Origin of the sequence: Brachybacterium rhamnosum, assembly GCF_039526185.1 — a bacterium.
GTDB lineage: Bacteria > Actinomycetota > Actinomycetes > Actinomycetales > Dermabacteraceae > Brachybacterium > Brachybacterium rhamnosum.
Genome location: NZ_BAAAIS010000003.1, coordinates 949,727 through 1,039,372 on the forward strand (window position 1 = coordinate 949,727; position 89,646 = coordinate 1,039,372).

76 protein-coding genes, 3 tRNA genes and 1 pseudogene (1 of these 80 running past the window's edge) are annotated in these 89,646 nt (G+C 74.1%); 31 read left to right on the forward strand and 49 right to left on the reverse strand.

The genetic code is table 11. The features are described from left to right. Positions 1–374, forward strand: partial view of an AAA family ATPase gene (locus ABD080_RS14740; protein ID WP_240811065.1) — the final stretch only. The gene continues 628 nt to the left of window position 1, outside the view; 374 of the gene's 1,002 nt are visible here — the last part of the coding sequence; the start codon falls outside the window, past its left edge; it ends in the stop codon at positions 372–374. Then, complete coding sequence (locus tag ABD080_RS14745) at positions 371–1,669, forward strand: DUF58 domain-containing protein (protein WP_137770374.1); 1,299 nt, start codon at positions 371–373, stop codon at positions 1,667–1,669. The genes ABD080_RS14740 and ABD080_RS14745 overlap by 4 nt, the downstream gene beginning before the upstream one ends. A gap of 90 nt (positions 1,670–1,759) precedes the next feature. Here the strand turns inward: ABD080_RS14745 and ABD080_RS14750 are convergent, their stop codons facing one another. Beyond that, positions 1,760–2,755 (reverse strand): stage II sporulation protein M, encoded by a 996-nt coding sequence (locus ABD080_RS14750; protein ID WP_343905988.1) that lies wholly within the window; start codon positions 2,753–2,755, stop codon positions 1,760–1,762. A 117-nt stretch (positions 2,756–2,872) separates the two neighbouring features. Here ABD080_RS14750 and ABD080_RS14755 point away from each other — a divergent pair, with 117 nt between their 5' ends. Further along, positions 2,873–3,718, forward strand: coding sequence for an RDD family protein (locus ABD080_RS14755; protein WP_343905990.1), 846 nt, complete (start codon positions 2,873–2,875; stop codon positions 3,716–3,718). Between the two features lie 14 nt (positions 3,719–3,732). On the opposite strand, the gene ABD080_RS14760 is transcribed toward ABD080_RS14755, so the two are convergent. After that, on the reverse strand, positions 3,733–5,400 hold the full coding sequence (locus tag ABD080_RS14760) for a phosphomannomutase/phosphoglucomutase (protein ID WP_343905992.1): 1,668 nt from the start codon (positions 5,398–5,400) through the stop codon (positions 3,733–3,735). Further along, positions 5,393–5,779 carry a DUF3499 domain-containing protein gene (locus tag ABD080_RS14765; protein ID WP_168198068.1) on the reverse strand — a complete coding sequence of 129 codons (387 nt, stop codon included), beginning with the start codon at positions 5,777–5,779 and terminating at the stop codon, positions 5,393–5,395. The genes ABD080_RS14760 and ABD080_RS14765 overlap by 8 nt, the downstream gene beginning before the upstream one ends. 119 nt (positions 5,780–5,898) lie before the next feature. On the opposite strand from ABD080_RS14765, the gene ABD080_RS14770 reads away from it, so the two are divergent. Continuing rightward, entirely contained in the window at positions 5,899–6,354 is a 456-nt protein-coding gene (locus ABD080_RS14770) for a metallopeptidase family protein (RefSeq protein WP_137770370.1), read from the forward strand. Between the two features lie 48 nt (positions 6,355–6,402). Here the strand turns inward: ABD080_RS14770 and ABD080_RS14775 are convergent, their stop codons facing one another. The 3 genes from ABD080_RS14775 to ABD080_RS14785 are packed head-to-tail and all read right to left on the reverse strand — an operon-like array spanning position 6,403 to position 11,773. Further along, entirely contained in the window at positions 6,403–8,124 is a 1,722-nt protein-coding gene (locus ABD080_RS14775) for a DUF5719 family protein (RefSeq protein ID WP_343905994.1), read from the reverse strand. After that, positions 8,117–11,467 (reverse strand): glycosyltransferase, encoded by a 3,351-nt coding sequence (locus tag ABD080_RS14780; protein ID WP_343905995.1) that lies wholly within the window; start codon positions 11,465–11,467, stop codon positions 8,117–8,119. The genes ABD080_RS14775 and ABD080_RS14780 overlap by 8 nt, the downstream gene beginning before the upstream one ends. 12 nt (positions 11,468–11,479) lie before the next feature. Beyond that, positions 11,480–11,773 (reverse strand): WhiB family transcriptional regulator, encoded by a 294-nt coding sequence (locus ABD080_RS14785; RefSeq protein WP_137770368.1) that lies wholly within the window; start codon positions 11,771–11,773, stop codon positions 11,480–11,482. A gap of 203 nt (positions 11,774–11,976) precedes the next feature. On the opposite strand from ABD080_RS14785, the gene ABD080_RS14790 reads away from it, so the two are divergent. Both ABD080_RS14790 and ABD080_RS14795 read left to right on the forward strand, forming a co-directional pair. Beyond that, positions 11,977–13,047: a coenzyme F420-0:L-glutamate ligase gene (locus tag ABD080_RS14790; protein ID WP_343905996.1), complete on the forward strand. Its 1,071-nt coding sequence runs from the start codon at positions 11,977–11,979 to the stop codon at positions 13,045–13,047. Then, positions 13,044–13,715, forward strand: a complete 672-nt coding sequence (locus ABD080_RS14795) for a TIGR03089 family protein (protein WP_343905997.1) — start codon at positions 13,044–13,046, stop codon at positions 13,713–13,715. The genes ABD080_RS14790 and ABD080_RS14795 overlap by 4 nt, the downstream gene beginning before the upstream one ends. 81 nt (positions 13,716–13,796) lie before the next feature. Here the strand turns inward: ABD080_RS14795 and ABD080_RS14800 are convergent, their stop codons facing one another. From ABD080_RS14800 to ABD080_RS14825, 6 genes are all read right to left on the reverse strand, one after another. Continuing rightward, the gene (locus ABD080_RS14800; protein WP_343905999.1) at positions 13,797–14,567 is read right to left on the reverse strand and encodes an ABC transporter ATP-binding protein; all 771 of its coding nucleotides are present in this window, start codon (positions 14,565–14,567) and stop codon (positions 13,797–13,799) included. 13 nt (positions 14,568–14,580) lie between these two features. Beyond that, positions 14,581–15,513: an ABC transporter permease gene (locus tag ABD080_RS14805; RefSeq protein WP_343906001.1), complete on the reverse strand. Its 933-nt coding sequence runs from the start codon at positions 15,511–15,513 to the stop codon at positions 14,581–14,583. Further along, the gene (locus ABD080_RS14810; protein WP_377827333.1) at positions 15,510–17,519 is read right to left on the reverse strand and encodes a glycosyltransferase; all 2,010 of its coding nucleotides are present in this window, start codon (positions 17,517–17,519) and stop codon (positions 15,510–15,512) included. The genes ABD080_RS14805 and ABD080_RS14810 overlap by 4 nt, the downstream gene beginning before the upstream one ends. 118 nt (positions 17,520–17,637) lie before the next feature. Then, positions 17,638–18,798 (reverse strand): UDP-galactopyranose mutase, encoded by a 1,161-nt coding sequence (gene glf, locus ABD080_RS14815; protein ID WP_343906005.1) that lies wholly within the window; start codon positions 18,796–18,798, stop codon positions 17,638–17,640. Between the two features lie 135 nt (positions 18,799–18,933). Then, a complete protein-coding gene (locus ABD080_RS14820) occupies positions 18,934–19,782 on the reverse strand; it encodes a glycosyltransferase (protein WP_343906007.1) in 849 nt (282 codons plus the stop codon). Beyond that, positions 19,779–20,753 (reverse strand): glycosyltransferase, encoded by a 975-nt coding sequence (locus ABD080_RS14825; RefSeq protein WP_137770361.1) that lies wholly within the window; start codon positions 20,751–20,753, stop codon positions 19,779–19,781. The genes ABD080_RS14820 and ABD080_RS14825 overlap by 4 nt, the downstream gene beginning before the upstream one ends. A gap of 279 nt (positions 20,754–21,032) precedes the next feature. Here ABD080_RS14825 and ABD080_RS14830 point away from each other — a divergent pair, with 279 nt between their 5' ends. Next, positions 21,033–22,268 carry an LCP family protein gene (locus ABD080_RS14830; protein WP_343906010.1) on the forward strand — a complete coding sequence of 412 codons (1,236 nt, stop codon included), beginning with the start codon at positions 21,033–21,035 and terminating at the stop codon, positions 22,266–22,268. Between the two features lie 58 nt (positions 22,269–22,326). Here ABD080_RS14830 and ABD080_RS14835 read toward each other — a convergent pair whose 3' ends face one another. Continuing rightward, positions 22,327–23,043 carry a glycosyltransferase family 2 protein gene (locus ABD080_RS14835; RefSeq protein WP_137770360.1) on the reverse strand — a complete coding sequence of 239 codons (717 nt, stop codon included), beginning with the start codon at positions 23,041–23,043 and terminating at the stop codon, positions 22,327–22,329. Between the two features lie 156 nt (positions 23,044–23,199). Here ABD080_RS14835 and ABD080_RS14840 point away from each other — a divergent pair, with 156 nt between their 5' ends. The 4 genes from ABD080_RS14840 (at position 23,200) to ABD080_RS14855 (ending at position 28,061) form a co-directional block, all read left to right on the forward strand. Beyond that, entirely contained in the window at positions 23,200–24,525 is a 1,326-nt protein-coding gene (locus ABD080_RS14840; protein WP_137770359.1) for a nucleotide sugar dehydrogenase, read from the forward strand. 4 nt (positions 24,526–24,529) lie between these two features. Next, on the forward strand, positions 24,530–24,955 hold the full coding sequence (locus ABD080_RS14845) for a DUF2304 domain-containing protein (protein WP_137770358.1): 426 nt from the start codon (positions 24,530–24,532) through the stop codon (positions 24,953–24,955). Then, on the forward strand, positions 24,952–26,940 hold the full coding sequence (locus ABD080_RS14850; RefSeq protein WP_343906011.1) for a DUF6541 family protein: 1,989 nt from the start codon (positions 24,952–24,954) through the stop codon (positions 26,938–26,940). Before ABD080_RS14845 ends, ABD080_RS14850 begins: the two co-directional genes overlap by 4 nt. Positions 26,941–27,014: 74 nt before the next feature. Continuing rightward, positions 27,015–28,061, forward strand: a complete 1,047-nt coding sequence (locus tag ABD080_RS14855; RefSeq protein WP_343906013.1) for an acyltransferase — start codon at positions 27,015–27,017, stop codon at positions 28,059–28,061. Between the two features lie 48 nt (positions 28,062–28,109). On the opposite strand, the gene ABD080_RS14860 is transcribed toward ABD080_RS14855, so the two are convergent. Both ABD080_RS14860 and wecB read right to left on the reverse strand, forming a co-directional pair. Then, positions 28,110–29,282: a glycosyltransferase family 4 protein gene (locus ABD080_RS14860; protein ID WP_137770355.1), complete on the reverse strand. Its 1,173-nt coding sequence runs from the start codon at positions 29,280–29,282 to the stop codon at positions 28,110–28,112. Then, the gene (gene wecB, locus ABD080_RS14865; RefSeq protein ID WP_137770354.1) at positions 29,279–30,346 is read right to left on the reverse strand and encodes a non-hydrolyzing UDP-N-acetylglucosamine 2-epimerase; all 1,068 of its coding nucleotides are present in this window, start codon (positions 30,344–30,346) and stop codon (positions 29,279–29,281) included. Before wecB ends, ABD080_RS14860 begins: the two co-directional genes overlap by 4 nt. Positions 30,347–30,427: 81 nt before the next feature. Between wecB and ABD080_RS14870 the strand changes: the two genes are divergently transcribed. Genes ABD080_RS14870 through ABD080_RS14880 form a run of 3 tightly spaced genes read left to right on the forward strand, consistent with a single transcriptional unit; the run spans position 30,428 to position 34,001 of the window. Next, on the forward strand, positions 30,428–31,816 hold the full coding sequence (locus ABD080_RS14870) for a glycosyltransferase (protein ID WP_137770353.1): 1,389 nt from the start codon (positions 30,428–30,430) through the stop codon (positions 31,814–31,816). Continuing rightward, positions 31,813–32,913, forward strand: coding sequence for a glycosyltransferase (locus ABD080_RS14875; RefSeq protein ID WP_343906017.1), 1,101 nt, complete (start codon positions 31,813–31,815; stop codon positions 32,911–32,913). Before ABD080_RS14870 ends, ABD080_RS14875 begins: the two co-directional genes overlap by 4 nt. Next, positions 32,910–34,001 (forward strand): glycosyltransferase, encoded by a 1,092-nt coding sequence (locus ABD080_RS14880; protein ID WP_343906019.1) that lies wholly within the window; start codon positions 32,910–32,912, stop codon positions 33,999–34,001. Before ABD080_RS14875 ends, ABD080_RS14880 begins: the two co-directional genes overlap by 4 nt. 27 nt (positions 34,002–34,028) lie before the next feature. Here the strand turns inward: ABD080_RS14880 and ABD080_RS14885 are convergent, their stop codons facing one another. From ABD080_RS14885 to ABD080_RS14950, 14 genes and pseudogenes are all read right to left on the reverse strand, one after another. Next, positions 34,029–34,661, reverse strand: coding sequence for a Type 1 glutamine amidotransferase-like domain-containing protein (locus ABD080_RS14885; RefSeq protein WP_343906021.1), 633 nt, complete (start codon positions 34,659–34,661; stop codon positions 34,029–34,031). Next, positions 34,658–35,785 carry a glycosyltransferase family protein gene (locus tag ABD080_RS14890; protein ID WP_137770349.1) on the reverse strand — a complete coding sequence of 376 codons (1,128 nt, stop codon included), beginning with the start codon at positions 35,783–35,785 and terminating at the stop codon, positions 34,658–34,660. Before ABD080_RS14890 ends, ABD080_RS14885 begins: the two co-directional genes overlap by 4 nt. Next, on the reverse strand, positions 35,782–37,620 hold the full coding sequence (locus tag ABD080_RS14895) for an ABC transporter ATP-binding protein (protein ID WP_137770348.1): 1,839 nt from the start codon (positions 37,618–37,620) through the stop codon (positions 35,782–35,784). The genes ABD080_RS14890 and ABD080_RS14895 overlap by 4 nt, the downstream gene beginning before the upstream one ends. Before the next feature lie 79 nt (positions 37,621–37,699). Beyond that, positions 37,700–39,703 carry a DUF6541 family protein gene (locus tag ABD080_RS14900; RefSeq protein ID WP_343906024.1) on the reverse strand — a complete coding sequence of 668 codons (2,004 nt, stop codon included), beginning with the start codon at positions 39,701–39,703 and terminating at the stop codon, positions 37,700–37,702. Further along, positions 39,700–41,193 carry a glycosyltransferase gene (locus tag ABD080_RS14905; RefSeq protein WP_137770346.1) on the reverse strand — a complete coding sequence of 498 codons (1,494 nt, stop codon included), beginning with the start codon at positions 41,191–41,193 and terminating at the stop codon, positions 39,700–39,702. Before ABD080_RS14905 ends, ABD080_RS14900 begins: the two co-directional genes overlap by 4 nt. Then, positions 41,190–42,212 (reverse strand): Gfo/Idh/MocA family protein, encoded by a 1,023-nt coding sequence (locus ABD080_RS14910; RefSeq protein ID WP_137771707.1) that lies wholly within the window; start codon positions 42,210–42,212, stop codon positions 41,190–41,192. The genes ABD080_RS14905 and ABD080_RS14910 overlap by 4 nt, the downstream gene beginning before the upstream one ends. Before the next feature lie 2 nt (positions 42,213–42,214). Next, positions 42,215–43,324: a DegT/DnrJ/EryC1/StrS family aminotransferase gene (locus ABD080_RS14915; RefSeq protein WP_137770345.1), complete on the reverse strand. Its 1,110-nt coding sequence runs from the start codon at positions 43,322–43,324 to the stop codon at positions 42,215–42,217. Positions 43,325–43,482: 158 nt separating this feature from the next. Continuing rightward, positions 43,483–44,076: pseudogene (locus tag ABD080_RS14920) on the reverse strand (acyltransferase); the annotation flags it as partial. A gap of 124 nt (positions 44,077–44,200) precedes the next feature. Further along, positions 44,201–44,713, reverse strand: a complete 513-nt coding sequence (gene purE, locus ABD080_RS14925) for a 5-(carboxyamino)imidazole ribonucleotide mutase (protein WP_137770343.1) — start codon at positions 44,711–44,713, stop codon at positions 44,201–44,203. Positions 44,714–44,771: 58 nt separating this feature from the next. Then, positions 44,772–45,884: a 5-(carboxyamino)imidazole ribonucleotide synthase gene (locus tag ABD080_RS14930; RefSeq protein ID WP_377827334.1), complete on the reverse strand. Its 1,113-nt coding sequence runs from the start codon at positions 45,882–45,884 to the stop codon at positions 44,772–44,774. A gap of 152 nt (positions 45,885–46,036) precedes the next feature. Then, positions 46,037–47,365 carry an ATP-binding protein gene (locus ABD080_RS14935; RefSeq protein ID WP_240811062.1) on the reverse strand — a complete coding sequence of 443 codons (1,329 nt, stop codon included), beginning with the start codon at positions 47,363–47,365 and terminating at the stop codon, positions 46,037–46,039. A gap of 15 nt (positions 47,366–47,380) precedes the next feature. Then, positions 47,381–48,076 carry a response regulator transcription factor gene (locus tag ABD080_RS14940; protein WP_137770340.1) on the reverse strand — a complete coding sequence of 232 codons (696 nt, stop codon included), beginning with the start codon at positions 48,074–48,076 and terminating at the stop codon, positions 47,381–47,383. A 23-nt stretch (positions 48,077–48,099) separates the two neighbouring features. Continuing rightward, on the reverse strand, positions 48,100–49,299 hold the full coding sequence (locus tag ABD080_RS14945; protein WP_137770339.1) for an adenylate/guanylate cyclase domain-containing protein: 1,200 nt from the start codon (positions 49,297–49,299) through the stop codon (positions 48,100–48,102). Continuing rightward, positions 49,296–50,252 (reverse strand): biotin--[acetyl-CoA-carboxylase] ligase, encoded by a 957-nt coding sequence (locus tag ABD080_RS14950; RefSeq protein ID WP_343906027.1) that lies wholly within the window; start codon positions 50,250–50,252, stop codon positions 49,296–49,298. The genes ABD080_RS14945 and ABD080_RS14950 overlap by 4 nt, the downstream gene beginning before the upstream one ends. A gap of 166 nt (positions 50,253–50,418) precedes the next feature. Here ABD080_RS14950 and ABD080_RS14955 point away from each other — a divergent pair, with 166 nt between their 5' ends. The 6 genes from ABD080_RS14955 (at position 50,419) to ABD080_RS14980 (ending at position 57,947) form a co-directional block, all read left to right on the forward strand. Beyond that, positions 50,419–52,008 carry an acyl-CoA carboxylase subunit beta gene (locus ABD080_RS14955; RefSeq protein ID WP_343906028.1) on the forward strand — a complete coding sequence of 530 codons (1,590 nt, stop codon included), beginning with the start codon at positions 50,419–50,421 and terminating at the stop codon, positions 52,006–52,008. Next, positions 52,005–52,277 (forward strand): acyl-CoA carboxylase epsilon subunit, encoded by a 273-nt coding sequence (locus tag ABD080_RS14960; protein ID WP_137770336.1) that lies wholly within the window; start codon positions 52,005–52,007, stop codon positions 52,275–52,277. The genes ABD080_RS14955 and ABD080_RS14960 overlap by 4 nt, the downstream gene beginning before the upstream one ends. A 121-nt stretch (positions 52,278–52,398) precedes the next feature. Next, positions 52,399–53,637, forward strand: a complete 1,239-nt coding sequence (locus ABD080_RS14965) for an esterase-like activity of phytase family protein (protein WP_343906029.1) — start codon at positions 52,399–52,401, stop codon at positions 53,635–53,637. A 50-nt stretch (positions 53,638–53,687) separates the two neighbouring features. After that, entirely contained in the window at positions 53,688–55,379 is a 1,692-nt protein-coding gene (locus tag ABD080_RS14970) for a DUF885 domain-containing protein (RefSeq protein ID WP_343906032.1), read from the forward strand. Further along, the gene (locus tag ABD080_RS14975; RefSeq protein WP_343906035.1) at positions 55,379–56,095 is read left to right on the forward strand and encodes a Maf family protein; all 717 of its coding nucleotides are present in this window, start codon (positions 55,379–55,381) and stop codon (positions 56,093–56,095) included. Before ABD080_RS14970 ends, ABD080_RS14975 begins: the two co-directional genes overlap by 1 nt. A 73-nt stretch (positions 56,096–56,168) precedes the next feature. Next, a complete protein-coding gene (locus ABD080_RS14980) occupies positions 56,169–57,947 on the forward strand; it encodes an acetyl/propionyl/methylcrotonyl-CoA carboxylase subunit alpha (protein WP_343906038.1) in 1,779 nt (592 codons plus the stop codon). 390 nt (positions 57,948–58,337) lie between these two features. Here the strand turns inward: ABD080_RS14980 and ABD080_RS14985 are convergent, their stop codons facing one another. Then, a complete protein-coding gene (locus ABD080_RS14985; protein WP_377827326.1) occupies positions 58,338–59,810 on the reverse strand; it encodes an NAD(P)H-quinone dehydrogenase in 1,473 nt (490 codons plus the stop codon). A 94-nt stretch (positions 59,811–59,904) separates the two neighbouring features. On the opposite strand from ABD080_RS14985, the gene ABD080_RS14990 reads away from it, so the two are divergent. Both ABD080_RS14990 and ABD080_RS14995 read left to right on the forward strand, forming a co-directional pair. After that, positions 59,905–60,747 (forward strand): purine-nucleoside phosphorylase, encoded by an 843-nt coding sequence (locus ABD080_RS14990; protein WP_137770331.1) that lies wholly within the window; start codon positions 59,905–59,907, stop codon positions 60,745–60,747. Next, entirely contained in the window at positions 60,744–62,483 is a 1,740-nt protein-coding gene (locus ABD080_RS14995; RefSeq protein ID WP_343906040.1) for a phospho-sugar mutase, read from the forward strand. Before ABD080_RS14990 ends, ABD080_RS14995 begins: the two co-directional genes overlap by 4 nt. A 91-nt stretch (positions 62,484–62,574) precedes the next feature. On the opposite strand, the gene deoC is transcribed toward ABD080_RS14995, so the two are convergent. Further along, on the reverse strand, positions 62,575–63,243 hold the full coding sequence (gene deoC / locus ABD080_RS15000) for a deoxyribose-phosphate aldolase (RefSeq protein ID WP_137770329.1): 669 nt from the start codon (positions 63,241–63,243) through the stop codon (positions 62,575–62,577). A gap of 130 nt (positions 63,244–63,373) precedes the next feature. Here deoC and ABD080_RS15005 point away from each other — a divergent pair, with 130 nt between their 5' ends. The 4 genes from ABD080_RS15005 (at position 63,374) to ABD080_RS15020 (ending at position 67,956) form a co-directional block, all read left to right on the forward strand. Then, complete coding sequence (locus tag ABD080_RS15005; protein ID WP_240811061.1) at positions 63,374–64,798, forward strand: Nramp family divalent metal transporter; 1,425 nt, start codon at positions 63,374–63,376, stop codon at positions 64,796–64,798. Continuing rightward, complete coding sequence (locus ABD080_RS15010; protein ID WP_343906043.1) at positions 64,788–65,579, forward strand: FadR/GntR family transcriptional regulator; 792 nt, start codon at positions 64,788–64,790, stop codon at positions 65,577–65,579. Before ABD080_RS15005 ends, ABD080_RS15010 begins: the two co-directional genes overlap by 11 nt. Before the next feature lie 49 nt (positions 65,580–65,628). After that, the gene (locus ABD080_RS15015) at positions 65,629–66,636 is read left to right on the forward strand and encodes an L-idonate 5-dehydrogenase (RefSeq protein ID WP_343906045.1); all 1,008 of its coding nucleotides are present in this window, start codon (positions 65,629–65,631) and stop codon (positions 66,634–66,636) included. Positions 66,637–66,894: 258 nt separating this feature from the next. After that, positions 66,895–67,956 carry an NUDIX domain-containing protein gene (locus tag ABD080_RS15020; RefSeq protein WP_343906047.1) on the forward strand — a complete coding sequence of 354 codons (1,062 nt, stop codon included), beginning with the start codon at positions 66,895–66,897 and terminating at the stop codon, positions 67,954–67,956. Positions 67,957–68,051: 95 nt separating this feature from the next. On the opposite strand, the gene ABD080_RS15025 is transcribed toward ABD080_RS15020, so the two are convergent. The 8 genes from ABD080_RS15025 to ABD080_RS15060 form a co-directional block, all read right to left on the reverse strand. Continuing rightward, the gene (locus ABD080_RS15025; RefSeq protein ID WP_137770325.1) at positions 68,052–69,359 is read right to left on the reverse strand and encodes a thymidine phosphorylase; all 1,308 of its coding nucleotides are present in this window, start codon (positions 69,357–69,359) and stop codon (positions 68,052–68,054) included. Between the two features lie 32 nt (positions 69,360–69,391). Then, positions 69,392–69,853: a cytidine deaminase gene (locus ABD080_RS15030; protein ID WP_137771705.1), complete on the reverse strand. Its 462-nt coding sequence runs from the start codon at positions 69,851–69,853 to the stop codon at positions 69,392–69,394. 17 nt (positions 69,854–69,870) lie between these two features. Beyond that, a complete protein-coding gene (locus tag ABD080_RS15035) occupies positions 69,871–71,211 on the reverse strand; it encodes an ABC transporter permease (RefSeq protein ID WP_343906050.1) in 1,341 nt (446 codons plus the stop codon). Continuing rightward, positions 71,208–72,800: an ABC transporter permease gene (locus tag ABD080_RS15040; protein WP_343906052.1), complete on the reverse strand. Its 1,593-nt coding sequence runs from the start codon at positions 72,798–72,800 to the stop codon at positions 71,208–71,210. Before ABD080_RS15040 ends, ABD080_RS15035 begins: the two co-directional genes overlap by 4 nt. Continuing rightward, the gene (locus tag ABD080_RS15045) at positions 72,797–74,368 is read right to left on the reverse strand and encodes an ABC transporter ATP-binding protein (RefSeq protein WP_137770322.1); all 1,572 of its coding nucleotides are present in this window, start codon (positions 74,366–74,368) and stop codon (positions 72,797–72,799) included. The genes ABD080_RS15040 and ABD080_RS15045 overlap by 4 nt, the downstream gene beginning before the upstream one ends. 109 nt (positions 74,369–74,477) lie before the next feature. Further along, complete coding sequence (locus ABD080_RS15050) at positions 74,478–75,596, reverse strand: BMP family lipoprotein (protein WP_137770321.1); 1,119 nt, start codon at positions 75,594–75,596, stop codon at positions 74,478–74,480. 199 nt (positions 75,597–75,795) lie between these two features. After that, positions 75,796–77,049, reverse strand: a complete 1,254-nt coding sequence (locus ABD080_RS15055; RefSeq protein ID WP_343906055.1) for an amidohydrolase — start codon at positions 77,047–77,049, stop codon at positions 75,796–75,798. Between the two features lie 126 nt (positions 77,050–77,175). After that, entirely contained in the window at positions 77,176–78,363 is a 1,188-nt protein-coding gene (locus ABD080_RS15060; protein ID WP_343906057.1) for a mannose-1-phosphate guanylyltransferase, read from the reverse strand. Positions 78,364–78,639: 276 nt separating this feature from the next. On the opposite strand from ABD080_RS15060, the gene sdhC reads away from it, so the two are divergent. Genes sdhC through ABD080_RS15080 form a run of 4 tightly spaced genes read left to right on the forward strand, consistent with a single transcriptional unit; the run spans position 78,640 to position 82,070 of the window. Next, a complete protein-coding gene (sdhC, locus tag ABD080_RS15065; RefSeq protein ID WP_103385101.1) occupies positions 78,640–79,017 on the forward strand; it encodes a succinate dehydrogenase, cytochrome b556 subunit in 378 nt (125 codons plus the stop codon). 2 nt (positions 79,018–79,019) lie between these two features. Further along, positions 79,020–79,481, forward strand: a complete 462-nt coding sequence (locus ABD080_RS15070; protein ID WP_137770319.1) for a succinate dehydrogenase hydrophobic membrane anchor subunit — start codon at positions 79,020–79,022, stop codon at positions 79,479–79,481. A 49-nt stretch (positions 79,482–79,530) separates the two neighbouring features. After that, on the forward strand, positions 79,531–81,306 hold the full coding sequence (sdhA, locus tag ABD080_RS15075; protein ID WP_343906059.1) for a succinate dehydrogenase flavoprotein subunit: 1,776 nt from the start codon (positions 79,531–79,533) through the stop codon (positions 81,304–81,306). Next, complete coding sequence (locus ABD080_RS15080; RefSeq protein WP_343906061.1) at positions 81,306–82,070, forward strand: succinate dehydrogenase iron-sulfur subunit; 765 nt, start codon at positions 81,306–81,308, stop codon at positions 82,068–82,070. The genes sdhA and ABD080_RS15080 overlap by 1 nt, the downstream gene beginning before the upstream one ends. Before the next feature lie 102 nt (positions 82,071–82,172). On the opposite strand, the gene ABD080_RS15085 is transcribed toward ABD080_RS15080, so the two are convergent. The 10 genes from ABD080_RS15085 to ABD080_RS15130 all read right to left on the reverse strand — a co-directional run bounded on the left by ABD080_RS15085 (position 82,173) and on the right by ABD080_RS15130 (position 88,545). After that, positions 82,173–82,997, reverse strand: a complete 825-nt coding sequence (locus tag ABD080_RS15085) for an exodeoxyribonuclease III (RefSeq protein ID WP_343906063.1) — start codon at positions 82,995–82,997, stop codon at positions 82,173–82,175. A 139-nt stretch (positions 82,998–83,136) separates the two neighbouring features. Beyond that, positions 83,137–84,036 (reverse strand): bifunctional methylenetetrahydrofolate dehydrogenase/methenyltetrahydrofolate cyclohydrolase, encoded by a 900-nt coding sequence (locus tag ABD080_RS15090; RefSeq protein ID WP_137770315.1) that lies wholly within the window; start codon positions 84,034–84,036, stop codon positions 83,137–83,139. 79 nt (positions 84,037–84,115) lie between these two features. Then, entirely contained in the window at positions 84,116–85,387 is a 1,272-nt protein-coding gene (locus ABD080_RS15095; protein ID WP_137770314.1) for a serine hydroxymethyltransferase, read from the reverse strand. Between the two features lie 169 nt (positions 85,388–85,556). Further along, positions 85,557–86,684 carry a UDP-N-acetylmuramate dehydrogenase gene (locus ABD080_RS15100; protein ID WP_137770313.1) on the reverse strand — a complete coding sequence of 376 codons (1,128 nt, stop codon included), beginning with the start codon at positions 86,682–86,684 and terminating at the stop codon, positions 85,557–85,559. Continuing rightward, positions 86,681–87,118 carry a MaoC/PaaZ C-terminal domain-containing protein gene (locus ABD080_RS15105; protein ID WP_343906068.1) on the reverse strand — a complete coding sequence of 146 codons (438 nt, stop codon included), beginning with the start codon at positions 87,116–87,118 and terminating at the stop codon, positions 86,681–86,683. Before ABD080_RS15105 ends, ABD080_RS15100 begins: the two co-directional genes overlap by 4 nt. Positions 87,119–87,254: 136 nt before the next feature. Next, entirely contained in the window at positions 87,255–87,704 is a 450-nt protein-coding gene (locus ABD080_RS15110) for a MaoC family dehydratase (RefSeq protein ID WP_137770311.1), read from the reverse strand. Between the two features lie 206 nt (positions 87,705–87,910). Then, positions 87,911–88,081: a 50S ribosomal protein L33 gene (rpmG, locus tag ABD080_RS15115; RefSeq protein ID WP_017823818.1), complete on the reverse strand. Its 171-nt coding sequence runs from the start codon at positions 88,079–88,081 to the stop codon at positions 87,911–87,913. Between the two features lie 97 nt (positions 88,082–88,178). Beyond that, positions 88,179–88,252, reverse strand: a tRNA-Met gene (locus ABD080_RS15120). 53 nt (positions 88,253–88,305) lie between these two features. Continuing rightward, positions 88,306–88,378, reverse strand: a tRNA-Thr gene (locus tag ABD080_RS15125). An 85-nt stretch (positions 88,379–88,463) separates the two neighbouring features. Further along, a tRNA-Tyr gene (locus ABD080_RS15130) sits at positions 88,464–88,545 on the reverse strand. A 408-nt stretch (positions 88,546–88,953) separates the two neighbouring features. Here ABD080_RS15130 and ABD080_RS15135 point away from each other — a divergent pair. After that, the gene (locus tag ABD080_RS15135; protein WP_137770310.1) at positions 88,954–89,442 is read left to right on the forward strand and encodes a YajQ family cyclic di-GMP-binding protein; all 489 of its coding nucleotides are present in this window, start codon (positions 88,954–88,956) and stop codon (positions 89,440–89,442) included. Positions 89,443–89,646 lie beyond the last annotated feature (204 nt).

The following is an 89,646-nucleotide window of genomic DNA, read 5'->3' on the forward strand; positions in this document are numbered from 1 at the left end:
CGACCGACCTCGCCGCCACCGGTCTGCGGGCCGTGGTCGACGCGGAGGCCCTCCACCGGGCGCAGGCCGACGTCGCGACCGTCGCCGCGGAGGAGCCGGTCGTGCAGTACATCGTCGACGTCTGCCGGGCGACCCGCCGCTCCCCGAGCCTCGCCCTCGGGGTGTCGCCGCGCGGGGCGATCGCGCTGCTGCGCACCTCGCGCGCCTGGGCCTACCTCGCCGGTCGCGACTTCATCACCCCGGACGACGTCAAGACGCTCGCGCCCGCGACCCTAGGGCACCGGGTGCGCCTGACCACCGAGGCCGAGCTCGAGGGGACCCAGGTGGACTCGGTGCTCGCGGCGACCCTCGCCTCGGTCCCGGTGCCGCGGTGAGGATCTCGCCCACCCTGCGCGCCGCACCGGCCGGGCTGCTCGCCCTGCCCGTGCTCGTGCTGTGGCCGTCCTGGGGCACCGTGCTCGCCTGCGCCGCGGTGTGGCTGCTCGTGGTCCTCGGCGACGCGCTCGCGGCCCCCTCCCCCCGCCGGCTGCAGGTGGTGCGCCGCTCCCCCGCCCAGGTGGTGCTGGGCGGGACCGGCACGGGCCGCCTGCTGCTGACGAACCCCGGCCCGCGACGCGCGCGCCTGCAGGTGCGCGACGCCTGGAACCCGACCGCCGGCCTCGACTCCCCGCGCGCGGCGGTCGACGTCCCGGCGCACGAGCGCCGGGAGATCGCCCAGCGCTTCACGCCCACCCGCCGCGGCGAGCACTCCTCGCGCGCGCTCGTGATCGACTCCCGTGGACCGCTCGGCCTCGCGCGGCGCAGCGCACGGATCGACGCCCCGGGCAGGATGCTCGCCCTGCACCCCTTCGGCGCCCGCCGCCACCTGCCCTCGCGCGTGCGGCGCCTGCGGGAGATCGAGGGGCTCGCCGCGGTCCACCAGCGCGGGCAGGGCACCGAGTTCGACTCCCTGCGGGACTTCGTGGACGGCGACGACGTGCGCTCGATCGACTGGCGCGCCACCGCCCGGCGGCGCAGCGTCGTGGTGCGCACCTGGCGCCCCGAGCGCGATCGGCACGTGCTGGTCGTCGTCGACACCTCGCGCACCGGAGCCGTGCGCCTCGGCGAGGGGACGCGCCTGGACGCGGCCTTCGACGCCGCCCTCCTGCTCACCGCGCTCGCGGGCCAGGCCGGCGACCGCGTGGACCTGCTGTGCGTGGACCGCGTGGAGCACCTCTCGGTGATCGGCTCGCGGCGCGGCACCGCCCTGCACGACATGGTCTCCGCGACCGCGCCCGTGCACCCCGCGCTCGTGGAGACCGACTGGGAGCTCGCCGCGGCGCGGATCCGCGAGCGCACCCGCCGCGGCTCCCTCGTCGTCCTGCTCACCCCGGTGGACGCGACGACCGTGCACGGGGCCCTGCTCCCGGTCACGGCGCGCCTCGCCGCCGATCATCCGGTGGTGATCGGCTCCGTCTCCGATCCCGCCCTCGACGAGCTCGCCGCGGGACGCGAGGACGTCCCTGCGCTGTACGCCGCGGCCTCCGCGGAGACCGCCCGCGCCCGGGCGGCGGGCACCGCGCGGGCCCTCGAGCGCACGGGCGTGCACGTCGTGCACGCCCCGCCGGAGCGCGCGCCGCAGGCCCTCGCGGACGCCTATCTCGCTCTCAAGGCCGCCGGCCGGCTCTGAGCCGCCGGCCGGCCCCGAGCCGAGGGTCGGCGCTGCGCCGTCGGCCGTCACCGATCCGCCGGCCGGTCTCGACCCGCCGCAGGTCGCTGCTCAGCCGGCGACCGCGACGCGGGCGCCCACGAGCTCCTCGGAGAGGTCGCCGCGGGCACCGGCGCGGTGGGCGCGACGGCCCAGCACCAGCATGTACGCGAGGAAGGCGATCCACACGATCGCCCCGATCCCGAGGCGCACCGGCGCGGGCAGCGCGCTCGGCGTCACGAAGCCCTCGACGAGGCCCGAGACCAGCAGCACCGGCACGAGCCCGATCGCGACCGTCACGAGCGCCCGCGAGGTGCGTGCGAGCGCCCAGCCCCGCGGCAGCACCCCCGGGCGCACCCACGCCCAGAAGGTGCGCAGGCCGGCGCCCGCGCCGACCATGAGCGCCGTGATCTCGAGCAGCCCGTGCGGGAGCAGGTAGACGAAGAAGGTGGGCAGCCCGCCGTAGGCCCCCATCACCCCGGCGGAGAGGCCGACGTTCAGCCCGTTCTGGAGCAGCATGAGCACCGGCCACACCCCGGTCACCCCGAGGACGACGGCCTGCACGGTGATCCACGCGTTGTTGGTCCACACCTGGGCGGCGAAGCCCGAGGCCTGGCCCTGGAAGTAGTACGCGACGAAGTCGTGCTCGACGAGCTCCTCCTGCGCCTCCTGCGGGAGCACGAGGTCCCGGGCCGAGGCGTCGAGGCCGAACCACAGCCCGGTGACCACGGTCGCGAGGAGGAAGATCCCCGCCGCGAGCGCCGCAGCGCGTCGGGAGGAGTACAGGGCGGCCGGGAGGTCCACGAGCATGAAGCCGCGCAGCTGCGCCCAGGTGCCGATCCGCACACCGGTGATCCGCAGCCGGGCCCGGTGCAGCAGCAGCGAGAGCTCCGCGGTGAGGGACGGGTCAGGCGTCGTCGAGCGCACCACCGAGAGGTGGGTCGCGGTCTCCTGGTAGAGGGCGACGAGCTCGTCGATCTCCTCCGCGTCGAGGCGGCGGAGGGAGGTCAGCTCGCGCAGCCGCTCCCATTGCGGGCGGTGCACGGCGATGACGGGGTCGATGTCCACCGGCCCAGACTAGGACCGCGCCGCCGTCGCCGAGGCCGACGAAAGTCGCATGCGCCCCGGCCGGAGGCCGACGCTCGATGCGTGCCCGGCGCCGCCCCGCCTGCCAGGATGGGGCGCATGGTCACCTCGGGGGCCGCCCCGGCGGCGGCGAGCACGCGCGATGCGCTCATCACGGGTGAGGCGGTGCTGCTGGACCTGCGGCCCGCCTCCTTCGCGGTGCGGATGCTCTCGGGAGCGATCGACGGCGCCGTCCAGCTGCTGCTGCTCATCGGCGGGTCGGTCGCCGTGGCCTGGGCGGCCACGGCGCTGTCCCTGGACACGGGACTCGCGACCGCCGCCCTGCTGGTCACCGCGGTGAGCGCCTACGTGGGCTATCCGCTGCTGTGCGAGACGCTGGGTCGCGGCCGCTCCCTGGGGCGGCTCGTGGTGGGCACCCGGGTGGTGCGGGACGACGGCGGCCCGCTGCACGTGCGCCAGAGCCTCCTGCGCGCGGTGTGCGCGATGCTCGAGATCTGGGCGACGGCGGGGGCCCTGGCCCTGACCTGCTCGGTCATCGATCGTCGTTCCCGCCGGCTCGGGGACATGATGGCGGGCACCCTCGTCCTCCAGGAGCGCATGCGCCACCGGAGCGCGGAGCCGCTGACCCTGCCGGCGGCGCTCGAGCCGTGGGCGCGCGCCGCGGACCTGGGGCGTCTGCCCGCGCCGCTCGTCCAGGAGATCCGGTCCTTCCTCCCGCGGGCGGAGAGGATCCATCCGGAGTCCCGGCGCGCCCTGGCGCGCGACCTCGTCCAGCGGACGCTGCCGCACGTCGCGCCGGCGCCTCCCCCGGGGACGGACCAGGAGGCGTTCCTCGCCGCGGTCGTCGCCGAGCGCGCCTTCCGGGACGAGACCCGGCTGCGCCGCTCGGACGCGCGCCGGCGCGAGCTCGGCGCGGAGATGCGGGCGCTGCCCTTCAGCCGCTGACGGCGGCGCGGGGGTCAGGCACCGTCGGGGGCCTCGGCGCGACCGGCGATGAGGACGGGGATCCCGCCCTCGACCGCGTGCACACGGCCGCAGTCCTCGCAGCGCAGCCCCACGGTCGCGTCCTGCAGCGAGCCGCCGCAGTCCGGGCAGCGGAGCACGGCACGCACCCAGGAGGGCACGTCGACACCGCTCGCCCCGGCGGGCAGCGAGCCGCCCGCCCCGGCACCTGCAGCACCACCAGCACCCGCATCGGCATCGGCATCGGCATCGGCATCGGTGACGATCGCGAGGACCTCGTCGCGGACGGACTCCATCAGGGCGGCCTCCTCGGCCTCGACGTTCAGACGCAGCAGCGGCTCGGTGTTCGAGGAGCGCAGGGACAGCCACCAGCGCTCCGCGGCGGGCACGTCATCGCCCCAGTGGGTGAGGGTGAGCCCGTCGAGGTCGTCGGCCTCCACCCCGGGACGCGCGCCGAGCGCCGCACGCACGCACTCGCGCGCCGCCGAGGGGTCGGCGACGGTCGTGTTGAGCTCCCCGCTCGCGGCGTAGGGCTGATGCTCCGCGACGAGCGCGGAGAGGGGGCCGTCGGACTCCTCGAGCGCGGCGAGCACGTGCATCGCGGCGAGCAGGCCCGAGTCGGCGAAGAAGAAGTCCCGGAAGTAGTAGTGCGCCGAGTGCTCCCCGCCGAAGACGGCGCTCCGCTCCGCCATGATCGCCTTGATCAGCGAGTGGCCGACGGGCGAGCGCACGGCCTCGCCGCCCGCGGCGGCGATCACCTCGGGCACGTGGCGCGAGGAGACGAGGTTCGCGACGACCACGGGCCGCTCCTCCCCCGCGGCGCGGGCGCGGGCGATCTCGCGGCCGGCGATGAGCGCGGTCACGGCGGAGGGGTCCACCGGGCGCCCCTGCTCGTCGAGGACGACGCAGCGGTCCGCGTCGCCGTCGAAGGCGAGGCCCAGATCCGCCCCCTCGGCGAGGACGGCGTCGTGGAGGTCCACGAGGTTCGCGGGGTCCAGCGGGTTCGCGGGATGGTGTGGGAAGGTGCCGTCGAGCCCGAAGTGCAGCGGCACGAGGTCCAGGTGCTCGAGGCTCCCGAGCACGGCCGGGACGGTGAGGGAGGCCATGGCGTCCGCCGCGTCGACGACCACGCGCAGGCGCCGGCGGCCGCCGAGCGGGACCAGGCGGTGCAGCAGCGCCGTGTAGTCCTCGAGCGTGTCGAGCTGTGCGCGACGGCCGCCCTCACGCTCGGGGATCACGCCGGCGGCGAGGTAGGCCTCGGCGCCGCGGCGCACGTCCTCGAGCCCCGTCTCGCGACTGATCGCGCGCGCCCCGGCCCGGGTGAGCTTGAGCCCGTTGTCCGGGGCGGGGTTGTGGCTCGCGGTGATCATCACGCCCGCGGCGTCGTGCTGGCCGGAGGCGCAGTACAGCTGGTCCGTCGAGGACAGTCCGGCCTCCGCGACCGTCGACCCGCGGTGCGCGGCGCCCTCGGCGACGGCGGCGGCCAGGGCCGGCGAGGAGAGGCGCATGTCATGGGCGACGATGATCGGCGCCCCGTCGAGGAGGTCCGCGAAGGCCGCCCCGAGGGCGCGCGCGATCTCCTCGGTGAGCTCGGTCCCGGCCACCCCGCGGACGTCGTACTTCTTGACGATGCCGCGGAGGTCCGCGGCCTGCTGCTCAGTCATCGGCGCTCCTGACGACGCGGAGGTGGCGCCCGCCGTCGGCGGCGGGGGCGGACGGTGCGGTGCCGGCGCGTCCCGCACGCTCGGCGCGGTCCGTGCGCGGCGCGGGGCCGGGCACGTCGTCGACCGGACGGGGCGGGCGCAGGGCGTCGGCGAGGGCGACGAGCTCGTCGGGCACCTCGTGCCCGCCCTCGACCCGCAGCAGCTCCCAGCCGCGCGGGGCGGTCGTGCGGGAGGCGTGCTCGGCGCAGAGGTCGTAGGTGTGCGGCTCGCTGTGCCGCGAGAGCGGTCCGAGCACGGCCGTGGAGTCCGCGTAGACGAAGGTGAGCGTGCTCACCGCTGGTCGCGAGCAGGCGGTCCGGGAGCATTCACGTGCAGGCACGCCCCGGATTCTACGCAGGCCCGCGGGGTCGCAGGCCGCATCGCCCGCCCGGTCCGGGGTGTCGTGCGGCACCCCGTCCGGATCCGGGGCGCGCAGGAGGGCGGGCTAGAGTGCCGCCCATGGACAGGGACCTCGCTGCACGCGCCGTGCCCGATCCGCGCTCCGCGCCCCGGCGGCGGGACCGCCACGGGCGGGGGTTCCGCCGGGACCTGATCCCCGCGCACCTGCCCGGTCACCGCAGCCGCCGCGAGCGCTTCGACGACCTCGTCGCGGACTCCGTCGCCACGATCGCCGAGCGGTTCCCGCGCCGCCTCGCGCACCTCCAGGTCATGGTCGAGGAGGTCCCGCCCGAGGACCCGGCGCCGTGGGAGGACGCCCCTGTCGTGCTGGGTCGTGCACTGCCCGCGACCCGGGAGAACCCGCCGCGGGTCGTGCTCTACCGTCGGCCCGTCGCGACCCGCTGCACGGGTGACGAGGAGCTCGAGGCGCTCGTGCGCCAGGTGGTCTCCGAGCAGATCGGCTCGCTGCTGGGCATGGCCGCGGAGGACGTCGACCCGGAGGCCTGGGAGGACTGAGGGTCCGGCGACCTCCGGGGACCCGCCCCCCCCCCCGCGAGGTGGGGGTCAGTCCTCGACCCGGATGCTCGTGCCCTCGCCGGTCGCGGTGCTCGGCACGACGGTCACCGCGGAGTGCAGCACGCCGCCCGCGCCGTCCTGCTCCCGCTGCATCCAGGCGGCGCGGACCGCCCCGGGCTGGTCCGGCACGACCACCACGGCCACCGGCTGGGCCCCGCCCGCGCGCAGGGACGGGTCGGCGACCACGGTCGAGGTGTCGGCGGCGAGCTCCCGCACGATCGGCTCGGAGGTGGTGGCGTCCGCCGCGACCGTGATGAGCGTGCAGGTGGTGTCCGCCTCCGCCGCGAGGGTGAGCCAGCCGTGGCCCCCGCCGGGCGGGAGCGCGACGATCCCGCTGCTCGTGAGCGAAGGTGCCGGCACGAGCACGGCGAGGTCGACAGGGGCGCCGAGGGTGCTGCCGGCGAGATCCGCCCCCGCGATCGGGGAGCGGACGGCGGCGCAGATCGCGGCGTCCGCGCGCACCCGCACCGTGACGGCGCCGTCGGGGAGGGACTCGAGGGCGAGCGTGGTCACGGACTCCCCCGTCACCGGGACCTCGCCCGGCGAGCCCTCGTCGATCACGCCGTCGGGTCCGAGCACCTCGACCTGCGCGGTCGTGTCCTGGGCGCGGAGGTTCGCGAACACGAGCGTGGGGGCCGTGCCCGCCACCTCGACGCCGGGGATGACGAGATCGCGGTCCGGCGCGGCGATCGGCGTCAGGATCTCGACGCCGCCCGGGGTGAGGCCGCTGCGCTCGGAGAGCTGGAGGTGCATGGCCAGGGGCGAGCCCTGCACGGCGACCTCGAGGGCGAGGGCCTCCTGGTCCGGGACGATCGACTCGAGGAGCACGGACTGCTCCTCGCCGGGGGCGACGACCACCTGGCTGCGCCCGGACATGGCGGCGGGGCCGTCGGGCGTCCAGACCTGGAGCGCGGCGGTCGCGGGGCGCGAGGAGGGGTTGCGGAGCACGAGCTGGGCGCTCGAGCCGGCGGTCGTCGTGAGACCGAGAAAGATCCCCTCGGCGCTCGGCGGGAGCGCGCGGGTGAGCGCGAGCGAGCGGTAGTCGCCGCTCGGGGTGAGGGTCGACTGGACGGCGTCGGCCACGGGCCTGTCGTCCTCGGCGGTCGCCGCGCCGAGCCGTGCGGCCCCCTCGACCGCGGAGGCGCCGAGCACGGTGTTCCCGACCTCCCCGGCGGTCACCGTGGCGTCCAGGGCGCTCCCCCCAGTGTTCACAGCGTCCTCGAGCGTGAGCGCGGGGGCGCTCGCCTCCCCCTGCTCGTCGCGCCGGGTCTCGGAGCCGCTCACCCGGCCGAACAGCAGGGACGAGTCCGTCTCGAGGGCGATCGCGCCCACGGCGACGGCCGTCGAGGGCGGTGTGACGGCGAGGTCGGCGTCGGTCGCGGTGTCGAGCACCTCCTGGGGCACCTGCACCGGTCCGGGGACCAGGAGGGTCAGCGGCCCGGGGCGGGCGGTCGTCGCGGCGCGCTCCGCCTCCGGGGCGCCGCGCGGGGGCAGCTCGACGACGGCGGCCGCGGCGGCCGCGAGCGGGAGCAGCGCGCCGAGCGCGAGCAGGGGGCGGCGGCGGGTCCCGCCGGAGGCGTCCTGCCCTGCGCCGGTGCGCGGGCTCCCGGCCCCGCCGTCGTCGGCGGCGTCGGCGGCCTCCCCGGGGCGGGGCGCCCCGTCCTCGGAGAGGGCGTCGGCGAGCTCGTAGCGGTCACGGCTGTCAGGCATGGAGCTCCTCCGCACTGCGGGTCCGGGCGCGCCAGGGGATCGCGATGAGGGCGGTCAGGCCCGTGCCGGCGTACAGCAGCACCTGCCAGAGCGGCCGCCAGGGCGTCGAGCGTCCCACCTCGAGGTCGCCCTCGGCGCCCGCGGGGAGGACGAAGCCCTGGGACCAGCCGTCGACGAGGGTCGGCTCGAGACGCTCCCCGTCGAGGGTCGCCGTCCAGCCGGTGTCGTAGCGCTCGGCGAGGACGACCGTGCGCTCGGCGGGCGCGGCGGCGACCGTGCCCCGCGCGTCGACGACCGTGCTCGCGAGAGGTGTCGCGTCGTCCGCGGAGCGCACGACGGCGCGGGCCGGGGCCTCGACCACGCGCCAGAGCCCGCCGGTCGCGGAGACGGTCACCTTCTCGAGAGCGGGAGAGGAGTCGAGGGCGGCGACGAGATCCGCCTGCGCGGCGGGGTCGCCGGGGACCAGCACGTAGGAGACGGCCGGGGAGGTGGCGGCCTCGTCGGCCGCGCCGGCCTCCCCCGAGACCAGGCCGGCGACCCAGGTCCGCAGGGCGGTCGAGCCGGGGTCCGCCCCGAGCTGCTCCCCCGCCTCCACGGTCGCGACATCGCGCGCATCGGCGACCCCCGCCCGCTGCAGCGCGCTCTCGCCGCCGTGGACGACGAGACCGGCGCTCACCGCGCCGTCCTCGTCCTGTGTGAGGGTCAGCACCCGGGTGCGGGCGTCGGTGAGGCCCTGGTCCGCGGCGGCGGCGGGGACCTCGACGGCCTCCGTGCGCTCGACCTCGAGCAGGCCCGGCAGCAGCACCGTCCAGCCGACGACGGTGACGAGGCATGCGGCGGCGACGCCCGCGGCGAGCACGGTGGTGAGCGTGCGGCGCGGCCCGGAGACCGTCGCGTCGCGGCGCGCGAGGGCGTCGAAGGAGGCGGCCGCACCCACGGACAGCGCGAGCAGGAGCACCGAGAGCAGCGGCAGGAGCTCCGCCGTCACGACCCGGTCGCCGTCCACGGCGACCGCGACGGAGCGGGCGATCTGGCCCGCCGCGAGCACCGCGGCGGCCAGCAGCAGGGAGAACCGGCCGGCGCGGCCCGCGGGCCCCGCGAGGAACGGGGCGACGAGCGCGCCGAGCACCACGGGCACGAGCGGCAGCAGGGGCAGCAGCGGGAGGAAGGCCGCCGCCGTGGGCCCCGTGAGGCCGGCGAGCGGCGCGAGGGCGCTGCGCACGGCGTCGACGTCCGGCAGCCCGGGGCCGGTCGCGGGCATGCCGCCCACGGCGAGCAGCGTGCGCGGCGCATCGGCGTACACGCCCAGGTAGGGCAGGTGCAGGGCGAGGGACGGCACGAGCACCCACAGCAGCCGCCAGCGACGACCGCGCACCGCGGGGGCCAGCAGGGCGAGCCCGAGCGCCGCGACGAGGACCAGCACCGGCTGCACCGCACCGATGACGAGCAGCAGCAGGCCCGCGGCCGCCGCCGCGGAGACGCTCGCCTGCGAGATCTTGTGGGGCAGCCCGATCGCCCGTCCCACGGCGAGGGCGAGCAGCGGGAGCAGAGCGTGCACGAGCAGCAGCGGCCAGGCGCCCGCGACGAGCCCCGTGAGCAGGACCGGGGCGAGCGCCCAGGCGACGGTCAGGGCGAGCCGGGCGCCGATCGCCCTGGTGATCGCCCCGGCGGCCCACCAGGCGGCGAGCGCGGCGACGGGCACGGAGGCGAAGACGATCGCCTCGACGAGCAGGTCGCCGTCCACGGGGAGGTGGCCGAGCAGCCGGATCAGCGGGTCGGCCGGGCCGCGGGTGCCGAGACCGCCGGGGATCCAGCTGGACCAGGCCGCCTCCCAGGTCGCGCGCCAGTCCGCGGGGAGGGCGAGCAGCCCGGGGCCGCGCAGCTCGCCGCGACCGAACAGCGCCCGCAGCGAGACGAGCCCGAGCACCACGGAGGCGAGCGCCACGACGGCGGTCCAGACGACGTGCCGTCCGTAGTCGGCGTCGTCGATGCCGTGGCGTGTGCCGGCGATCCCCCAGGTGGTGCGGCGGATGCGGCGGGTGCGGTCGTCGTCCGCGAAGAGCCGGTTCCAGACGTCGGCGGCCGTGCGGCGCAGGCTCTCGCCGAGCGGCAGGTAGAGCGGGGCGAGGCGGCCGCGGGGCACTCGGGCCCGGTGCCGGGCGCGCATCCCGCGACGCATGACGCCGGGAGCGCGGTGCATCGCCGAGGCCCAGGCCCGCAGCTCCACCGGGAGCCGGCGCGGCTGGACCGCGGCGACGTCCCCCGCCATCCGCAGCAGCGTGATCAGCGGGAGGAGGACGAGGAGCAGCACGGCCGCCGGGAGCGGGCGGTGCTTGAGCTGGACGAGGATCCGGCCCGTCCGCTGCTCCTGGAGGCGCTCGAGGAAGGGTGTGCTCGGCGCGGGGACCTCGGTCCGGGCGGCGGGCTGGACGACGACCCGCTCCCCCGCGCGCCAGACCCGCTGGCACAGGTCGATCTCCGCCCAGGGGGCGGGCAGCACGGGGTCGAGGCCGCCGAGCTCGCGCAGGGTCCGCTCCCGCACGAGCATGCCGGAGAGGGCGACCGCGAGGACGTCGTGGCGCCAGTCGGACTGCCCCTGGTCGATCTCGCCCGGGTCGACGCCCGTGACGATGCGGCCGGTGCGGGAGAGGCTGAGGCCGACGTCCACGAGGGTCGCCGCACGGGCGAAACGGCCCTCCCCGGGGGCGTCCTCGTGGCGCACGCGCTTGGTGCCCACGACCGCGGTGGACGGGGAGCGGGTGAGCAGCGCGAGCTGCTGCTCGAGCGCGTCGGCGGAGGGCAGGGAGCCGTCCTCGACGATCCACAGCCAGTCGTCGCGGTCGGCGGCGGCGGCACGGCGGCCGCCGCGTCGTCGGCGTCGGCGGAGCCGCTCGGGGACGCGGGCGAGGTCCTCCGCCTCCTGGGTGCGACGTCGCTCGAGCTCGTCGACGTCGACGTCGGCCGCCCGGCGGCCGGCCGACGAGGCGCCTCGGCCGTCGGCGTCCTGGTCCTCGGACGGGAGGGTGGCGTCGGCGGTCGCGGGGTCCTGCGCGGCGTCCCCGTCGTCATCGGGGCTCGCGGGGGTGAGCGTGTCGAGGAGGTCGAGCGCCTCGCGCAGAGCCCCCGCGCGTCCCACCCCGGCGGAGGTGGTGAGCAGGTGGTCGGCGCCGGCGGCACCCTCGAGGGCGGTGAGCACCTCGGGGTCCAGCGCGGCGGGCGCGACCGCGACGAGGAGATCGGCGGGGTTCGTCTGATCGCGCACGGCCTGCACGGCGGCGCGGGAGGAGTCGACGGACGACGTCCCGGACAGCAGGACGACGGCAGTGATGCGGCGCGAGGTCACCTGGACAGGATGTCAGACCGCCCGGCGCTTGAGCTTGCGCCGCTCACGCTCGGACAGTCCGCCCCAGATGCCGAAGCGCTCGTCGTTCTCCAGCGCGTACTCGAGGCACTCGGAGCGCACCTCGCACGAGACGCACACCTTCTTCGCCTCGCGGGTGGATCCGCCCTTCTCCGGGAAGAAGGCCTCGGGATCCGTCTGCGCGCACAGGGCGCGCTCGTGCCACGTGAGCTCCTCCTCGGCCTCGGTCGGCGCATGATCCAGCAGGGTCAGCTCGACACGCCCGTCGGGTTCGACCTGATCGTCCATCACCAGCCGCTCCTTCCTCTCGAGGGTGACCCCAGTGGCCTGGTCCGCCCCTAAAATACACCCGTGTAACTCTCCCCCGTCAAGCGGGCGGCGCCCGCCGAGGTCCCCGTCACCCCGGCGGGGAGCACCTCGTGCCCACCTCCCGCCGACCACCCGCCGACCGCCCGTCGGCCACCCGCCGGCCCCGATCGGAGACCCCGCCGATGACACAGCCCCGTCCCACGACCCGCCCCGTCGAGCCCGGCCACGTCGAGATCGTCCCCGTCCCCCACCTGCCCGAGGTCACGGCCGGGGACGACCTCGTCGCCCTGCTCGCCCCCGCCCTGCGCACGGCCGGTCTCCGCGACGGCGACGTCGTCTGCGTGTCCACGAAGATCGTCTCCAAGTCCCTCGGCCTCACCGTCGATCCCGCCGACCGCGACGTTGCGATCGAGCGGGTCGCCGTGCGCACCGTCGCCCGGCGCCTGCACACCCTGCGCGTCACCTCGATCGTCGAGATCCCCTCCGGTCCGGTCATGGCCGCCGCCGGGGTGGACGGCTCCAACGCTCCCGGGGGGCCGCTGCTGCTGCCCGAGGATCCCGACGCCTGCGCCCGCGCGCTGCGGGAGGGCCTCGTCGCCGCCCTCGGCGTCGAGCTCGGCGTGCTGCTGACCGACACCTCCTCTCGGGTCTGGCGGGTGGGCGTGGGGGACGTCGCCCTCGGCGCCGCGGGCATCGCCTCCCTCCAGGACCTCCGCGGGGAGGCCGACGACACCGGCCGCACGCTCCACGTCACCGTCCGCGACCTGGCCGACGAGCTCGCCGCCGCCGCGGACCTCGTCAAGGGCAAGGCGAGCCGCGTGCCCGTCGCGATCGTGCGCGGGGTCGCCGGCGCCGTCGTCGCGGACCCCCACGACGAGGTGCCCGCCGCACGCCTCGCCCGCACCGGCGGCGACGACTGGTTCCGCCGGCCGAGCCTCGAGTCCGTCTGGCAGGCCCTCGGCCTCGCCCTCGAGGACGAGCCCGTGGCCCGCATGTCCCCCGAGCCCGACGACGAGCGCATCGACCGCGCCGTCGCCGTCGCCGCCCTCCCCCGCCGCGGAGCCGCCCCGCTCGCCGCCCGCGCCGAGCGCACGGCCCCCGACCGCATCGACGTGCACCCCACCGCACCCGGGACCGCGGGTCTCCTCGACGCCGCGACCCTCGGCGAGCGGGTGCGCACGGCCCTGGCCGCCGAGGAGATCGCCGTCCCGCTCCCCCCGCTGCACGTGAGAATCCACGAGGAGACCGCATGACCACCGCCCCCTCTCTGCGCCGCGGCACCGAGCTGCTCGCCGCCCTCGAGTCCCTCGGCCCCCGCCCCGCGCTCGCCTGGCACGAGGAGGGCGGCCGCATCGAGCTGTCCGGCCGCGTCCTCGCGAACTGGGTGGCCAAGGCGATCGGCCACCTCGACGCGGAGGTCGCCCTGCAGAGCGGTGACCTGCTCGTGCTCGACCTCCCGCCGCACTGGAAGCGGCTCGTGCTCGCCCTCGCCGGCTGGTCGCTCGGCGCCCGGGTCGAGATCCTCGCGACGGGGATCGCCGGCGTGCTCGATGACGGGATCCGCGTGCTCGCCACCGACCGTCCCGGCTCGGATCTCGCCGACGACGCCGAGGACGTGCTCGCCCTCGCCGCCGTCTCCCTCGCCCCGCGCTTCGCCGGCGTGCTGCCGCCGCTAGCGCACGACTGGGTGCAGGAGGTGCGCGCGCACCCCGACCGCCTCGCCGCCGCCCTGCCCGCCTGGTCCGGCCCGCAGCCCGGGGGCGACCACGAGGGAGTCCCGCGGCTGCTCGTCCCCGGCGACGGCCTCGGCCACGCCGAGGCCGCCCTCGGGGCATGGCTCGCCGGGGGCGGGATCGTCGGCCCCGCCGAGGAGCTCGACGAGCGGGCCGTGGCCGACGAGGCGGTCACCGGCCGCGCATGACGGGGCCGGGCCCGCCCGGGGAGATCCCCGGACGGGCCCGGCCCGATCCGCTCCTGCGCTCCCGCACGGGGAGCGGAGCGCTCAGCTCGCGCGGAGCACCGCGACGGCCTCGGTGGGGTCGCCGTCGAAGATGATCTTCCCCTTGCGCAGCACGACGATCCGCGTGCAGAGCTTCTGCAGCATCTCGAGCTCGTGGGAGACGACGACCATCGTGCGGCCCGCGGCCTGCAGCTCACGGATCCGCTCGAGGCACTTCTTCTGGAACGGCTCGTCGCCCACGGAGAGGATCTCGTCCACGAGGAAGATGTCCGGGTCCGTGTGCACCGCGACGGAGAACGCGAGCCGCAGGAACATGCCCGAGCTGTAGTACTTCACCTCCGTGTCGATGAACTCCTCGATCTCGCTGAACGCGACGATGTCGTCGAAGCGCTCCTCGAGCTGCTCGCGGCTCATGCCGAGGATCGCGCCGTTGAGGAAGACGTTCTCGCGACCCGAGAGATCCGGGTGGAAGCCTGCACCGACCTCGATCAGGCCCGCCACGCGCCCGCGCAGCATCACCCGGCCGGCGTCCGGGAAGAGCACCCCGGAGATCGTCTTCAGGAGGGTGGACTTGCCCGAGCCGTTGAACCCGATCAGGCCCACCGTCTCCCCGGCGTGCACCGTGAGGTCCACGTCGTCCAGGGCCATGAAGGTGTCCGCGAGCGTCTTGCGCTGCAGGGCCGAGAAGACGAGCTCCTTGAGGGAGCGGTCGTGGCGGAGGGAGAAGCGCTTGGAGACGTGCTCCACGCGCACCATCTCGCGGTCCGTGGGGACCGCGGCGGAGGTGGGGACGTCCGCGATGTTCGGGGTCATCGGTGCCCTCCTCTCACAGTTCCTGCGCGAAGCGGCGCTTCGAGCGCTCGAAGACGATCGTGCCGACCACGAAGACCGCGACGGCGATGAGCAGCCCGGCCCACCACAGCCCGTAGGGCTCCCCCGGCTGGGCGAGGGTGTAGGCGAACGGGTGGTCCGTGGCGAGCTCGTCGACGACCGGCTTCGAGTACCGCCAGAAGGCGACGTGGAACAGCTGCACCACGATCGTCAGCGGGTTCAGCTGGTACAGCCACCACCAGATCGTGCCGTCGAGCGACTTCTGCACCATGTCGATCCGGTACAGCACCGGGGACAGCCACGTCGCGACCATGACGATGAGGTCCACGAAGTTCTCCACGTCGCGGAACGCCGCGTTCAGCGCCGCGGTGAGCATGCCCAGTCCCATCGTGAACACGAGCAGGATCAGCATCCCCAGCAGGAAGGCCACCGCCGCCGTGGGCGAGGGCAGCCAGCCGTTGAGCACGGCGCCCACCACGAGCACGAGCAGCTGCGGCAGGAAGTGCACGAGGGCGACCATCATGCTCGCCCACGGGAACAGCTGGCTGGGGATGTAGATCTTCGACACGAGCGCCCCGTTGCCCGTGATCGAGCGGGTCGCGTTGCCGAAGACCTCGCCGAACAGGTTCACCACGACGATCCCGCTGAAGAGGTACACGGCATACGCCGGGGTGCCCTTGTTCAGCTCGAGGAACACACCCATCGCGATGTAGAACACGAGGAACTGCACGGCGGGCTTGACGTAGCTCCACACCATGCCGAGCACGCTGCCGCGGTAGCGGACCCGCAGCTCCTTCTTCACCAGCAGGCGCAGCAGGAACCGCTCCTTGAGCGGGTTCAGCCACCCGGCGTCCTGGCCGGGGGCCTTCCACCCCTCGGCGCGCTCCGCGGCCGAGGGGGTGCGACGCGTCGGGGCGGTCGCCGTCACGCGGAGGCCCCCTCCGGGGTGGACGGCGCGGCGGTGTCGACGTCGTCGATGCCCGGGCGCACCGGGGCCGGGTTCTCGCTGAAGGTGCGCTCCCAGGCGGCGAAGGAGGTCAGGCCCTCCGCGGCGGCGCGGTACTCGTCCCGCAGCCGGTTCCACTGGCGGTACAGGTCCAGGTGGGTGCGCGCCGTGCGGACGAGCATCGAGCGGACCTGCTCCGGGCGGCGGCGGTACCAGGCGAGCTTCGTGCCCTCCGCGTTGGAGACCACGGCGCTGTCGTAGTGGCTCAGCGTCCACCACTTCGCGTCCTGGTGGGCGATCGCGGCCTGTGGGTGCGCGGCCGAGCTCTCCGGCGGCGCGGCGATCAGCTGACGCGCCATCGTCTTCGCGGTCCACAGCGGGAGCATCGAGCGGCGCGGGGCGGAGAACGCCCGGCCCTTGCGCGGCGGCTTGTGCATCCGCACCTCGGGGAACTGGTCGGCGTCCGCCTTGGTGAGGGAGTCGTCGTAGGTCTGCGCCATCGCCCGCAGCTCGGGCAGCTTGGTGCCGATCTCGTCGTGCAGCACGCCCGGACCGCGCAGGACGTCCTCCTGGGCGATCAGACGTGCCGCCTCGGTGTAGTACTGCATGGACATGAGGTGCTTGACATCGATGCCCTGGGACTCGGTGAGCACCTTGCCGCCGCGCTCGTAGACCGAGTGCAGCAGCGCCGTGATGATGCGGTTGCGCTCGTGGAAGTAGATCTGCCAGTCCAGCGCGTCGTTCTTGTCCGTCCACGTGATGTGCCAGACGGCCGCGCCGGGCATCGAGACGGTCGGGTATCCGGCCTTCTTCGCGCGGAGGCCGTACTCGGCGTCGTCCCACTTGATGAAGACGGGCAGGCTCAGGCCGATCGCCCGGACGGTCTCGGTGGGGATGAGGCAGGTCCACCAGCCGTTGTAGTCGACGTCGGCGCGGCGGTGCAGCCACGGGGTGGAGCGCAGCGGCTCGACGGCGAAGTCGTGGCCCAGGCGCCCCTCGGGGATCGTCACCTTGGGCTGGATCGCCCACGGGTCCACGCTCTCGCCGAAGGCGTGCAGCACCGAGCGGTTGTTGAGGTCGAACATGTGCGCGCCCACGAGCATCGGCGTGCGCGCGAAGTCCGCGAAGGTGATCATGCGCAGGAGCGACTCGGGCTCGATGTCGATGTCGTCGTCGCAGTTGATGACGTAGGTCGAGGAGCCGTTGGTCGACGCCTCGTACATGCCGCGCGAGAAGCCGCCGGAGCCGCCGATGTTGCCCTGCTCGATGATCTGCAGCTGCTCGCCCATCGCGGCCTGCAGGGGCTCGATCTCGTCGTGGTCGTTCAGGCGGTCGGTGCCCTGGTCCACGACGTACATGACGTCGAGCTTCTCGCGGAGGTCCGTGTCCTTGCTGATCAGCTCGATGTTGTCGAGGCAGTAGGAGACCTTGTTCATCGTCGTCATGGCGATCGAGAAGGTGCCCTCGGTGCGGGCCGCGGAGGCGTCGGCCGTCCACTGGGCACCGTGGATCGTCAGCGGGTCCGGGCCGGAGATGACGTCGAACCAGTACCAGCCGCCGTCGCCGAAGGCCGTCAGCGGCAGGTCGAAGCGGGTCTCGCCGGGGCGGGAGACGATGGCCATGTCGTGGCGCTGGATCGCACCGCGCGCGTTCGAGCGGTAGACGATGATCTGCCCGCGGCCGCTCGTCGCGATCGTGAGCGTCACCTCGCGCACCGGGGTCCAGCGGCGCCAGTAGCTCGCCGGGAAGGCGTTGAAGTAGGTGCCGAAGGAGCGCAGCGACTGCGGCGGCACCTCGACGCCGTGGCGGGCGCTGAGCTCCTCGAGGTCGAGCTGCGACGCCCCGGTCGTGCCGGTGGCCCCGGCGGCGGGCTCCGCGCTCTCCGCGGTGGCGGTGCCCAGCCCGAAGGAGCCGGTCTGGGCGCCCGAGCGGGCGGCCTGCGACTCGATGTACAGCGGGATCACGTCGGGCGTCGGCGCGAGCGGCATGATGAGCCGCTGCAGGATCCGCTGCGGGGCGCTCTCAGCCGACTCCGCGGACTCGGCGGACTCGGTGCTCTGGGGACGGGTCGTGCTCACGATCGGTGTCTCCTCCTCGGGGACGCGCTCAGCGGCGCAGCAGGTCGGCGAGCTTGTTGTCGGCCATCGACAGCGCGGCGCCGATCGCCATGTGCATGTCGAGGTACTGGTAGGTGCCCAGGCGGCCGCCGAACAGGGTGCGGGGCTCGGCGTCGGCCATCTCGCGGTACCGCAGCAGCGAGTCGCGGTCCGTCGACGAGTTCACGGGGTAGTACGGCTCGTCCTCGCGCTCCGCGAAGCGCGAGTACTCGCGCTGGATGACGGTGCGGTCCTTGGGGTACTCCCGCTCGGGGTGGAAGTGGCGGGGCTCGATGATGCGCGTGAAGGGCACCGACTCGTCCGCGTAGTTCATGACCGAGGTGCCCTGGAAGTCGCCGGTGGTGTCGAGGTGCTCGGTCTCGAGATCGATCGTGCGCCACTTGAGGTCGCCGAGCTCGTAGTCGAAGTAGCGGTCCACGGGGCCCGTGTAGACGACCGGGAGCTGGCCGCGCACGGCCTTCTTGTTGAAGGGCTGGGACTCGTCGAAGTAGTCCACCCCCAGCTGCACCTCGATGTTGGGGTGGTCCGCCATGCGCTCGAGCCACGCGGTGTAGCCCTGCTGGGGCAGCCCCTCGTGGGTGTCGTTGAAGTAGCGGTTGTCGTACGTGTAGCGCACGGGGAGGCGGGAGATGATCCCGGCGGGCAGGTCCTTGGGATCCGTCTGCCACTGCTTGCCCGTGTAGTGCTTGATGAACGCCTCGTAGAGCGGGCGGCCGATCAGGGAGATGCCCTTGTCGTTGAGGTTCTCGGGATCGGTCCCGGCGAGCTCCCCGGCCTGCTCCTGCACGAGCGCGCGCGCCTCGTCCGGCGTGTACGCGGAGGAGAAGAACTGGTTGATGGTGCCGAGGTTGATCGGCATGGGGTACACGATGCCCTGGTGGTTCGTGTACACCTTGTGCACGTAGCCCGTGAACGCGGTGAAGCGGTTCACGTACTCCCACACCCGCTCGTTCGAGGTGTGGAACAGGTGGGCCCCGTACTTGTGGACCTCGATCCCGGTGGCCTCGTCGGCCTCGGAGTACGCGTTGCCGCCCAGGTGCGGCCGCTTGTCGATGATGGTGACCTTGGCGGCGTGCTCGGTCGCGGCGCGTTCGGCGATGGTCAGGCCGAACAGGCCGGAGCCGACGATCAGCAGATCAGGAGTGGCCACGGGGGTTCCTTTCGAAGCGGTCGGACGGTCCTCGGTGGACCAGCTCACAGTAGCGGAGGCAGGTGGCGGGGGCGGTGCCCCCGGGGACGGCGCGTCGGGCGATGTGCGCCCTGTCATGCGCCCGCCCGTGCGGGCTCAGCGCATGGGCTCCACGAAGCGGCGGTAGCCGAAGCGACGCAGCCGCCACGGGGCGAGACGGTACCCGCCGCGCAGCACGATGTTGGTCAGGAACGCGCGGGGACCGATCACACGGTCCAGCAGGAGCGTGCGCTGGAGGCGCAGGTCGCTCGTGAAGAGCGTCCAGCCGCCGCGGCGCTCGAAGAGGTGCTCGTCGACGCGGTAGTCGACGACGACCTCCTCGACGTTGCCCATGCGCGCCCCGCCGAGCATCATCCGCTCCCACAGCCAGTAGTCCTCGAGCAGCGGGAGGTCGCGGTAGCCGCCCACGGCGAGCGCGACCGAGCGCCGCAGCACGATCGTGGGGTGGTGGAAGGGCGAGTGGCGGCCCAGGTAGCCCACGATCTGCTCGTGCTCGAGGGGGCGGGTGCGCAGGGGCCCCTCCCCCGGGGCGACCCGGTCGCTGAACTCCTGCATGGACCCGCCCAGCAGATCGGCGCCCTCGCCGTCCTCCGTGCGCGCCATCCGCGGTATCTGGACGGCGAAGCGCTCGGGCCGGCAGAGGTCATCCGCGTCGGCCCGCGCGACGATCTCGTGCGGGGAGGCCTCGAGGCCGTCCTGGAGGGTGAGGGCGATGCCCCGGTGCTGGGGGTGGCGCAGCACGCGGGCGGGACCGAACTCCTCGGCCTCGACCCGCGCCACGAGCTCCTCGAGCGCGCTCGGGAGCGGGCCGTCGACGGTGAGCAGGAACAGGTCCGGGCGCAGGGTCTGGCCGGTCGTCGCGGAGGCGATCGCCGCCTCGACGCGCGCGGGCTCGTCGCGGCCCCAGAGGGGCATGAGCACCGCGAACGGGGGGACGGCGCTCATCGCCCGGCCGCCCGCTCGATGCGGCGGACGTCCGCCGCGGCCTCCGGGTCCGTCGCGAGGACCGCGGCCGACGGTCGCGGACCGCGGCGCAGCGCGGCGAGCAGCCCGCGCGCACCGACGCCCGTGAGCTCGCCGCGGTGGCGGGCGAGCCGGCGCAGCCAGCCCAGCACGGTGCTGCCGCCGTAGAGCACCTTCTCGGACGGGGTGAAGGAGGTGGTGCGCAGCAGCGCCCAGGTGCGGTTGCGCACGTCGTAGTAGAAGCGCGAGCCCGGGTTGGACTGGGCGTCGCCGAAGAGCACGGTGCGGTGCTCGACCACGGAGGCGGGGACCTGCAGGCCCCGGCCCCGGCGCAGCAGGCGGCCGGTGTGCTCGAAGTCGTCGGACCAGATGAAGTAGTCGGCATACGGGAGGCCCAGGCGGCGCACGTCCTCGCCGCGCAGCAGTGCGGAGACGTAGCTCGCGGTGCGGATCGGCCGGCCGCCCGCGGCGGCGGCGTCCCGCTTCTCCCCCGCGCTCGCCCGGAAGCGGGTGCGCTGGGTGTTCATCGGGTGGTCGCGGCCGTCGGTCCAGACGGCGCGGGAGCTGAGCACGCTCAGCCGCACCGGCGACGCCTCGATCGAGCGCAGCAGCTCCGCGAGGGCGGAGGGCGTGGGGACCGTGTCGTCGTCCATGAGCCACAGCCAGTCGGCGTCGTGGCGCACGAGCGCGCGGGCCATGCCGGCCGCGAAGCCGCCCGCCCCGCCCACGTTGCGGCGCAGGTGCAGGACGTCGGCGCCCAGGGGGTGGGCATCGGCGACGCGACCGGAGCCGTCCGAGGAGGCGTTGTCCACCACGACCACGGCATCCGGGCGGCGCTCCTGGGCGGCGAGGCCGTCCAGGCACTGCTCGAGCAGCTGCTCGCGGTTGTAGGTGACCACCACCGCGACCACGCGCGGGGCGCTCTCCTGCCCCCGTGCTGCGGTGCTGTCCACAAGGCCTCCTGCTGGTGCGTCGTCGTGGCGCCGGGGTCCCCCGGCGGCGCCGGCGGGCGCCTCGGACCAGTGTACGGAGAGGTCCCGGGCCGATCCCGGGAGCCCCGCGCACGGCGTGTGAAGGTTCGCAGGAGGTTCCGCGACGTCATGGACCCGGTGCGGTCGCGCGGGAGGGTTGGGGCTAGCCTGTCGGGCGCCATCACCCGTCAGCACCCGCCGGCCCGCGCCGCGACGGGCCCCCGAACAGACCCGCGCCACGCGAGCGAGAGGAGACGGCACATGAGCGATCAGCAGCCCCCGCGCTCCCCGCGACACGGAGGACCGCGCCGCCCCCGGGGCCATCGCGCCCGCGCCGGCGGCAGCGCCCGCCCCGTCCCCGCGCCGGGACGCGGCGAGCGCGAGGAGACCCCGACCCGCGCCTACCCGGCCGTCGATCCCTGCACGGCCCCCGCCCGCGACCGGGCTCCGGAGCGCCATGCGGCGCCCGCCCGCGACGCCTCCGATCCGCTCCTGGCCGGCGCGCCCGTCGGGGACGTGCCGGACGGCGCTCCCCGCCGCCACGCGCGCCGGCCCGGCCGCCGCTCGCGCCTGCCCCGCCCCCTGCGGCTTGGGCTGACGCTCGTCGCCCTGGTCCTCGTGGTGCTCCTCGCCTGGGGCGCCGGCCTCGCGCTGTGGACGAACTCCCGGATCGAGCACGTCGACGCGCTCTCCGGGGCGGAGGCCACCGAGGGGCAGACCTACCTCATCGCCGGATCCGACGCCCGCGGCGGCGACGCCGTGGCCGACGACGGCACGACCGGCCAGCGCACCGACACGATCATGCTGCTGCACAAGGCCCCGAACGGCCGCAGCTACCTCGTCTCCCTGCCCCGCGACACCCTCGTGGACATCCCCGGGCACGGGAGGTACAAGCTCAACGCCGCCTTCGCCTTCGGCGGCGCCCCGCTGCTCGTGAAGACCGTGGAGCAGTTCACCGGCATGACGATCGACCACTACGTCGAGATCGGCTTCGACGGTGTCGAGGGCATGGTCGACGCCGTCGGCTCCGTGAACCTCTGCATCGACCAGGACGTGGACGACGAGAAGTCCGGGCTGAAGATGACCGAGGGCTGCCACGACGTGGGCGGTGAGCAGGCGCTCGCCTTCGTGCGCGCCCGCTACTTCGACCCCACCGCGGACATCGGCCGCCAGGCCCGCCAGCAGCAGTTCGTGGGCGCCCTCATGTCCCGCGTCGCCTCCCCCGGCGTGCTCCTGAACCCCGTGACCCAGGTGCGGCTCGCGGGCGCCGGCACGGACGCCCTCGCGACGAGCGAGGGCACGGGGATCGTGGACCTGGGCCGGATGGCGCTCACGGCGCGCAGCGCGATGAAGGCCGGCACGGTGACCATGCCGATCGAGGACCCGGCCTACCGGACGAAGCACTCCGGTCAGGCGATCCTCACGGACGACGACGACACGGCCGCGTTCTTCGGCTCGATCGCCGACGGCAGCGCGGAGCCGAAGGCCGCCTCCTGACGACCGCCAGAGCCGGCGCTCCCCGCTGATCCGTCCCGTCGCGAGAGGACGGATCGGATCAGCGGAAGAGCATGTCGATGACGATGTTCACGGAGTTGAGCACCGACTGGCCCTTCGAGCGGGAGTAGTCCGTGTAGAGGATGTGCACGGGGTGCTCGCGCACGGTCAGCTCGTGGCGGCCGATCTCCTCGACGATCTCCGAGGCGTGCGCCATGCGGTTCTGCTCGATCGCGATCCTCTCGCACGCCTCGCGGCCCAGGACCCGCAGCCCGTTGTGGGCGTCCGTGAGCCGCACGCCGCTGGTGACGTTCGAGTACCAGACCGCGCCGCGCAGCACGATGCGCTTGATGAGGCCGGGGCGCGTGCGCCCGTCGAGGAAGCGGGAGCCGAGGACCACGTCCACGCCCTCCTCCTCGCGCAGGGCGATCATGGCGGCGGCGTCGTCGACCTGGTGCTGACCGTCGGCGTCGAAGGTGACGACCTGGCGCATCCCCGGGTCCCGCAGCGCGTAGTCGATGCCGGTCTTCAGCGCGGCGCCCTGGCCGAGGTTGAAGGGATGGCGCACGACGGCCGCACCGGCCTCCTCGGCGATCCGCGCGGAGGCGTCCGCGCTGCCGTCGTCGACGCAGACCACGAGCGGGTAGCGGGTGCGCAGGGCGCGGATGACGTCGCCGATGACCTCACCCTCGTTGAACAGGGGCACCACGAACCAGGTGCGCTCCGCGCCGGGGCTGTCGGCCTCGGGCGCCGGCTCCGGATGCTCGGTAGAGGTCATGCAGGGCTCCTGGGGACGCGGGACGTCCGGGACGACGAGGCAGGGCATCCGGGTCCAGGCCCGGGACAACGACGGACGATACCCTGTCACGGTGGATCGCCCCCGGGCGACCGTCCCTCGCAGAAGTGGCGCAGTGCGCCGGAAGGAAGATCTCACGTGAAGACTGCTGTCGTCGCCCTCGGCAAGATCGGGCTCCCGCTCGCCGTCCAGTTCGCCGATGCCGGCCACGAGGTCGTGGGCGTCGACGTCAATGCCCGCCAGGTCGAGCTGATCAACCAGGCGAAGGAGCCCTTCCCGGGCGAGGCCCAGCTCGCCGAGAAGCTCGCCGAGCTCGTCCCCGCCGGCCGCCTCCGTGCGACCACCGACTACGCCGAGGCGATCCCCGGCGCGGACGCCGTCGTCATCGTCGTCCCCCTGTTCGTGGACGACGCGAGCTGGGAGCCGGACTTCGGCTGGATGGACGAGGCGACCCGCTCGCTGGCCGAGCACCTCACCCCCGGCACCCTCGTCTCCTACGAGACGACGCTCCCCGTGGGGACCCTGCGCACCCGCTTCGTGCCGATGATCGAGGAGATCTCCGGGCTGAAGGAGTCGCAGGACTTCTTCGCCGTCTTCTCCCCCGAGCGCGTGCTCACCGGCCGCGTGTTCGCGGACCTGCGCAAGTACCCCAAGCTCATCGGTGCGATCTCCGAGGAGGGCACCGCGCGGGCGCGCGCCTTCTACGAGTCCGCGCTGACCTTCGACGAGCGCCCTGACCTGCCCCGCCCCAACGGCGTGTGGGACCTCGGCTCCCCCGAGGCCTCCGAGCTCGCGAAGCTCGCCGAGACCACCTACCGCGACGTGAACATCGCGCTGGCCAACGAGTTCGCGCTGTTCGCGCAGGACCACGGCATCGACGTGTACAAGGTCATCGAGGCCAGCAACTCGCAGCCCTACTCCCACATCCACCAGCCGGGCATCGCGGTGGGCGGCCACTGCATCCCGGTCTACCCGCGCCTGTACCTCTCGGGCGACCCGAGCGCGACGACGGTCCGCACCGCCCGCCAGCTCAACGCCTCCGTCCCCGCGTTCCTCGTGGAGCGCGCCGCGGGCCTGCTCGGCTCGCTGAAGGGTCTGAAGGCCGTCGTGCTCGGCGCCTCGTACCGCACCGGGGTGAAGGAGACCGCGTTCTCCGGCGTGTTCCCGGTGGTCGAGGCCCTCCGTGCCCAGGGCGCCGAGGTCGCGGTGCACGACACCTACTACGACGACGAGGAGATCGCAGGCTTCGGCTGGGCGCCGTACCACCTGGGGGAGGCCGCGGATCTCGTGATCGTGCAGACCAACCACCCGGAGTACGCGGAGCTCTCCGCCGCGGAGGTCCCCGGGGTGAAGCTCGTGGTCGACGGCCGCAACATCACGACCGCCGAGAACTGGGCCGGCACGCCGCGCCTGGTGCTCGGCGACGGCTCCGCCTCCACCCACCAGCAGGCCGAGGAGGCCTGAGCCGGTGGGCGCCCACGAGCTGATCCTCGCGCTGGGGCCCACGATCCCCGCCGGGAGCCGCACCCTGATCATCCAGATCCTGCTGGTCCTGGGGATCCTCGGGATCATCGCCTGGCTGTTCATCACCCGCGGGGCGAAGCAGCTGGCCGTGCGCCGCCTGCTGATCCTCGGCTTCGCCGTGTTCGCGGTGCTCACGGTGATGTTCCCGCGCGTGCTGACCTCGGTCGCGCACGTCGTCGGGGTGGGCCGCGGCGCGGACCTGCTCCTCTACGCGACGGTGATCGTGCTGCTGGGCTCGCTCGCGCTCGCGGAGGCCCGCACGAAGAACGCGGAGAAGCGCACCACCGTGCTCGCCCGCCGCCTGGCGCTGGACGAGTCGGAGCAGCCCCTCGCCTACCGCGAGCGGATGCTCGGCACCGACCGCGGATGACCGACGTCCTGCTCCTGCTGCTGAGCGTCCTGCTGGTCCTCGCGGCGACCTATCTGCCCGGCTACGCGGTTCCGCGCGCCCTCGGCGGCTCGCGCCTGCTGTCCCTCGCGATCGCCCCGGCGGTCGCCGCCGGGATCGCGGGCACCGCGGCCCTGATCGCCCCGTTCGTCGGGGTCGGCTGGTCGCTGCTGCCGCACCTGGGGCTCGCCCTCGTGCTCGTGGGCCTCGCGGTGCTGCTGCGCCGGTGGGGCGTGCGCCTGCCGGGCGCGGCCCTCGAGGGCCGTCTGATGCCTCCGCGCACGGTGCTGCTCGCCCCGGTGTGGGTCACCCTCGCCGCCGCGCTGGCCGTCGTGCCGATCGCGGTGCGGGCACGGACCCCCGGCGTGGTCCTCGAGCGCTGGGACACGCTCTACCACCTCTCCGCGCTGCAGCGGATCCGGGAGACCGGCACGGCCTCGAGCCTCGACGTCGGCTCGGTCTCGAGCACGGTGGGCGAGGCGACCGCGTACCCGGCGGCGTTCCATGCGCTGGCCTCCCTCGTGCCGGGGGTGCCGGTGCCGATCGTGCTGAACGGCGCGGTGCTGGCCCTCGCGCTCGTGCCCTGGCTGCTGGGCTCGGCGCTGCTCGCAAGGGCCGTGTTCCCCGAGGTGGCCTGGGCGCCGTTCGCCGTCGCGATCGGCGCGGCGATCGTGCCCGCCGCCCCGCTCGACGAGTGGATCCATCTCTCCGCGATCCCGAACCTCGTGGGCTTCGCGGCGCTCCCGGGCGCCCTCGCCGCGGTCCTCGCGCTCTGGCAGGCGCTGTTCCCCGGGCCGACCCCGACGGGGCCGACGTCGGCGCTGCAGGAAGGGCCGGCGGTCGACGCCGCCCCCACGGCCTCCGGGTGGCGGCCGGCCCTCGCGGCCCTCGCGATCGCGGGCCTCGCGGCGCTGGGTCTCGGCCTGCTGCACCCGAACGTCGCCGTCATGGCGCTGCTGCTGACGACCGTGCTCACCGCGGCGACCGCGCTCCGCGAGCGGCGTCGCCGGCGCCTGCTGTGGCTGGTCCCCGTCCTCTGCGTGATCCCCGTGCTGCTGCTGGCCCTGACCCCGCTCGCCGCGGCCGTCACCGGCTTCCAGGGCGGCCTCCAGGTGCCGTGGTGGTCCGCGCTCGGCGAGATCCTGCTGGGCCTGCTGACCGTGTGGCCGATGGCGCTCGGCATCATCCTCGCGGCCCTGTGGTGGCCGGGGCTCGTGCGCACGCTGTGGCGCGGACCGGCCCGCTGGGTGGGCGTCGCCTGGATCGTCGTGGCCGTGCTGTACCTCGACTCCGCGGTGGACTCCCCGCTGGGCCTCTCGACACTCTGGTACCGCGGGCAGGACCGCCTCTCGATGCCGCTCGCCATGCTCTCCGTGCTGCTGATCGTGCCGGGCCTGCAGGTCTGGGGCCGGCTGCGCGGCCCCCTCGACGCCGACGGCCGCCGCCCGCGCCCCTCGCGCCCCGTCATCGCGCTGCTCGTGGTGCTCGCCCTCGCGGCGGGGGCGAGCTCGATCCCGACCCGCCTCGACAACGCGGCGAAGAACCTCTCCGCGGAGTACTCGGGCCGCGGCCGCTTCCTCCAGCAGGACGAGCTCGAGGCCTGGGCCGCCGCCGATCCCACGATGGACCACTCCCTCAAGGTGCTCGCGAGCCCCTTCTCCGGCGCCTCGCACATGTACGCGATCCACGGTCAGCAGGTGTACTTCCCGGTCGCGGGCATGGCGCTCGAGAACCAGGACCGGGCCCTGCTCTACGCCCTCTCCGGCTCGAACGGCGAGGTGCCCGCCGCCCAGGTGTGCGATCTGCTGCACGAGGCCGGCGTGGGCTACGTCTACCAGGAGCAGATCACCTACCAGTGGTCCTCGACGTTCGACCTTGTGAACCGGGCCGATCCCGCGATCGGCACCGTCGTCTTCGAGACCGACCAATCCCGACTCATCGCCGTCGACTGCGAAGGGACCACGTGACCTCTCCGGCCCCGGACCCCGCTCAGCCCGCGACACGACCGCCGGCTCCCACAGCGCCTCGGCGACGGGAGTACGTGCCCGCGCTCGACGTCATCCGGATCGTCGCGATCCTCGGCGTCGTGGCGGTGCACGTGGTGGGCGGCGGCGTCGAGGACGGCTCCGCGCCGCTCGGGATCACGGCGGTGGACATGGCCGCCTCCGCGGCCGTGCCGGTGTTCCTCATGATGGCGGGGGCCCTGAACCTCCATCCCTCGGCGCTGCGCCGCGGCCCGGGCACCTTCTGGCGGCAGCGGGCGGTGCGGATCCTGCCCGCGCTCGTGGTGTGGTCCGCGCTCTACATGCTCGTCATCGGTCCGCTCGCGGGGGCGGAGATGAGCGTCGGCACGGCGATCGACCAGGTCATCACCGGCAAGACCTTCACCCACCTGTACTTCCTGTGGGCGATCGCCGGGCTGTACGTGATCGCGCCCGTGATCGCCGCCTTCCTGCACGCGGTGCCGGAGCAGGAGGGTCGGCGCGCGTGGGGGCTGGGGCTGCTCGCGTGCGCGTGGACGGCGCTCGCCTTCGCGGTGCCGTACCTGACCCGGCAGCCGAGCATCGAGGGGCTGGACTCCCATCGGCCGATCGAGCCCGGATCGCTCACCTACTGGATGGCCTTCGCGGGCTACTTCGTGATCGGCCGGGCGGCGATCGTGGCGCCCGTCGCGCGGCGCTGGGCGCTCGCGGCCCTCGCGACGACGCCCGTCGCGATCGCGGCGCTGACCTGGCTGTACGAGGCGGGCCGGGACGACGGCGGCTCCCTGCTCGTGCGCACGCTCCGGCCGGACTACTCCTCGCCGAGCGTCATGGTCTACGCGCTGCTGCTGTTCCTGGCGCTCGCCTCGCTCACCGGTTCATGGCGGGTGGGACCGCGCGCCCAGGCCTGGCTGCGGGCGCTCGGCAACGCGACGTTCGGGGTGTTCCTCGTGCACTTCGCGGTGCTCGTGCTGCTGCGGCAGATCCCCGCGCTCGAGGGCTACGACCTGTGGCAGATGGCGACGGTGTGGCTCGTCACCGTGCCGGTCTCCTTCGTGATCGCGCTGGTCGCGCAGCGGGTGCCGGGTCTGCGGCTCATCTTCTGAGCCCGGCGCCCGTGCCGGGCGCCGCCACGGCCCCGCCGCGCGGGGCGCTCAGCGGCCCGCGGCCTCGATGACCGCGGCGGCGGCCCGGGCGGCCGCCCCCTGCAGCGAGGCGTGCTCGAGGGTCCACTCCCGCAGGTGCTCCGTCGTGGGGCGGTCCTCGCCGTCGAGGGCGGCGCGCATCGCGTGCGCGACCTGCGCGGGGTCGTACGCGCTCGCCCAGCCGAGCCCGCCGCCGCGGATCCGTTCGGAGGCCGCGCCCTCGCCCGCGTGGACGACGGGGGTGCCGGAGGCGGTGGCCGCGTAGATCTTCGTGGGCAGCGCGAACTCGTAGCCCAGCCCCGGGGTGATCGAGCTGAGCCCGGCGACGGCGCCGCGGAGCATGCGGGACATCTCCGCGGGGGCGAGCCGGCCGCGGAACTCGATGCCCTCGATCCCCTGCCGCTCGACCATCGCGGCGAGCTCCTCCTTGCCGCTGCCCTCCGAGAAGAACAGCAGCCGCGCCTCGGGGCGCTCGGCGCGGAGCCGGGCGAAGGCCTCGACGAAGATGTCCGCCCCCTGCCACTCCGAGACGGTGCCGCCGTAGACGAAGTAGGGGCCGGGCTCCTCCGGGGCGGGGCCGTCGGCCGTGAAGGTGTCCGTGTCGATGCCGTTGCCGACCATGGTCAGCGAGGGGCGCCGGCCGATCAGCGCGGCGACCCGGTCGTCGACGCCCGTCGAGATCGTGAGGACCTTCGCGGCGCGCCGCCAGGTGGTGGTTTCCATGAACCGCACGCCGGCGACGACCGCGCGGGGCACGCTGTCGACGCTCTCGGAGGCGTCGGACCAGATGTCCGCCGCGTAGAACACGGTGGGCACGCGCCGGAGCACGCCGAGCACGGTCGCGACGATGCCGGTGGTGGGCGGCGGCTCCGCGACGATGACGTCCGGCCGACGCCGCAGCAGCAGGCGCAGCGTGAGGGGCACGTCGAAGCTCATGTAGGAGACGTAGCCGCGCACCTGCTGCTGGTGGTCGCGCTTGACGGGGAAGCGGGAGACGCCGTGCACGCGGTCCTTGCCGACGGTGCCGCGCGGCGGGCGCGTGGTGAGCACGGACACCTCGCAGCCGGCCTCCTCGAGGGCGCGCACGAGCGCCTCCTGGCGGAACGCGGCGGCGACCGGCTCGGGCGTGAACACGCGGGTCGCGACGACGACGCGCGGCGGGTCGGTGGGGCGGCGGCTCATCGGGCGCGCTCCTGCAGCAGCGCGACGACGCGCTGGGCGGCCTGCCCGTCGCCGTAGTGGTCCGGGCGGTCCGCGGTGGGGCGGGGGCGGCCGACGGCCGCGGGGAGGTCGGCGGGATCCGCGACGAGCTGGTTCCAGCCGTTCTCGAGGGTCTCGACCCATTCGGTCTCGGTGCGGACGGTCGTGCAGGGCGTGCCCAGGAGGTACGCCTCCTTCTGCAGACCGCCGGAGTCGGTGACGACGGCGCGGGCACGCTGCACGGCGGCCACGAGGTCCGGGTAGGCGAGCGGCTCCCCCACGCGGACGGCGCCGCCGGCGAGGTCGATGCCCGCCGCCTCGGCCTTCGCCACGAGCCGCGGGTGCGCGAGGAGCGCGAGCGGCATGTCCAGGGACTGCAGACCGCGGACGATCGCGCGCAGCCGCTCGGGGTCGTCGGTGTTGTCGGCCCGGTGGATCGTCGCGACGGCGAAGTCCGCGGCGGGGTCGATCCCCTCGGGGAGCCGCAGCGGCTGGTCCCGGACGGCGGCGGCGACGCGCAGGCAGACGTCGGTCATGACGTCGCCGACGACGACCGTGCGCTCCGCGAGACCCTCCGCGGCGAGGTGCTCGCGCGCGACCTCGGTGGGGGCGAGGAGGAGGTCGGCGGCGTGGTCGGTGAGGACCCGGTTGTGCTCCTCGGGCATGCGCCGGTTGAAGGAGCGCAGGCCCGCCTCGAGGTGGGCGACCCTGAGGTGCATCTTCACCGCGGAGAGCGTGCCCGCGAGGGTCGAGTTGGTGTCGCCGTAGACGAGCACCCAGTCCGGGCGGTGCTCCTCGAGCACCTCGTCCATCGCGGCGAGCATGGAGCCGGTCTGGCGGCCGTGCGTGCCGGAGCCGCTGCCGAGGTTGACGTCGGGGGCGGGGATCCGGAGGTCCGCGAAGAAGACGTCGCTCATCGCGGCGTCGTAGTGCTGGCCGGTGTGGACGATGACGTGCTCGACGCCCTCCGCCTCCGCGGCGGCGTCCGCCACGGCGGCGAGCTTCACGAACTGGGGCCGGGCTCCCACCACGGACAGGATCTTCATCGGGCGGGTCCTCCTGGACGGCTCGGGTGCGGGGCGCGCGTTACAGTGTGCCGGACCCACGATATTCGTCCCAGGAGCACCATGCCCTCGTCAGGGAACGCCCCGCGCGTCGCGGTCCTCGTGCACAACGACGCGACGAACGACTCCCGGGTGCTGAAGGAGTCCGCCTCCCTGCGCGAGCAGGGCGCCCGTGTGAGGATCGTCGCCGTCGAGCGGCGGCTCAAGGGCCGCGCCGCCGGGACCTCCGAGCTCGCCCCCGGCCTCGACCTGCACCGGGTACCCGAGTTCGCGCTCGAGCGGATCGCGCCCGCGCTGACCCGCCTCACCCGGCGTCCCGCCGCGACGGTCCCGGAGGGCTCGCCTGCCCCGTCGGCCGATCCGGCCCCGGCGAGCGCGACCTCCGCGCCGACGCCGCCGCATGCGGGCCGCCCGTCGCCCCTCGCCGTGGCGCGCCGGCTCGGCACCCGCGCCGCCGGGGACCTGGGCCGCCGCGCATACCGGACCATCGAGCTGGGCACCTGGTGGTGGCGCTCCGCGCGCGCCGCGCACGCCTTCGCCCCCGAGATCGTCCACGCGAACGACACCAACGCCCTGGTCCCCGCGCTCGCGATCCAGGCGCTCGGCCGCCGCGAGGGCCGCCGGGTGCATCTGGTCTACGACTCCCACGAGCTGTGGCGCCACCGCAACGTCGAGGGGCGCCGCCTGCTCGCGCCGCTGCTGGACGCCGCGATCGAGCACGTGGCGATCCCCCGGGCCGACGTCGTGATCACCGTCTCCCCCTCGATCGCCGAGTGGCTGCGTCGCACCTACCACCTGGACCGCCTCCCGCTCGTGGTGCGCAACGTGCCCGTCGCCGGTCCCCTGCCCGATCGGGGCACCGGGGTGCTGCGCGAGCGGGCCGGTCTCTCCGCGAGCGACCGGGTCATCGCCTACGGCGGGCGGATCACGACCGCCCGCGGCATCGAGGAGACCCTCGCCGCGCTCCCCCACCTGCCCGCCGACGTCCACCTCGTGCTGCTCGGCTACGGCGAGGAGGACTACCTCGACCAGGTGCGGGCCCGCGCCGCCGAGCTCGGCGTCGCCGGCCGCGTGCACCTCGTCGGCGCGGTGGCCCCCGCGGAGGTCTCCTCCGCCCTCGCCGACGGCGACGTCGCCGTGGTCCACGTGCGGCCCGTCTGCCTCTCCTACCGCTACGCGCTGCCCAACAAGCTCTTCGAGTCGATCCGCGCGGGGCTCCCGATCGCCGCCGCGGACCTCCCGGACATGCGCGCCGTCGTCGAGGAGCTCGGCGTGGGCGAGGTGTTCTCCGGCGAGGAGCCCGCGGACCTCGCCGCCGCGCTGCTGCGGATCCTCGAGGACCCCGCCGCCTACCGCGAGCGCGCCCGCGCCGTCGCCCCGCAGCTGACCTGGGAGGCGGAGGCCGCTCCCCTGCTCGAGGCCTATGCCCGACTCCCCGAGGAGGCCCGGTGACCACGACCCTCGTCACCACCTGGTTCCCGACCGCGACCGAGCCCTCCCGCGGCGCCTTCGTGGTCCGCGACGCGCTCTCGATCGCGGAGCACCTGCCGATCCGGCTCGTGCACCTCGTGCCGCCCGCGGACGACGACGGCACCCGTCGCCTCGTCCACGCGGACATCGACGTGCTGCGGATCCCCATGGACCCCCGCAGCCCGCTCTCGGTGCTGCGGGCCGCCCGCGCCCTGGGCCCCGCCCTCGAGGGCTCCGAGGCCGTGCACACCATGGCCTTCTCCACGCTGCTGCCCTTCGCGCTGCGCCGGCCGCGCGTCCCGTGGCTGCACACCGAGCACTGGTCCGCGCTGACCACGCCCGCGACGCTCCCCGCGCCGGCCCGCGCGGCGCTGCCCGTGCTCTCCCGCCTGCTGGCCCTCCCGGACCGCGCGACCGCCGTGTGCGAGTACCTCGCCGCGCCGCTGCGCGCCGTGCGCGGCGCCCGGCCGACGGACGTCGTGCCCTGCATCGTGGACCCGGGGTCGCTTGTCCCCCGCCGTGACCGGTCCGACGGCGCCCTGCGCCTGGTCTCCACGGGCGGCCTCATCGACCGCAAGGACCCGCTCGTCGCCGTGCGCACCCTCGCGGCGCTCGAGCGCCGCGGCGTCGACGCGCACCTGACCTGGCTCGGCGAGGGCCCCCTGCGCGAGCAGACCGCGGCGCTCGCCCGGGAGCTCGGCGTCGAGGACCGCCTGGACCTCGCCGGCACCGCGGATCCCGCCGGGGTGCGGGAGGCGCTCGGCGCGGCGGATCTCTTCTTCGGCCCCACGAAGGCGGACAACTTCTTCGTCTCCGCGGCGGAGGCGCTCGTCGCCGGCCGGCCCGTCGTGCTCGGCGCGACCGGCGGCCAGGGCGAGTACACGCGCCCCGAGGTCGGGGCGCTCGTCGACGTGCAGGACCCGGAGGCCTACGCCGAGGCGATCCTCGACGTCGACGCCCGCACGCGCGAGCTCGGCAGCGAGGAGATCGCCGCGACGATCGGCGACCGCTTCTCCACCCCTGTCGTGGGCGCCGCCTACGCGGGGCTGCTCACCACGCTCGCCGGGGGTGCCCGATGAGGCCCGTCACGATCGTCATCGCGTGCCACACGCCCGAGCGGCCCGTCGGCCGGGCGGTCGCATCCGTCCTCGAGGGCAGCGGGGAGCACGCCGAGGTCCTCGTCGTCGCCCACAACCGGCCCGCGGAGGAGATCCGCGGGGCGCTGCGCCCCGAGCACCGGCAGGCAACGCGGATCATCGAGCACCGCGACGCCTTCCGCTCCGCCTCCGGCCCGTTCAACGCCGGGATCCGCGCGGCGACCACCCCGTTCGTCGCGATCATGGGCTCCGACGACGAGCTCGCCCCCGGTGCCGTCGCCTCCTGGCTCACGGTGCAGGAGCGCACCGGCGCGGAGTTCGTCATCACCCGCCTCGCGCTCGGCCGCGCGGGCCGCGGCGTGCCCACCCCGGCCGTGCGCATGCACCGCGGCGGCCTCGTGGACCTCGCCCGGGACCGCCTCGCCTACCGCTCCGCACCGCTCGGCCTCATGAGCCGCGCCATGCTCGAGCGCACCGGCGCCGCCCTCGTGGAGGGCGCGACCGTCGGCGGCGACGTGGGCATGGTGACGGAGCTGATGGCCACCGTCCCCACCGCCTACGACCGGTACGGCCCGCCCTACGTGATCGGCGAGGACGCCGGGGACCGCGTCACCTACGTCGTGCGGCCGATGACCGAGCAGCTGGGCTTCTTCCCCGACCTCCTGCAGGCCCCCTGGGCGGCGCGGCTGTCCCGCACTGCCCGCGCCGCGATCGGCACCAAGCTGCTGCGCATCCACGTGTTCGGCGCCGTGTTCTACCGGCAGGACGAGGAGATCTGGACCGCCGAGGAGCGGGAGTCCCTCGCCGCGATCACCGCGGACGTGCTGGACCGCGCCCCCAGCTGCGAGCGCCCGCTCTCCCGCGCCGACCGCCGCCTGCTCGACGCCTGCCTGGACCCGGCCGTCCCCGCCGCGGAGCTCATGGCCGCGGCCCGGGACCGTCGGCGTCACGGTCGCCCGGCGACGCTCCTCCCCCGTGAGCTGACCCGGGCGCTCCACCGGGAGGCGCCGCTGCGCTTCATGGCCGCCTCGCTCGCGGTCCAGCAGCTGCCGCGCCTGCGCCGCGGCTGAGCGCGGGGCGCCCGACGGCCCGGCGCCTCACACCACGGCGGTGCGGTCGCCGTCGACCACGAGCGCCTCGCCGTCGCGGAGCGCCCAGAAGGCCTGGCCCCCACGGGCGTAGCGGGCGGCGACCTCGCCGAGCAGCGCCGTCTCCGGATGCCCCGGGGAGTCCAGGTGCGGGACGACGGGAAGATCGAGCACGCCCAGTCCGTCCCATCGGACCTCCCCGTGCAGGCGGAGGGCCTCGTCCACGCCGTCGCAGTGCTCGAGCCCGGCGAGGGAGGGAGCGAGCACGCAGGCCCCGGCGCTGAACCCCGCGTGGACGAAGGCGTCCTCACGGATCCCCGCGACGAGCAGCGCGTCGAGCCCGGAGCGGGCGAGGGCCCCGCGCAGGGTGAACACGTTGCCGCCGCGGAGCCAGACGAAGTCCGGCTCCCCGACGGCGCGGGCGATCGTCGAGGGGTCGTGCTCGCGCAGGTCGAGGTCCCGCGCCCGCAGACCGATCCGGGCGAGGGCCGCGATCTGACGGGCGGTGTCGCGGGCGCGGCGCCCGGGGTCGCCGCCGTCGAGGGCATTGGCGACGACCCAGCCGCGGGCGCCCTCGCCCGCCATCCTCACCAGCTCCTCGGGGTGATCCCCGAGCTGGTACGAGGACAGGTAGAGCCTCATCGTCCCGACAGGATCCGCTCGATCGCGCGCTGCCAGGTGAGCACCTGCCGCTCGGCGGAGAGCACCTCGGCGGAGGCGTCGGCCGCGCGCTTCCAGGCATCCACGGTCGACGGCGTGAGCGCGGCGAGCTCCGCATGCATGGCCTCGGCGGTCGCGGCGGGCAGCACGGCCCCGAGGGAGTGCTCGCGCACCAGGTCCGCCATGTCCGGGGAGGGGCCGACGATCACGCCGGTGCGCCCCTGCACCGCCTCGTAGAGCTTGTTGGGCAGGGAGTGCTCGAGGTTGAAGGTCGAGTTCGGGAAGACGACGAGGGACACGTCGTACTCGGCGACGGTGTCCACGAGCTGCGCGTAGGGCACCGGGTCGCGGAAGGCCGCGCCGGGGACCTCGGCCGCGAGCGCGCCGAGCTGCTCGATGTACCCGGGCTCGCTGGGCATGAGCATGAGATCGAGGGTGACGGCGCCCTCGAGCCCGCGCACGGCCTCGATCATCGCCTCGAGGTGCCGGTTCGCGCGGGCCACGCCCGTGTGCAGCAGCCGGATCGGCGCGGAGGTGGGGCGCACGGGCAGGTCGCGGTGGGCGGAGGCGTTCGTGACGACCTCGACCTCGACGCCGAACCGGGCCGCGTACTCGCGCGCGAGCCCCGGGGAGACCGTCGTGACCGAGGCGACCTCGGGCAGGCAGGTGCGGCAGAGCCACCGCTGGTAGGGGGCGACGAAGGTCCGCCAGGCGAGCTGGTGCTCCTTCTCCCGGGGGGCGTACTCGTGGAGGTCCGCGTGCACGCCGCGGCGCGGGGCGAGCCACAGCGCGAGCGGCAGCGTGTTCGTGTCGTTGGCGAGGACCGCGTCCATCGTCCCCACCCGGTCCGCGAGCAGCTCTCGGGCCGCGGCGACCGCGCTCATCGACCAGTAGGCGCCGCGGTAGCGGCCGGTGAGCAGGTGCTGCTTGGAGCTGGGCCAGGCGCGGGTGCCGTCGGGGATCTCCACGTGCTCCACGCCGGGGTGCGGCCGCTCCCCGAAGCCCACGGTGGTCACCTCGTGCTGCTCGGCGAGCAGGGAGATCTGCCGCTGCACGCGCGGGTCGGAGGTGAGGGTGGAGAAGGACAGGATCAGCAGGCTGCTCATGCGGGCTCCTCGGTGGACTCGGACGGGGCGCCGTCGGCGGCGGCGTGGGCGAGGCCGGCGAGCGCGGCCTGCTCCGCGAAGGCGGGGACGGCGTCGACGACCTCCTCGAAGGTGCCCTGCGCGAGCACCTCGCCCTCCTGCATGTAGAACACGACGTCGCAGTGCTGGATGGTCGCGAGGCGGTGCGCGATGGTGATCGTGGTGACGCCCTCGCCGAGGTCGCGGATCGCGGAGGTGACCGCGGCCTCGGTCTTCGTGTCCAGGGCGCTCGTGGCCTCGTCGAGGACGAGCACCTGCGGGTCGGCGTAGAGACCGCGGGCGATGCCGAGGCGCTGGCGCTGCCCGCCCGAGAGGGTCGTGCCGCGCTCCCCCACCCGGCCGTGGATGCCGCCGGGCCGGTCCTCGATCACCTGCAGCAGCTGCGCCCGCTCGAGCGCCGAGCGCACCCGGTCCTCATCGACCCCCGATGGGTCCCAGGTCAGGGCGATGTTCTCGCCGACGGACACGTCGAACAGGGCGACCTCCTGGGGCACGTAGCCCACCGAGGAGCGCCACTGCCGCAGCACCGTGGTCACGTCCTGCCCGCCCACGAGGATCCGGCCGGAGGTGGGGGTGAGCAGGCCCAGCAGGAGGTCCACCATCGTGGACTTGCCGGCGCCCGAGGTGCCCACGAAGGCGACCTGCGAGCCGGCGGGGATGCGCAGCGACACGCCCTTGACCGCAGGCTCCTCGCGGCTGGGGTACACGTAGCTGACGTCCTCGAGGACGATGTCGCGCGGACCCTCGGAGAGCACGCCGCTGTCCGGGCGCTCCGTGCGGGAGACCGCCTCCCGGGCGTGCTCGATGTCGTCGATGATGTAGTCGGAGAACGCGGCGTTCGTGAGGATCCGGTTCTGGGTGGACTGGAAGCGGGTGAGCGAGGGCAGCAGGCGGAAGCCCGCGACCGCGAAGAGCGCGACGGAGGCGAGCGCGCCCGTGGGGCCCGAGCCGAGGTAGCCGACCCCGCCGACCACGACGAAGCCGCCCACGAGCCCCGCCTCGAGCACGAAGCGCGGCATCTGGTTGTAGTACTGCGCGAAGGCGCGGGTCTCCGAGGCGGTGCCGCGGCGGTCCGCGACGATCGCCTCGACCTCCTTCTCGTTGCCCTTGAGGGTGATCTCCTTGAGGGAGGAGAGCACCTCGCCGAGCAGCTGCACCACCTGGATCGAGTTGTCGCGGTTCACGGCGCCGTTGCGCACGGCGAGCGGGGAGATGACCCGCGACAGCACGATCGCGACGATGCCCAGGTAGATCATCGTGGCGAGCGCCATCTTCCAGTCCGCGATGAACAGGCCCGCGGTGATCACGGAGATCGTCGCGAACTCGCTGATCACGGTCATCGAGGGCATGAGCACGTTCGCGACGACCGCGGCGACTCCGGAGTCGACCATGCGGATGATCTCCTGGCTCGAGCGCGAGGTGCGGTCCACCCACGGGGCGGACATGTACGAGCGGAAGAGCATCTGGCCGATCGCGACCTCGTGCTTCGCGAAGCGCCGGGTCGCGACGCGGATCGTGATGAGGTTCAGCACCGACTTGACGATCGTGAGCACCACGAACACGCCGACGAGGCTCGTCACCTGGCCGAAGCCCACGAGCTTCCAGCCGACGACGGGGACGGTCACCTCGGGGGCGCCGCCCGTGAGCCCGGGCAGGGCGATCGCGACGGCGCCGAGGGCGATGACGTCCAGCAGCGCGAGCAGGCTCATGACGACCGCGAAGGTCCACAGGAACTTCTTGGCGTCGCGGGGCAGCACGGACATCGTGCGCATCACGGTCTGGACGGTCTGTTTCACGGGTGGGCTTCCTCTCGGCGGGGACAGGGCGTCCCCGCGCTCGGTGGCTGCACGCTATCGCGGGGCGAGCCGGCGGGGCTCAGCACAGCGGCTCGATGCGGTAGAGGGCATAGGGACCGTCGCGGTCCACGAGCACGAGGCGGTCCTGCGGGATCTCCTGCAGTCCCTCCCACAGCTCGGAGGGGCCCGGGGCGATCGCCTCGCCGGACTCGGCGGAGGTGTCGACGTAGAGGTGGTCCGCACCCACCTTCTTCCAGGACTCGCAGACGTCGGGATTGGTCGCCGCCTCGTCGAGGTAGCGGGCCGCGCGGCGGGAGTCGAGGGTCTGCGGCTCGGCGAGGGTGGGGAACACCGTCTCCACTCCCCCGAGCGACCAGTAGAGCGCCTCGCCGTCGCGCGGGTTGCCGATGACGACGGCGCCCCCGGGCAGCTCCGCGGCGGAGCGCTCGATGAAGGCCCGCTCGCGCGGGGTGACGTAGGGCGCGAGCTGTACGCCGTACGCCGTGTAGGCGAGGGAGCCGACGAAGGGCAGCCGGTCCGGGACGGCGACGGCGCCGACGGCCGTCGCGCCCAGCAGGGCCGCCGCGACCGGGGTGCGCCAGCGCCGGCCCTCCCCGCCGCGGTCGCGGCGCAGCAGGGCGCGCAGCCCGAGCATCGCGAGCAGGGTGACGCCGCACAGCAGCAGTGGGGCGATCCGCTCGCGGGCCCCGTACCAGGGGTTCACCCAGGCACGGGCGAGCGGCGAGGGGACGTTGGTGAGGATGCTGAGGGCGAGCACGACGCCGAGCAGCGCGGTCGCGCTCGCCGCGAGGGCCACGGCGGCGGGTTCCGTGCGCCGGGAGCGGAGGCCGGCGAGCAGGCCGAGGGCCGCGAGCAGCCAGGGCACGAGCACGGGCCACGGCTGCACCGGGAGCACCGTGAGCCGGGGACGGTCGATGAGCACGGAGACGAGCAGCGCGGGCCAGCCCCAGGGGGAGGTCGTGGTGAGGTCCATCGAGGCGAGCAGCACCCCGGATCCCGCCGCGTAGAGAACGGCGAGCGCCGCGAGGGCCACGAGCAGTCGCACCCCGCGCCGGCGGTGGGCGGTGCCGAGCACGTCGACCACGGCGCGCGCGAGCAGCGCGGCGAGGACCGCCGCCCCGAGCGAGAACACGTTCGAGGGGTGGGCGAGGACGGCGCCGGCGAGCAGCACCGTCCCGAGCAGCAGCGTCCCCGCGGCCTGCGGGAGCTCCGCCCGCAGCCGACCCGGCGCGGGCAGGACCGCCGCGATCCGCCACAGCGCGCCGAGCGCGACGGGCAGGCACAGCGAGCCGAGCACGAAGGGCCACAGCCCCATGACGAGGGTGATCACCGGGAGCGAGAGGAACAGGGGCGCGCACAGGGCGGAGGCGGCGGTGAGCACGCGCCGCTCGAGCGGCGGGGTCGCCGGTCCCAGGAGCAACCCGGTCATCGCGGCGAGCGCGGCGGGGAGCAGGGCGAGCATCGCGAGCGCCATCGCGTTCGCCGAGGTCACCGGCCCGAAGGGCAGGAGGGCCGTGAGCACGTCCCAGGCGGCCGGATAGAAGGTGGGCTCGTGGTAGATCCCCTGCAGCGCGGTGAGCAGGAAGGCGTCGCCGTCCTCGCGCACGAACTCGATCGCGGCGAGGTGGAAGAAGGAGTCGTAGCTGCCGTTGAGCGTGTCGATCGTGCCCATGCCGGCGCGCGCACCGGCCGCGGTCGCGAGGCCCGTGACGGCCGCGACGAGCACCGGGAGGCCGTCGAGCACCCGCGCCCGGAGCGGGCGCCGCTCCCGCTCCCCCGCCCCGTCCGCCGCGGTGCTCGCACGGCGGCGGCGCAGGAGGGCGCGCACGAGCAGCACCACGAGCACGGCGAGCACGAGGGAGCCGGTCGCCGTCACCGGGGACCACGGGAGGCCCACGAGCTTCAGGGCGGCCCCGGCAAGGACCGTCAGCAGCACGGTCACGGGCGGCGCGGCGCCGAGGCTTACGGCGATCCGCGCCCCGCCCGCGCGCAGCAGGAGCAGCCCGGGCGCGCTCAGCAGCGCCGCGGCCAGCAGGGTCGGCAGGATCCAGTCGGTGCTCATGGACGGCGGCCGGGGACGATCGCGTCCTCGTACCGCTGCACCACGTACTCCGGGGAGCGGCGGGCCACGACCCAGCGCCGGGCGTCCTGGGACAGCGCGGCGAGGTCGCCGCCCTCGAGCACGCTGCGCACGCGCTCCGCGGCGGCGTCGACGTCCGCCACGACCCAGTCCTCGCGGTAGATCGTGCGGGCGCCGCCGTACGCGCGGGCGCCGGGCCAGTCGCGCACGAGGGGCAGGCAGCCGGCGGCGAGGCCCTCCATGACGGCTTCGTGCACCCCCTCCACGAGGGAGGAGGAGACGATCCATCCGGCGCCGGCGAGCACGTCGGGGACGTCGTCGCGCGGGCCGAGGATCTGCACGGATCCGGCGGGGAGCGCCGCAAGGCGGGCGCGGACCTTCCGCTCGTGGGCGGAGTCGTCGGCGGAGGAGTCCGGCAGGCCCGGCCCCACGAGGAGCAGGCGGAACCGCGGATCCGTCTCCCGCAGGCGCTCGAGCAGGTCGAGCGTGAAGAGCACGTCCTTGACCGGGCGCACCCAGCCCACCTGCGCGAGCAGGTGCGGGTCGTGGCCGGCGCCCGGCTCGGGCCCGAGCCCGTGGGCGAGGAAGTTCTCCACCTCGAGCACGGATCCGGCCCGGGAGAGGTGCGGGGTGAGGTGGTCGAGCAGGATGCGCACGTGCCCGGAGACGAAGAGCACCCGGTCGATCACCGGGTACACCGTCAGCAGCGGGAACGGCGTGTAGACCTCGAAGCGGTGGAAGCGGGCGACGGTGCGGCGGGGCATCAGCTCGAGCAGCGACATCCAGGTCAGGACGTGGTGGCCCCATTCGACGAGGACGACGTCGGCCCATTCGATCTGCTCGGCGAGCGGCGCCGGGGTGGGCAGGCGCCGACCGTGCAGGGCCAGGTCGAGCCGGGCCCGGAGCACCCGCTCCCGGGAGGGTCGCTCGGCGACGGGCAGGGAGTCCACCTCGAAGCGGCGGATCTCCACGCCGCGCGCGCCGAGCGACTCGATGACCGGGTCGACGAAGGTCCAGTTGCGCTGGGCGACGACGAGCAGCCGCACGGGCGCGCCGTCCTCCGCGGTGCGGGGGGCGGGGCGCCTGGGTCCCGGGTCGTGCGCTGGCAGGTCGAGCAGCAGCGGACCCAGTCGCGCCGCCCGGAACGGGGCGAGGAAGGCGGAGGGGTCCGTGGCGAGCGGCGACGGGGTCGCGTCGTAGTGCAGTGCGGGGTGATAGGCCATGCGCAGCGCCTTGTCGAACCAGCCGAGGGCCTCCTCAGGCTTCCCGGCGGCGACGAGGGCGTCGGAACGGGCGAGCAGGGCCTCCTGCACCTCGGCGCCGTCGACGGGGAGCTCACCGCGGTCCATCCGGTCGACGGTGTCCATGTAGCGGGCGCGGTCCCCGGGCGCGCCGGGGAGCGCGCGCCCGCCGCGCGCCGCCCAGCGCAGGGCGTGGGTGCGCACGGCGCGGACGACGGCCTGCCTGCTCATGCCTCCGGGCCCGGATCGGGGACGACGACGGTCCCCTCGCGCGCCGACTCGAGCACCGCCTCGACGGTGCGCACGGTGTGCAGGCCCTCGCGCATGGTGACGATGTTCGAGCCCTGGCCGAGGACGGCGTCGCGGAAGGCCTCGTGCTCGGTCGCGAGCGGCTCGGTGCGCTGGAGCGCGTAGCGGATCGCGTCGCCCTCACTGACCCCGCGGAAGGACGCCATGTGGTCCCAGTGGTTCGTGTCCGCCTCGGCGTTCGCGATGAAGGTGAGGTCCGCGTTGACGGTGTCCCCGATGAGCGCGCCGTTCTCGCCGGTCACGACGGTCACGCGCTCCTTGAAGGGGGACAGCCAGTTCACGAGGTGGTTGGTGATCGTGCCGGAGGCGAGGCGCCCGGCGATCGAGACCATGTCCTCGTCCTCGCGGCCCGAGCGGCGGGTCGAGGTCGCGGCGACCTGCGCGTACGAGGACTGGGCGACCCAGGCGGTGAGGTCGAGGTCGTGGGTGGCGAGGTCCTTGACGACGCCGACGTCGGCGATGCGGGCGGGGAAGCCGCCCTGGCGGCGGGTGGTGATCTGGTAGATCTCCCCCAGCTGGCCCTCGGCGATGCGCCGACGCATCTCCTGCAGGGCGGGATTGTAGCGCTCGATGTAGCCCACGGCGCCCACGAGCCCGGCCTCCTCGTAGGCGGCGGTGATCTCCTCCGCCTCGGAGATGTCGAAGGCGAGGGGCTTCTCGACGAGGGTGTGCACGCCGGCCTCGGCGAGGCGCAGGGCGACGTCCTTGTGGAACTGGGTGGGGACCGCGACGACCGCGTAGTCGATCCCGGCGTCGATGAGCGCATCGACGTCCGGCAGCACCTCGTAGCCGGGGGCGGCGCCGTGCGGGTCGCCGTAGGCGTCGGCCACGGCGACGAGGTCCACGCCCTCGAGGGCGCGGAGGTTGCGGGCGTGGTGGCGCCCCATCATGCCGAGGCCGATCAGACCGGCCCGGAGCGACGGGCGCGTCGGGTCCGTCATGCTCACGCCCCCGCCTTCGCGACGGCGTTGACGGCCGCGACGATGCGGTCGCGGTCCTCGTCGCTCACGCTCGGGTGCACGGGGATCGAGAGCACCTCCCGCGCGAGCATCTCGGTGACGGGGAGGTCGAGGTCCACGCGGAAGGTGTCCAGGCGGTGCACGGGGGTCGGGTAGTAGACCCCGCAGCCCACGGCGTGCTCCTCGCGCAGGGCGGTCGCGAAGGCGTCGCGCTCGGCGGCGCTCGCGCCCTCGATGCGGACGGTGTACTGGTGGTAGACGTGCACGGCGCCCTCGCGGACCACGGGCGTCACGACGCCCTCGAGGTGCGCGTCGAAGTGGGCGGCGAGCTCCTGGCGGCGGGCGGTCCAGGCGGGGAGCTTCCCCAGCTGGACGCGGCCGATCGCTGCGTGGATGTCGGTCATGCGGTTGTTGAAGCCGGCGACCTCGTTCGCGTACTGCTTCTCCATGCCCTGGTTGCGCAGCAGCCGCACCTGGCGGGCGAGCTCCGGGCCGTCGGTCGCGACCATGCCGCCCTCGCCGGAGGTCATGTTCTTCGTGGGGTACAGCGAGAACATCGCGCCGCGGCCGAAGCTGCCGACGGGCGCGCCCTGCCAGGCGGCGCCGTGCGCCTGGGCGGCGTCCTCGAAGATCCACAGGCCGTGGGCGTCCGCGATCCGGAGGAGCTCGTCCATCGGCGCGGGGTGGCCGTACAGGTGCACGGGCTGGATGCCGACGGTGCGCTCGGTGATCGCGGCCTCGACGGCGGCGGGGTCGAGCGTGAAGGTCTCGGGGTCCACGTCGACGAAGACCGGGGTCGCCCCGGAGACGGCGACGGAGTTCGCCGTGGCGGCGAAGGTGAAGGAGGGCACGATGACCTCATCGCCCGGGCCGAGGCCCAGCGCGAGCATGCCGAGGTGCTGGCCCGAGGTGCCGGAGTTCACGGCGACGCACTCGCGGCCGGCGACGAGGGCCGCGCTGAACTCCTCCTCGAAGGCCGCGACCTCGGGGCCCTGGGCGACCATGCCGGAGGCGAGCACGCGATCCACCGCGTCCCGCTCCTCCTGGCCGATCAGCGGCTTGGCCGCGGGGATCATCGGGAGATCGGTCGTCATCGTGCGGATCCGTCCTGTTCATCGGTGCTGTCTGTGCTGGAGCTGCTGTCGGCGCCCACGGCGGCCGTGGCGTCGGTGGAGTCGTCGGCGTCGTCGGCCTCGAGCGGGGCGGGGCGGGGGGCGTCGACCACGGGGGTCGAGGCGAGCTGGAGGCCGCCCGTGGACTCGTCAGGGATGTACCACTCGCCGGTCACCGGGCACACCCACGCGTCGGTGCCGTCTGAGGCGGGGACGAGCTTCTCCCCGGCGCGGCCCACCCAGGCCAGGCGGCGGGCGGGCACCCCGGCGACGAGCGCGTGCGGCGGGACGTCCTTCACGACGGTGGCGCCCGCGGCGACCATCGACCAGGCGCCGATCGTCACGGGGGCGACGCACACGGCACGGGCGCCGATCGAGGCGCCCTGCTCGCAGGTCACGCCCACGGGCTCCCAGTCGCTCGCGGACTTCGGGCTGAGGTCCGGGTTCACGGCGCGGGGGAAGTGGTCGTTCGTGAAGACGACGGCGGGACCCACGAAGACGCCCTCGGCGAGCCGGGCGGGCTCGTAGACGAGGGCGTGGTTCTGGACCTTGCAGCCGGCGCCCATCTCGACGCCGGAGCCGATGTAGGCGCCGCGTCCCACGATGCAGTCGGCGCCGAGGACGGCGCCCTCACGGATCTGGGCGAGGTGCCAGATCGCGCTGCCCGCGCCGATCACGGCGTCCTCGGCGATGTCGGCGCCCGGGGCCACCCGGTACGCGGGGGTGTTCGTCATGGCCTCGACGATACCGCGCGGACCAGCCGCTTCCCAGGAGCCACGGCGCGGGCCCGGCAGCTGTTGCACATCTCGCCCCGGCCCTCCACAGGCCCTTCACGCGGGCCCGCGGGGGCTGGGGGGATCAGCGGGAGGAGCGCAGCGCCTCGCCCTTGCGCAGCGCGACCTGTCGCAGCTCCGCCTGGAAGGCCTCCATGCGCGCGCGGAGCTCCGCGGCGCGCTCGTCCCCGCCGGCGGCGAGGATCCGCGCGGCGAGCAGCCCGGCGTTGCGGGCCCCACCGATCGAGACGGTCGCGACCGGGACGCCGGCGGGCATCTGCACGATCGAGAGCAGGGAGTCCATGCCGTCGAGGTGCTTGAGCGGCACCGGCACGCCGATCACGGGCAGCGGGGTGAGGGCGGCGAGCATGCCGGGCAGGTGCGCGGCCCCGCCGGCGCCCGCGATGATCGCGCGCAGGCCGCGACCCGCGGCGCCGCGGCCGTAGTCGACCATGTCCTCGGGCATGCGGTGCGCGGAGACGACGTCGACCTCGACGGGGATCCCGAACTCGGCGAGCGCCTCCTCGGCGGCCTTCATGACGGGGTAGTCGGAATCGGATCCCATGACGATGCCGACCAGCGGCGCGAGGGTGCTCATGCGGTCTCTCCTGCGATGACGGGGGTAGGACGGGGACGGGTCGGGTCGCGGTGGCGGGTCACGGGGCGGGGACGGCGTCGCCGTCCCCCGGGCCGTCGACGATCAGGCGCTCGGCGCGGTGGGCGCGCTCGAGCAGGGCGCCCGGCTCCTCGCCGAGCAGGGTCACGTGGCCGATCTTCCGGCCGGGCCGCACGGACTTGCCGTACAGGTGCACCGTGAGCTCGGGATCCGCGGCGAGCGCGGCCTCGAGGCCGGGGCGGAGGTCCTCGGCGGCGCCGCCGAGCAGGTTCACCATGACCGCGCACGGGGCGAGCGGGGTGGTCGCGCCGAGCGGGAGGTCCGCGACGGCGCGCAGGTGCTGCTCGAACTGACCGGTGACCGCGCCGTCCATGGACCAGTGGCCCGTGTTGTGGGGGCGCATGGCGAGCTCGTTGACGCTCACGGCGCCGTCGGCCGTCTCGAAGAGCTCGACGGCGAGCATGCCGACCACGTCGAGGTCCTCGGCGATCGCGAGGGCCAGCTCGCGGATCCGGCGCTCGGCCTCGGGGTCGAGGTCCGGCGCGGGGGCGATCACCTCGTAGCACACCCCGTCCTTCTGGCGGGAGGCGACGACCGGGTAGGCGACGGCCTCTCCCCTGGGCCGGCGCGCCACCTGGGCGGAGAGCTCGCGGGTGAAGGGCACGAGCTCCTCGCCGAGGAGGTCGCCGCCCTGGGCGAACCAGTCCGCGACGTCCTCGGCGCGCTCGACGATCCGCACGCCGTGGCCGTCGTAGCCGCCGCGCGGGGTCTTCACGACGATCCGGCCGCCCGCCTCGGCGAGCGCCGCCTCGAGCGCGGCCGCGTCGGGCAGGCGCCACCAGCGGGGGCAGGGGTGGCCGAGCGCGGAGAGCCGCTCGCGCATGTGCAGCTTGTCCTGGGCGTGCAGGAGGGCGTCCGGGCCGGGCCGGACGGCGGCGAGGCCGTCGCGGCCGATCCCCTCGAGGATCTCCGGGGGCACGTGCTCGTGGTCGAAGGTGATCACCTCGACGGGGCCGGCGAGCTCGCGCACGGCGCGCTCGTCGTCGTGGGCGCCCAGGGTCACGTCCCCGGCGACCGCGGCGGCGCTCTCGGCGGGGTCGGTCGCGAGGACGGTGAGGTCCAGGCCGAGCTCGATCGCGGGGCCCAGCATCATGCGGGCCAGCTGCCCGGCGCCGACGACGCCGATGCGTCGGGCGCTGCGGGCGGGGGTCAGGGAGGTGGGGTCGTCAGGCACCGGATCAGTGTAGGCGGGGCCGTGGGCACCCTCCGCGGCCGTCCGCCCCTGCCGGCGTCCGAGCTCGACCCTCAGCCGCGGGAGCGGTGGCGCCGGCGCACCACGGAGCCCTGCGGCAGCGAGGAGAGGTCGTCGGTGCGCTCGGTCCCCGCCGGCTCCTCCTCGCCGGGCGCGGAGATGAGGAAGACGCCGAAGGTCGCGGGGCTCTCCGTCAGCAGCTCGAGCCGGCCGCCGTCGTCCTCCACGAGGGTCCGCGCGAGGGCGAGGCCCACGCCGGTGCCCTTGGAGCTGCGCCCGGAGACGGAGCGCTCGAAGATGCGGTGCCCGAGCGCGGGGTCGATGCCGCCGCCCTCATCCATGACCTCGATGACGGTCGAGTGGTCGTTGCGGCGCACCTTGACGCTCGTGCGGCCGCCGCCGTGCATGAGCGCGTTCTCGATGAGCGTCGCGACGACCTGGGTGAGGGGGCCCGTCGATCCCCAGACGGCGGCGCTGCGCGGCACCTGGATGCGCAGCTCCCGGCCGGCGCGGCGGTACGCGGGCGCCCACTCCTCGCTCTGCTGGGTGAGCACGGTGCGCAGCTCGACCACGCCGGGCGTGCGCCGCTGGGAGGAGCGGGGGGCGTTGATGAGGTCGTGGACCACCTCGGTGAGGCGGTCGATCTGCTCGAGGGAGATGCGGGCCTCCTCGCGCACCCACTCCTCGGAGCTCGTCGCGAGGATCTCGTCCAGCCGCATGGACAGCGCCGTGAGCGGGGTGCGCAGCTGGTGGGAGGCGTCGGAGGCGAGGCGGGACTCCGCCTCGAGCCGCTCGGTGAGCTGGGCGCCGGAGCGGATGAGCTCCTCGGCGACCTCGTCGACCTCGACGATGCCGGCGTCGGTCCAGGGGCCGCGGGCGCGCCCGCTGCCCATCTCCTCGGCACGGCGGGCGAGCCGTGAGAGCGGCATGGAGATCCGCTGCGCCTGCCACAGCGCGACCGAGACGCCGATCGAGAGCGCTGCGAGGCCCGCGACCACGAGCAGCACGATCGCGCTCGCGGTGTGGGCGCGCACGTCGGACTGCGGGATGAGCACACGGATCGACTGGCCGTTCGCCCCGTTGGTCGAGACCTGCAGCGGCGAGTCGCCGGGGTCCTCGCCGACGGAGATCACCTGGCCGTCGTGGGTGACCTCGATCGCGACGTGGAGGTCGGTCTGGGCGTCGACGTGCCGCTGGAGCAGCGCCTGGTCGAGATCGCGCTTGCTCGCGAGCCGGGAGTCGGTGTCGACGCGGACCTCGTCGAGGATGCTGGTCGCCTGGGTGGTGAGGCTCTGCTGGGACAACGTCAGCCACGAGTAGCCGAGCGGGATGCCGAGGATGAGGACGACCAGGAGCACCGTGATCATGGTCGCCTGCAGCACGCGCTGCCGCAAAGGTCAGCTCCCGTCGCCGGTCTCGAACCGGAAGCCCACCCCGCGCACCGTGGTGATGCGTCGTGGATCGGAGGCGTCGTCGCCGAGCTTCCGGCGCAGCCAGGAGATGTGCATGTCGAGCGTCTTCGTGGAGCCCCACCATTCGGCGCCCCACACCTCGCGCATGAGGTCGTCGCGGGTGACGACGCTGCCGGACTCGCGCACGAGCACGGTGAGCAGGTCGTACTCCTTGGCGGAGAGGCTGAGCTCCTCGCCGTCGGCGTAGGCGCGGCGGGCGGAGACGTCGAGGCTCACGCCGTTGACGTCGAAGCTGTCGCCCGTCTCCTCGACGGCCTGGGCGCGCCGCAGCAGCGCACGGATGCGCGCCTGGAGCTCGCCGAGCCGGAAGGGCTTGGTGACGTAGTCGTCCGCGCCGGCGTCCAGCCCCACCACGGCGTCGACCTCGTCGGCGCGGGCGGTGAGGATGAGGATCGGTGACTCCAGACCGCCCTTGCGCAGGCGCCGGGCGACCTCGAGGCCGTCCAGGTCGGGCAGCCCGAGGTCCAGGATGACCACGTCGATCGGGTCCTCCCCCGCGGCGATCGCGAGCGCGTCCATCCCCCGGGAGGCCCGGGTGACGGTGTAGCCCTCGCGGTCCAGGGCGCGGGACAGCGGTTCAGCGATGGCCGAGTCGTCCTCGACGAGAAGCAGTCGTGTCACGTCAGCCATAGTACGTCCCGCGCTCACAGCCCCAGGTCCAGGGCCGCCGAGCGGCCCCGCCGGAGCTCCGCCAGGTGCACCGTGCCGATGCCGTGGAGGTCTACGTCCTCGCCCTCGGCGACCTCGAAGCCGCCGGGGATGGCCTTCTCGACGGCGTCCGCCGTGTCCGGGTCGATCAGGACCGTCCCGGGCCTCGCGACGGACTCCATGCGGGCGGCGAGGTTCACGGTGGGGCCGAAGACGTCGCCGTAGCGGGAGAACATCGATCCCCAGGCGAGGCCGACCCGGAGCGGGGGGAGGTCCGGGTCCGCGGTGATGGTCTCGGCGAGGGAGACGGCGATCTGGGCGCCGTCCTCGGGAGTGTCGGCGAGGAACATGATCTCGTCGCCGACGGTCTTGACGACGCGGCCGCCGCCCACGGAGATGACGTCGCGGCCCACGGCCTCGAAGCGGGCGACGACGTCGGCCAGCTCGGCCCCGGAGAGGTCGCGGGAGAGCCGGGTGAACTGGACGAGGTCGGCGAAGCCCACGGCGCGCTGGAGCGGGAACAGCTCGTCGGTGCCCCGGTGGAGCACCTCGGATCCCGCCCGGGCGGCGTAGGCGGCGAGCTGGCGCCGGAAGGTGAAGACGACCTGGGACTCGAGGGTCTCGAGCAGCTCGGGCATGCGGTCGAGCATCTGGAGGCGGGCGTCGGCGTCCCCGAGGCCGTCGACCACCTTCGCCTCGTCGACCATCGCCTCCGTGATCCACATGGCCAGGCGTCCCATGTGGAAGCCGAGGCCACGGGTGATGGAGGAGAAGGCGCGCTCGGACAGCGCGTCGTCCTCGACGATCGCGGCGAGGTCGCCGATCGCGTGGGCGTCCTCCTCGGTGTAGACGACGGTGTCCTCGTCCACGGGGCTGAAGCCCAGGGAGCGCCAGTACACGGAGGTGAGGCGCTCGGGGATCCCCTGCTCCTCGGCGAGGTCGCGCCGGGAGTACTTGCGGGGACCCTGGAGGAGGACCTTCTCGAGGGCGCCGACGCTGCGGCGCACCTGTGCGAAGCGTCGGTTCAGCCCGAGCACCTCCTCGCCGTCGATCGAGGTCTGCTCGAGGTCCGGGCTGGTGTCCGTCGCGCTCGGCGCGGCCTGTCCCGCCGCCTCCTCGGGCGTCGTGCGCCCGTGCGCCGTCGTGGCGTCCGGGGTCCCGGGCGCGCTCTCCGTCCCGTGGATGTCGCTGCTCACCGCGTCCCTGCCTCCTCGCCGTCGTGACCGTTCCGAACCGGACCTGCCATGGTGCCCCCGCTTCCTCGGACGGCCCTGAGATGCCGGACGTCGCCGACGTCCACCGCCACGACCCCGCCCTGCTCCGGGCCGGGGTCGACCAGGAGCCGTCCGCGATCGTCGATGCCGACGGCCCTCCCGGTGAGGGGCGCCGACCCGCGGGGACCGTCGTGCCCGAGAGGCTCGACGCGCACGTCCCGCCCGAGTGTGACACAGGTCATAACAAAGCGCTCGTCGAGTCCGGTGGCCGAGGCGTCGCCGCCGCTCGCCTCGAGCGCCTCGAGCTCCCGGACAAGACGGGAGGCGATGCCGGCGGCGAGCGCGTCCCGCAGCGCGGGCACCTCCGCCGCGGTCAGCCCCTCGCCGCCCTCGTCGTCCAGCAGCCCTCCGGGCCCATGGAGCCACGCCGCACCGGGCACCTCCGTGGCGTCCTCGCCGTGGATCGGGCCGCGCAGGTTCAGGCCGATGCCCAGCAGCACGGTCCCGGCGCCGCGGCCCTCGACGAGGATCCCGCCGAGCTTCCCGCCCGCGGCCGTGTGCAGGTCGTTGGGCCACTTCAGGCCGAGCCCGGCCGCCTCGAGACCCGCGGCGGCCCCGGGCAGCGCGTGCAGGGCGTCCAGGGCGGCGACGCCGAGGGCGAGCGGGAACCAGGAGCGGTCCCCGGGGGCGAGCGCGGACTCGTGGACGACGGTGAGCGCGAGGGCGCCCCCGGCGGGAGAGGAGAAGCGGCGCCCGAGCCGGCCGCGTGCGGCGGACTGCTGCGCGGCGAGCACGGCGAAGGGGGCGGGCCGCCCCTCGGCGCGCCGGCGCGCGGCGAGGTCCTGCGTCGAGGGCGTCAGGTCGACGAGTTCGACGGGGACCGCGGGCGGCTCGGCCTCCCCGCGAGCCCCTCCGCGGACGACTGACGTGTTCATCCGGGGTCTCCTCGCATGCCGGGGCTCACTGCCGGGCTCCCCGACGGGGGCCGAGGGGTAGCGTAGTATCCCTGTGTTTCGGGCCGTGGACCCGCGCCTGCCGCCGGACCCCGCCCGCGCCCCTGCACCCGGATCAGGCGGCCCCAGGGTCGCAGTTGGAGGCTCCGTGTCCGACGCCCCTCGGCCGCTCACCACCGCTCAGCGACTCGAGGACCTGCGCGCCCGCTCGGCGGCCGCGGTCTCCGACGCCGACGGTCTCGCCGTCCAGAAGCAGCACGCCCGGGGCAAGGGCACCGCTCGCGAGCGCATCCAGGACCTGCTGGACGACGGCTCCTTCGTCGAGACCGACCGCTTCGTGGCGCACCAGTCCCACTCCTTCGGACTCGAGCGCAAGCGCCCCGCGGGTGACGGCATCGTCACCGGCTACGGCACGATCGACGGCCGCCAGGTGTGCGTGTACTCGCAGGACTTCACCGTCATGGGCGGCTCCCTGGGCGAGGCGCACGGCCGCAAGATCCAGAAGATCCAGGACCTCGCGCTGTCCACCGGGGTGCCGATCATCGGCATCCTCGACGGCGGCGGCGCGCGCATCCAGGAGGGCGTGGCCTCGCTCGCCATGTTCGCCGGGATCATGCGGCGCAACACGCGCGCCTCGGGCGTCATCCCGCAGATCTCGCTGATCATGGGACCGGCCGCGGGCGGTGCCGTGTACTCCCCGGCCCTCACCGACGTCATCGTCATGGTCGAGAAGACCTCCCACATGTTCATCACGGGACCGGACGTCATCCGCACCGTGACCGGCGAGGACGTCGGCTTCGAGGAGCTCGGCGGGGCGCGCACCCACTCCACCCGCTCGGGCGTCGCCCACTACATGGCGCCGGACGAGTCCGAGGCGATCGAGTACGTCAAGGACCTGCTCTCCTACCTCCCCTCGAACACGCTGAGCCCCGCGCCCGTGTTCCCCACGCCGCTCGAGGAGCAGCCCACCGCGGAGGACCGCGCGATGGACGTGCTGATCCCCGACTCCCCCAACCAGCCCTACGACATGGGCGAGGTGTGGCGGGCGATCCTCGACGACGGCGAGTTCCTCGAGGTGCAGCCGGGCTACGCGCAGAACATCGTCGTCGGCTTCGGCCGGGTCGAGGGCAGCAGCGTCGGCATCGTCGCGAACCAGCCCTCGCACTTCGCCGGCACGCTCGACATCGACGCCTCGGAGAAGGCGGCGCGCTTCGTGCGCCTGTGCGACGCGAACAACATCCCCGTGCTCACGCTCGTGGACACCCCCGGGTTCCTGCCCGGCACGGACCAGGAGTACAGCGGCATCATCCGCCGCGGCGCGAAGCTCCTGTACGCCTACGCGGAGGCGACGGTCCCCCTGGTCACCGTCATCACCCGCAAGGCCTACGGCGGCGCCTACATCGTCATGGGGTCCAAGGACCTCGGGGCGGACGTCAACCTCGCCTGGCCCACCGCGCAGATCGCGGTCATGGGCGCCCAGGGCGCGGTGAACATCCTCCACCGGCAGGGCCTCAAGCAGGTCGCCGAGGAGGGCGGGGACGTCGAGGCGGAGCGGCTGCGCCTGCAGACCGAGTTCGAGGACCAGTTCGCGACGCCCTACGCGGCGGCCGAGCGCGGCTGGATCGACGGGGTCATCGAGCCCTCGGAGACCCGCGTCCAGGTGGCCCGCGCGCTGCGCGCCCTGCGCACCAAGCGCGACTCCCTGCCCACCAAGAAGCACGGGAACATCCCGCTGTGAGCACGGAGTCCCCGGCCGCCGAGGGCGGTCCCGACGGGCGGTCCGACGTCCGGCTCGTCTCCGGCCGCCTCGAGGCCGACGAGCTCGCGGCGATCGCCGTCGTCGTCTCCGCGATGAGCGTCACGAGCCGCCTCGAGGCGGAGGAGCGCTCGCTCGACGGCGGTCCCGTGCAGGAGAGCGCCTGGACCTCCCCCGTGCACACGCACGCCCGCGGGCACAGCGAGCGCCACCACCCCTCCGCCTCGGCCTGGGTCTTCGCGGACCGCTGAGCGCGCCGGCGCGCCGGGGACCGCCCGTCGCGCCCGGCCCCGCCGCGGGCGTCGCACGGCGTTCATCCGGACGTCGCGCGGCCGCCATGCCGTGGTCGCCGGGGGCCGATGGGATCGGTCCATGACCTCCCTCCCCCGCCGCGGCGTCCTCGCCGCGCTCGCCGTGTCCCCGCTCGCCGTCGCCTCCCCTGCGCTGGCCGCACCCTCCCGCGGCCATGACCGCGGTCCGCGGCTCGTGGCCCGCGCGACCCTCCCCTCCGACCACCTCGAGGAGGGCCCGGTCTCGGGCGCGGCCGTGAGCCCCGCGAACGGGGTGTCCGGTCCGTTCGACGGGCAGGTCGTCCCCGGGTTCTCGGCGGCCGTCGAGATCGGCGACGGGAGCTACTGGGCGATGCCGGACAACGGCTTCGGTGCGAAGACCAACTCCGCGGACTTCCTGCTGCGGATCTACCGGGCGACCCCGCGCTGGGAGACCTCCCGCGGCGGGGCGGGCACGATCTCCCTGGACTCCTTCGTGTCCCTGAAGGATCCTCGGCGCGTGCTCGACTTCCCAATCGTCCACGAGCACACCGAGGAGCGGCTGCTCACCGGTGCGGACCTCGACGTCGAGTCGCTCGTCCTCGCGAAGGACGGCAGCTTCTGGATCGGCGAGGAGTTCGGCCCGTTCCTGCTCCACGCGGACGCCGACGGCGCGCTGCTCGAGGCACCGGTCCCGCTCCCGGGCGGCCTGCGCTCCCCGCAGAGCCCGTCCCTCGAGGACGGCGAGACGCCGAGCGTCCGCGCGAGCAAGGGCTTCGAGGCCCTCGCCGCCTCCCCGAACGGGAAGATCCTGCATCCGATCCTCGAGGGGTACCTCCCCGGCGAGGAGGACCAGCACCGCGTCGAGGTGCTCGAGTTCGACGTACGCCGCCGCGCGTACACCGACCGCCGCTGGACCTACCGCACGGACCTTCCCGGGAACCTCGTGGGCGACGCCTTCGCCCTGGATCCCCACCGCCTGCTGATCCTCGAGCGGGACGACGTGTGGGGGCCGGGCGCGGTGACGAAGAAGGTCTACCGGGTGGACCTGCGCCGCACCGACGCCGACGGGACGCTCGAGAAGACCCTCGTCATCGACCTTCTCGCGATCCCCAACCCGGACGGCATCGGCCTCGTGGCGGATCCCGGCGCCTACGGCGTCGGCGAGACCTTCTCCTTCCCCATGCAGTCCGTGGAGACCGTCGTGCTGCTCGAGGACGGCCGCCTGCTCATCGCGAACGACAACAACTACCCGAGCAACGACGCCCGCTGCCCGGGCACCCCGGACGACACCGAGATGATCCTCATCGATCTCGGCACCCGCCGCGGCGGGAGGGCCTGACCTCGATCGGAGGGGCGTGCGGCGGCAGCAGGAGACCTAGACTGCGACCCATGTCGAGCGACTCCCCGGCCACCGGCCGCACCCCCTCCGCCCTGGACGCCCTGGCCGACTCCTACGTCGACCGCCTCGCCGCGGCGGACCCGTTCCTCTCCACGCAGCTCGGGATCGTCGGCCACGACGCGGAGGTGACCGACTACTCCCCCGCCGCCGAGCACGCGCGCCACGACCTCTCCCGTGAGCTGCTCTCCGCGATCGCCGAGGTTCCCGACGCCGACGGCGTCGACGCCGTGACCCGCGCGGCGCTCCAGGAGCGCCTGGGCCTCGAGCTCGAGCGCGCCGAGCAGCACCTCGACGTGGCGGCCGTGAACAACCTCGCCTCCGTGCTGCAGTCGCGGGACGTCCTGGACCTCATGGCGACGGAGACCGCCGCGGACTGGGAGGTGGTCGCCGAGCGCATGGCCGGCTTCCCGCGCGCCCTGTCCACGTGGGCCGAGTCGCTGCGCGAGGCCGCCGCCGCGGGCACCGTCTCCGCTCGCCGCCAGCTGCGTCTCGGCGCCGAGCAGGCCCGCGGCTACGCGGCCCGCGGCGGCTTCTTCGACGCCTTCGCCGAGGAGGCCGTCGGCGACGATGCGCAGAAGGCGCACGTGCGGGAGGCGGCGGATCAGGCCCGCGCCGCGTACCGCGAGATCGCCGACGTCCTCGAGGAGCTGCTGCCGCAAGCGCCCGAGGCGGACGCCGTCGGCCGCGAGGCCTACCAGCTCGCCTCCCGCACCTACCTCGGCACCGAGATCGACCTCGACGAGACCTACGCCTGGGGCGTCGAGGAGCTACGCGCGATCATCGCCGAGCAGGAGCAGGTCGCCGCGCGCCTCAACGAGCGCTACGGCACCGGCGGCGGCAGCAGCGTCGCCGCCGCGAAGGAGGCGCTGAACGCCGATCCCGCCCGCATCCTCCACGGCAGCGACGCGCTCCAGGCCTGGATGCAGCAGCTCTCCGACACGGCGATCGCGGACCTCGCCGGCACCCACTTCGACATCCCCGAGCCGCTGCACCGGCTCGAGTGCCGGATCGCCCGCACCGGCTCCGGCGGCATCTACTACACGGGCCCCAGCGAGGACCTCACCCGTCCCGGCCGCATGTGGTGGGACGTGCCCGCGGGCACCGAGGAGTTCCGCACCTGGGCGGAGACCACGACCGTCTACCACGAGGGCGTCCCCGGCCATCACCTGCAGGTGGGCACGCAGACCCTGCAGGCGGGCTCCCTGAACCGCTGGCGCGCGATGCTCTGCTGGGTCTCCGGGCACGGCGAGGGCTGGGCCCTGTACGCCGAGCGGCTCATGGAGCAGCTGGGCTACCTCGACGACGACGGCGACCGCCTCGGCATGCTCGACGCGCAGCGCCTGCGCGCCGGGCGCGTGGTCCTCGACATCGGCCTGCACCTGGGACTGCCCATGCCGACGGGCGTGCCGGGCTCCGACGGCGGTGCGTGGGACGAGCGCACCGCCTGGGACTTCATGACGGAGAACTGGGGCATCGAGGAGGCCGAGCGCCGCTTCGAGCTGCACCGCTACCTCGGCTGGCCGGGGCAGGCGCCGTCGTACAAGATCGGTCAGCGCACCTGGGAGCAGATCCGGGACCGGGCGACAGCCGCGGACTCCTCCCCCGGCGCTGTCCGCGACTTCCACCGCCGCGCCCTCGAGCTCGGCAGCCTCCCCCTCTCCGTCCTCGAAGGAGCCCTCTGATGAGCACCGCCCCCGTGTCCGCCGCCGCGACCGAGGACGGGTTCGAGCCGCTGCTGCTGCTCGCCTCCGCCTCGCAGGGCCGCCGCCACGTCCTCGAGGGCGCCCGCATCGCGCACTCGACCCTGCCCGTGGACCTCGACGAGGCGGCGATCCTCGCCGCGGCGCGCGAGGCCGCCGGCGAGGAGCCGCTCACCGCCGCGGAGGAGGTGCTGCTGCTCGCCCGGGAGAAGGCGCAGGCGGCGACCACCCGCAGCGAGGGCGGCTACGTGGTGCTCGGCTGCGACTCGATGCTCGAGCTGGACGGCGAGGCGATCGGCAAGCCGCACACGGCGGAGGTCGCCGTCGAGCGCTGGCACCGGCTGCGCGGCCGCACCGCCGTGCTGCACTCGGGCCACTGGATCGTGGACGACCGCGACGAGGAGGACGGCGGGACCGGCGCGACCGTCGGCGCGACGGCCAGCTGCGAGGTGACCTTCGCCGCGGTCACCGACGAGGAGATCGAGGCCTATGTGGAGACCGGGGAGCCGCTCGGCGTCGCCGGTGCGTTCACGATCGACGGGATCGCCGGCCCCTTCGTCACCGGCGTCGACGGTGATCCGCACGCCGTGGTGGGGCTGTCCCTGCCGCTGCTGCGGGAGCTGCTCGCGGGGATCGGGCTGACCGTCATGGATCTGTGGGAGCTCCCCGAGGCCGACGGCGACGCCGTCTCCGGCTGAGCCGCCTGCGCCGATCGGCGCGCCCGCCCCGTTAGACTCGATCGTCGTCGCCTCCCGGAAGGACCCTCGCCCCATGGCTTCACGCCACCCCAAGCCCCGCCCCCTGACCACGGTGCTCATCGCCAATCGTGGGGAGATCGCGGTGCGCGTGGCCCGGGCCTGCAAGGACGCGGGCCTGCGGTCGATCGCCGTGTACGCGGACCCGGACCGCGACGCCCTGCACACCGTCATCGCGGACGAGGCCTACGCCCTCGGCGGCACCACCGCCGCGAGCTCCTACCTCGTCATCGACAAGCTCCTGGACGTCGCCAAGCGCTCCGGCGCGGACGCCGTCCACCCGGGCTACGGGTTCCTCTCCGAGCGCGCCGACTTCGCCCAGGCGGTCATCGACGCCGGGCTGACCTGGATCGGCCCGAGCCCCGACGCGATCGAGAAGCTCGGCGACAAGGTCTCCGCGCGGCACATCGCGCAGAAGGCCGGCGCCCCGCTCGTCGCGGGCACCAAGGACCCCGTCCAGAACTCCGACGAGGTCGTCGCCTTCGCGCGCGAGCACGGACTGCCGATCGCCATCAAGGCGGCCTTCGGCGGCGGCGGCCGCGGCCTCAAGGTCGCCCGCGAGGAGGGCGAGGTCCGCGAGCTGTTCGACTCCGCGGTGCGCGAGGCGACGGCCGCCTTCGGCCGCGGCGAGTGCTTCGTCGAGCGCTACCTCGACTCCCCGCGCCACGTGGAGACGCAGTGCCTCGCGGACCAGCACGGCAACGTCCAGGTGGTCTCCACCCGTGACTGCTCGCTGCAGCGCCGCCACCAGAAGCTCGTCGAGGAGGCGCCCGCGCCGTTCCTCACGCCGCAGCAGAACGCGCAGCTGGTCTCCTCCTCGAAGGCGATCCTGCGCGAGGCCGGCTACGTCGGCGCGGGGACGTGCGAGTTCCTCGTCGGCAAGGACGGCACCATCTCCTTCCTCGAGGTGAACACGCGCCTCCAGGTCGAGCACCCGGTGACCGAGGAGGTCGCCGGGGTGGACCTCGTGCGCGAGCAGCTGCGGATCGCCGCCGGCGAGCGCATCTCCGAGGAGGACCCCGTCGCCCGCGGACACTCCTTCGAGTTCCGCATCAACGGCGAGGACCCGGGCCGCGGCTTCATGCCGTCCCCGGGGCCCGTGCACCGCTTCGACGCGCCGAGCGGCCCGGGTGTGCGGGTGGAGACCGGGGTGCGCTCGGGCGACGTCGTCTCCGGCGCCTTCGACTCGATGCTCGCCAAGCTCGTCGTCACCGGCGCGACCCGGCAGGAGGCGCTCGAGCGCTCCCGCCGGGCGCTCGCCGAGTTCCGCATCGAGGGTCTGCCCACGGTCCTCCCCTTCCACCGCGTGGTCGTCGAGGACCCGGCCTTCGCCCCGGCGGATCCCGAGGCGCCGTTCTCGGTCCACACGCGCTGGATCGAGACCGAGTTCACCGGGGAGATCCCGCCGGCCTCCCTGCCCGCGCAGCCGGAGGAGCCCGAGGACCGCGAGGCGGTCGTCGTCGAGGTGGACGGTCGCCGCGTCGAGATCTCCCTGCCCGCGTCCCTGCGTGCCCCGCAGCAGGCGGTGCGCCAGCGCCGCAAGCGCCAGCACCGCGCCTCGGGCGAGGCGGCAGTCTCCGGCGGCACGGTCACCGCGCCGATGCAGGGCACGATCGTGAAGGTCCAGGTCGAGGAGGGACAGACGGTGGCCGACGGCGACCTGCTGCTCGTGCTCGAGGCGATGAAGATGGAGCAGCCCATCACGGCGCACCGCTCCGGCGTCGTCACGGGGCTCAGCGCGGAGGTCGGCGCGACCGTCTCCGCCGGCGCCGCGCTCTGCACCATCGACGACTGAGACCGAGCTGGTGACCGGCACCGCCGGGCCACCACTCCCTCGCTGATCCGCGGACGCGTCGGCCGAGCCGGTCGTCCGCGGACAGATCGGCCCCACCGAGGGCGAGCCGGCTCCCGAGCACCGTCTGTTCCGAAAAGCCCGGACATCATGTACATGATGTCCGCGTTCTTCTGCAGGGCACCCCGACCCGAGTGCGGTCCGCGATCGACGACGGACTGCGGTCGGCAGCCCCTGCTGACGGTTCCTGGCGGAGGCTGTCGGTCGACGGTCCGCCGGTGACGGCCTCCTGCCGACGGTCGAGGCCCGGCACCCTGGCGCCGATCGGCAGAGCGTCCATCGAGAGGCCACGTTCATGCGTCGTCCCCGACGGGGCGAGGACTCCGGGCCGGCTCACTCCCCCAGCGTCATCGCGATCTGCCGGGCGGCCTCGGCGAGCGAGCCGGTCATCGACGGGTAGACGATCGAGGTGTCGGCGAGCTGCTCCACGGTGAGCCGCTGGGCGACGGCGAGGGTGATCGGGTGGATGAGCTCGCTCGCCCGCGGGGCGACGACCACGCCGCCCAGCACCGTCCCGGAGTCGTGGCGCACCACGAGCTTCACGAAACCCTCGCGCACGCCCTGCATCTTCGCGCGGGCGTTCGTGCCGAGCGGGTAGGAGCGGACGTCGGCGACGACGAGGCCGTCAGCGACGTCCTGCTCGCTCGCGCCGACGGTCGCGATCTCGGGGCTCGTGAACACCGCGGAGGCGACATGGGCCCGGATCAGCGGGGCGACCGCCTCGCCGAGCGCATGGTGCACGGCGGTGCGGCCCTGGATCGCGGCGACCGAGGCGAGCGGGAGCACGCCGGTGCAGTCCCCCGCCGCGTACACCCCGCGCACCGAGGTGCGGGAGACCCGGTCGGTCTCGATGTGGCCGCTCTCCCGCAGCCGCACCCCGGCCTCCTCGAGGCCCATGCCCGCTGTCGCGGGGATCGCACCGAGGGCGAGCAGCACGTGGCTGCCGCGGATCTCCTCCCCCGAGGTGAGGGCGACCCGCACCCCGTCCCCCTCGACCCGGGCGGAGGCGGCGCGGGAGCGGGAGCGCACGGTGATGCCGCGGCGACGGAAGGACTCCTCGAGCACCGCCGCGGCGTCGCGGTCGCTGCCGGGGAGGACCTGGTCCCTCGAGGAGACGAGCGTGACCTCGCAGCCGAGCGCCCGGTAGGCGCTTGCGAACTCGGCGCCGGTCACGCCGGAGCCGACGACGACCAGGTGCGAGGGCAGCTCGTCGAGGTCGTAGAGCTGGGTCCAGGAGAGGATCCGCTCGCCGTCCGGCGGGGACCCGTCGAGCTTACGGGGACGGGCGCCCGTGGCCAGCAGCACGGCGTCCGCCTCGATCCGCTCGATCTCCGCTCCTGCCCCGACCAGGGCATGCACGGCGACGAGCCCCGGCGTGAGGAGGTGCCCGCGCCCGAGGACCGTCCGCACCCCGGCCTCGGCGAGCGCGGCGGTGACGTCCGCGGACTGCGCCCGGGCGAGCCGGCGCACGCGCGCGTTGACGGCCGCGAGGTCCACGGTGAGCGCCCCTGCGCCGGGGCTGCCGGCGGTGTCGGCGTCGCGGATGCCGAGCGCCGCGGAGCCGGCGACGAGGTCGAGGACGTCCGTGGTCGCGATGAGGGTCTTCGAGGGGACCACGTCCGTGAGCACCGCGGCCCCGCCGAGGGGTCCGGCGCTCACGAGGACGACCTCCGCGCCGAGTCGGGCGGCGGTGAGCGCTGCCTCGTAGCCGCCGGGCCCGCCGCCGATCACCACCAGGCGGGTGCCGCCGTCGTCGGCGGTGATCCGAGGTGCTCCGGCGGGGATCGCGGTCGTGGAATCGCTCACGGTGCCATTCTCGCCCAGGCCCCGCACCGCGCGGGCGGCAACGGAGGGACCGGGGGCGTCCCCCGGCGGGCACGGCCCGCGCTAGGTTTCTCCCATGAGCGATTCGACCCCTGATCCGTACCTCCTCGCCCGTGATGCGGCGGCCGCGATCGCCGAGGCCAGCGGCGTCGGCTCGCACGACGTCGCCCTCGTGCTCGGCTCCGGCTGGGCCGGCGCCGCGGACCTCCTCGGCGAGACCGTCTGGCAGGCCCCCGCGACCACGATCCCCGGCTTCCGCGCCCCCGCCGTCGCCGGCCACGTGGGCACCCTGCGCTCCGTGGAGGTGGAGGGCAGCGGCGCCCACGCCCTCGTGCTCGGTGCGCGCACCCACTACTACGAGGGCGCCGGCGTGGACCCGGTCGTGCACGGCGTGCGCACCGCGGCGGCCTCCGGCTGCCGCACGATCGTGCTGACCAACGGCTGCGGCGGCATCGACCCGTCGTGGGAGCCCGGCACCCCCGTGCTCATCGCCGACCAGATCAACCACACGGGCGCGACCCCGTTGCGCGGCGCGACCTTCGTGGACATGACCGACGTCTACACCCCCGCCCTGCGCGACATCGCCCGCGAGGTGGACCCGGACCTCCCCGAGGGCGTCTACATGCAGTTCCACGGGCCGGCCTACGAGACCCCGGCGGAGGTCCGCATGGCGCGCACCCTCGGCGCGACCCTGGTGGGCATGTCCACCGCGCTCGAGGCGATCGCCGCCCGCGAGGCGGGGCTGGACGTGCTCGGCATCTCGCTCGTCACGAACCTCGCCGCGGGCATCTCCCCTGTGCCGCTCTCCCACGAGGAGGTGCTGCAGGCGGGCCGCGAGGCCGGTCCCCGCATCTCCCGCCTGCTCGCCGAGACCGTGCGACGGATCACCGGGGCGAGCACGGAGGACGCACCGGCATGAGCGCCGCCGTCCTCACGCCCGAGCTGCAGGAGCGGGCGCGCGCCTGGATCGCCGACGACCCCGACGCCGAGACCCGCGCGGTCCTCGGCAGCCTCCTGGAGCAGGCGGAGGGCGGTGACGAGTCGGCCGTCGCCGAGATCGCCGACGCCTTCTCCGGCACCCTCGAGTTCGGCACGGCCGGCCTGCGCGGCCGCATGGGCCCCGGTCCCCTGCGCATGAACCTCGCGGTGGTCTCCCGCGCCGCCCGCGGGCTCGCCGACCACCTCGTGGGCACGCTCGGGCTCGAGGAGCCGCTCGTGGTGATCGGGCACGACGCCCGTCACCGCTCACGCGACTTCGCGCACCGCTCCGCGGCGATCATGGCCGCGGCGGGCTGCCGTGTGCAGCTGCTGGACCGGGCGCTGCCCACCCCGCTCGTCGCCTTCGGCGTGCGGCACCTGGGGGCCGACGCCGGGATCGTCGTCACCGCCTCCCACAATCCGCCGGCGGACAACGGCTACAAGGTCTACCTCGGCGGCCGTGCCGCGGACGCCGACGGGAACGGCGTGCAGATCGTGCCGCCGTCGGACGCGCAGATCGCCGCGAGCATCGAGGCCGTCGGCCCCGTGCTGGAGATCCCGCACGACGCCGAGCCGGAGATGATCGGCGACAGTCTGGTCGAGGACTACCTCGAGGCGATCTGCGCCCTCGTGGATCTGCCCGCGCTCGCCGAGGTGGGCGGCGGGCGGTCCGTGCGGATCGTCCACACGGCCATGCACGGCGTGGGCACCGAGACGGCCGTCGCGGCCCTGCACCGCACGGGCTTCACGGACGTGCACACCGTCGGCAAGCAGGCGGACCCGGATCCCGACTTCCCCACGGTCGCCTTCCCGAACCCGGAGGAGCCCGGTGCGATCGACCTGGCCCTCGAGCTCGCCCGCACCGTCGAGGCGGACGTCGTCGTCGCGAACGACCCGGACGCGGACCGCTGCGCCGCGGCGGTCCTCGACCCGCACCTCGGGGACTGGCGGATGCTCACCGGCGACGAGCTGGGCGTGCTGCTGGGCGACCACCTGCTGCGCCGCCACGGCTATCGGGGCACGGTCGCGAACTCGGTCGTCTCGAGCCGCTGGCTGGGCCGGATCGCCGAGGCGGCCGGCGCGAGGGCCGCGACGACCCTCACGGGCTTCAAGTGGATCGCCCGCGCCGCCGGCATCGTCTTCGGCTACGAGGAGGCGATCGGGTACTGCGTGCTGCCGCAGGTCGTCAAGGACAAGGACGGACTCTCCGCAGCCCTCATGGTCGCGGAGATGGCCGCGTACGCGAAGGCGGAGGGCACCACGCTCGTGGGGCGGCTCGACGCGCTCGCCCGCGAGCACGGGCTCTTCGCGACCTCGCAGCTGTCCCTGCGCGTCACGGACCTCTCGGACCGCGACGTCATGATGGCGCGCCTGCGCGAGCGGCCGCCCGTCTCCCTCGCGGGCTCCGAGGTGACCGAGGTGCAGGACCTCGCCGAGGGCTCCGTGGAGACCACGGGCCTCCCCGCGACCGACGGCGTGCTGCTCGCGACGGCGGACGACGCCCGCGTGATCGTGCGCCCCTCGGGCACCGAGCCGAAGCTCAAGTGCTACATCGAGGTCCACGAGGAGGTCGCCGCGGGGGCCGGCGACGCCGCCCTCGGGACGGTCCGCGTCGCCGCCGCGGAGCATCTCGCCGCGATCACGGAGGACATGCGTACGGCGCTCACGGGCGCCTGAGCACGGGGCCTCGAGGAGCGCACCGACGCGGGAGGGCGGCCGGGACCACGTGGTCCCGGCCGCCCTCCGTCGCGAGTGTGCGGGCTGCTGCTCAGTAGCCGGTGCCGGTCCCGCCGTCGAGGATCGCGCGCGAGGAGGACAGGCCCAGGCGGCTCGCGCCCGCGGCGACCATCGCCTCCGCGGCCTCGCGGGTGCGGATGCCGCCGGAGGCCTTCACGCCGAGGCGGTCGCCCACGGTCGCTCGCATGAGCTGGACAGCATGCTCGCTCGCGCCGCCCGCGGGGTGGAAGCCGGTGGAGGTCTTCACGAAGTCGGCGCCGGCGCGCTCGGAGGCCTCGCAGGCGGCGACGATCTGCTCGTCGGTGAGCGCGGCGGACTCGATGATCACCTTGAGCACCACGGGGGCCGGGGCGGCCTCGCGCACGGCGCGGATCTCCGCCTCGAGCGCCTGGTCCTCACCGGCGCGGGCGAGGCCCACGTTGATGACCATGTCGACCTCGTCGGCGCCCTTGGCCACGGAGTCGGCGGCCTCGGCGGCCTTGATGGAGGGGGCGTGCTGACCCGAGGGGAAGCCGCAGACGGTCGCGACCTTCACGGTCGTCTCGATCGGCAGCATCGACGGGGAGACGCAGATGGAGTAGGTGCCGAGCTCCTCCGCCTCGCGGGCGAGGGCGAGGGCGTCCTCGCGGGTGGCCTCGGGCTTGAGCAGGGTGTGGTCGATGAGGGCGGCGAGATCGGTGCCGGCGGCGGGGTTCGTCATGTCCCGAATCCTCCCACGATCGAGCACTGACGGACCGCAGCATCACACCTGTCGAGCTATCTGATAGGTTGCGCGAGTACGGCGCCGTCGGTCCTCCGCGAGCGCCCCGCCCCACGAAGGAGAAGCGTCGATGACGACGTCCCCCGGCCCCGCCCCCGCGGACGCCCCCAGCACCACCATCCTGTCCAAGGAGGTGGACCCCTACGTCGTGGACGGCTCGCAGATCGCCGAGCCGCCCTCCACCCTGCGGGGCAAGCTGAAGTTCCTCGGCCCGGGCATGATCACCTCCGCCGCCGTCGTCGGCTCCGGCGAGCTGCTGACCGCCACCGCCCTCGGCGCGACCGTCGGCTTCATGCTCCTGTGGCTCGTGCTCGTCTCCACCTTCCTCAAGGTCTGGGTGCAGATCGAGCTCGCCCGCTGGTCCATCTCCACCGGCCGCACCGCCGTGGACGGCTACGACGACGTCCCGCCCAGGATCGGGAGGCGCGGCTGGATCGCCTGGCTCCAGCTGCTCATGCTCCTGCAGTTCTTCATCGGCCAGGCGGGCGTCATCAGCGCCTCGGCCTTCGCCTTCTCCTCGCTCCTGCCGATCGGCCCCGAGCCGTACTCGCTGCTCTCGATCGGCACCTGGGTCGCGATCCTCGTCGTCGTCGCGATCGCCATCCACTCCCTGAACCGCTACGCGGTCGTCGAGCGCATCTCCACCGTGCTCGTCCTGGCCGTGACGCTCTTCGCGATCGCCATGGTCTTCCTGCTCCAGGGCACGCAGTTCGCCTGGACGCTCGGCGACCTCGGCGGCGGCCTGCGCTTCCAGGTCGCGGCGGGCGCGATCGGCGTCGCCATCGCCATGTTCGGCATGACCGGCGTGGGCGCCGGCGAGACCACCGCCTACACCTACTGGGTCGTCGAGAAGGGCTACGCCGCCTGGACCGGCCCGAACGACGGCACCCCCGGCTGGGTCACCCGCGCCCGCGGCTGGATCTCCGTCATGAAGGTCGACGCCTGGGTCAGCTGGGTCGTCTACACCGCCTCCACCGCCGCCTTCTACGTGCTCGGCGCGGCCGTGCTGCACCCGCAGGGGCTCGTCCCCGAGGGCAACGAGGTCATGGTGACGATCTCCTCGATCTTCGACTCCGCCGTCGGCACCTGGGGCGGCGTGCTCTTCCTCGTGGGCGCCGGGCTCGCGCTGTTCAAGACGATCCTCGCGAACGTCCCGAGCCTCAGCCGGATCGTGGGCCAGACCCTCGCCGTCTTCGGCGCCTACGACTGGCGCGACCAGACCGCCCGGAACCGCTGGCAGCGGATCATCATGATCATCCTGCCGATCGGCTGGGGCCTGCTGGGCACCATCGCCTCCTCCCCGCTGCTGCTCGTGATCATCGCCGGCATCCTCAACGCGGTGTACCTGATCGGTGCCGCCATCGCGACGGTCTACCTCGCGCGCACCCAGACGGACCCGCGGATCCGCGACGGCCGCCCCACGGAGGTCATGCTGTGGATCTCCGCCGCGGCGATCATCGCGGTGGGCGTGATCGGACTGGTCAATGCCTTCTGAGACCGCCGTCGAGGGCGCGGGCTTCCCGCTCGGCGACGCCGCCCGCCGCCATCTCGCGGCGTCCTCGACGGCCGACGGCTCCGTAGGCCTGTCCCGCGAGACCCTGGTGGACCGGGCACGGGACGCGGTGCTCGCGCTCATCGACGACGAGCACCTCGGCGCCGGGGACGCCCTCCCCTCCGCGGGAACCCTCGCGGAGCGGTTCGGGGTCTCCAAGGCCGTGGTGCGCGAGGCGCTCTCCGCCCTCGCGGCCCTCGGCATCGTCGAGATCAGCAACGGCCGTGCCGCCCGCGTCCGGCCCCCGGACAGCTCGATCGTGCGCTTCTACCTCTCCCGCGCGATCCGCGACACCCCCGGGGACGGCTTCCTCGTGCTCATGGACCTCCGTGCTCCGCTCGAGGTGCGCGCGGCCTCCCTCGCGGCGGATCGCCTCGCCGCCGATCCCGCCGGGCGCGAGCAGCTCGAGGAGCTGCTCGCCCGGATGGGGGAGGCGCTCGGCGACGCCGAGGAGTACCCGCGGCTGGACCTCGAGCTCCATGCGCTCGTCGCCCGCCTCTCCGGCAACCTCGCCCTGCAGGGCGTGCTCGACGCCGTGAGCGGGCCGCTGTTCCGGGCCATGCGCGAGCTGCGCGTGACCCGTGAGCAGCGCGGCCTCGTCGGCGCCGAGCACGACGAGCACAGCGCCGTCGTCACCGCGATCCTCGCCGGGGACGCCGCCGCCGCGGCCGCCGCGATGGACGCGCACATGACCGCCGCCGCCGGCTTCGCCGTCCCCCGCTGACCACCCCACCCACCGAACGACCCATCCCGATCCTGGAAGGACCCCCCTCATGCGCAGCCTCGAGATCCACGCCGTCCGCGACCTCCGCCTCGCCGAGCGAGAGATCGTCCCGCCCGGCCCCGGCCAGGTCCGCATCGCCGTCGAGTACGGCGGCATCTGCGGATCGGACCTCGGCTACTGGAAGCACGGCGGCACCGGCACCGCCCTCATGCGCCACCCCTTCGTGCTCGGCCACGAGATCTCCGGCCGCGTGGCGGAGCTCGGCGAGGGCGTCACCGGCCTCGCCGTGGGCCAGGGCGTCACCGTCCACCCGGCCCGCACGCACGGCGAGCTCCCCGAGCGCCTCGCCGGCCGCGAGAACCTCCACCCGCAGCTGACCTACTTCGGCTCCGCCCAGCACGAGCCGCACACCGACGGCGCCTTCGCCGAGTCGGTCACCGTCGACGCGGACCAGGTCGTGCCGCTCCCCGAGGGCCTCTCGACCCGGCGGGCCGTGCTCGCCGAGCCGCTCGGCGTCGCCATGCACGCCGTCTCCCGCGCCGGGGACGTCACCGGCCAGCACGTGCTCGTGAGCGGCTGCGGCCCCGTGGGCCTGCTCGTCGTGCTCGCGGCCCGCGCCGCGGGCGCCCGCCGCATCACCGCGGTGGACCTCTCCGAGGTGGCCCGCGAGCGCGCGCTCACCCTCGGGGCCGACGTCGCCGCCGAGTCCCCCGACGACCTCGACGAGGAGTCCACCGTCGCCTTCGAGGCCGCCGGCGTCGCCCCCTCCCTCGAGGGGATCCTGCGCAACGCCGCCCGCGCCTCCGTGGTCGTGCAGGTGGGCAACCTGCCCACGACCCCCGTCCAGGTGACCCTCGCGGCCCTCGTCACCCGTGAGATCGACTACCGCGGCACCTTCCGCTTCGTCGACGAGATCGAGCGCGCCGTGGAGCTGCTCGCGACCACGCCCGAGGCCGAGCAGGTGATCAGCGACGAGTTCCCCCTCGACCAGGCGGAGGCCGCCTTCGAGGCGGCGGCGGGCCGCGGATCCAGCAAGGTCGTGCTCACGATCGCCTGAGCGATCCCGGGAACGTGGTGCCCGCCCCGGGACCGGCACGTATGCGGATCGGTGTCCCCGTCCTCGCGTGGGCGGGTCCGACGTCGATCCCGACAGCAGCCGGCTCGGCGGGGACGACGAGAGCCAGGGACGGGGCTCCACGTCCTCGATCTGCTGCTCGCCACCCCGCGCCCGGACGGTTCCTTGACGGTCACCTCGACGTGCATCAGTCCCGTGTCGGGCCAGCGAGGCCCGGCGCCGCGCCTAGAATCGACGTCCATGACCGCTCCCGCTGCCGCCTCCAGCCTGCCGCGCCGGATCGTCATCGTGGCCGGGCCCTCAGGCAGCGGGAAGGGCGAGATGTCCCGCCGCGCCGGGCTCCCCACGGTGCCGCTGGACGAGTTCTACCGGGACCACGACGATCCCTCCCTCCCCCGTCGCTTCGGCATCGTCGACTGGGACGACCCGGCCTCCTGGGACGCCGGGGCCGCGCTCGAGGCGCTCGTCTCCCTCGCCCACGAGGGGCGCGCTCAGGTGCCCGTCTACTCGATCCCCCGCTCCCGCCGCACGGGCACCACCACGCTCGACGTCGACGGCGCGGAGCTCGTCATCGCCGAGGGGATCTTCGCCGCGGAGCTCATCGCCCCGCTGCAGGCGCTGGGCCTGCTCGCGGACGCGATCGTGCTGCACCGGCCGGTGCCCGTGGTGTTCGCGCTGCGCCTCACCCGTGACCTCCGCGAGGGACGCAAGCCGCCGCTCACGCTGCTGCGCCGCGGCTGGGCCCTCGCCCGGGAGCAGCGGGGCGACCTCGAGCGCTGGCGCGGTGCGGGGATGCGGCCGGTGGGGCTGCACGAGGGGACGGCGCTGCTGCGCCGCCTCACCCAGCTCGCCGAGGCGGAGCGTCGCCAGCGCTGGACCGCCGGGGCGCCCACGGTCCTCGAGATCACGGCCGTGGCCTTCCTCCGCGAGGGGAGCGGCGGCGAGGAGCTGCTGACGGTCCGCAAGCGCGGCACCGGCTCCTACATGCAGGTGGGCGGGAAGCTCGAGCCCGGGGAGAGCCCGCTCGAGGCGGCCCTGCGGGAGGTCGAGGAGGAGATCGGCGTGCGGCTGCGCGCGGAGGACCTCGAGGTGCTCGGCGAGTTCGAGGCGGTCGCCGCGAACGAGCCCGGCACGCGCGTGCGCTCGACCGTGTTCCGCTGCCGCACGGCCCTGCCGGAGCCGCTCGCGGTGCGCGCCGAGCTCGCGGACCACCGCTGGATCAGCATCGAGGACCCGGCTCCCGGTCCCCGCCTCGCCCCGCTCATGACCGAGCACATCCTGCCGGCGCTGCGACGGGCCTGAGGGCCGCGGCGTCGCGGACGCACCGCCTCTGCACGTGACACGGCCCCCGCCCCGCGCCTGCGGGACGGTGGCCGTGGTGCAGCCGCTGCCAGACGTCAGGCGATGCGGTCCATGACGATGCGGCGCTCGGGCAGGGCGGTGCCGGGAGCGGCGAGGGTCCAGGAGCCCTCGATCGCCTCGAGCGCGCGGGCCACCCGCTCGGGGGTGTCCGTGTGCAGGCGCGCGAGGACGTCCCCGGCGCGCACCTCGTCGCCGAGGTGCTTCTCGATCTCGACGCCCGCGGCGGCCTGCACGGCCTCGCCCGGGCGGGAGCGGCCCGCTCCGAGCCGCCAGGCGGCGACGCCCACGCCCATCGCGTCGAGCCCCGTCACCACGCCGTCCTCGGTCGCGCGCAGCTCCTCGACGTGCTTCGCCGTGGGCAGCGGGGCGTCCACGTCCCCGCCCTGGGCGGCGATCATCGCGCGCCAGGAGTCCATCGCGCGGCCGTCGCGCAGCGCCGCCTCGACGTCCGCGTCGTGCACGCCCGCGGCCTCGAGCATCTCGCGGGCGAGGGCGACGGTGAGCTCGACGACGTCGGCCGGGCCGCCGCCCGCGAGCACCTCGAGGGACTCGCGCACCTCGAGGCCGTTGCCGGCGGTGCGGCCGAGCGGCGCGGACATGTCGGTGAGCAGGGCGACGGTGCGCACGCCCGCGTCGGTGCCGAGGTCCACCATCGTGCGGGCGAGCTCGCGGGCGTCGGCCTCGTCGGTCATGAACGCCCCGGCGCCGGTCTTCACGTCGAGCGTGAGCGCGGCCGTGCCCTCGGCGATCTTCTTGGACATGATCGAGCTCGCGATGAGCGGGATCGCCTCGACGGTGCCGGTGACGTCGCGCAGGGCGTAGAGCTTCTTGTCCGCCGGGGCGAGGCCCGAGCCGGCCGCGCAGATCACGGCGCCCACCTCGTCGAGCTGGCGCATCATCTCGTCGTTGCTGAGCGCGGCGCGCCAGCCGGGGATCGCCTCGAGCTTGTCGAGCGTGCCGCCCGTGTGGCCGAGGCCGCGGCCGGAGAGCTGCGGGACGGCGACGCCGAAGGAGGCGACGAGCGGGGCGAGCGGGAGGGTGATCTTGTCCCCCACGCCGCCGGTGGAGTGCTTGTCCGTGGTGGGCTTCGCGAGCGCGGAGAAGTCCATGCGCTCGCCGCTCGCGATCATCGCGGCGGTCCAGCGTGCGATCTCGGAGCGGTCCATGCCGTTGAGGAAGACGGCCATGGCGAGCGCGGCCATCTGCTCCTCGGCGACGACGCCGCGGGTGTAGGCGTCGATGACCCAGTCGATCTGGGAGGGCTCGAGGGTGCGGCCGTCCCGCTTGGTGCGGATGACGTCGACCGCGTCGAAGGGCTCGACGGCGGGGGCGGGCTGGTTCATCGGTCTCCTCAGGAGCGGTGTCGGCGGCGGTGTCAGGGAAGCTCGAGGTCCGCGGGCCCGAAGGCCTGCGGGAGCACCTCGTCCATGGTGCACGGTCCGGCGGGGGTGAGCACCACCAGGCTCTCCCCCGCGTGCTCGGAGAGCAGCTGCCGGCAGCGCCCGCAGGGCATGACGACCTGCCGCTCGTCCCGGCCCAGGTGCTCGTCCCCGCCCACGCACACGAAGCGGGAGAGCCGGCCGCCGCCTCCGGCGACGAGCTCGCTGATGAGCCCGCACTCGGCGCACAGGGTCACGCCGTAGCCGGCGTTCTCCACGTTGCAGCCGCGCACGAGACGGCCGTCCTCGGTGAGCGCGGCGGCGCCCACCCGGAAGTGCGAGTACGGGGTGTAGGCGCGCTCGGCGATCTCGCGGGCGGCGGCGAGCAGCTCCGCGAACTCCTCGCCGGCCCGACCGTCGGCCGTGCCGGCGCCGTCTCCGGTGCCGTTCGCCGTCATCGCCTGCTCCCCCATGGTCACTGCTTCACGTAGGGCACGCCGTCGGCGGCCGGGACGCGCACCCGGCCCACGACGCCGGCGACGGCGAAGAGGGTGACGATGTACGGGAGCATGAGCAGGAACTGGCTGGGGATGCCGGCGCCGCTGCCGGTGGGCAGGGTGCCGAGCCGCAGCTGGAGGGCGTCGGTGAAGGCGAACAGGAGCGCCGCGGCGAGCGCGCCCACCGGGTGGTAGCGGCCCAGGATCATCGCGGCGAGGGCGATGTAGCCCTTGCCCGCGCTCATCTCCTCGCCGAAGGCGACGCCCGTGCCGATGGTGAGGGTCGCCCCGCCGAGGCCCGCGACGGCGGAGCCCAGCAGCACGTTGCCCCAGCGGGTGCCATTGACGTTGATGCCGACGGTGTCCGCGGCGCGGGGGTGCTCGCCGACGGCGCGCACGCGCAGGCCCCAGCGGGTGCGGAACAGGGCGACGGTGAGCACCGCGACGATGATCCACATGAGATAGACAAGGATGTTCTGCTCGAACAGCACCCGCCCGATCACGGGGAGGTCGGCGAGCAGCGGGATGCGCAGGGTCGGCAGGCGCAGCGGCTGGTTGAACATCTGCGGGTTCTGCTTCATGACGGTGCCGAAGAAGAAGCTCGTCAGGCCGATCGCGAAGACGTTGAGGACGACGCCGACGATGATCTGCTGGACCCGGTAGCCGACGGCGAACAGGGCGAGCAGCACGCCGATCAGGAGGGACATGACGGGCGCGGCGATCAGGCCCGCCCAGGGGCTGCCCACCATCGAGCCCACGAGCACGGCGCCGAAGGCGCCCATGAGCAGCTGGCCCTCGATCGCGATGTTGATGACGCCGGAGCGCTCGGAGAGAACGCCGGAGAGGGCGCCGAAGGCGAGCGGCACCGCGAGCACCATCATGGTCTGCAGCATGGCGCCGACGTCGACGGTCGCGCCGTGGAAGGCCCAGTCGAGGAAGGCGATCACCCACAGCAGCCCGAAGACGACCACGAGCGCGGTGCGCCAACGACCCAGCGCGGTCACCGTCGCCGAGGCCCACCAGAGCACGCCCGCGATGACGAGGCAGAGCGCCGCGAGGACGATCGCTAGCACCCGCGCCGGGATCGCCACGTCCCCGGGGACGATGCCGCCGGGGTTGAGGTCGCCCTCGACGGCGAGGCGGAAGGTCGTGGAGTCGGCCGCGGGCGAGCCGAGGCCGAAGACGAGCAGCGCCGCGAGGGCGAGCACGGTCAGCGCGGTGGGCAGGTGCCACCAGGAGCGCAGCCGCTCGGAGGTTCGCACGGGGACGACGGGGGCGTCCGCGGTCGCGGGGCCCGGGTCCTGGACGAGGGTGCTCATGCGTCCTCCCCCTTCGGGGCGTCGGGGCCGCTGGGGTCCACGGTGCTGTGGGTGCCGGCGGGGTCAGCGGGATCGGCCGAGTCGACAGGGCCGACGGGTTCCGCGGGATCGCCGGGCGGACCCGGCGGCTGCGCCCCGCCGTCGGCCGCGGGCTCGACCGGGGCGCGGTGGGCGCCCTCGCGCGGGGCGGCGGGCCCCTCCGCGGCGGCGACCGCGGCGGCGTCGGCCGCGAGGACCGGGGCGGCGTGCGCGCCGGTCGCGGTGCGTCGGCGCGGCGCGCGGGGGCGGTCCACGCCGCCGAGGCCCACGAGGAAGCGCACGAGCGGCGGCGCCGCGATGAAGAGCACCACGAGCGCCTGGATGACCTGCACGAGGTCGATCGGGACGCCCTGCGCGGACTCCATGAACCGCCCGCCCGTGGAGAGCCCCGCGAAGAGCACGCCCGCGAGCAGGATCCCGACGGGGCCGGAGCGGCCCAGCAGGGCGACGGTGATCGCGTCGAAGCCGATGGAGCCGGCGATCGAGCCGGTCAGCCGCTGCTCCGTGCCGAGCACGTGCACACCGCCCGCGAGGCCCACGAGGGCGCCCGCGACGACCATGACGCCGATCGCGCTGCGGCCCACGTCTATGCCGGCGACCTCCGCGGCGCGCGGGTTCGATCCCACGGCGCGGAAGCGGAAGCCCAGAGTGGAGCGGCTCATGAGCCACCACAGGAAGACGACGGCGAGGAGTGCGATGACCAGGCCCAGGTGGAGGCGGTACTGGTCGCCCGCGAGGAGCGGGAGGCGCGCGGTCCCCGCGATCGCGGGAGAGGTGGGCTGGGCCTTGTTCGCGCCCGTGAAGGCGGAGGTGGTCAGCGCGAAGGCGAGGGCGTAGGTCGCGATCCAGTTCAGCATGATCGTCGTGATGACCTCGCTCGCGCCGAAGCGGGCCTTGAGGAAGCCGGCGATGCCGCCGTAGAGGCCGCCTGCGACGATCGCCGCGAGGATGCAGACGAGCAGGTGGATCACGACGGGGAGGTCGATCGCGAAGCCGACGTAGCCCGCGGCGGTCGCGCCGACGATCAGCTGGCCGGTGCCGCCGATGTTGAACAGGCCCGAGCGGAAGGAGACCGCCATGCCGACGGAGGCGATGATCAGCGGGGTCGCGACGGTGAGGGTCTCCAGCAGCGGCTTGATGCCGCGCAGGAAGGCGGGGCCCAGCAGGTACAGCCCGCTGCCGCCGCGCTCGGCGATGTCGCCGGCGACCTTGCGCGCGCCGGGGAGGTCGAAGACGGCCCCGCGGAACATCGCCGCGTAGGCCTCGGTGATCGCCGTCCAGGAGGCGCCGATGAGGTCGCCCGGACGGGAGAGGAAGTAGCCTGCCGCGGCGCGCACGTCCACGTCGGAGACGAGGATCAGCACGGAGCCGACGACGAAGGCGAAGACGAAGGCGAGCACGACGACGAGCACGTTGCTGCGCGCGATCGACTGCAGCACCGAGCCGGCGGAGCGCTCGGCGGCCTCGGCTCCGGGGGTGCCGGGGTCGCCGGGCTGCGTGGCGGTGCCGGGGGCGACCGCGGGCGCCTGGCCCTCGGTGGGGGCGCTCATACGATGTCTCCTTCGTCGGCGAGCGTGGTGTCGCTGGTGCGGGCGCCCGCGGCGACCGCCTCGCGGGCGGCCTCCGCGGTGTAGCCGGCCATCATGAGGCCCAGCACGTCACGGTCCTCGTCCGCGGGGACGATGCCGAGGATCCCGCCGCGGTACATCACGGCGATCCGGTCGGAGAGCTGGATGACCTCGTCGAGCTCGGTCGAGACGATGATGACCGGGGTGCCCTTGTCGCGCTCGGCGACGATGCGGCGGTGGAGGAACTCGATCGAGCCCACGTCCACGCCGCGGGTGGGCTGGGAGGCGATGAACAGGGAGAGGTCGCGGCCCAGGGCGCGGGCCATGACGACCTTCTGCTGGTTGCCGCCGGAGAGGGTCGAGACGGCGTCGTCGATCGATCCGGTGCGGACGTCGAACTCCTCGACCTCCGCGGTCGCGCGGCGGCGCACGGCCTCGGGGTGCAGGAGCACGCCGGTCGCGTAGGGCGCGCGGTGGTGCTGGTCCAGGACGAGGTTCTCCGCCACGGAGAAGTCGGGGACGAGCGCGTCATGGGTGCGGTCCTCGGGCACGAAGCCCACGCCCGCGTCGAGGATCTGGCGGGTGCTGCGGCCCACGAGCTCGGCGCCGTCGAGGCGGATCGAGCCGCGGGCGCCCTTCTGCAGGCCCAGCAGGGCCTCGGTGAGCTCGGTCTGGCCGTTGCCCTGCACGCCCGCGACGCCGAGCACCTCGCCGCGGTGCACGTCGAGGTCCACGTCGTCCAGGAGCACGACGCCGTCGGCGTCGGTCACGCCGAGGCCGCGCACCTCGAGGGCCACCTCGCCGGGGGCGGCGGGGGCCTTGTCGAGGTCGAGGGCGACGGAGCGGCCCACCATGAGGGAGGCGAGCTCGGTCTGGTCCGCGGAGGGATCGGCGGTGCCGACGATCCGGCCGCGGCGGATCACGGTGATGCGGTCCGCGACGGCCTTGACCTCGCGGAGCTTGTGCGTGATGAAGACGATCGAGGTGCCCTCGTCCCGCAGCTGGCGCATGATGCCCATGAGCTCGTCGGTCTCGTGCGGGGTGAGCACGGCGGTGGGCTCGTCGAGCACGAGGACCTTCGCCTGGCGCGAGAGGGCCTTGATGATCTCCACGCGCTGCTGGGCGCCGACGGGCAGGTCCTCGACCACGGCGTCGGGGTCGATGTCGAAGCCGAAGCGGGCGGAGAGCTCGCGCACGGTGCGGCGGGCGGAGGCGAGGTCGAGGAACCCGAAGGTGCCGGGCTCGTTGCCGAGCATGACGTTCTCGGCGACGGTGAAGGGCGGCACGAGCATGAAGTGCTGGTGCACCATGCCGATGCCGGCGCGCATCGCGTCGCCGGGGCCGCTGAAGCGGACGGGCTCGTCGTCCAGGAGGATCTCGCCGCCGTCGGGCCGGTAGAGCCCGTACAGCACGTTCATGAGGGTGGATTTGCCCGCGCCGTTCTCCCCCAGCAGGGAGTGGATCTCTCCGGGCTCGACCACGAGGTCGATCGCGTCGTTGGCCACGAAGGTGCCGAAGACCTTCGTGATCCCTCTGAGCTCGAGCTTCACGCCTGCTCTCTCCGTCGGGGTGGGCGGTGCCGGGGCGGCACCGCAGGGGCGTGGCCGCCGCCTCCGTCGAGGGTCTCGACGGGGGCGGCGGCCACCTGGTGGTGCGGTCTCAGCCGAGGTTCTGCGGGGAGGCGTCGGACTCGACGGTGATCTTCCCGGAGATGATGTCGGCCTTGAGCTGGTCCACCTCGGACTTGAGCTCGTCGGGGACCTGGGCGTCGAGGTCGTGGTACGGGGCGAGGCCCACGCCCTCGTTCTCGAGCGTGCCCACGTAGGGCTCGTTGGAGAACTCGTCGGAGGAGGCGGCGGTCGCGACGTCCTCGACGGCGGGGGCGATGCCCTTCATGACCGAGGTGAGGATGAGCGGCTTCGCGGCATCGTCGTCCACGGACTCGTAGCCGTCGGAGTCGACCCACACGACGTAGCGGCCGTCGGCCTCCTTCGCGGAGGCGAGGGTGCCGGAGCCGACGGGACCGGCGACCGGCATGACGATGTCCGCGCCCTGGGAATAGAAGGTGTCGGAGAGCGCCTTGCCCTTGGACTGGTCCTCGAAGTCGCCGGTGAAGGAGCCCTTCTGGGTGTCCTTGTCCCAGCCCATGAGCTGCACGTCGGCCTTGTGGACCTCGTTGTACTTGGCGACGCCGTCCGCGAAGCCGTCCATGAAGATGGTGACGGTCGGGATCTGCATGCCACCGTAGGTGGCGACCTTGCCGGTCTTCGAGGTGCCCGCGGCGACGTAGCCGGCGAGGTAGGCCGCCTGTGCGGTGTCGAAGGAGAGCGGCTTGACGTTGTCGACCTCGATCGCGTTGCCGTCGGCGTCCTGCGCGGTGGAGTCGATGATCGCGAACTCGACGTCCTCGTTGGCCTGGGCGGCGGTGCCCGTGGCCGGGGCGAGGAGGAAGCCCACGGTGAAGATGAGGTTGCAGTCCTGGGAGACCAGGTTGTCGATGTTCGTCGCGAACTGGGCCGGGTCGGTGGACTCGGCGGTGGAGGTCTCGATGCCGAGCTTCTCCTTCGCGGCGGTCAGCCCGGTGAAGCCGGACTCGTTGAACGACTTGTCGTCGAAGCCGCCGGAGTCGGAGACCATGCAGGCCTTGAAGTCCGAGGTCGCCCCGGAGCCGCCGTCGCTGCCACCGGAGGAGGCGGACTCCTCGGGCGGGGCGCCGCAGGCCGCCAGGGTCAGGATGCCGGCGCCCGTGAGGGCGATCGCGCGCGAGATGCTCTTCATGAAGTTCCTCCGAGGAAAGGGATGCCGGACGCGCCCGGTGTCGGGCGTCACCACGTCGCAGTCCTCCGGAGACTAGCCGCGCCGCACACTCCGTGAGACGCCGTCGCGGTCCCGGTCTCGAACCGTTATGAAATCGTCGCGCGGGCGACGGGCAGATGGCCGGCAGGCGACCGTCGTGCTCGGCCGGGGGCGCGGCGCCTCAGCCGCGCTGCGCGACGAGGTCGCGCTGCAGGCACGCCGTGGCGAGCACCGCGGCGCCGTTGCCGATCGCGCGCTCGTCGATCATGAGGTCCCCCATGTGGAGGTCGTAGCTGCGACCGCCGGGCGTGCGCGTGCCGAGCCGGGCGAGCGCGCCGGGCACCTTCTCGAGGTACCACGCGAAGTCCTCGCCGCCCAGGGACTGCGCGGTGGGGTCCACGTTCGCGCGGCCCAGCACGGCGGAGGCGGCGGCCTCGAGCACCGCGGTCGAGGAGGCGGAGTTCGAGACCGGCGGCACGCCGCGGTCATGGGTCACGCGGGCCTCGACGCCCCACGGCCGCACGAGATCGGCGAGGAGCTCCTCGAGCAGCTCCTCCGCGCGGTCCCAGGCGTCGTGGTCCAGGCAGCGCAGCGTCCCCTCGAGCGTGCCCGAGCTGGGGATCGCGTTGAAGGCGGAGCCCGCGTGGATCGAGCCCCAGGTGAGGTTCACGCCCGAGCGGGGGTCCATGCGACGGGTGAGGGCCGCGGGCAGGCCGGTCGCGATCGAGCTCAGCGCGAAGACGAGGTCCTGCGTGAGGTGGGGGCGGGAGGTGTGGCCGCCCGCACCGCGCACCTGCACCGTGACCGGGTCGGTCGCGGAGGTGATCGGGCCGACCTTGAGCCCCACGTGACCCACGTCGACGCCCGGGTCGCAGTGCAGGGCGAAGATCGAGTCGACGCCGTCGAGCACACCCTCGCCGATCAGCTCGAGCGCGCCGCAGGGGTGGCGCTCCTCGGAGGGCTGGAAGATCAGGCGCACCCCGCGGCGCAGGTGCCCCTCCTCGGCGACCCGCACGAGGGCCATGGCCGCGCCGAGCACGGCGCTCATGTGCACGTCGTGTCCGCACGAGTGGGAGACGCCCTCGACGCTCGAGCGGAAGGAGACGGTGGAGAGCTCGGGGATCCCCAGCGCGTCCATGTCCGCGCGCAGGGCGACGGGCTTCAGGGAGGGGTCGCTGCCGGGCACGTCGCAGATGAGACCGGTGCGCGGCATGCGCACGGGCTTCAGACCGAGCGCCTCGAGCTGCTCGGCGATGTAGTCGGTGGTGCCGTGCTCCTCGTGGGAGAGCTCGGGGTGGCGGTGGAGGTGGCGGCGGATCCCCCGCAGGTGGTCGGAGCGCTCGTGGACGGTGCGCATGATGAGCCCGTCGGGGCCGAGCATCGCCTGCTCCGGTCCGCCCGGGTGCTGCTCCTGCTGAACCTGCTGCGCCTGCACGTGCGTCCTGCCTTCCGGACGGTCCCTGGGGCCCGTCCCTCGATCCTGGCCGCCCGCGGTCGCGGGCGGCGACTGCCGGGTCTCCCCCGCCCGGCCCTGCTCCTGCTCCCCGTCCCCGCGCGGACCTCAGCGCAGGTCGTCCCTCCCGGCGCCGGACAGGGCGGAGACGATCCGCGTGAGCTCCTGGGCGTGGTCCTCGTCGAGCACGAGGAGGGCGTCCTCGGCATCGACCACGGTGATCCCGTCGAGGCCGACGAGGGCCACGTGACGATGCGTGGCACCGTACACCGTGGCCCGGGAGCCGACGGCATCCACGGTGGCGGTGCCCAGCACCCGGACATCTCCCCCACCTCCGGCGCCGTCACCGGCCCCGTCGACACCTTCCGCGCGGACGGTCCCGTCGGCGGCGCCGACCGTCCGGACGCCGCCGCCGGCCGCCGGCGAGCGCAGCTGCCGCGCCAGCGCGGCGAAGTCGCCGACGTCGTCCCAGTCGAAGCGGGCCGGCACCACGGCCACGCGGCCGCGCGCGGCGAGCGGCTCCGCGAGCGCGTGGTCGATCGCGATCGAGAGCAGCGAGGGCCAGACCTCCTCGAGCACCTCCTGCTCCTGCGCGGTGCCGCGGGCCGCGGCGATCCTGCGCACACCCTCGGGGAGCGGCGGGATCTGCACGGCCAGCTCGTCGAGCAGGACCCGCGCGCGGACCACGAACATGCCGGCGTTCCACAGGAACCGGCCCGAGGCGAGGAACTCCTCCGCGACCTCCCGGGTCGGCTTCTCGACGAACCGGGAGACGGGCAGCGCCCCCGCGCGCTCGAGGACGGACGCCACCGGCGCGGTGGAGCGCTCGATGTAGCCGAAGCCCGTCGCCGGGTGCGTGGGGACGATGCCGAGGGTGACGAGGTGGCCGTCCTCCGCGGCGGCGCGCGCGGCGCGGACGTCCTCGGCGAAGGCGGCGGTGTCGGCGACCAGATGGTCCGCGGCGAAGGAGCCGATGACGGCGTCCGGCATCTCCCGCTCGACGACGGCGGCGGCGAGCGCGATCGCGGGCATCGAGTTGCGCGGCGAGGGCTCCGCGATCACGCGCGCGCGCCCGGCGGCCTGCTCCTCGACCGCGGCCCGGTGCACGGCGCCGGTGACGACCACGGGAGGGGCGTCGGCCAGCGGGAGCAGGCGCTCGATCGTCTGCTCGAGCAGGGAGGATCCGGTGCCGGTCAGATCGAGCAGGAACTTGGGGCGCTCACGCCGTGAGAGCGGCCACAGTCTGGAGCCGGAGCCGCCTGCGGGGATGACGGGGACGAAGGGGGCCTCGGGCATGCGGCCAGGGTAGCGGCGTCCTGCGACCCCTCCGTGGAGGCGCCGGGGACCGACCCGACACCGCCGCGCGCGGGACAGAAAGCGCACGTCATGGTGTTACGCTGGCGGGGCCCCTGTCGGGGGCGATGATGATGTCGCCGTGTCGTGAACCGGCCCTCTGCGGGTCCCCAGTGCGGGCCCTGCAGCCGTCGGGCCGGGTGCGGCGCGACAGGCCCCTGCGGGCCCGCCCGTCATCCCGTCCGCCGACGACTCAACCGACGCTTCTGGAGGAACTCCGTGGCTTCCGCCCAATCCGGGACGCTGTATCGCGGACGCGAGGGCATGTGGTCCTGGGTCGCTCACCGCATCTCAGGGATGCTCATCTTCCTGTTCCTGCTCGTCCACGTCCTCGACACCGCCCTCGTGCGTGTCTCCCCCGAGGCGTACAACGAGGTGATCGGGCACTACAAGACGGTGGTGTTCGGCCTCGGCGAGATCGGCCTGGTGGGCGCCGTGGTGTTCCACGCGCTGAACGGCCTCCGCATCATCCTGGTGGACTTCTGGTCGAAGGGCACCAAGCACCAGCGCGGCCTGTTCTGGGGCGTCGTCGTGCTGTGGGTGGTCCTCATGGCCGGCTTCCTCCCCCGCCACCTCATGCACATGTTCGGAGCCTGACCATGAGCGCACAGACCTCCCCCACGCGGATCCCCGATCCCACCACGCGCTACCGCCGCACCGGCCAGCGCGGCGTGAACACCGAGATGCTCTCGTGGATGTTCATGCGCGCCTCGGGCGCCCTGCTCGTGATCCTCATCTTCGGCCACCTCTTCGTGAACCTCTGGCTGGGCCTCGGCGTCAAGGGCATCGACTTCGCCTTCGTCGCCGGCAAGTGGGCCAACCCCTTCTGGCAGGTCTGGGACCTGCTCATGCTGTGGCTCGGCCTCATCCACGGCGGCAACGGCGTGCGCACGATCATCAACGACTACGCCCGCTCCTCGACGCCGCGCCTGGTCCTCAAGGGCCTGCTGCTCGTCGCCGTGGTCGTCACGATCGTGCTCGGCACCCTCGTGATCTTCACCTTCAACCCCTGCCCGGCCGGCGCGGAGCCCAGCCTCCTGCCCGCCGTCTGCCAGGGCTGACGGCTCGGCCGTCCCGCATATCGCGATCGAAACGGAGCACTCACCGACCATGCAGACTCATGACTACGACGTGGTGATCGTGGGCGCCGGCGGCGCCGGCATGCGCGCCGCCCTCGAGGCCTCCAAGCGCGCCCGCACCGCCGTCGTCACCAAGCTCTACCCCACCCGCTCCCACACCGGCGCGGCGCAGGGCGGCATGTGCGCCGCCCTCGCCAACGTCGAGGAGGACAACTGGGAGTGGCACACCTACGACACCGTCAAGGGCGGCGACTACCTGGTGGACCAGGACGCCGCCGAGGTCATGGCCAAGGAGGCCATCGACGCGGTGCTCGACCTCGAGAAGATGGGCCTGCCGTTCAACCGCACGCCCGAGGGCAAGATCGACCAGCGCCGGTTCGGCGGCCACACGCGTGAGCACGGCGAGGCGCCCGTGCGCCGCGCCTGCTACGCCGCGGACCGCACCGGCCACATGATCCTCCAGACCCTCTACCAGAACTGCGTGAAGCAGCAGGTGGAGTTCTTCAACGAGTACTACGTGCTCGACGTCCTCATGACCGGCGACCCTCGCACCGACGAGGGCGTCCGCGCCTCCGGCGTGGTCACCTACGAGCTCGCGACCGGCGAGATCCACGTCTTCCGTGCGAAGTCCGTGGTCTTCGCCTCCGGCGGCTTCGGCAAGGTCTTCAAGACCACCTCGAACGCGCACACGCTGACCGGCGACGGCCCCGCCATGGTGCTGCGCCGCGGCATCCCGCTCGAGGACATGGAGTTCTTCCAGTTCCATCCGACGGGCCTCGCGGGCCTGGGCATCCTGCTCTCCGAGGCGGCCCGCGGCGAGGGCGCGATCCTGCGCAACAGCAACATGGAGCGCTTCATGGAGCGCTACGCGCCGACGCTGAAGGACCTCGCCCCGCGCGACGTCGTCGCCCGCGCGATGGCCAACGAGGTGCGCGAGGGCCGCGGCTGCGGTCCGAACAAGGACTACGTGCTGCTGGACCTCACCCACCTCGAGCCCGCGCACATCGACGCGAAGCTCCCGGACATCACCGAGTTCGCCCGCACCTACCTGGGTGTGGAGCCGTACACGGAGCCGGTGCCGGTGTTCCCCACCGCGCACTACGCCATGGGCGGCATCCCCACGAACATCCGCGGCGAGGTGCTCCGCAACGCGGAGGACGTCATCCCCGGCATGTACGCCGCGGGCGAGGTGGCCTGCGTGTCCGTGCACGGCGGCAACCGCCTGGGCACGAACTCGCTGCTGGACATCAACGTCTTCGGTCGCCGCGCCGGCATCGCCGCCGCGGAGCACGCGGCGACGGTCGAGTCCCCCGAGCTGCCCGAGGGCGTCGAGATCCCGACGGTCGAGCTGCTGCAGCGTCTCCGCGACCGCCCGGCCACCGAGGACCGCGTCGCGGACATCCGCCGCGACCTGCAGGAGACCATGGACGCCCACGTCCAGGTGTTCCGCACCGAGGAGACCTGCCGGAAGGCGCTCGCGGACATCGAGGCGCTCAAGAAGCGCTACGAGACCGTCGCCGTCCAGGACAAGGGCCTGCGCTACAACCTCGACCTGCTCGAGGCCGTGGAGCTCGGCTTCCTGCTGGATCTCGCGGAGACCGTCGCACTCGGTGCGCTGTACCGCAAGGAGTCCCGCGGCGGCCACTTCCGCGAGGACTTCGACAAGCGCGACGACGTCAACTTCCTGCACCACACGATGTACTACCGCACCCTCGAGGGTGAGGAGGGTGCCGAGGGCACCTCGATCCGGCTCGGCACCAAGCCCGTCGTGATCACGCGCTACGAGCCGAAGGAGCGTACGTTCTGATGACCGCCGTCGCCGAGAAGACCCCGGCCCCCGAGGCCTCCGCCGCGGAGATCCCCTCCTTCGAGGTCACCCTCCGCATCAACCGCTTCGACCCGGATTCCGGGAAGGACTCCTCCTGGGAGGACTTCACCGTCACGATGCACGGCACCGACCGTGTGCTCGACGCCCTGCACGAGATCAAGTGGCACCTGGACGGCTCGCTGAGCTTCCGCCGCTCGTGCGCGCACGGCGTGTGCGGCTCCGATGCGATGCGCATCAACGGCCGCAACCGTCTGGCCTGCAAGACACTGCTCAAGGACCTCGACATCTCCAAGCCGATCCTGGTCGAGCCGATCAAGGGCCTGCCGGTGGAGAAGGACCTCATCGTCGACATGGACCCGTTCTTCGAGTCCTACCGCGAGATCATGCCGTTCCTCGTGGCGAAGGGTCAGGAGCCCAGCCGCGAGCGCCTGCAGTCCGCGGAGGAGCGCGAGCGCTTCGACGACACCACCAAGTGCATCCTGTGCGCGGCGTGCACCTCGTCCTGCCCCGTGTTCTGGACCGACGGGCAGTACTTCGGCCCGGCCGCGATCGTCAACGCGCACCGCTTCATCTTCGACTCGCGCGACGACGCCGGCGAGCAGCGTCTGGAGATCCTCAACTCCAAGGAGGGCGTGTGGCGCTGCCGCACGACCTTCAACTGCTCCGAGGCGTGCCCCCGGGGCATCCAGGTCACCAAGGCCATCGCCGAGGTCAAGCAGGCCGTCATCCGCGGTCGCGTCTGATCCTGCGGGGCCCGCCCACCTGCGGGGCGGCCCCCGCACGACGGAGCGCCCGGCCCCCTCGAGGGGGCCGGGCGCTCCGTCGTCCCGGAGGAGGGCGTCGGATCAGTCGTAGGTGACCACGAGCGGCGAGTGGTCGGACCAGCGGGTGTCGTAGCTCGGGGCGCGGTCCACCTGCGCGGCGGTCGCCCGCTCCCCCAGGTGCGGGGTGGTCAGCTGGTAGTCGATGCGCCAGCCCGAGTCGTTGTCGAAGGCCTTCCCGCGCTGCGACCACCACGTGTAGGGACCCGGGACGTCGCCGGCGAGACGGCGGTGCACGTCGACCCAGTCGCCCTCGACGAGGAGGCGGTCGAGGTAGGCGCGCTCCTCGGGCAGGAACCCGGCGGACTTCAGGTTGCCCTTCCAGTTCTTGATGTCGTTGTTCTGGTGGGCGATGTTGAGGTCGCCGGTGAGGACCACGTGGCGGCCGTCGGCCCGCAGCGCGGCGAGGCGCTCGAGGGCGACGTCGAGGAAGGCGTACTTGTCGACCATCGTCTGCGGCTTGTCGACGCTGCCGGAGTGCATGTAGCAGGAGATGACGGTGAGGTCCTGGCCGTCGCCGAGGGGGTCGCCGAGGTCCGCCTCGAGCCAGCGGCCCGAGTGCGCGTCCTCCTCCTCGAGGCCGGGCAGGCCGCGCCGCACGCCCTCGAGATCGATCCGCTCGAGCGAGGTGCGGGCCGCGATCGCGACGCCCGCACGGCCCTTGAGCCGTGACGCCTCGCCGACGATGCTCCAGCCCTCCCCCATGAGGTCGGCGAGCAGCTCGTCCGGCGCACGCACCTCCTGGAGGGTGACGACGTCCGCGGAGGTCGCGGCGAGCCAGTCGCCCATGCCCTTCCGGGCGGCGGCGCGCAGGCCGTTGACGTTGACGGTGGCGAGTGTGAAGGTCATGCCCGCCAGTATTCCAGGGCGGGCCGACGCCCGCCGCCCGCGCCCCTCCCCCGGAGCGCCGTCACCGGGGGGCGTCCGCACGCGACGAGGCCGCCCCGATCACCGGCCGGGGCGGCCTCGTGCGCGTGCGGCGAGCGGGTCAGGCGGCGGGGCCGGTCCCTGCGGCGTGCTCCGCCATCTCGACGACGTTCTGCACGAGCAGCGCGCGGGTCATGGGGCCCACACCGCCGGGGTTCGGGGAGATCCAGGAGGCGACCTCGGCGACGGCCGGGTCCACGTCGCCCACGAGCGTCGCCTTCCCGCCCTCGGGGTCCTCGACCCGGGAGACGCCCACGTCGAGCACGATCGCGCCGGGCTTGACGTCCTCGGGTCGCACGAGGTGCGCGACGCCCGCCGCGGCGACGATGACGTCCGCCCGCTTCAGGTGGTCGGGGAGGTCGCGGGTGCCGGTGTGGGTGAGGGTCACGGTCGCGTTGATCGCGCGGCGCGTGAGCAGCGCCCCGATCGAGCGGCCGACGGTCACGCCGCGACCCACCACGACGACGTCCTTGCCCTTGAGGTCCACGTCGTGGCGCAGCAGCAGCTCGACGACGGCCCGCGGGGTGCAGGGCAGCGGCGTGGAGATCGGGCCGTAGGCGTTGAGCACGAGCCGGCCCAGGTTCATCGGGTGCAGGCCGTCGGCGTCCTTCGCGGGGTCGATCCGCTCGAGGATCGCGTCGGTGTCGATGTGCGCGGGCAGCGGCAGCTGCACGATGTAGCCGGTGCACGCCGGATCGGCGTTGAGCTCGTCGATGACGGCCTCGAGCTCGGCCTGGGTGGTCTCCGCCGGGAGGTGGCGCTGGATCGAGTTCAGGCCGATCTGGGCGCTGTCGCGGTGCTTGCCACGCACGTACGCGGCGCTGCCGGGGTCCTCCCCCACGAGGACGGTCGCGAGGCCGGGCTGGGGGTGGCCGGCGTCGACGAGGGCGCTGACGCGCTCGGCGAGCTCGGCCTTGATGGCCTTCGCGGTGGCCTTGCCGTCGAGGATCTGAGCGGTCATGGGGCTCCTTCCGGGGAGCGCTGGGAACGGTCGGGGACGAGCGCGGGGCCCGGCATCGGCCGGGCCCCGCGAACGTCGATCAGTACTGCTGGAGCTCTGCGTAGAGCGGCTTCTTCTCGGCGAGGGCCGCGGTGCGGGCCCGCAGGGACTCGAGGTCCGCGCCGCCCGTGAGGGCGAGGGCGATGACGTCGGCGACCTCGGTGAACTCCTCGGCGCCGAAGCCGCGGGTCGCGAGGGCCGGGGTGCCGATGCGCAGGCCCGAGGTGACGCGCGGGGGACGCGGATCGTTGGGGACCGCGTTGCGGTTCACGGTGATGCCCACCTCGTGGAGGCGGTCCTCGGCCTGCTGACCGTCGAGCTCGCTGTCCACGAGGTCCACGAGCACGAGGTGCACGTCGGTCCCGCCGGAGATGACCTTCACGCCCTGGGCGGCGGCGTCCTCCTGCTGGAGGCGCTCGGCGAGGATCTTCGCGCCCTCGAGGGTGCGGGCCTGGCGATCCTTGAAGTCCTCGGAGGCGGCGACCTTGAGCGCGACGGCCTTCGCGGCGATGACGTGCATGAGGGGCCCGCCCTGCTGGCCGGGGAAGACGGCGGAGTCGATCTTCTTCGCCCACTTCTCCTTGCACAGGATCATGCCGGAGCGGGGGCCGCCGATGGTTTTGTGGATGGTGGTGGAGACGACGTCCGCGTAGGGGACGGGGCTCGGGTGCAGACCCGCGGCGACGAGGCCCGCGAAGTGCGCCATGTCGACCCAGAGCGCGGCGCCGACCTCGTCGGCGATCTCGCGGAAGCGCGCGAAGTCGAGCTGGCGGGTGTACGCGGACCAGCCGGCGACGATGACCTTGGGCTGCGACTCGACGGCGAGGGCGTGGACCTTGTCCATGTCGATCAGGCCGGTGCCAGGCTCGGTCTCGTAGGCCACGATGTCGTAGAGGCGGCCGGAGAAGTTGATCTTCATGCCGTGGGTGAGGTGGCCGCCGTGCGCGAGCGAGAGGCCCATGAGGGTGTCGCCGGGGCGGGCGAGGGCGTGCATGACCGCGGCGTTCGCGGTGGCGCCCGAGTGCGGCTGGACGTTCGCGTGCTCGGCGCCGAAGAGGTCCTTCGCGCGCTGGATCGCGATCTCCTCGGCGACGTCGACCTCCTCGCAGCCGCCGTAGTAGCGGCGACCGGGGTAGCCCTCCGCGTACTTGTTCGTCAGCACCGAGCCCTGCGCCTGGAGCACGGCGCGCGGCACGAAGTTCTCGCTGGCGATCATCTCCAGCGTGCGCTGCTGGCGGGCGAGCTCCCGATCCAGGACCTGGGCGATGTCCGGGTCGAGATCGGCGATGGACTGGGAGAGGACGTCGTTCACAGGGCCTCCTGCGGCAAGGGTGGATCGGCGGGCATGGGCCGTCCCTCCATCCTAGATCGCCGCGCCGCCCCGGGCAGGATCGTCCACGCCGTCCCGCAGCGTCGCGGCCCTGGGCGGCGTCCCCGGCCAGCCGCCTCGGATCAGCCGCCCCGGGTCAGCCGTCCCCGGATCAGAGGTCGACGCCGAGCCGCACCGGCTCCGGGTGCAGCGCGACGCCGAAGCGCTCGGCGACCCCGGCCTGCACAGCGCGGGCGAGGGCCACGAGATCCTCGCTCGAGGCGCCGCCGCGGTTGGTCAGTGCGAGGGAGTGCTTGGTGGACAGGCTCGCCCGCTCCCCCACCGCGAAGCCGCGGTCGAAGCCGGCATGGCTGATGAGCCAGGCGGCGCTCGTCTTCACGAGGCCGTCGCCCGCGGGGAAGCGGGGGGCGTCCTCGGGCAACCGCTCGGCCTCCGCCGCCGGGAGGATCGGGTTGGTGAAGAAGCTGCCGGCGCTCCACGTGTCGCGGTCCGCGGGATCCAGGACCATGCCCTTCTCCCCGCGGATCCGCAGCACGGTCCCCCGCACCTCCGCCATCGGCGCCCGCTGGCCCACCTCGATGCCGAGCGCCGCGGCGAGCTGGGCGTAGCGCACCGGGGCGGAGAGCGAGCCGAGGGTGTGCTGGAAGCTCACGGAGAGCACCACGTAGCGGCCGGTGGCCGACGGCGCACCGCCCGTGAAGGGCGTGCGCTTGAAGATGCTGTCGCGGTAGGCGAAGTCGCAGTCGCCCGCGTAGAAGGTGCGCACGGCCCCGCGCTCGCGGTCCCAGGTGCGCACCCGGGTGATCGTCGAGGCGACCTCCTGGCCGTAGGCGCCGACGTTCTGGATCGGGGTCGCGCCCACGGTCCCGGGGATGCCGGAGAGCGCCTCGATGCCCACGAGCTCCCGCGCCACGGCGTACTGCACGGCGCGGTCCCAGCTGACCCCGGCGAAGTGCTCGACGATCGCGCCGCCGCAGGTGGGGTCCAGCGGCGTGAGGGCGGCGGGATCCGCGGGGCTGCCGTCGGGCTCACCCGAGGTCGGGATCTCGCAGGTCGCGTCGAGGCCGGGCGGGGTCCCGGGGTCCTTCAGCAGGACGACGGTGCCCTCGAAGGGGGCGTCGGAGGCGATGAGGTTGGAGCCGCCGCCGAGCACGAGCATCGGCTCCCCTGCGGCGTCCGCCGCGGAGACGGCGTCGATGACCTGCTGCTCGGTCGTCGCCTCGACGAGGGTCCGGATCTCCCCGCCGATCCGCAGGGTCGTGAGGTCGGCGAGCCTCATGCCTGCACCGGCAGCGCGATGACGGCGCGGGCGCGGCCCAGCACCGAGGTGCCCTCCGCGGTGACGGCGGTGAGGTCGATCCGGACGGTGCCGGCCTCGGGGTCGACGGCGCCGACGGTCGCGGTCACCTCGAGCACGGTCTCGCCGGTGGCGGGGACGGGCACGGGCTTGGTGAAGCGGGTGGAGTACTCGCGCAGCAGCGAGGGGTCGCCGAGCTCCTCGAGCAGGCCGGTGATCGCGGTGCCCATGGTCAGCATGCCGTGGGCGATGACGCCGGGCAGGCCGGCGGCCTCGGCGACCGTGTCGTTGTAGTGGATCGGGTTGAAGTCGCCGGAGGCGCCCGCGTAGCGGACCAGGGTGTCGCGGCTGAGCCGGTGCTCGCGCCGGGCGAGGACCTGGCCCTTCTCGAGGGTGCTGAGGTCGAGGTCGTTCATCGCATCTCCAGGGGCGTGGGGCGGCCGGGGCCGCGGGAGGTCGGGGATCCGGCGTCGGTGCCGGGGCGCTGCGGGGAGGGGGCGGGCGGGCCCTGTGCGGCAGGTCGCCGCGAGGAGCCGCCGTCGCTGCGGCGGGTCAGTCGCCGCGGACGACGAGCATGCTGCGCACGCTCGCGACCGGCGCGCCGGCCTCGTCGGTCATGTCCACCCGGGTGGTGACCATGGCGTGGCCGCCGGCGGCGCGCACGGACTCGACGGTGAGCGTCGGGACGAGCCGATCCCCCGCGACGACGGGGCGCTCGAGGGTGAACCCCTCCTCGCCGTGGACCACGCGCGTGAAGTCGATCCCCGAGGCCGGGTCCTCGATGTACTGCGCCTCGGTGGCCTGGGCGAGGGAGACCAGGAAGGTGGGCGGTGCGACGACGCCCGCGTGGCCGGCCGCGCGCGCCGCCTCGGGATCGAGGTGCAGCGGGGAGGTGGCGCCGGTGGCGCGCGCGAACTCGGCGATCTTCGCGCTCGAGACCTCGTGCACGGCCCCTGCGGGGTAGGTGCGACCGGCGAAGGACGGATCCGGGGTGGTGGTCATGTCTCTCCCAGGGTGCCCGGGCGGGTGATCCCCCGGGCGATCGAAGGCGGTGGCACTGCGGAGCCGCAGGTCCGACGGCGGGCCCGCGGGCGTGGTGGCCTGCGGGCCGTGAGGACGGCGCGCCCGTGGCGCACCTCCCCCCAGGATGCACGAAGGCCACCCGGGTCGCCCCGAGTGGCCTGTCGTGTCGCGCTGGGGAGACCCGGTCAGCGGGTCTCGCGGTGCGCCGTCTGCTTGCCGCAGGTCGGGCAGAACTTCGAGAGCTCCAGCCGATCCGGGGTGTTGCGACGGTTCTTCTTGGTGATGTAGTTGCGGGCCTTGCACTCGGTGCAGGCCATGGTGATCTTGGGACGCACGTCAGAGCTCTTGCTCGCCACGACTCGCCTCTTTCGTTCCGAGAAGCGCGCTCGCCCGCGCGCCTGGCTGGGTCCCCTCGCGGGGAGATGAATCTTATCGCCGGTAGGACCGGTGCGGTACCGAGGGCGGGGATCGAACCCGCGACCTCACGATTATGAGTCGTGCGCTCTAACCGTCTGAGCTACCCCGGCGTGATCGATGCGACGGCCCGATCTCGAGACGAGACCGGGCCGGCATCCATCAGAGCCCTGAAAGGGAATCGAACCCTTGACCTTCTCCTTACCATGGAGATGCTCTGCCGACTGAGCTATCAGGGCAACCCGGTGAACACTACACAATCCCTGCTCGGAGAGCAATTCTCGCGGTGTTCCCGGTGCTTCGGATCACAAGGACCCTCCGCGGTGGCAGGTGAGGGATTCGAACCCCCGTAGGCAATGCCAGCTGATTTACAGTCAGCCCCCTTTGGCCACTCGGGTAACCTGCCGGGTTGGCCTCCCCCGTCGTCCTCCACCCCTGGGAACCAGGTGCGAGGGCCGCCGGAAGCGGACTCGGAAAGCATAGCGGGGTGGGCGACGGTGCGCGAACCCGGGAGGCCTCTCCGCCGCATGACCATGGTCACAGGGCTTCTGACCTGCAGTTTCGATGCCTCCGGCGGATTCGGTGCCCGCTCGGCACCGGGGCAGCGCCGGGTCAGCACCGGGTCACGGGGATCGTCGGCCCGCCGCCGGCGGCCCGGCCGACGCGTCCCGCTCCGATCCGGCACGGCCCGCGGATCGCCTCTCCCTCGGCACACAGGGCCACGGCCCCTCCCGGCGCAGCGCCCGGATCGGGCATCATCGGGGGATCGTGCATCATGCAGGGGCAGGGAACCCCCGAGGAAGGAAGGCACCCCATGGCCGATTCATCGTTCGACATCGTCAGCCAGCTCGACCGCCAGGAGGTCGACAACGCCGTGAACCAGGCGGTGAAGGAAGTGGGCCAGCGCTACGACTTCCGCGGCACCGGCGCCTCGCTCACCCTCAGCGGGGACGAGATCGTCATGACCGCGAACGCCGAGGAGCGCGTGCTGGCCGTCCTCGACGTCCTGCAGACCAAGCTCCTGCGCCGCGGCATCTCCCTCAAGGCCATCGAGGTGGGCGAGCCCAAGCAGTCCGGCAAGGAGGTGCGCCTCGCGGCCGCCCTCAAGGAGGGCATCAGCACCGAGGACGCCAAGAAGATCTCCAAGATCATCCGCGACGAGGGCCCCAAGGGCGTGAAGGCCCAGATCCAGGGCGACGAGCTGCGGGTCTCCTCCAAGAGCCGCGACGACCTCCAGGCCGTCATCGCCCTGCTCAAGGGCAAGGACCTCGAGGTCGCGCTGCAGTTCATCAACTACCGCTGATCGCCCGCGACCCCTCAGCACGTCGAGGAGCCCCGATCCCCTCCCCTGCACGGGGTGGGATCGGGGCTCCTGCGCTCTCCCGGCGGGGCCGGGAGGGACCTCAGTTGCTGTTCGAGGTCGTGTCCTGCTCCTCGGCATGCTGGTTCAGCTCATCCGACTTCGCCTTGCACGCCTCGACCACGCTGTTCACCGGACCCGAGACAA

Bases quoted from the DNA above. Each gene is read 5' to 3' on its own strand.
- ABD080_RS14755 (WP_343905990.1), top strand. From the start codon at position 2,873: ATGGTCACCTCGGGGGCCGCCCCGGCGGCGGCGAGCACGCGCGATGCG.
- ABD080_RS14760 (WP_343905992.1), bottom strand. From the start codon at position 5,400: ATGACTGAGCAGCAGGCCGCGGACCTCCGCGGCATCGTCAAGAAGTAC.
- ABD080_RS14770 (WP_137770370.1), top strand. From the start codon at position 5,899: ATGGACAGGGACCTCGCTGCACGCGCCGTGCCCGATCCGCGCTCCGCG.
- ABD080_RS14775 (WP_343905994.1), bottom strand. From the start codon at position 8,124: ATGCCTGACAGCCGTGACCGCTACGAGCTCGCCGACGCCCTCTCCGAG.
- ABD080_RS14785 (WP_137770368.1), bottom strand. From the start codon at position 11,773: ATGGACGATCAGGTCGAACCCGACGGGCGTGTCGAGCTGACCCTGCTG.
- ABD080_RS14790 (WP_343905996.1), top strand. From the start codon at position 11,977: ATGACACAGCCCCGTCCCACGACCCGCCCCGTCGAGCCCGGCCACGTC.
- ABD080_RS14795 (WP_343905997.1), top strand. From the start codon at position 13,044: ATGACCACCGCCCCCTCTCTGCGCCGCGGCACCGAGCTGCTCGCCGCC.
- ABD080_RS14800 (WP_343905999.1), bottom strand. From the start codon at position 14,567: ATGACCCCGAACATCGCGGACGTCCCCACCTCCGCCGCGGTCCCCACG.
- ABD080_RS14810 (WP_377827333.1), bottom strand. From the start codon at position 17,519: ATGCCGCTCGCGCCGACGCCCGACGTGATCCCGCTGTACATCGAGTCG.
- ABD080_RS14820 (WP_343906007.1), bottom strand. From the start codon at position 19,782: ATGAGCGCCGTCCCCCCGTTCGCGGTGCTCATGCCCCTCTGGGGCCGC.
- ABD080_RS14830 (WP_343906010.1), top strand. From the start codon at position 21,033: ATGAGCGATCAGCAGCCCCCGCGCTCCCCGCGACACGGAGGACCGCGC.
- ABD080_RS14835 (WP_137770360.1), bottom strand. From the start codon at position 23,043: ATGACCTCTACCGAGCATCCGGAGCCGGCGCCCGAGGCCGACAGCCCC.
- ABD080_RS14850 (WP_343906011.1), top strand. From the start codon at position 24,952: ATGACCGACGTCCTGCTCCTGCTGCTGAGCGTCCTGCTGGTCCTCGCG.
- ABD080_RS14860 (WP_137770355.1), bottom strand. From the start codon at position 29,282: ATGAGCCGCCGCCCCACCGACCCGCCGCGCGTCGTCGTCGCGACCCGC.
- wecB (WP_137770354.1), bottom strand. From the start codon at position 30,346: ATGAAGATCCTGTCCGTGGTGGGAGCCCGGCCCCAGTTCGTGAAGCTC.
- ABD080_RS14870 (WP_137770353.1), top strand. From the start codon at position 30,428: ATGCCCTCGTCAGGGAACGCCCCGCGCGTCGCGGTCCTCGTGCACAAC.
- ABD080_RS14880 (WP_343906019.1), top strand. From the start codon at position 32,910: ATGAGGCCCGTCACGATCGTCATCGCGTGCCACACGCCCGAGCGGCCC.
- ABD080_RS14885 (WP_343906021.1), bottom strand. From the start codon at position 34,661: ATGAGGCTCTACCTGTCCTCGTACCAGCTCGGGGATCACCCCGAGGAG.
- ABD080_RS14890 (WP_137770349.1), bottom strand. From the start codon at position 35,785: ATGAGCAGCCTGCTGATCCTGTCCTTCTCCACCCTCACCTCCGACCCG.
- ABD080_RS14900 (WP_343906024.1), bottom strand. From the start codon at position 39,703: ATGAGCACCGACTGGATCCTGCCGACCCTGCTGGCCGCGGCGCTGCTG.
- ABD080_RS14905 (WP_137770346.1), bottom strand. From the start codon at position 41,193: ATGAGCAGGCAGGCCGTCGTCCGCGCCGTGCGCACCCACGCCCTGCGC.
- ABD080_RS14910 (WP_137771707.1), bottom strand. From the start codon at position 42,212: ATGACGGACCCGACGCGCCCGTCGCTCCGGGCCGGTCTGATCGGCCTC.
- ABD080_RS14915 (WP_137770345.1), bottom strand. From the start codon at position 43,324: ATGACGACCGATCTCCCGATGATCCCCGCGGCCAAGCCGCTGATCGGC.
- purE (WP_137770343.1), bottom strand. From the start codon at position 44,713: ATGAGCACCCTCGCGCCGCTGGTCGGCATCGTCATGGGATCCGATTCC.
- ABD080_RS14930 (WP_377827334.1), bottom strand. From the start codon at position 45,884: ATGATGCTGGGCCCCGCGATCGAGCTCGGCCTGGACCTCACCGTCCTC.
- ABD080_RS14950 (WP_343906027.1), bottom strand. From the start codon at position 50,252: ATGAACACGTCAGTCGTCCGCGGAGGGGCTCGCGGGGAGGCCGAGCCG.
- ABD080_RS14965 (WP_343906029.1), top strand. From the start codon at position 52,399: ATGACCTCCCTCCCCCGCCGCGGCGTCCTCGCCGCGCTCGCCGTGTCC.
- ABD080_RS14970 (WP_343906032.1), top strand. From the start codon at position 53,688: ATGTCGAGCGACTCCCCGGCCACCGGCCGCACCCCCTCCGCCCTGGAC.
- ABD080_RS14975 (WP_343906035.1), top strand. From the start codon at position 55,379: ATGAGCACCGCCCCCGTGTCCGCCGCCGCGACCGAGGACGGGTTCGAG.
- ABD080_RS14980 (WP_343906038.1), top strand. From the start codon at position 56,169: ATGGCTTCACGCCACCCCAAGCCCCGCCCCCTGACCACGGTGCTCATC.
- ABD080_RS14990 (WP_137770331.1), top strand. From the start codon at position 59,905: ATGAGCGATTCGACCCCTGATCCGTACCTCCTCGCCCGTGATGCGGCG.
- ABD080_RS14995 (WP_343906040.1), top strand. From the start codon at position 60,744: ATGAGCGCCGCCGTCCTCACGCCCGAGCTGCAGGAGCGGGCGCGCGCC.
- deoC (WP_137770329.1), bottom strand. From the start codon at position 63,243: ATGACGAACCCCGCCGCCGGCACCGATCTCGCCGCCCTCATCGACCAC.
- ABD080_RS15005 (WP_240811061.1), top strand. From the start codon at position 63,374: ATGACGACGTCCCCCGGCCCCGCCCCCGCGGACGCCCCCAGCACCACC.
- ABD080_RS15010 (WP_343906043.1), top strand. From the start codon at position 64,788: ATGCCTTCTGAGACCGCCGTCGAGGGCGCGGGCTTCCCGCTCGGCGAC.
- ABD080_RS15015 (WP_343906045.1), top strand. From the start codon at position 65,629: ATGCGCAGCCTCGAGATCCACGCCGTCCGCGACCTCCGCCTCGCCGAG.
- ABD080_RS15020 (WP_343906047.1), top strand. From the start codon at position 66,895: ATGACCGCTCCCGCTGCCGCCTCCAGCCTGCCGCGCCGGATCGTCATC.
- ABD080_RS15025 (WP_137770325.1), bottom strand. From the start codon at position 69,359: ATGAACCAGCCCGCCCCCGCCGTCGAGCCCTTCGACGCGGTCGACGTC.
- ABD080_RS15030 (WP_137771705.1), bottom strand. From the start codon at position 69,853: ATGACGGCGAACGGCACCGGAGACGGCGCCGGCACGGCCGACGGTCGG.
- ABD080_RS15035 (WP_343906050.1), bottom strand. From the start codon at position 71,211: ATGAGCACCCTCGTCCAGGACCCGGGCCCCGCGACCGCGGACGCCCCC.
- ABD080_RS15040 (WP_343906052.1), bottom strand. From the start codon at position 72,800: ATGAGCGCCCCCACCGAGGGCCAGGCGCCCGCGGTCGCCCCCGGCACC.
- ABD080_RS15050 (WP_137770321.1), bottom strand. From the start codon at position 75,596: ATGAAGAGCATCTCGCGCGCGATCGCCCTCACGGGCGCCGGCATCCTG.
- ABD080_RS15060 (WP_343906057.1), bottom strand. From the start codon at position 78,363: ATGCCCGAGGCCCCCTTCGTCCCCGTCATCCCCGCAGGCGGCTCCGGC.
- ABD080_RS15070 (WP_137770319.1), top strand. From the start codon at position 79,020: ATGAGCGCACAGACCTCCCCCACGCGGATCCCCGATCCCACCACGCGC.
- sdhA (WP_343906059.1), top strand. From the start codon at position 79,531: ATGCAGACTCATGACTACGACGTGGTGATCGTGGGCGCCGGCGGCGCC.
- ABD080_RS15080 (WP_343906061.1), top strand. From the start codon at position 81,306: ATGACCGCCGTCGCCGAGAAGACCCCGGCCCCCGAGGCCTCCGCCGCG.
- ABD080_RS15085 (WP_343906063.1), bottom strand. From the start codon at position 82,997: ATGACCTTCACACTCGCCACCGTCAACGTCAACGGCCTGCGCGCCGCC.
- ABD080_RS15090 (WP_137770315.1), bottom strand. From the start codon at position 84,036: ATGACCGCTCAGATCCTCGACGGCAAGGCCACCGCGAAGGCCATCAAG.
- ABD080_RS15100 (WP_137770313.1), bottom strand. From the start codon at position 86,684: ATGAGGCTCGCCGACCTCACGACCCTGCGGATCGGCGGGGAGATCCGG.
- ABD080_RS15105 (WP_343906068.1), bottom strand. From the start codon at position 87,118: ATGAACGACCTCGACCTCAGCACCCTCGAGAAGGGCCAGGTCCTCGCC.
- ABD080_RS15110 (WP_137770311.1), bottom strand. From the start codon at position 87,704: ATGACCACCACCCCGGATCCGTCCTTCGCCGGTCGCACCTACCCCGCA.
- ABD080_RS15135 (WP_137770310.1), top strand. From the start codon at position 88,954: ATGGCCGATTCATCGTTCGACATCGTCAGCCAGCTCGACCGCCAGGAG.